The organism is Nocardia jinanensis (assembly GCF_014645735.1).
Taxonomy (GTDB): domain Bacteria; phylum Actinomycetota; class Actinomycetes; order Mycobacteriales; family Mycobacteriaceae; genus Nocardia; species Nocardia jinanensis.
Genome location: NZ_BMMH01000017.1, coordinates 1 through 104,169 on the forward strand (window position 1 = coordinate 1; position 104,169 = coordinate 104,169).

The window sequence follows — 104,169 nt, forward strand, 5'->3', positions numbered from 1 at the left end:
CCGCCGTTCAGGCCTCGAAAGCGCATGCGCCGAAGGCGCGAGTCTCGAGGCCTGAACGGCGGGACTCCAGGGGGCCTCAACCCCGCGACGCCGCAGGCGGCGCCAAAAACACAGCACCTTCACGAACAAGCCCGCATCCCCCACCTTCACGAACAGCTCGCACCCACCTCCACGAGCCGGCCCACGCCACTCACCTCCGCGAGCACCCGCCCCCACCTCCACGAGCACGCAGCCGCCGAACTCTCCGTGATGAGCACGACCGCTCACCTTCCCGGACAACGGCGCCGAAAACACCCGTGCACCCGCCGACCGAGGTCGACGGGTGCACGGGTACGAGCCTTGCGGGGACCGCTAGGACTTGACCAGCGTCTCCTCGGGATGGTGCCTGGCACCACCGGTGAATCCGACGTGCGCTTCCTTGCGCATCCGCTCGACCATATGCGGATAGTGCAGTTCGAAGGCGGGACGTTCGGAGCGGATCCGCGGCAGTTCGTAGAAGTTGTGCCGTGGCGGCGGGCACGAGGTGGCCCATTCCAGCGAGTTGCCGTAACCCCACGGGTCGTCCACCGTGACCACCTCGCCGTAGCGGTAGCTCTTGAAGACGTTCCACAGGAACGGCAGCATCGAGGCGCCGAGGATGAAGGCACCGATGGTGGAGACCGTGTTCAGCATGGTGAACCCGTCACCGGCCTGGTAGTCGGCGTAGCGGCGAGGCATGCCCTCGGCGCCCAGCCAGTGCTGCACCAGGAAGGTCAGGTGGAAGCCGAGGAAGGTGGTCCAGAAGTGCCACTTCGCGAGGCGTTCGTCGAGCATCCGGCCGGTCATCTTCGGGAACCAGAAGTAGATACCGGCGTAGGTGGCGAACACGATGGTGCCGAAGAGCACGTAGTGGAAGTGCGCGACCACGAAATAGGAGTCGGTGACGTGGAAGTCCAGCGGCGGGCTGGCCAGGATGACACCGGACAGACCACCGAACAGGAAGGTGACGAGGAAGCCCACCGAGAACAACATCGGTGATTCGAACGTCAATTGCCCCTTCCACATGGTGCCGATCCAGTTGAAGAACTTCACACCGGTCGGGACCGCGATCAGGAAGGTCATGAACGAGAAGTACGGCAGCAGCACGGCGCCGGTGGCGTACATATGGTGTGCCCACACCGCGATGGACAGGGCGGCGATACCCAGGGTCGCGTACACCAGCGTCGTGTAACCGAAGATCGGTTTACGGCTGAAGACCGGGAAGATCTCGGAGACGATGCCGAAGAACGGCAACGCGATGATGTAGACCTCGGGATGCCCGAAGAACCAGAACAGGTGCTGGTAGAGCAGGATCCCGCCGGTACCCGGATCGTAGATGTGACCGCCCAGGTGCCGGTCGTAGGCCAGGCCCAGCAGGGCGGCGGTCAGCAGCGGGAAGGCCAGCAGGACGAGGACGCTGGTGACGGCGATGTTCCAGGTGAAGATCGGCATCCGGAACATGGTCATACCCGGAGCGCGCAGGCAGACCACGGTCGTCAGCATGTTCACACCACCGAGGATGGTGCCCAGACCGGAGACGGCCAGACCCATGATCCACAGGTCGGTGCCCACGCCCGGCGAGTGCAGAATATCGGTGAGCGGCACGTAGGCCGTCCAGCCGAAGTCCGCGGCACCGCCCGGGGTGATGAAACCGGCGGTCGCCATGGTGGCGCCGAACGCGTACAGCCAGTAGCTGAAGGCGTTCAGGCGCGGGAAGGCGACGTCGGGGGCGCCGATCTGCAGCGGCAGGATGATGTTGGCGAAGCCGAACACGATCGCGGTCGCGTAGAACAGCAGCATGATCGTGCCGTGCATGGTGAACAGCTGGTTGAACTGCTCGGGCGAGAGGAACTGCAGACCCGGGCGAGCGAGTTCACCACGCATCATCAGGGCCATCAGGCCACCGATGAGGAAGAACGCCATCGAGGTGGTCAAGTACATGACACCCAGGACCTTCGGGTCCGTGGTGGTCACCATCTTGTATATGAACGACCCCTTCGGCCCCGTCCGCGCCGGGAATGGCCGAGTCGCTTCCACCCCCTGTGGGACTGGTTTGGGCTCTACGGCAGTCACTGATCCTCCTGAAGGTGCCTTTAGGGTCGCTCCGCAGGCTCCACTGTTTTTGCCCGCCGCCCGGTGCACCCGGGGCGGCCAACGGTTAGCTTGCGCTTCTCGAATCGTAAACCTTCCGCCCAGCCCGGGTCGCCCGGGTCCTACTCTGTGTCGTACTCGGGCTCGGCGGGCACTCTTTCCCGAACAAACGTCCGCCGGGCACCGGGTGGTGGTGGCCTCGAGGCGCATGTGCCGAAGGCTCGAGTCCCGAGGCCTGAACGGCGGGGCACCCGGGAGGCTCGACCCCGCGCCGCCGAAGGCAGCGCCGAACAACACGAATCACAGTGGGCATGTACCCTTCCCGGCATGCCGGTGAGCCCCGCTGTCCACACCCCAGCCGCGCGTGACCCCCGGATCTCCGTGCGGACCGGCCGGATCGGCCGACTGCTGGGCGCCGTGCTCGCCTGCACCGCGCTGGCGGTGTCGGCGTGCGCGAGTCATCCCGACGATTCGGCCTCGATCATCCGCACCACGACGAAGATCGCCGGCGCGGGCGTGGTCGGTACCGAACGCGATACGACGCAGGCCTGCTCGCTGCCCACCGCACCCGATCCGTCCGAGGGACCCACTCGCACGATCCGGCACGCCTCCGGCGAGTCGCGGGTGCCGGCCGATCCACAGCGAATCGTGGTGCTGGGCACCTCCGCGCTGGATGCCGCCTGCGCGGTCGGAATGTGGGAGCGGGTGGTCGGCGCGACCACGGTCGCGGGTCCCGCAGCACAGCCGGGTTACCTGGGGTACGGGGTGCTGGAGGTCCCGGGTGTCGGTCCCGCCGGCGACCCCGATCCGGCACTCATCGCACAGCTGGGCCCGGATCTGATCATCGGCGAGGTCCCCACCGGCCGGGCCGGCTACGACGCGCTCAGCGATATCGCCCCGACGGTGCTGGTCGGCGACCAGCCGGACTGGGAGAAGCAGTTCACGGCTATCGCGGGCGCGCTGGGCCGCCACGGCGCGGGCGAGGCGGCGCTGGCCGCCTATCACGCCGAGGCCGCCGCTACCGGCGCCACCCTCAACGCCCGCTTCGTCCAGGCCTCGATCGTGCGTTTCACCCCCGACGGCAGCGAGTACCTGGGCACCGAGACCTTCGCGGCGCAGATCCTCGCCGATACCGGCGCCGAGCGGCCGACCGCGCAGCGCGAGACCTCCGGCCCGATCGACGAATCCGATCCGGTGGCCGCCGAGGGCGATCTGATCTATGTGATGTTCGCGGGCCCGGACGGGCAGGAACACGGCGAATCCGTGATGCGCTCGGACCCGTGGGAGAAACTCGGCGCGGTGGGCGACAACCGCACCTTCCTCGTCGACGACGCGCTCTGGCACACCACCGGCCTGACCTCGGCGCGCGCCGTCCTCACCGATATCCGGGACACCCTCAACGCCTACGTCATGGATTGAGCCGTCCCGGTTCCGGCCGGATTCCGCGCCTGTCCCCGCACCCCGCACGCGATTGTGCCCGCAGCCGTTCCGTGTACCCGCCTCGTGGCCGTGCGCGTGTCCACAGAGGACTCACAGTTCGGCTCCAGGGATACGCCAGACAGTGTTCCTAACGTCGTAGTCACCCCATCGAGAAGAGGTGCGCAACGTGCGGAAACCACCATCACAACCGCGAACAGAACTCGGGCACGAACACGATCTCGGGCTCGCCCACGATATGTCGGTGATGCTGTCCCGGCGGCGGGCGCTGTGGATACTCGGCGCAGTAGGTTCCGCTTCGGTGGCCGCGGCCTGCTCGTCCGGTGACGGGAGCACTGCCACGAGCTCGGCCGCGGACTCCACCACGAGCGCCGCCACCGTCGCCGCGGCTCCGCAGGAAACTGCCGGACCGTATCCCGGTGACGGATCGAACGGACCGAACGTCCTGGTCGAATCCGGTGTCGTCCGTTCCGATATCACCGGTAGTTTCGGGCCGTACTCCGGTACCGCCGAGGGTGTCCCGGTGACCATCCGGCTCACCCTGCAGGATCTCGCGCGCGACGGCGCCGCCGGCAAGGGTATGGCGCTGTACCTGTGGCATTGCGACCGCGACGGCGAGTACTCCCTCTACGGGAAAGGCATCACCGAACAGAACTATCTGCGCGGTGTGCAGGTCGCCGACGATTCCGGACAGGTGAGCTTCACCTCGATCTTCCCGGCCTGCTATGCCGGTCGGTGGCCGCATATCCATTTCGAGGTCTACGACGACCTCGCGACCGCTGTCGCCGGGGAGAACGCCCGGCTGACCTCGCAGATCGCGCTTCCCCAGGATGTCTGCGAGCAGGTCTTCACCGCTGATTCCGGTTATGCCCGCAGCCGGACCAATCTGTCGGAGGTCACCCTGGCCGGCGACAACGTCTTCGGGGACGGCTGGGACGCCGAGCTCGCCACCGTAACCGGCAACCCGGAATCAGGAATGGACATCTCGCTCACCATCGGAGTGGCCGAGAAATCCGCCCACGCGTCCGGCGGTGGAGCCGGCCCCGGCGGTGATCCGCCCGGGCCGCCCGCCGACGGTGCCCGGCCCGGTGGCGAGCCGCCCAGCGGCGGCCGGCCTGCCGGCGGACAGCCGCCGACCGGTATCCCCTCGGCCAACTGACCGCCGGCCGGGTCCCGTGAAGCGGGATCCCGGGCCACCGGCGCCGGCCCGGCGAACACCGGTCCGCAACCGGAAATCCACCGTTCCGAGATACTGTTCTCGCAGGTGAGAGGCAATATCGCGAGTACCTTCGAAGTATGGGCGACAAGGCTGAGGGTGATCGCTCACTCGCGAACCGGTTGGGTATCGGGATCGCCATCGGACTGGCGATCGGGATACCGCTCGGCTTGGTCGTACTGAACAATCTGACGCTCGGGATCGGGCTGGGGATCGGCTTCGGTCTCGCGTTCGGTCTCGCCATGGCGCCGTCGGGCGACGACAGATCCGACGGCCACCGCAAACCCCCTTCCGACGACTGAAGTACGCTCGGCCCCTGCGGTCGAAGCGCGCCGAAAACTCCCGGCCCTCTAGCGCATTCGACGCGCGAAACACAAGTTGTGGTGGCGCTCGGCGATTCGACCCCCAAGGGGTAGTGTTACCGCACGCGCAGCGTTGTCGTCGGATTCGTTGGGAAGGGTGTGGAAGCAGCATGAAGCTCATCGATCGGGTTTCGGCCATCAACTGGAATCGGGTACCCGACGAGAAGGACGCCGAGGTCTGGGATCGGCTCACCGGCAACTTCTGGTTGCCGGAGAAGGTCCCGGTGTCCAATGACATCCCCTCCTGGAACACCCTCACCCCCGACGAGAAACAACTCACCATGCGGGTGTTCACCGGCCTCACCCTGCTGGACACCATCCAGGGCACCGTCGGCGCGGTCAGCCTGATCCCCGACGCGCTCACCCCGCACGAAGAAGCGGTACTCACCAATATCGCGTTCATGGAATCGGTGCACGCCAAGAGCTACAGCTCCATCTTCTCCACCCTGTGCTCCACTCGCGAGATCGACGACGCCTTCCGCTGGTCGGAGGAGAACCGCAATCTGCAGCGCAAGGCCGAGATCGTGCTGGAGTACTACCGCGGCGAGGATCCCCTCAAGCGCAAGGTCGCCTCCACCCTGCTGGAGAGCTTCCTGTTCTACTCCGGTTTCTACCTGCCGATGCACTGGTCCTCGCGCGCCAAGCTCACCAATACCGCCGATATGATCCGCCTGATCATCCGTGACGAGGCGGTGCACGGCTACTACATCGGCTACAAGTACCAGCGCGGCCTCGAACTCCTCACCCAGGCCGAACGCGACGATCTGAAGAACTACACCTTCGAGCTGCTCTTCGAGCTCTACGACAACGAGGTCGAATACACCCAGGACCTCTACGACGAGGTCGGCCTCACCGAGGACGTCAAGAAGTTCCTCCGCTACAACGCCAACAAGGCCCTGATGAACCTGGGCTACGAGGGCCTGTTCCCGAAGGACGAGACCGAGGTCAACCCGGCCATCCTGTCGGCGCTGTCCCCCAATGCCGACGAGAACCACGACTTCTTCTCCGGTTCGGGTTCCAGCTATGTCATCGGCAAAGCGGTCAATACCGAGGACGACGACTGGGACTTCTGAACACCCGGGCCGGTGTCCTCTCGACGCCGGCCCGAATTTCGCATATCGAACTGAAGTAGCCGGCGGCGATCGGCGCGCGCGGAACCGAGTCGAAGATTTGATGGATTCGAAACCGGAAGATCCGACCGACGCTCGTTAAGGTAGATGGCGACCTACCCAATTCAGGGAGATGGCGCACATGGCAAATTCGGTCATGGACGACTACGTCAGTCAGCTGCGCGTGGCGTTACATCAGCTCCGCGATTGGCCCTACCCCGATCAGATCGATCACGAGCTTTTCCGGGCATTCATGAAAACCCCGCACGATGTCGGCGGGGAGCCCGATGCGCCGGCTGTTTTCGAAGAAAAGCAGGAGGAGGTCTGGGAGCTCAACACGTTCATCACCTGCGAGGTGCTGGGCTGGCGGGGCATCTGGACATCCGAGGAACGCCGCAGGCTGGGGAATGTCGATGTCGGGCGTACCCAGTATCTCGGATTTCCCTATTACGGCCGCTGGGTGCTGGCCATTGCTCGCTGTCTCATCGACAAACGGCATATCACCCTGCGTGAACTGCTCGAACGAACCCAGGAGGTCCGTGAGCGCAGCGCGGGCCGGTCCGGCCCATTGGAAGCCGCGCCCCGGAGCATCGGAGAAGGTACCGAGGTAGTCCGCAACATTCATCACCGTGACGCGGTCGGCCATGGGGATCCCCAATGCTTCGCCGGGCAAGCGGACACTCCCCGTTTCGAGATCGGCGACCGGGTACTGGTGCGCGACCTTCCGACCATCTTCTACACCCGCACCCAGGAGTATTTGCGCGGTAAACCGGGGACGGTTGTCAAAGTATCGTACGAAAGCCCGATACCGGAGGACGAGGCGTTCGACCGTGAGGACCGGCGCCCCGAATGGTTCTACATCGTGCGCTTCGATATGAAAGATCTGTGGGATCCGTACCGGGGATGCCCCGGCGACACCTTGCAAGCGGAAATATCGGAGCCCTGGCTCCAGGCGATCTCGTAAACCGGGTTACACCTCAGTGAGAGGAGCACGATGAGCGGGATGCCGAACGAAGGCGAGGACGACGAAGCGCCCCGGCACGCAGCGCCGATGGTGGAAGAGGTCACCGATTTCGAGGTGCTCGAAATCGCGCTACGCGAGCTGGCGATCGAAAAGGGTTTGTTCACCGCCGAGGACCACCGCCGGTACACAGAGTATTTCGAGCAACTGGGTCCGGTGCCGGGCGCCCGGTTCGTCGCCAAGGCGTGGTCCGACCCCGAGTTCAAGCGGCTGGCCCTGGAAGACGCCATCACCGCGTGCCACGAGGTCGGCATCGATTGGCTGCGGCCGACCGGATTCGGTACGCCCAGCGATTTCACCGCGCTGCACGTACTCGAGGACACACCGACTCTGCATCACGTGATCTGCTGCAGCCTGTGCTCCTGCTATCCCCGCCCGCTGCTCGGGAATTCGCCCGAGTGGTATCGGACGCCGAACTATCGCCGCCGGCTCGTCCGCTGGCCGCGTCAGGTTCTCGCCGAATTCGGCCTCTACCTCACCGAAGACGTCCAGATTCGCGTCGAGGACTCCAATTCCAAGCATCGGTTCATGGTGCTGCCCGTACGCCCGGACGGAACGGAGGGATGGAACGAGGAGCAGCTCGCGCAGCTCGCGACACGCGACTGCTTGATCGGTGTCGCGCTTCCCAAGCCCGGACGCACCGCCGATGTGGAACGCCCCGTACACGCCGCGGTGCACCCGGCGCAGAACTATTGACGGACCGGAGGACAACAGATGCCAGTGGGCCAGGACGTCACGCGGATCAGAGTGCAGGTGCTGGAACAGATGATCGCCCGGGGGCAGGTGTGGTCACGAATGGCCGATGAATACGGCGTCGAGAATCCTTCTCCACCGTGGAAATCGAGTCTGGACGGGATATGTGACGCTCTCGACCGAGAAGGGTCGACGCTACCGCTGCTCGCTCGGCGTGACGAAGAGGATCGTCTCGCCGAGGAGGTGTATCCGGCGCTGCCGTTCCCGGAGAATCAGCTCGTTGCGCTGGCGCATTCGCTGATCGCCCGGAAGATCATCGACGAGTCCGAGTTGGCCGACCATATCGCGGAGGTCCGGGCCAGGCTCGAAGCGGGAGGATGAGCCCGTAGGGACCGACAGGGCTCCCGACCCGGCCCCACCGACCGTGGTCCGAGCGCCCTCAGGCACCCGCCCCGAGAAGATCACGAGATTCGGCGAGCGAGCGCAATCGATCGCGGTCATCCGTCGGGCGCGCCAGCGCTCGCGCCACCGCGCGCCGGGCTTCGCCACCGTTGAGCCACCGGACCACCTCTCGGTGGCCGACCCCGTCGACGTCCCAGAAAGTATTGTTCGGCACCAGCGCGCCGCGCCGCAGCACCACATGATCGGTCAGGAAATCCCGGAGGCTGTGCACGGCCGCCGAAGTCTCCAGCCGCGACCAACTGGCCAGATACGGAGCGACACTGCCTGCCGCGGCGCCGAACGCGCACAACAGCACGCTCGGTTCGCATGCATCCGGGTAATCGCTGAGAACTTCGGCCCACAGCGCGTCCATCAACTCGACGAGTACACCGGACTCGGGCCAGGAGGTCCAGTCCGCGAGACGCAGACGGTCGTACACCATCTCGATATCGGGAAAGTCCATTTCCCCGGTATGACACAGCTCCAGGATGCGTGGCGCGAAATACCGCAGGTCCACGGCCGACCCTGCACCCAGCATCACCACGGTCGCATACTGACGGATATCGCCGACGCTCAACATCTTTCGTGGCCTGTCCAGCAGCACCTCGATCTTGTCGGAACGGAGGCAGCAGGGGCACGCCTCGATTCGCGCCGGTCGCCGCGCTTGCGCGAATTCTGTGTCCAGCGCCGCGAGTACCTCCTCGACCGTGCGGATCCCCGCGCTACCCACCATGACAGAACGCTAGCAGAGGAAACCGCCCGCACTCGGTGTTCGCCGCTCAGCTCAGCACAGCGCATTCCGATGGTGTTCACCCGCTGCCTCCGCGATAGCGATGATCCCGACGCGCAACTCCGCAGGGGCCAGCACATCGATCTCGGTGCCGAATCCCACCAGCATCGCCGCGGCCGCTTCCACACTTCGTACCCGGATCCGATGCACTCCCGGTTCGCCGGCGACGGGTTCGGGGTCACCGAGCGCGGTCACCGCCAGTGACCGCGACACCAGCGGTAGCCGCGACCGGTGGACGCGAAGCACGATCTCGGTCGCGGGGGCCCCGCGGAAATCGTCGCGCATCTGCCGCCACACCTGTTGCAGATCCAGGTCCGGCGGTCGCCGGGTGGGCTCACCCAGGCGGCGTACCGCGCTGATCCGGGAGACCCGGTAGCTGCGCGGTCGGCCACGATGGGCGGCGACGAGATACCAGGTCGTGCCGACCTGGAGCAGCCCCCAGGGATCGACGGTCCGGTCCCCCGGCGCAGTGGCCTGCTTCGACTGGTAGCGGATCCGGATCCTTTCGTCGTCCAGGACCGCGGCCTGCACCTCGGCCAGTGCGTCCAGCGCCGCCGGTTCGCGATGCCATCCGCCGCCGTCGAGGACGATTCGGTCCCGGACGTGGGTGACCAGCCGATGCTGATCATCGGGCAGAGCAGTCGACAGTTTGTGCAGAGCACTGCAGAACGAACTGCCCAGCCCGAGCGCCTCGGCCGTCCCCCGCCCGCCCGCGACGAAGAGCGCGCGGGCTTCCGCGGCGGTGAGTTGCTCGGCATCCGGTTCGAACCCGGGCACGAGAGCGAATACACCGCCCCGTCCTCGTTCGGCGTACACCGGAATACCGGCGGCGGACAGCGCCTCCATATCGCGCAGCACCGTCCGTTTGGTGACTTCGAGGCGCCGGGCCAGCTCGGCGGCACTCATCCGCCCGGAGCGCCGCAGCAGTTGAACGATCTGGAGTAAACGGTCCGCACGCACTTCTCCAGATTCGCACGGAAAGGTGACACCAGATGTCACCTTGGCTGCACGAGACTGCTCCCATGACTCAGATTCCGGACTTCCGCTCAGATCTCACCGCCGCCCAGGAGTGGGTGGCCGGGCTCATGGCCGCGGTCCGCGCCGACCAGTGGAACGCACCCACCCCCTGTACGGACTTCGATGTCCGCGCACTCCTCGAACACCTTTCCTGCCATCCGGCCAAACTGGTGGCCACCGCCACCGGCGCGGACCCTCGCACACTGCCCTCCCGAGCGGATATCGATACGAACTCGCCCGGCGAGGACTATTTGAAGCGGTCCGCCACCGCTCTCGAACAATGGGCCGACGACGCTCTGCTGACCCGCCCGCTCATCGCACCCTGGGGCGAGGCACCCGGCGGGCTCGCGGTCGGTGGCTACCTGATGGAAACCGTCGCGCACGGCTGGGATCTGGCCGTGGCCACCGGGCAGAACGCCGAAGCCGACCCGGCCCTGGTGGCCAAGGCTCAGGCCATCGCCGATCGGGCGCTCTCCGACGCGTTCCGCGGCCCCGGGTCACCGTTCGGAGTTCGCGTCGAACCGCGTCCGCAAGCCGGACCGACCGAGCGGCTGGCCGCGTTCCTCGGGCGCGACTGGGACGAGAGCCGCTGAACCGACCCCATCGGCGCGACCCGCCGCACCGTGGTCACCGTGACGGTGCGGCGGGTCGGTCCCACCTACAGATCGAGGACCGCGGGCCATTCCGCGACCTCCAGTTGCCGGACGTGCACCTCGGCGAGATTCATCCCGTCATTGTGGCGCAACCGATACACCCGAGCCGGTCGCTTCACGGACACCGCGGCCGCTTCAGGACCCGGCGAACAACAGCGGTAGGGGGCAACCCGCTTCCGCACGCGATCGAATTCTTCGGCGCCCGAGTGGCCGAAACCTACAGCCACTCGGGCGGTTCCGGCCCGCTGAACAACCGGGTGTGGCCCGACCTCGATACCGATGATCTCGATCTGTTCGTCGAGAAATCCGCTTTCAGTGCCTTCTTCCCGGGTCGCTGCCCGCTACCGCGACTCCTCGAGCAGCGGGATATCGACACGGTCGTGATCACGGGCACTGTCACCAATGTCTGCTGTGAGTCCTCGGCACGCGATGCGAGCACCCTCGGTTTCCGGGTGATCATGGTCGCCGATGCGAATGCCGCGCGCCGCGACCGCGACCACAATGCCACCCTGCACACCATCTATCGATCATTCGGCGACGTGCGTCCGACCTCGGAGGTGCTCGACATGATCGAGGCTGCCGAGTAGGACGATCCGAGACCACGGGCCACGCGTGACACGAAAGCAGCACGGTTCCTTCCTGCGATCGCCGCGCCCGAGACCGGCACGTAGGAGCCGGGAAGATCCACAGCAACCGCCCGCCGACACAGCGCAGGCAATGGCTCGAACGCGCCCGCACCGGATCTCGACAGTGTGAGGATGGGTACGTCGAGACGAGGGAGGAACTATGGGGAAGTTGGACGGAAACGTGGCTGTCGTCACCGGCGGCGCGCGCGGGCAGGGCAGGGCGCATGCATTATCGCTGGCCACAGCGGGCGCCGATATCGTGCTGTGCGATATCGGCGCGTCGATCGCGAGCGTGCCCTACCCGCTGGGTTCGCGGGCCGATCTCGCCGAGACGGCGGAACTGGTCGGCGAGACCGGCCGCCGATGCGTCACGATCACCGCGGACGTTCGCGATCAGCAGCAGATGAACACGGTGGCCGAACGAGCCATCGCCGAACTCGGACATATCGATATCCTGCTGGCCAACGCGGGTATAGCGTCCAACGCTCTGATCGCCGAGATGCCCGAGCAGACCTGGCGTGACATGATCGATGTCAACCTGACCGGCGTCTACCACAGTTTCCGCGCCGTTGTCCCACATATGCTCGAGCGCGGCCGGGGACGGATCGTCGCCACCTCCTCCATCGTGGCCCGGATGGGCGCCCGCAAGGCCGGTCACTACGCAGCCGCGAAATGGGGTGTGATCGGGCTGGTGAAATCGCTGGCGGAGGAGGTCGGCGGACAGGGCATCACCGTGAACGCCGTCCTGCCCTCGGGTGTGCAGACCGATATGATCATGAACCCCGCCACCTACCGCGAGCTCATGCCCGATGTCGAGAACCCCACGCGTGAGGCCGCGATGGCGATGTTCGAGGCCGGGGGCGGGCTGATCCAGCCCGCGGAGGTCTCGGAGCTGATCCTGCTCCTGGTCTCCGATGCCGGCGGCCGGTACAACGGCGAAGCGATCACCATCTCCAACGGCCTCAGCACCCACACGATCTGACCGGATCTCAGCCGGAGCAGTCGCGGCGACCTCAGGCGACAGGCACTGCGCGGCAGATGCGGCCGGTCCCACACGAAGTGCGGGCAGCTCGAGACGCTTACACCTCAGAACTTGTTGTCGCGCAGAGCGGCGGTGAAGAACTTCCAGTCGTCCGAGGTGAACAGTAGAGCGGGCCCGACCGGGTTCTTGGAATCTCGAACGCCGACCCGTCCTCCATCGAGCCAGGCGACTTCGACACACTCGTTACTCGCTCCGCTATGCGAAGATTTGAACCAATACGCGCCAGATAATTCGACAGTCATTGTTGGAATCTCCCTGCTATTTTCCTGATCCGATCTCGCGAATGCTGCTCCTCCAGCGCGGCATTTCGAAGCTTGTCGAACAGGACGCGAAAGTTGTTCACGTCCTCGGTGTCATCGAAGGTCATCGAACCAATCGCCGCCTCGGCGTACACCACAGACGGCTCATTGTCCGGAAAGTCGATGATGATGAACGGCGTGACGACGCTGCCCGCAGGCACGCCCACGGCGAATGGCAATACGCGTACGACTACATTGTCGCGAGTGCTCATATCGACGATATGATGGCACTGAGCAGCCATGATGCGGTTCGATCCGACCACCGAATGCAGGGCGCTCTCATGTATAAGGAATTCGACGCGAGCCCTGGAATGACGCTGGGTGACACGCCGACGGCGCTGCTCGCGAAGCTCGACATGCTTTTCGATTTCCTCTGAAGGAGCATCCGGCGCGAAGAGTCGCTGAAGCGTGCGAACATAGTCGGCTGTTTGCAGCAACCCAGGCACGACCAAGGGCTGAAAGAAGTGGAATTCGGTAGCGGACGACTCAAGAGCCAGATACGTGGAGTAACCCGGCACCAGGAGGTGTTGGTAGCCCTGCCACCAGACTTTCGTATTCGCTTGCGAGGCAAGACCCGCCAGATACGTGGTTCGGTCGGCCGACAATCCATAGTGCCGGCACAGGTACTCGACTTCGCGGACCTTGATCCGCTCGTACTGGCCCAACTCGATACGACTGAGCGTCGCCCGGCTGAACTCCGTGTCCCGCGCGACCTGCTCCAGCGTGGCCCCCTGCGCGTGGCGCGCGTCGCGCAGTGCCCGACCCAGTTGCCGCCGCGGCAGTGTGGTGCCGCTGAGATTCGCCTTGCTAGGCATCGTGCCTCCCCTGTTTCTCAACGAAATCGCTCGGCGTTTCTCAGCTCGAGAATCATGGTAGGCAAGCCCTGAGAGACGTGCTGGGCCGTTACGCAGATCCCGTGAAACCTTCTCGTCGAAACACTCCGAGCCTCTGACCTGCAGCAACATACTCATATGCCCGAGGTACACGGAAGTTGGTGGCGCAAAGGCGAATCATTGCCGACGCGCGATGTCGCGTCGGCGAACCGCACTCGCTACGAAACGATCTCGTCCCCGCTCTCCGGAGGTCCGGAGAGCGCGCAGCGAGGAACCCGACCCAGCTCGACCAGCGGAACTCCCCGAAATCCGATAGCGAAGGTGAAACGGATAGTCCGGCACACCGAAGCCGCCGGCTGGCTCGCCGTATGGCGACTCGATCGCGGATCTATCCGGATCCTGTCGGTACGCAGCTCATCCGGCACACTTGTGGAATCGGCGGCAGATCCCCGCGCCGATATCCCGGATCTGGCGGATATGCGCGAACGGTTCCCGGAACATACCCGGTTGTGGGATGCAATCCGCCACGAATTCTGGGCCGATGCCGTATCCGAGGGTCGCGCGGGATGAGCACGATCCGATACCCCGACGACGAATCGGTCGCGGAGATCACCACCCGTTACCTGCTCTCCATGCCCGCCCGGCTGCTGCCCATTCTGTACGGGTTCCGGTTCGACGGCACAGCCGTGCACACCGATTGCGCCCGAGTCGATCTCGACCGCGAGCGGGCATCCGGCGAACCGAACCCGATCCACGCCCAGGCTGCACATCTACGTACCGTCCTCGGTCCCGGCTTGTTCGGATTCGGTTTCGTCTTCCCCGTTTTCGCCGACCAGCTGGATATCCACGCCCGCAACCGACATATCCCGGCGCCGGTCCGCGCGGCGGCCGAACGACTGCCCGCGGTGGATGATCTCATCGCCGCAGCCACCATCGACGCCACCGGCCGCCAATGGTGGGCGGTAGTCCCCCAACACTTGCCCGAGCTGGAGCCGGTGCTTCTGCGATTCCCGGCGGTCGCCCCGGCGGACTGGCGGCTACCCGAATCCTTCGATGCCTCGCTCTGGACCGCCGCGCTCGCCCTAGACGAATCGAACCACGCCCATCTACTGCGGTTGCGTGTCACGCAGCCGGATCGAGGCCCGATCCGATGAAGCCGATACCTTACGATCACGGCCGCCGTGGTCGGAGTACGGGTGCTGCGCTACCCCACTCACCAAGCAGCGTCCGCGCGCTCCTCCTCCAACCGGCGCCAGGCGTTGTCCAACCAGGTCCCGAAGTGGCGGGTGAACTCGGCGGATGTGGCCGGGCGAACCGTCACATGGTTGCCGCGCTGTTCGGTGTAGCGGCCGTCGCCGGTGATGTCGTACCACTGCAGGACTCGGAGCGGTTCTATCGCCGCGTCGAATCGCCCCATGAGCAGTACCGCGCAACCGCCGCCGTCATTTTCCCGGCCGACCAGCTTCCGATACTGCTCACGGGCCCGGGCGCGCCGCGGGTCCTCGAAGTGAGTGTCGCTGCGCGATTCGAGATCCCCGGGATGGAAGGTCGCGGCTTCGGCGGTACCGGGCGCGCAGGGGGCGAGACCGGAAACCAATCGAGCCGCCAAATTCTCCGGGCGGAAAAGGCGCACCTGGATCGGGCCGTGTTCATTTGCGCCACCCACCTGACTCAAAGTCACCGCATACGCTTCGGTGCGTGCCCCGACGATCCGGTATTCACGCATATCGTCGCGGCCCGTGCTGCGCTGGTGCGCACAGGTGGCGCCGAGGATCTCGATCCGCATCCCGGAGGTGCCCAAAGTATCGAGGGCGACCTGGATTCCGGCCCGCTCCTCACGCGTGTACCGGTCCCGAACCGCAAGACGATGGGCCCGTGCTTCGTCGTTGAAGGCGAACCTGCTCGTATAGCGCAGCGGAGTGGGGAACCGATCGTAGGCGTCGCTGTACCACAGCGCCGCGAAATCGTCCGGCTCCCAGGTCCACTCGGGCATCGATCATTCCCCTTGTTGTGTGCGATTCAGCGGTACCGGCAGGTCGGAAGTAACCGGGTGGGTCCGCGCCGGAGCGGACCCACCCGGTCGTCGACTGTCGATCAGCCGAAGCGAAAACCGAAGTTGTTATTCGGGATTGGCACCGATCACCCCACCGGGAATGGTCCGCGGGGTCTCACCCAGCAACTCCTCGGTGTTCTCCTGGTTGATCAGGTAGTCGGGCGTCGAGCGGTTGGATTCCTCGTCCTTGCCACCACCGCGACCACCGGCCCCGGCGCCCATCGGCATTCCGCCCATGCCGCGGTTTCCGGCGGCAGTGGACGCGGCGGTCGTACCGGCACCGGCCGGTGTGCCCGGGGTGGTGTTCGGGGCACCGGAGACCGTCCGACCCGGCGCCTGCGGATCCGGGGAACCTGCGGGAGATCCCGGAGAACCGGGGCTCGTGGTCACCCCGGACGGAGTGGTACCCGCCGGAACCGTGGGTGTCGTGGCGCTCGGCACCTCGGTGCCTGCGGGTTCGGTGCTGGTCTCACCGGGATCGGTGGTGGTCGGCTGACCCGTCTCGTCGTCACCGGGAGTTTCTGGCTGGGCTTCGCTCTCCGGATCCTCCGCTGTCTCACCCGTGGGAGTTCCACTCGGCGTGGTGCTGGCGGGACTACCCGTATCCGAAGTTGTGGGATTCGACGCTCCGAGATAGCCGCCGGGCGGGGGTGCGGGGATATCGGTGGTACTGGTAGGACCGGTGGGGACTGGGATCACTGGGACCTGGGAATCCAAGTGCCCGAACGGCGTGACGTAATGGGTGGTCATGGCCACCCGCGCCTCCTGGGTACGCCGCGAAGCCTCGTCCTCGCTGAACAGCCAATTGACGAATCCGTCTACCCCGGTGATATCCAAGGGATCGCCGACACTGTTCTTGGTGTTCACAATGGCATTGGCCGCATCGCGGATACCGTTGGACAGCGACTCCAGCGCGGGGGTGACCGGGCGGGCGTACTTGTCGATGTAGTCCTGGATCGCCTGCTTGGACTGCTCGGCGGCGGGGCCGGACCAGGCTTGTGACAGAGATGCCTGAGTGGACCGCAGGAAGGTCTCGAAACCTTGCTCCCAATACTGCCGTATCAACCAGTATTTTCCAGCCTGGCTCGTCGCATCGTCGACAACGAGCGGGCTGAACGCATCACTGATCTTGGGATGATCCCAGCTATCCGAATTCTCTCCACCGTTCGGGATGATCGGACGTTCGTATTCCGTTGTGTCGCTCATGTTGTCCCACTCATGAAAGCATTCAGATCGATGACCGGGCCGGCAGGAGGACGATCCGGGAGGGATTCGTTCAGCGAATTGAACGCGGCGGCCCACTCACTGTCGGCCTGCATCATCTTATCCCGCATGACGCGGAATACGTTCTGGATATCGTCGACGATCAGGTAATGCTGCTCCATGATCTCGAAGACACCGTTACCGTCCGGTGCGCCTTTGGCTTTCACCTTGTACCGACCGACCATCGCTCTTGCTGAGGTCAGATCATTGTTGGCTTCGCCCAGCCCCCAATGATCCTGCGTCGAAATCTCGTCGGCCAGGCCTTGTATCTGCCGGATCTGATCCTTGAAATAGGTACAATCGCGATCAAGGTATATGAAATCCTCCGGCGTCATCTGCACGGAAATCTGGCTTTCGTTTGCCGCATTGAGCATATTTGCCATCGGCCGCGGCGGCGGCTCGTCACCCATAGCACCCCTCCCGAAGGGTCATCAACAGCGTTAGTCGGCTCATATGCCGGCAGGAATGGACGGTGCGACCTTTCCAGCCAGGTTCCGAGCCAGTTCGCAGGTATCGAGGTGGCCCGTCTTACGATTGGATGCGGGGTTGGTCAGGCCGAACTCCAAACTGCCGCCGTCCATCTCCACATTGACGATGCATGATGCTTCCACGTGCGACGTCGACTGCCTTGTGGAAATAGCTCGGCGGTCACCGGCAGTGAACTCGGTTGCTTCGGGAAAATTTTTCCCCTTTACCATCTCCAAGGTGATATTCGTGGTTTGAATGCGGGCTGTATATCCATCGGTGATCACCCACATGCACCCATTCCACTTGATCCCACCGCCCGCACTCGAATCATCCGGCCGCGAACTCCTCAGCCCCTCCGAGTCGAGAACCGCCTGCGGAATATCCGTGCACGGTTCGAACCCGCTGGGTACTTCCGGCGCAACACTCGGAGTCGCCGGAGTCGCCGATCCCTCGGATGACGATTCACAGCCCGTCAGCGCCAGCACCGCCCCGCACATCAGCGCAACAACCAACCGTCCCCGACCCGCAGTACCCACCGTCAACGTCCTCCACCGCCGATGACACCACTGGTCCGGTATGGGGAGGACCGGCGTCTCCGCCCCCTGCTGCCGGCTCGCTCAGACGTTACCGGCGCTAAAAAGCCGACGCAACCGCCCGGCCACCTCACCTGCACGCCCCGGCCACTGGCCCGGACTTCGGCGGCGGGAGCGGCAGCGGCTACTTCCGGTGCGATTTCCGCAAGGTGTCGCTGGGTCGTTCGCCGTAGGCCATCCGGTAGGACCTGGCGAAATCGCCGAAATGCGTGAAGCCCCAACGGAGTGCGATCGCCGATACCGTCGTCTCCGGCGCAGCGGCCTTCTCCAGTTCGGCCCGGACGTGTTCGAGCCGTATCCGCCGGAGGTAGGCCGTGGGTGTCGTGTCCAGGTGCCTGCGGAATCCTTCCTGCAAGGTCCGCACCCCGACACCCGCGGCAGCCGCCAACCGGGTCACGGTCATGGGTTCCGCCGCGTGTGTCCGCATGAAGTCCACCGCCCGCTCGACCGTCGAGGCCACCGGTGTGGACCTGTCGCCGTGCAACTGCTCGGAATACGAGTGGCGGGCACCGAGCAGGAGGCCGGTGATCATCAGGTCGTGCAGATGGCGCAGCGCGAGGGGGTGGGTGGCGATCCGCTGCCCCTGGTCGATTTCGCGGACCACCAGCCGCACCTGCTCCAGCCAGGCCCGCATCGCGGGGGCCGTGAGGTCTTGACCCAGTTCGAACCGCAGCCGGCCCTTCAACTCGTCGCCGATCATCTGTTGCAGTATCGACTTCACGGACGACGCGTCGAACCACACCAGCAGCATCGGACTATCGGCCGGCCAGTCCAGCATGAACGGTTCCTGGGGCTGAGCTATCGTCGCCGATCCCCGCGTCGCGGTCGCCCGCTCCTCGCCGCTGACCGCGCCGACGGCGCCGGCCAACTGGATGTGCACCAGATACAGGTTGTCGGTGTGGCGCGGGGTGACCACCACCTCGGCACCGGCACCGTAGTCGAGCGCGGCCAGCGCTACCCGCCCCAGCGATACCGCGTTCTGGCGGGCCTCGAACTTGTGCGCCCCACCGGTGATCCTGACGTCGTGAGGCGCGCGTAGCACCTTGCCGATCACGTCACGGGCTTCGTCGATATCGGGGGTCCGCAGCACACCGTGACCGGCCAACGGCAGCGGCCTCCTGTTCATATCCCGTCCCCCTCGCACGAGCCCGATACGTCACCGCGCGGAGCCTGCACGCTCGCACCTTCTCTCCACACCGTCCGAGTACCCCGCGAGCACTACGCGGACACAGCGGATCCGCTGCTGAGGATCGCGAGTTTCGACATCACCGATATGGTTGTGATGGCATGATGATCGTGCTCCCGCGCTGAATTCTGCCGCTCCGAGCGGTCTTCTGGCGGCCGGCGAAGACCTGATCCGCCGTATCTACAGCTTGCGCCCCAGCACCCCAACGGTGCTCGATCGCAGCCCCCGAAGGTGGCCGATCCCGACTGGTCGACGAGACGACATACGCCGCGCCATCCTTGCCCGGCAGGCCGGAAGCCGGTCGCCGCACGCGATCGCCCGCGGAGTCGGCATCAGCCTCGCGGCCTTCCCCGGCGGGTGAAGGCCGCCACTGGGCAACGCCCACCCCGGAGAGAAGGAACAGAGTGCAGAACGGTTATCGCTCCACGCTGGTGGAGCAGCTGCGGAAGTACGCGCCCGCGCTCCCTCCGGAGAAGGCGGATTCGCTGCGCACGAAGGTGATAGTAGGTGAGCTCTCGCTCGCCTCCGTCGATCTCGTCAGCGCGCTGGTCGACGACGCGGTGCCCGTCGACCAGCGGGATGTGCCTACGCTGCGTTGGCTGCTCGAAAGCGTCACGGTGCCCCCGGACACCCCGGCCGACCTCGCCGACCGGCTGGTGGTCGAGTGAGAGTCGCCGACTCGACAGCAGCGCCCATCCCTGGCTCGCTGCTGTTTCTCGGGTGGTGGTGCCGAAATTTGCGAACCGGGTGTCACCAGAATCCGCGAGCAAAGCCACGGCTCGGCTCTGCAACTCACATATCCACTCGAAGCGCGTCGCAGAGCCGAGGGTTACCACCTGACGGAGTCCGCACGTGGACTACCTCCGAATTCGCGCCGGATACGGTGACCACGACCCCTCGCCATTCGACAACGTGATCCGCCGCTGCGGCCGGCCCTGCCGGCCAAGCCATCGCCGCGCCCGTGAATATCATCGCTGCGCAGATTTTCACCGATTTCCCGGTCACTTCTGCAGATCTTTCCAGCTCGAGCACTCGGCGTTCGCCGCCTCGCTCTTGCAGATCATGAAACCGGTGATCCAGGTGTCCACTTTCACGCTGTGCTGCAATGCCGGGTCGTTCTTCACATGCGCGAACAAATAGTGGTACCCGGTGAACGATTGGTTGTGGGTCGTGTATTTGAGTACAGCATCCCGGTCGGCGGGCGCCCACACCGATGCGTCGGTCCAGCGGTTGGGTCCGTCACTGGAGGCGCTGAAAACTCGGGCGACGGCGCCGTTCCACGGAAGGGCGTACTCCGCGGCGGCGGCCGGCCCGGCCGCGCAGACGAGGGCGACTCCTGTCACGGTGAGCGTGCCGGCGATCCCGGCGAACAATCTATCGGTCATTTCGGACTCCCCTGACCTCGGCCCGCGCTCGCGTCGGGCGGAAGACGTTGTCTGTATCTGTTACGTGCTGCCTCTTCGGATTCCGCTATCGCCCGCGGTGCCTTGCCTCGCACGTCCATCCGAGGAGAAGAATGCAACCGGTGATCGCCCCCGCGCTATACGTCTGCGCCTTTCCGGTGGCCCGGTCCGCGTTTTTCCGATATCCGCATACGTGTCCCGTTCGGGGCATCCGCTGCGCTCTCGCTGCGGGGATCGGACTGTGGGCACGGCGGATCCGGCCTACTGTCGATCACGGCGGTGAGCTCTCGGAACGGCCGTCGACAACCGCGGACCTCGAAGCACCTCGAGGTCATAGGAGGTGCTGCGACCTCCCGAGTCCGACCGTCGCAGCACTCCGCGGTGTCCTGAGAGCATTCGGTGATGATCGCCCACTCGCGACTGGTGAGTTCGCCGTCGAATCCGTCCAGGATCCGGAGAGCCCTCGGGTGCGCTCCAAGATCCGGGCATCCGGACGCCGTGCGATGAAACCACGCCTATTCACCGCGGATCCTGCGGCGAATAGGGCGTCCATGCGCTTGCTCAGAAGTCGCGTCGATTCCCTGGAACGAGCAGATCTGCCCACTGCCCGCGACGACCACAAGTCATCAGCCTGCAAGTGCAGGAGTCGACACGACTCAGGCGCCGCTCAGATCCCCAGAACGAGTTTCGCGGTAGTGAAGTAGATGATCAGACCTGTCGCGTCGACCAGTGTTGTGACCATCGGCGCCGACACCACGGCGGGGTCGATGCGCAAGCGCTTGGCGAGCAGCGGCATGGTGCCGCCGATGGTGGCCGCCCAGGCACAGATCAGCACCAGTGTCACTCCGACGACGACCGCGACCCGGGGACCGACGAACAACCCGCCGATAACCGCCCCGACCACCGCGAGCATGGTCCCGAGTACCAGCCCTACCCGGCACTCGCGCCAGATGACCTTGAACAGGTCACCTCCGCGCACCTCGCCCACCGCGACCGCGCGTACACACGCCGTCGCGGCCTGCGCACCGGCGTTACCGCCCGCCCCGATCAGCAACGGAATGAACAGCGCCAGCTGCGCCGCCTGTTCGAGGGTGGCCTCGAAGAAACCGGTGACGCTCACCGTCAGCGTCGCCGCGACCAGCAACAGCATCAGCCAGAGTGCGCGGTAGCGGGCCAGCTGGAACACCCCGGCCGCCATGTAGTGGCCTTCCCAGGGAGCCGAACCGGCCTGTTTGGCGACGTCCTCGCTGTCGGCGGCTTCGATGACCTCGACCGCGTCGTCGATGGTGAGCAGGCCCACCAGCCGATCCTCGCTGTCCACGACGGGCAGGTTGATGTCGTTGGTCTCGCGCATCAGGCGCGCGGCCTTCTCCGCCGAATCGGTGGCCCGGACGAACGCGGGTTCGGTGACGACCAGATCGGCGACCATGGTGTCCGGGCCGGTGAGTACCAACTCCCGCAGTTCCACGATGCCCTGCAGGCGGCGGCTCGCGTCGACGACGGGCAGGGTGTAGACCGTTTCGGCGTTACCGCCCTTGAGGCGGACCGTGCGCAGGGCGTCGGCGACGGTGAGGGTCCCCGGGATCGCGACGACCTCGGGTGACATGTACCGGCCGACCGACCCTTCCGGGTAGCCGAGCAGGGCGGCGGTCATCCGGCGCTCGCGGGGGCTCAGCCCGGCGAGTGCCTTCTTCGCCACCTTCGCGGGGGCTTCCCGCAGCATGCGGGCCCGGTCGTCGGGTGCCATACCCTCGACGAGTTCGCGGAAGCTCTGGTCCCGCAGACCCTGCAGGATCTGCTGTTGATCGACCGGTTCGAGCTCCTCGAACACCGCCAGCGCCAGATCCTTGTCCAGCAATCGGAACGCCACCCCGGCCTCGACCGCGTCCATACGGGCGAGTTCGTCGGCGATGACGTGCGGCGGATGATTGTCCAACCAGTGCAGCGCGGCGTCCACGCGGTGGCTTTCGGCCACGTTCTGGAGGGATTCCGACAGCGTCGTCGGCACTTCGACAAGATCGATCTGCGACATGAGAAGTCCTCGGCACAGCAGTGAGTAGCGAGTGATTTCGAAGGAAAGTCACACCGCGAGGCGCCGAGCCGGGCCGCTCCGCCTGCAGTCGCTGCTAGCGGAAGCGCGGGCGGACGACGCCGCGCGGCCTTCGACTGGGAGGTTCGCTGCGCATTGCAACACCACCTCCTCTTGGGCCGCCGCCGCGCGCGTGAGTACACGCCCGATCAGGAAACTGTCTACGAATGCGAACGCATTCTTGATCAGAATACATCCTGATCACGGTAAGTCCGCATCGATACATTCGTCACACGGCGTTTCACATTCCCGGGCGTGTCCGCGCGCCGCGTAACTCCGCTGGATTGCCGAGGAACACCGGGGATCGGACGCACCCTGCGCGCAAACATTGCCTGCCCGGCCGTGCGTGGCCAGAGTGGAGGTCGAGATATCTCGCGACGGCCCCCGGGCCCGACATCTGAGGAGAGTGCTGTGCGCTTCGGAATCTTCATCCCGCAGGGGTGGCGTCTCGACCTGGTAGGTCTCGATCCCGCCACTCACTGGGAGGTGATGCGGGGTCTGGCGGCCCGCGCCGATGCGAACCCGGTGTGGGAATCGCTGTGGGTGTACGACCATTTCCACACCGTCCCGGAGCCCAGCGACGAAGCCACCCACGAGGCATGGACCCTGATGTCGGCCTTCGCCGCCACCACCTCGCGGGTGCGATTGGGCCAGATGTGTACGGCGATCAGTTACCGCAACCCCGCCTATCTGGCGAAGGTCGCGGCGACTGTGGACCTGATCTCCGGCGGCCGCACCGAGATGGGTATCGGCGGCGGCTGGTACGAACACGAATGGCGCGCCTACGGATACGGTTTTCCCACCGCCGGGGAGCGGCTCGGTCGCCTCGACGAAGGGGTGCAGATCTTCCGCCAGGCCTGGCAGACCGGCACCGCCACCCTCGACGGCCGCTACTACCAGGTGGACGGCGCGATCGTGCGCCCGCTACCCGCCCAGGAGGGCGGGCTGCCGCTGTGGATCGCGGGCGGCGGCGAGAAGAAGACCCTGCGTATCGCCGCGAAATACGCGAACTACACGAACTTCGCCGGTAACAGCCCCGACGAGTTCACGCATAAATCGGAGATCCTGCGCGCGCACTGCGCCGATGTGGGCACCGATTTCGACGCCATCGTGCGCAGCGCCAACTTCAATGTCGCCATCGGCGCGACCGAAGCCGAGGTCGAACAGCGCACGTCCGAGCATGTGGCCCGTATCGCCCCGGTGCTGGGCGAGGAGAAGGCGCGCGCCTACGTCGAGAACCTGAACAACGGCGGCGCGGCGGTCGGCACCCCGGAGCAGATCGTGCAGAATCTGTCCGCGGTCCGCGATAGCGGCCTGGGCTACGCCATCTTCAACTTCCCCGAGGCGGCCTACGACACCAGTGGTATCGAACTTTTCGAACGCGAGGTCCTCCCCGCACTCACCGACTGAGGCGCGCCTCCGCCTTCACTCCGGCGTGCGCGTCGGTATCCCGGCACACCCGGAGACCGCCGTTCTGTCCGACCCGCGGTACGGCTGCCGAGGCAGCGAGCTCGGCCCGGGCAGGACCGTCGTCCCCGTCGGATGATGGTCCTGCGGGTGGGACGAACACCCGGTATCGGTGGCGAATCGAACTCCGTGGGCGAACACCTTCAGAGCGCGACCACGGTCAGCAACGGCTCCAAACCTTTGAAGTCGTCCACATTACGTGTGAACAACGGCAGATCATTCGACGAGGCGATGGCAGCGATCATCAGGTCCATCTTGCGCGGCTTGGGATTCCGGCCGGCCGCGTGGAGCAATTTCGCCATCGAGGTGAACCGTCGCGCCGCGGTGGAGGAGAACGGCAGTGCATCGAAAGCGTGCTCGATCTCCAGGAGTCGTTCGGTACGAAGCGCGAGAGCTTCCGCATCCGACGCCAGGGCTACGCCCAAGCCCAGCTCCGCGAGCGTCACCGTGCTGATTTTCGGCTGAACCGGGAGGTCTGCCTCGTCGATGGTGGTCAAATCGATGAGCACACAAGTATCCAGCAGACCGATTGGGTAGCGGAACTTCCCCCCCGGTTCAGTCATCCAATCGGTCCTCTCCGAACGCAGCATCGATTTCCGCGCGTTCATCCGCAGCGTTCGCGGTGCCCGCGAACCTGGCGAGTCGCTTCTTCAGTTCGGCGCTCGTCACATTGTGCCGCGTGGCGATGGGGCGTAGTTCGCCGACAGGTCGTCCGTTGCGGGTGATGACGAAATCCTCACCCGCTTCCAGCGCATCCATCACGCCCGCGCTGCCGTTGCGTAGTTCGGCTTGGCTGATCGTCCTCGTCATTCACCCAATCTAGCGCTCGATGCTATCGGATGCTATCGGACTTTCGAGCCGGGACGCTGATCAGCCCCACGCTTCCGCTACGAAGGCGGTACCGGCATCGGCGACCGCATGCGTGACCCAGAACGTCAGAGCATGCAGCTCACGCAGCCCTCGACCTCGGTGCCCTCCAGCGCCATCTGCCGCAGGCGGATGTAGTAGAGGGTTTTGATGCCCTTGCGCCAGGCGTAGATCTGGGCCTTGTTCAGGTCGCGGGTGCTGGCCGTGTCCTTGAAGAACAGCGTCAGCGACAGGCCCTGGTCCACGTGCTGGGTGGCCGCCGCGTAGGTGTCGATGATCTTCTCGTAGCCGATCTCGTACGCGTCCTGGTAGTAGTCCAGGTTCTCGTTGGTCATGTACGGGGCCGGGTAGTAGACGCGGCCGATCTTGCCTTCCTTGCGGATCTCGATCTTCGACGCCACCGGGTGGATCGAGCTGGTGGAGTGGTTGATGTAGGAGATCGAACCGGTCGGCGGCACGGCCTGCAGGTTCTGGTTGTACAGGCCGTGTTCCATGACCGCGGCCTTCAGTTCCCGCCAGTCGTCCTGGGTGGGGATGCGGATATCGGCGTCGGCGAACAACCGCGCGACCCGTTCGGTCTGCGGCTCCCAGACCCGATCGGTGTACTTGTCGAAGTACTCGCCGCTGGCGTACTTCGACTCGGGGAACCCGCCGAAGTAGGTAGCGCGTTCCCGCGCCAGCGCGTTCGAGGCGCGCAGGGCGTGGTAGACCACGGTGTAGAAGTAGATATTGGTGAAGTCCAGGCCCTCTTCGGACCCGTAGTGGATATGCTCGCGCGCCAGGTAACCGTGCAGGTTCATCTGGCCCAGGCCGATGGCGTGCGAGGAGTTGTTGCCCTGTTCGATCGAGGGCACCGAGTTGATATGGGTCTGATCGGAGACGGCGGTGAGCGCCCGGATCGCGACCTCGATGGTGCGGGCGAAATCCGGGGAGTCCATCGCCTTGGCGATATTGAGCGACCCCAGGTTGCAGGAGATGTCCTTGCCCACATGGGAGTAGGTGAGGTCGTCGTTGTAGATCGACGGGGTGGAGACCTGCAGGATCTCCGAGCACAGGTTCGAATGGGTGATCTTGCCGGCGATCGGATTGGCCCGGTTCACCGTGTCCTCGAACATGATGTAGGGGTAGCCGGATTCGAACTGCAGCTCGGCGATGGTCTGGAAGAACTCGCGCGCCTTGATCTTGGACTTGCGGATCCGCTTGTCGTCGACCATCTCGTAGTACTTCTCGGTGACATCGACATCGGCGAACGGCTTGCCGTAGATACGTTCCACGTCGTACGGCGAGAACAGGTACATGTCCTCGTTCTTCTTGGCCAGTTCGAAGGTGATATCGGGGATCACCACACCCAGCGAGAGGGTTTTGATGCGGATCTTCTCGTCCGCGTTCTCCCGTTTGGTGTCGAGGAAGCGGTAGATATCGGGGTGGTGGGCGTGCAGGTACACCGCACCCGCGCCCTGCCGCGCACCGAGCTGGTTGGCGTAGGAGAAGGAGTCCTCGAGCAGCTTCATGATGGGAATGACACCGGAGGACTGGTTCTCGATCTTCTTGATCGGGGCGCCGTGCTCGCGGATATTGCTGAGCAGCAGCGCCACCCCGCCGCCGCGCTTGGACAGCTGCAGCGCGGAGTTGATGGAGCGCCCGATGGACTCCATATTGTCCTCGATACGCAGCAGGAAGCATGAAACGGGCTCACCCCGCTGCTTCTTACCGGAATTGAGGAAGGTCGGGGTGGCCGGCTGGAAACGGCCGTCGATGATCTCCTCGACGAGCTTGCCCGCGAGCACCTCGTCGCCGGCGGCCAGGGTCAGCGCGACCATGCACACCCGATCCTCGAACCGCTCCAGGTAGCGCTTCCCGTCGAAGGTCTTGAGGGTGTAGGAGGTGTAGTACTTGAACGCGCCGAGGAAGGTGGGGAACCGGAACTTCGCGGCGTATGCCTTCTGGAACAGCTTCTTCACGAAGGCCCGGCTGTACTGGTCGAGTACCTCGGGTTCGTAGTAGTTCTCCTCGACGAGGTAGTCGAGCTTCTCGTCGAGGTTGTGGAAGAAGACGGTGTTCTGGTTGACGTGCTGCAGGAAGTACTGGTTGGCGGCTTCGCGATCCTTGTCGAACTGGATCTCGCCGTTCGGACCGTACAGGTTCAGCATCGCGTTGAGGGCGTGGTAGTCCAGGACCTCGCCGGATTCGCCGGTGCGCTGCGGGGGCTGCTCCAGCCGGGCGGTCATACCTGCTGGTGCTGTCGTTGTTGCTGCCAAAACAATCCCAATCCCTCACGGACGCGGGCAACGTCCTCGGCGGTACCCATGAGTTCGAAGCGGTACAGGTAGGGCACTCCGCATTTGCGGGAGATGACATCACCTGCGAAGCAGAAGGTGTCGCCGAAGTTCGTGTTCCCGGCCGCGATCACTCCGCGCAACAGTGCGCGATTGTGCGGATCGTTGAGGAACTTGGCGACTTGGCGCGGTACGAATTCCTTGTCCGGGCGCGTCGTTCCCATGACGTGCCGACCGCCCCCGTAGGTGGGGACGATCAGCACATAGGGTTCGTCGACGCGCAACGTTTCGGTGGTGTGCAGGGGTATCCGGAGCGCCGGGATATCCAGCTTCTCGACGAATCGGTGCGTGTTCTGCGAAGCGCTGGAGAAGTAGACCAGCGAATTCGACTCCGACATCTCACCTCCCCTGCTCCCCGACCGGTTCGGGCGCGTATTCGCTCAGGCCGCGACGGTGGCCAGAGCCTTGATGCGATCCGGCCGGAAGCCGGACCAGTGCTCGTCGCCGGAGACGACCACGGGGGCCTGCAGGTAGCCGAGGGCCATCACGTAATCGCGGGCATCGGCGTCCTCGGAGATATCGACGATCCGATATTCCACCCCGGCCTTGTCGAGGGCCTTGTAGGTGGCGTTGCACTGGACGCAAGCGGGCTTGGTGTACACGGTGATCATTCGAGTCCCTCTCTCCTGTGCCTATGTGCGGTGTTCGCGGTCCTTCGTGGTGACGGTCCGCCGCCCTCCGGGCCGAGCTCACCGCATGACTGATCCCAGCCGGTGACCCGTCTGTGCTGTGCGGTGTATCGGCACGATCGGATGATCTGCGCAAACTCCGAGGACCGACCCTGAAACGCCATGTCCGGGCCGGTTCCACCCGGTGCCGGCGGGCCGATTGCACCACCGCCTCCAGGCATCGATGACACTACACCTAGTGGCCGACAGAAAGAAACAACACGAGATGTTGCGAGTCACAACCATGTGATTTCACCGCTGTAAGCCGCAGGACAGCAACTCGACACGCCGTATTCATCGTGGTCCAGATCACAAATCCAGCGAGCCAGCTCTCTTTCAGCAAACGCAGGAGACTACGCCTGTCACACCAGTCGCTCCGAACCCCAGCAGGCTCTCCGGCCCCGTAGAAAACCGACCGATCGGAAACGCGAGGGCCGCCCCGTCCATCGGACGGGGCGGCCCTCGCGTACCGCTGTGGGATCAGGCGGAGACGAGCTCCCCGGTGGCCGCGGCGACCAGAACCTTCACGACATCGGTCAGCTCGCGCTGCACATCGGCGTCCTCACGCGGATGGCCGGCGGAGAAACGCTCGCCCCACCCGGCGTAGTGCAGATGCGCCTCCTCGACGATCTTCCCGCCGGCGATACCCACGGACTTGACCGCGTCGGCGTGCGCCCACTTGGCGGCATTGGGGCTGATCGAACCACTCAGCACGGCCACCGGCTTACCACCGATCGCACCCGAGCCGTAAGGGCGCGACAGCCAATCGATCGCGTTCTTCAGTACCGCGGGCAAGGTCCCGTTATATTCCGGGGTGACCAACAGCAGCCCGTCGCTCGCCGCGACCGCGTCGCGCAGCGCCTGGGCGGTGGCCGGTACCGAACCCGCGATGTCGATATCCTCGTTGTAGAACGGGATATCACCGATACCTTCGAAAACGGAGACCTCGGCGCCCGCGGGCGCGGTGGAGGCCGCCGCCTCGGCGATCTGCCGGCTGATCGAGGCGCTCCGAAGGCTGCCGACGAGGGCGACGATACGGGTCTGACTCATGTTCACTCCTGCGGTACTAGTTTTGTGACGATCCCACTGCCCAGACTAACCGGACCATGGTCCGCTACATTCCTCCGGAGGGACGCACAGCGCCGTGAACTACGACACACTCAGTCCGGGTTCCACCGAATCCGGGCCCCCGGGGGAACGGCCGGGGACCGCCGCGGCCGAACCGTCCCTCGCCGAGCCACTCGCGCTGCGGGTCCGACCGCCACAACGGGTGGGGCCCGCACTACCCGGTACCGCCGAACCGGCCGAACGCGCCGATGCCGCGCGCAACCGGCGCCGGTTGCTCGACGCCGCACAGGAACTCGTGCGCGAACACGGCGTGGACGCCCTCACCATGGACGCGCTCGCCAAACGGGCCGGGGTCGGTAAGGGCACAGTGTTCCGCCGCTTCGGCAACCGGACCGGCCTCATGTACGCCCTGCTGGATCATTCCGAGACGCTGGCCCAGGAGGCGTTCATCTTCGGCCCGCCGCCGCTGGGGCCCGGCGCGCCACCCGTGGAGCGACTCGTCGCGTTCGGGCGGGCGAGACTACTGGATATCGAAGTCGAGGGCGAACTGCATCGGGCCGCCGAACTCGGTTCGTCCGAACACCATTACAGCAGCCGGCCCTACCTGGTTCTGAAAACCCATGTGACGATGCTGTTGCGCGACGCGGGAGCCGCGGGCGACCCGGGACTGCTGGCCGATACCCTGCTCGCCGCACTCGGCGCGGCCCTCGTCCTGCACCAGATCCGGACTCTCGGCTACACACGTGAGCAGATCGGCGACAACTGGGAAGCCCTGGTTCGTCGCGTAGCCGATCTCACCGCGCAGTAGAGTGATCAGGCATGGGAAACCTGCGGGAACAGATCATCTCCGAACTGGGTGTGCTGCCGAACATCGAACCGAAGGATGAGGTTCGGCGCCGCGTCGATTTCCTGAAGGACTATCTGCGCGCCACACCGGCAAAGGGTTTCGTACTCGGCATCAGCGGCGGCCAGGACAGTGCCCTCGCCGGGCGGCTGTGCCAGCTGGCCGCCGAGGAGCTGCGCGCCGACGGCCACGAGGCCCGATTCGTCGCGGTGCGGCTACCCTACGGCGTCCAAGCCGACGAAGCCGACGCCCGTGTCTCCATGACTTTCGTCGCGCCCGACGAATCGGTGGTGGTCAACGTCCGGCCCGGCGCCAACGCTGTGGCGGCCGAGGTCGCCTCGGCCCTCAAGGCCGGCAAACTCCGAGATTTCGTGCGCGGCAACATCAAAGCCCGCGAGCGGATGGTGATCCAGTACGCCCTCGCCGGCCAGGAGAACCTGCTGGTGGTCGGTACCGATCACGCCGCCGAAGCCGTCACCGGGTTCTTCACCAAATTCGGTGACGGCGGCGTGGACGTGACCCCGCTGACCGGTCTGTCGAAACGCCAGGGCGCCGCACTGCTCGAGGAGCTGGGCGCACCCGCGCGGCTGTCGTCCAAGGTGCCGACCGCCGATCTGGAGGACGACCGTCCGGCACTGCCCGACGAGGAGGCACTCGGTCTGCGCTACAGCGAGATCGACGATTATCTCGAGGGCAAGGACGTCACCGACGAGGTCGCGAAGCGGATCGAGACGACCTTCCGCAACACCCGGCACAAGCGGACCGTCCCGGTCACGCCGCTGGACGATTGGTGGCGCTGAGCACCGCGTTCAGCACATCTCGCCGCCGGGCCGGGCGGTCGCGGCACACAACAACTCGGGGCTGCGATCGGCATACCGGTGATTCGGTATGCCGTAGGCCATCCGACCCAGGCGCGCCTCCCACGCGGTAGCCGTCGGACGCCGGTCCCGCGGCAGTTCGGCGGGTACGCATCGACATCGGGCACCGCGCTTCTCGCCACGCTCGCACCTCGCTGTCGCCGGAAATTCCGGGCGAGAACCCGAATCGTCCGCGGCCGCCCTGGTCTCATCCGGTGCTGAACTTCGCGGTATCCGGTAGATCCGGACGGTCACTGGGGAAGGCGGCCGGCTGGGTCAGCCGCCCGCGAAGGGGGGCATGACATCGACTCGCGGGGTGAGCATCGCCGCCGTGTCCCGGGTCAGTTCGTCGCCCATCAGATAGGCGCAGACACCGAGCATCTTGTCCAGGTCGGGGCCGTAGGTCTCGGCCAACCGGGAACGGAGGTCGGCGATCGTAGCGCCGGCGGGCAGATCCAGGGTTTCGGTGGCCTTGCCGACCGCATCGGCCACGGCGGCGAAGTAGCGGACCTCAACCACCTATAGCTCCCATCGTGCGTTCCGGGGGGACGAAATCCTCGGCATCGATACCGTGGCCCGCCCATTTCTGCCACATGGCGCCACGCCACAGCTGGGCGAGTTCCTCGTCGCTCGCACCCGCGCGCAGGCTCGCTCGCAGATCGAACTCCTGATCACTGAACAGGCAGGACCGCAGCATACCGTCGGCGGTGAGCCGGGTGCGGTCGCAGGTATCGCAGAATTTGCGCGTCACCGAGGCGATGATGCCGACGGTCGCGGGGCCACCGTCGACCAGCCAGGTCTCCGCGGGCGCGGACGGATCGTCACGGCCGACGGCGGTGAGCCGGAAGCGGGCGCCGAGCACCTCGAGCAGCTCGGCGGCGGTCACCATGTTCGCGCGCGCCCATTCGTGGTCGGCGTCCAGCGGCATTTCCTCGATGAACCGCAGTTCACAGCCTTGGTCCAGACACCAGCGCAGCAGATCCGCGGAACCGTCCAGGGTCTGCCGCATGAGTACCGCGTTCACCTTCACCGGCGCCAACCCGGCCGCGGCGGCGGCGCGGATACCCGACATCGCGGAATCCAGCCGGTCACGCCGGGTCAACCGGGCGAAATCCGCCCGATCCACGGTGTCCAGGGAGATATTGACCCGGCTCAGACCGGCCGCCGCCAGACCGGCGGCGCGATGGCGCAGACCGACTCCGTTGGAGGTCATGGCCAGCGGTACCCCCGGTACTGCCGCATGACAGCCGGCCACGATCTCCTCCAGATCGCGGCGCATCAGCGGTTCCCCACCGGTGAATCGCACCTCACGGATGCCCAGTTCACGGACCGCGAGAACGACCAGGCGGACGATCTCGGCGGCCGTGAGCAGTTCCGCGGGCGGGATGGCGGGCAGCCCTTCCTCGGGCATGCAGTAGGTACAGCGCAGCGAGCACTTCTCCGTAATGGACACCCGCAGGTCCCGCGCGATCCGGCCGAATCGATCCACCAGCAGCGGCGTTTCCGGACGTCCATCGAAAGAAGGGCGCCCGGACCGCACGGTGGGGATCCCCATTTCGACCAGCGTCACGCCTCCATTATGTACGCCGGGGTCCTCCGCTGTATCGAGGCTGGGCGGTATCGCCGGTACCGGCACCGCCCACCCGCGCGTCACCGCTGGTACCGACGGGCGACGAGCGCACGGCGGGCACTACTAGTCTGGGCCTATGATCTCTCGGCCCGCCAGTCGCCCGGTCCGGTCGGCGGACGACTATCGCGACACCATCGAACAGCTGTTGCGACCGCTGGCCGCCCGGCCGGTGGAGTACGTCACGGTGGCCGAGGCGCTCGGCCGCCAACTGGCCGAGGATCAGCACGCGCCGATCGATCTGCCGGTCTTCCGCAACTCCGCCATGGACGGCTACGCCGTGCGCGCGCAGGATGTCGCGGTCACGCCGGTGACCCTGCCGTCGACCGGGGTGGTCGCCGCGGGTGATACCGGCCGCGAAGCGCTGGTGCCCGGTACCGCTCGCAAGGTGATGACGGGTGCGCCACTCCCCGCCGGAGCGGACTGTGTGATCCCGGTGGAGGACACGACCGCCGATACGAGCTCGGTACAGATCACTCGGGGCCGCTCGGCCGGTGAATTCGTCCGGGAGCCGGGCAGCGATATCCGGGCAGGCGCCGGACTCGTCTCCGCCGCGACCATGCTCGCGCCGCGTCATATCGCGGCGCTGGCCGCGGCCGGGCTGGCTCGGATCCCGGTGTTCGCACCGGTGCGCGCGGTCGTGATCAGCACCGGAAACGAATTGGTGGCCGCGGGCACCGCGCTGCGGCCGGGGCAGATCTACAACTCCAACGGGATCGCGCTGGCCGCGGCACTCACCGCGAACGGTGTGGAAGTCGCCGGTGTCGAGCACAGCGGTGACGAACCCGCGGAGTTCCGGCGGCTGCTGCACTCGGCGACCGCCGCCGCCGATCTCGTGATCACCACCGGCGGGGTGTCCAAGGGCGATTTCGAGGTCGTGCGGGAGGTCCTGATCCCACTCGGCGGCGACTTCGGTTCGGTGGCCATGCAACCGGGCGGCCCGCAGGGGCTCACCGTCGTGGACGGCGTGCCGGTGCTCAGTTTTCCGGGCAACCCGGTGAGCGCGGTGGTGTCGTTCGAGGTGCTGGCCCGGCCCATTCTGCGCCACCTCTCCGGCCTGGGTCCGGTACCCGAGTACGAACTGCCGCTACTGGGCGCGGTGCGCCGGTCACCGGAGGGTCGCCGTCAGTTCCTGCGCGGCCGGTTGGTGTGCAACGGCGCGCGGCCGCACGCCGTGGAGGTGGTGTCGGGTCCCGGTTCCCATCTCGTCGCGAGTATGGCGGCGGCCGATGTACTGATCGATATTCCGGCGGCGGTCACCGAACTCCCGCCCGGCGCGACTGTGCGAGTGTGGACGCTATGAGCGAGTTGTCACATGTGGATGCCGAAGGCCGCGCCCGCATGGTGGATGTGAGCGCCAAGGCCGATACCGCGCGGATCGCTGTCGCGGGCGGAGAACTGCGGACCACCGCCGAAGTGGTGGCGCTGGTGCGCGCCGACGATATGCCCAAGGCCGATGTTCTCGCCACCGCCCGGCTCGCCGGAATCGCGGGCGCCAAGAAGACCTCCGAGCTGATTCCGCTGTGCCATCAACTCGCCCTGTCCTCGGTGAAGGTCGAGTTCGGGTTCACCCAGTCCACCGTCACCATCGAGGCCACGGCGAAGACGACCGGCCCGACCGGAGTGGAAATGGAAGCGCTGACGGCGGTGGCCGTAGCCGGACTTACGTTGCACGACATGGTGAAAGCGGTCGATCCGGCGGCGGAATTGAACGGGGTGCGACTGCTCAGCAAAGAGGGCGGCAAACGCGGCCACTGGACCCGCGCGGAACAGGCCGGCGATACCGGAACCGTCCCGGGTCCGGCGCCGCGCTCCGAATCCGGAGCGCACACACTCACTCCTCGCAGCGATGCCGGTGGCACCGCGGTGGTGGTCGTGGCCTCGACCGGTGCGGCGGCCGGGACCCGGACCGATACCACCGGACCACGCCTGGTGTCGTGGCTGCGCGATCTCGGATACATCGTGCGCGGGCCTCTCGTCTACGCCGACGCCGATATCGCCGACGGCCTGGCCGACGCGTTGCGCACCAGCCCTGATCTGGTGGTGACCACCGGCGGCACCGGTGCCTCCCCCACCGACCACACTCCGGAAGCGACCGCCGCCGTACTGGACCGGGAACTTCCCGGGGTGGCCGAGGCGATCCGGCAGCGCGGCACCGCGAAGTTCCCGCTGGCGGCGCTCAGCCGCGGAATCGCCGGACTGGCCGGCCGTTCGGTGGTGGTGAACCTGCCCGGATCCCCGGGCGGGGTGAAAGACGGTATCGCGGTGCTGGAACCGCTGCTGGCGCATCTGCTCGCACAGGTGGCGGGCGGCGGCGCGCACGAGAACGGCCGCGCGGGACACCCGCCGGATGAGAATTTCGGAAACGAGAGCGCACATGCCTGACCTGTCCACCGGAACCCCCGGCGAGTCCGCCACCGCAGCACCTGGTGTCCGGCTCGCCGAGATCAGCGAACTGCCCTTGGACCCCGCAGTGGTCGACGCCGCCGTCCGCGGCCCCCGTTACGGAGCGGTGGTGCTGTTCACCGGTGTGGTCCGCGATCACGACGGCGGACAGGCGGTTTCGGCGCTCGAGTACTCCGCGCATCCGGAGGCGGCGCGTTTCCTGCGCGAATGCTGCGCAGCGGTCGCCGAATCCAGTGGTCTGCCCGTGGCGGCCGTGCACCGGATCGGGGATCTGGTGGTGGGTGATCTGGCGATCGTGACGGCGGTGGCCGCACCGCATCGCGGCGAGGCCTTCACGGTGTGTTCGGCACTGGTCGACCGGATCAAGCACGAGGTGCCGATCTGGAAACGTCAGCTGTTCGCCGACGGACTCTCCGAATGGGTCAACGCCTGCGGCTGAACATCATCGGCCACCGCCCGGCCCATATCGGGTACGTAGCGCCACACGGCGAGCATCTCCTGATCGCCGAGGGGCTCGAGGCCGGTGTGCAGAGTCTCGCGGAGGCGATCGAGTATTGCTCCGGTATCCAGACCGGTGCCGATGAGCACCAGTTGTGTCCCCGCGCCCCGGGCTCGGGGCGCCGGTTCCAGTGTGATCGCACGGCCCACCAGATGCAGGAGGAACCGGCCGTGCCCGGGCGCGGCGAAGGTGACGAAACCCTTCGCGCGGAACAGTCCGGCGGGCGGGTCCTCCAGGAAGTCGATCAGGCGGCGCGGATGCAGGGCCGCGGCCTCGGTGAATGCCACGCTCGTGTAGTCGTCGTGCAGGTGCCGGTGATCTGCGCTGTCGTGCTCGTCGTGACAGTGGTCCCGCAGCAGTTCGTCGAAACTCAACTGCTCGCCGATTCGCGGTGTGCCACGGCGCCGCGGATCGAACAGCAGCCCGGGATCGATACGCCCGCGGGTGGTGGCGTACACCGGGGCGCCCCCGGTCAGTTCCGTGATCTCCGCCCGCAACTCCCGCAGCTGCCCGGCGCTCACCCGGTCGGCCTTGTTCACCACCACCAGATCCGCCAGCCGCAGATGACTCGCCAGCTCCGGATGCCGCGCACGACTGCTCGCGAACTCCCCCGCGTCGACCACCTCGAGCAGCCCGCCGTAGCGGATCCGGGAATTCTCGCTGCCCACGACCATCCGCACCAGGTTGCGCGGTTCGGCCAGCCCGCTGGCCTCCACCACGATCACATCGATACCTGCGCGGGGTTCGGTCAGCCGGGTGAACAATTCGTCGAGTTCGGAGACATCCACCGCACAGCACACACATCCGTTGCCCAGTGACACCATCGCGTCGACCTGTCCGGCCACCAGCATGGCGTCGATATTCACGGCCCCGAAATCGTTGACCACCACGCCGATCCTGGTGCCCCGATTGTTGCGCAACAGGTCGTTGAGCAGGGTGGTCTTCCCGGAGCCGAGGAATCCGGCCACGATCACCACGGGTATGCGCTCAGCCACCGCACGATAGTATCGGCGCCGCCTGCGGCTTCGCGGGCTGCGGCCCCGAGGTCCGCTGTTTCAGCGCCGGGACTCGCGCCCGCGGCGCATGCGATGTGCGTCGGCCGTCCGCCGAATGCGACGTTGAGCACCTCCGGCCAGTGACGCCCACATGGGCGGACAGCCCGTGTGGCCCGACCACCTGCCGACCGAATTCACGAGGCCCCGCGGCCGACCCGTATTCAACAGAATGGAGTCCGTTTCAGAATTGATAATGCTTCAAAATGTGTCACCGGAACGGCCTCGATCGATAGCCCGGAATTCTCTGTGGAGCGTCCGGAAATATCGCGATTCTACGAAATCGATAGCGCGACTCTGGTAAACGTGCCGGGGAGAAGTGGGGGACCTCACTGTATCGAGAACAAAGAAATACCGAGGAGAATCGAATGCGTGCAGGCACGTTTCTGATCGCCGGTGCGATGTTGTCGGCGGCGACCGTGCTGGGCAGCGGTATCGCGGCGGCAGAGCCCGCGGATTTCATACCGCACGACGGCGTCTACCGGGTCGGGGTGGATATCCGGCCCGGAACGTGGGAATCGCCCGGGCCCGTGGATCCCGCCGGGAGCTGTGACTGGCGGCGGCTCCGGCTGATCGAGGGCGACAACACGAATATGAGCTACATCATCGAGAACAACTACACGAAGCTGGGCCCGATCCGGGTCACCGTCAAACCGACCGACGCGGGCTTCAAGACCGTGAACTGCGGCCCCTGGCGGATGGTGCCACCGACACCGACCGGTTCGGCCGGGCTCTGATTCCGGACATACCGCGGCCCGGCACCCCCGATGCGGGGAGGCCGGGCCGCACAGCCGGTAGTGCCGCGGACCGGGATCCGCGGCCGGTCACTGGTGGGCGCGCAACTGGTACAGCCCTTCGGTTTCGGCGACCACCACGCCGCCGGTATCGCTGAGCACCGCGCGCAGTACGAAATCCGCTTTACCGTTGGCCGCGGCCTCCGTCGCGATCCGCTCGATCTCGGCCTCGTCCAGGGTGGCCTGGGCGCGTACCGCCGTAGTCGCCGGTTTCCGGAACACGATCCGCAGATCCTTCACCAGCGGATAGAAGCGCGCGGTATCGAAACTCGCGACGGCGATGGCACCGCCGAGGATCTCCCCGACGGTGAACAGCACCCCGGCGTACATGACCCCGAAATGATTGCCGTTGCCCTCGACGGGCACCGTGGCCGCGGCATATCCGCGCCGCACCTCCTCGGCGTACACACCCATCCGGTGTGCCACCGGAATGGTCTGTTCCAGCGCCGAGTTCACGACCTCGGCGATGGGCGGGTTACGGACATCACTCATAACAGGGTCGGCCCTTCCGATGGGTCAAACGACGGATTGTTTCTCGGTGGTCGGCGGTTCGGGTCCGGTCGCGGCGTCGGGTACCTCGGTACCGCGCAACGACGTACCCGCGGTCTCCCGCAGGAAATACCACGCCACCAGACCGATCAGCGCGGCGCCGGTCATATAGATGGCCGGGAACAGAGTCCAGCCGGTGCCCTCGATCACCGCCTCGTTCACCAGGGGCGCGGTACCACCGAACGCGGCCGTGGACACGTTGTAGGACAGTGCGAACCCGGCGTAGCGGACATGGGTCGGGAATATCGCGGGGAAGGTCGCGCTGATGGTCGACAACTGCGGTACATAGAGCAGGCCCAGCACGACGAATCCCACCACCGCCCAGCCGGTGCCGACACCCATCAGCCAATACATCGGCACGGACAACACCGCCAGCCCGACCAGCGAGAACAGCCATAGCGGGCGCCGCCCGGTCCGGTCGGACAACCGGCCGAAGAACGGAACGCAAGCCATCATGATCACCTGCCCGATCAGCATCATGGCAGTCGTGGTCGACTCCCCGAGCCCGATCGTTTTCTGCAGGTAGGTCGGCTGATAGGTGAGCAGCGTGTAGTTCGCCACGTTGAGCGCGATGACCAGGCCCGCCAGCACCAGCAGCTCGCGCCGGTATTCGGTGAGCAGCACCCGGAGCCCGCCCTGAGGGTGCTCCTGTTCGTTCACCTCGGTGAACACCGGCGATTCGTCGAGCTTGGTCCGCAGATACCAGCCGATGGCACCCAGCGGGACGGCGATCAGGAACGGGATCCGCCAGCCCCAGTCGTGCATGGCGTCCGAGCCGAGAATCAGCTGGCACAGCAGCACCACTGCCGAACCACCGACGAAACCACCGAGCGTGCCGAACTCCAGGAAGCTGCCGAAGAAGCCGCGTTTCTTATCGGTGGCGCATTCGGCGAGATAGGTGGCCGCGCCGCCGTATTCACCGCCGGTGGAGAAACCCTGCACCACGCGGAGCAGGATCAGCAGGATGGGGGCGAGCACTCCGACCTGGCCGTGCGTCGGCAGCACACCGATCAGGCCGGTGGCGGCCGCCATGAGCAGGATGGTGGTGGCCAGCACCACTTTGCGGCCCACCCGATCGCCCAGCGGTCCCCAGACCATGCCACCGATCGGCCGCAGAACGAAGGAGATGGCGAAGCCGAGCATTGTGCCCAGGGTGCCGAGTTCCCCGGGGAAGAAGGCATCGGTCAGGTAGGTAGCGGTCGCGGCGTAGACGCCGTAGTCGAACCATTCGGTGGCGTTGCCCATCGCCGAGGCCGCCACCGACTTCTTGAGATGTGGTGCTTCGACCTCTGATGCTTCGACCTGTGGTGGTTCCGGTTGCTGGTCCGTCACGGTCAGTCCTCTCCGGCGCATGCGTCCGTGTCGGCCCGGCCGACCCATGACGTCGCGCTCGCCGCCGACCGGGTTCCGGCGAGTAGCGACCTCAATCCGTTACCCGGGAATTTCCCCGGATAAACGCGGACGCCGACGGGCCGGGGTGGCCGGGCACCCCTCATCAGCTACCGACCAGCGTATGTGAAGGCAGTCACACCTGCGGAAAACGGCCCCGCCGGGTGCCGGCGGCACCCGGCCGGGACCGGTGATTGCGGCCGCTCAGCGCGGCTCCTCGCCGCCGACGGCGGCGGGATCCGGCCGATGGTTCACCTCGATCAGCGGGAGCCGCAGCGCGGCGGGCGCGGACTCCGGGACCACCGGCGCCACCGGGGTCACCGGCGCGACGCGCTGGTAGGTGGACCCGAGCGGTGGCCGCCGATCGACCTCCCCCTTGTTCGGCCACATCGCGACCGCGCGTTCGGACTGCGCGGTGATGGTGAGCGAGGGGTTGACGCCCAGGTTGGCCGAGATGGTCGAACCGTCGATCACATGCAGTCCCGGATAGCCGTAGAGCCGCTGATAGGCATCCACAACACCGGTCTCCGGGCTTTCACCGATCACACAGCCGCCGATGAAGTGGCCGGTCATCGGGATATTGAACACGCTGCTGGTGGCACCGCCGGCAATACCGTCGATCTTGTCGGCGACCCGGCGGCCCACCTCGTGGCCGGCCGAGATCCAGGTCGGGTTGGGCGCGCCCTCACCTTGCCGGGTCGTCATCTTGCGGCCGAAGACCCCGCGTCTGGTGTAGGTGGTGATCGAATTGTCCAGCGACTGCATCACCAGCAGACCGATCATCTGTTCCGACCAGCCCCGTGGGTTGTGCAGATGCGGCAGGTCGCGGCGGTTGCGCCAGATCTCGCGCAGCCACAGTCGGCGCTTGGACACACCGGGTTCCTCGTCGACCATGACGCTGCCCATCAGCGAGATGACATTGCTGCCCCTGCCGTAGCGCACCGGCTCGATATGAGTGTCGTGGTCGGGGTGGATCGAGGAGGTGATGGCCACCCCTTTGGTGAAATCGCTGTTCTTGTCCCGGCTGCGGATCGCGAGCAGTTCCTCGGAGTTGGTCCGGGACAGGAAACCCAGGCGGCCGGAGATATCGGGCAGCGAGCCGGAATCACGCAACTTGTGCAGTAGGCGCTGGGTGCCCAGGGAGGCGGCGGAGAAGATCACCTGCTCGGCGGTGAACACGGTGCGCTTCTTGCGCAGCCAGCGGCCGGTCGTCACCGTCTGCACGGCGTAGCCGCCGCCGGGCAGCGGTTTCACATCGGTCACAGTACGCAGCGCGTGCACCGTCGCCCCGGCCTGCTCGGCCAGGTAGAGGTAGTTCTTGACCAGGGTGTTCTTGGCGTTGTGGCGACAACCGGTCATACATTCGCCGCAGTGGGTGCAGGTGCGGCGCGCGGGTCCGGCGCCGCCGAAGTACGGGTCGGGCACATCCTCGCCGGGCCGGCTCCCGGGACCGCCGAAGAAGACGCCGACCGGTGTCCGCTGGTAGGAATCGGCGACCCCCAGTTCCTCGGCGACCTCCAGCAACACCCGGTCGGTCGGGGTGGTCGCCGGATTGGTGGTCACGCCGAGCATGCGTTTGGCTTGGTCGTAATAGGGCGTGAGCTCGTCTTTCCAGTCCGTGATACCGGCCCACTGGCCGTCGCGGAAGAATTTCTCCGGCGGCTCGTAGAGGGTGTTCGCATAGACCAGGGAACCACCGCCGACTCCCGACCCGGCCATGATGAGGGTGTTCTTCAGCAGCGCGAGCCGCTGGATCCCGAAGCAGCCGAGATACGGCGCCCACAGGTACTGCCTGGCACGCCAGGACGTTTTCGCGAATTCGTCGTCGGCGAAGCGGCGACCGGCCTCGAGGACACCGACCCGGTACCCCTTCTCGGTCAACCGCAGGGCGCTCACGCTGCCCCCGAATCCGGAGCCGATGACGAGTACGTCGTAGTCGAAGGTCTGGCCGGGCCCGGCGCCGGTGCCGGTGCTCGTTGCGGAACTGGACATCTTTCCGAGGCTATGGCCTGGATCACCCTCGCGGGGACATACCCGCGGACACGAAATCGGCAGTTTCGGCCAATCCGGTCAGGAGCCGGGTCTCGCCGGTCGGCCGCCCGCGCCCGTCACCGGATCCGGCACGGAAACCGGAGCCTCCGATTCGGCGCCCGCGCCAGGGTCCCACGCGGCGTGCGCACCGGGCCTACCCTGCTCCACGACGTAGGAGGCCCGGGTGGCGATCGGCGCACCGGGCCGCCCGACGTAGGGCACCACCCGGTAATCGCTACGCCACAACTGCTCGTCGACCTCGACCCGGACGTAGCCTCGCTGCCCGTTGAAGAACTTCATATCGGGGTTGGCGGCCAGCAGTGTCCGGCCCCGCGCGGGCAGATCCGCGCCGTCACGCCCGGTCGTGATCGAAGTCCCGGTGAACTCGGTGGCCACCACCGCCGACTCCGGATCACGGTAGTTCCCGCGCAGATCGACCACATAGTTCTCGTGCCGGTCGCCGGTGAGCACCACCAGATTTCCACGCCCGCGCGCCGCGGCCGCGGCGAGCAGCGCGTCACGATCGGCGACATAACCGTCCCAGGCGTCGGTGCCCACGGCGACCGCGGGCCCGGGGTCGTAATCGGACTGCGCCATGGCGACCTGATTGCCCAGGATCTGCCAGCGGGCCCGGGAACGCATGAGCCCATCGATCAACCAGTCACGCTGCGGCGCACCCAGAATCGTGCGGTCCGCGGCGAAGCGATCCGGGCAGTCGATCACCAGGTTTCCGCCGTCACCGCATACCAGCGAAGTCCGGTACTGCCGGGTGTCGAGCATGGTGAGGTCGGCGAGACCACCGAAGGAGTACCGGCGGTGCATCCGGACATGGGGCCCCGCGGGAAGTTGATCGATCCGCAGCGGCAGATGTTCGTACATGGCCCGGAAAGCGGCCGTCCGGCGCTGCCGGAACAGCGCGGGCAGCAGATGGATATCGATACCGGCGCCGGGATCGAAACCGGCCCAGTTGTTGTCGATCTCGTGATCGTCGAAGGTGCAGATCCAAGGGAACGCGGCGTGGGCCGCCCGCAGTTCGGGTTCGGCCTTGTACTGCGCGTACCGCAGCCGATAACCGCTGAGATCGGTCGCCTCGTCGCGCAGCGTCGCCGGGATCGATACCCCGGCACGACCGCGTGCCCATTCCTTCTCGTAGATGTAATCGCCCAGATGGACGACGAAATCGAGATCCTCGTCGCACAGGTGCCGGTAGGCGGTGTAGTAGCCGGAGCTCCAGTGCTGGCAGGAGGCGAAGGCGAAACGCAACCGGTTCACCACGGCAGCCGCGGCGGGCGCGGTGCGGGTACGGCCGACCGGGGAGATCGCGCTCCCGGCGCGGAAGCGGTAGTAGTACCAGCGATCCGGTGCCAGACCCCGGACCTCGGGATGCACACTGTGCGCGAGTTCCCGGGTGGCCACCGCGCTACCGCGCGCGGCGACCCGGTGGAAATACTCGTCCTCGGCGACCTCGTACTCGACCGTGACGGGAGCCAGGGCGGTGCCGCCGAGCGAATCCGGGGCGAAGGGGTCCGGAGCCAGGCGGGTCCACAGCACCACACCGTCGGGTAGCGGATCTCCGGATGCCACACCCAGTGTGAACGGGTCCCCCAGCCATCGCGGTGCTCGATACGGAGAACTACTCGCGAGACCGGCCCCGGCCAGCAGCGCGGCCGCACCGGCGGTGCCCGCCTGCAGCAGCCGACGTCGGGACAGAGCCATGAATCAGCTTAACCCGGGCGATTCGCCCGGGCCGCCGCGGCGGGTCCGGTCGTCCGGCTCGGTCACCGAGCGACCGGACTCCGGTCTAGCGATCGCCGATACAGACCACGAAGCGGCGTTCGTCGTAGACGAAACCGCGGTCGGCCGACGGGCACGCGTTCACGTTCACGGTCTCCGGCAGAATACTGATCACCTGCACCCCGCCGGGGCCGCACTCCGTGCGTTGCGGCTGGTCGCCCGAAACATCCACACAACTGCCCACCACCCAGTCGATATCGAGACACATGGTGGTCTCACCGATGGTGTGACTGGAATCGGCGTCCGCCGGGCAGGCGGTGCCCGCCGGGCCGGTACTGGCCACCTTGTAGCGGGATTCCGCGCTGCCGCAGGACGCCTTGGTGACATCCTTCTCCCCCACCGCGCTCAGGCATTCCCCAGCTGTCACTTCGACCTTCGGCGGTGCCTGTTTGGCCTCTTTGTTGGCCGAGCCCGCGGTGCCGACCGCGGACGGGGTGGTGGTGGTAGTGGGCGGGGCACCCGTCGGCACCAGTACCGACGGCGGCGCCACGGGCGCGAGCGAGGTCGCGGTCGCGCCGGTGGACGCCGTCGTCTCGGCGGCGGTCGATGCGGCGAGTTCCTCGGTCGTTTCGTCGCTTCCCGCGGTGGCCAGCAGTGCGGCCACCCCGATCCCCAGCACGATCGAGGTCACCACGGCCGCGATGGCGATCGCGGCCGCGGTGGCGCCGACCCGGGCGCGTTTGTCCTGCTGCGAGAGCGGCGCCCGACCGCCGTCCTCGTCGGGGGACGGCTGGGTCACGGTTCGCCGCGCAGAACGGCCATCACGGAGTCGAGGAACGGTTGCCCCCCGGTGATGTAACCGCCGGCCACCGCGCCCACGACCAAGCCGATCGGACCGGTGATGATGCTGAGGAAGCCGAGCCCGACGAGCGCGCCGAGCAGACCGCCCAGCACCGCGCCCACCGCGACACCGGCGACGTTCTCCTGCAGTTCGGTGGTGAGCCGGGCCATCGAGCTGACCGGCCGCATCTCACCGATGTTCTCGGCGGTGACCGTCGGGGTCAGTTCGAGAGTCGTCCCGTCGGCGCTGATCTCGTGAGCGACGGCCATCTCGCTGCCGGAGATCTCGTACTGCAGTGGCACTTCGGCCACCACGGCGCCGCTGACGGCCTTGAGCACAGCCCTGGCACCGTCCGGAGTGAGTTCGAACCGCCCGTCCTGGACCTCGGTAGTGATCTTCTGGGTCTTCTGGTCGACGCTGGTCTCATAGGCGACGCCCTGGTCGACGCCCTCGCTCTTGATCTCCGGAGCCGGAGCCGCGGGTTCCGCGTGCACAACACCCGCGGAAATCCCTACAGCGGCAACGGACAGAAGAGCGGTAGCGGCGAAAGTGCCGAACTTCATTGCGTTCAATTCCTTCTCACGTGAACCGACCTGGGCCGGGCGAGCTGCGATTTCACTTCGCGCACAGGACCATACCGATAATTCGAGTTCGGATGCATATCAGGAATTAAATGGATAAATCATCATTTAAATTGCTGTTCAATAACTCGGGTGGTCGGCAAGAATTACCCGATTCTCGCCCCCTTCAACGGTTATAGTCTCCTGCGATATCACCGCGGCGCCACCGGTGACACCGGCAGCATTCTCCTGGCAATCGAATAATGCCCAGAACTTTTACGCACCGTTATTCACCGGATGGCACCCAGGTGTTACACACCCACCGAAATGTGCCAGTCCCGGCGGCAGCGGGCCGGTACCAACCGGGACTACTTCGTGACCCGCGGTGCCTGTGCCGCGCGACCTCGGAGTGCTGGACTACCTACAGAGCTTTCCACCGTGTACCACCGTCGATACGACCGGAGCACGAGCCATGACAACCGCCGCACACCTGCGTATCGCGATCATCGCCGGGGCCCTCGCCGCCGCTACCGCCTTCGGGCCCGCGCCCGGTGCCTCGGCCGCGGTCTCGAGTGTGAGCGTCTCGGGTGGTTTCGGCCTCGGCTTCGTCCAGTACGGGACGAGCTGCACCTACACCGTCACAGTGCTCGGTGACGGCGTGAGCGTGCTGGAGGACCGGGTGAACGGGCAACCCGGCGGCGGTGCTTTCGGCCCGATCGAGCAGGTGGGGCCGGGAAAGTTCACCGCCGACTGGGCGCCGACGGTATCCGGCCGGCATCTGGTGTCCGCCGACGGGGTCGCCGCCGAGGTGAACGTGCAGAAGGGTTACGACTTCGGCATCGTCTGTTTCACCCTGCCCGAGTATCTGCGCCTGCCCGACTGACTCGCTGCCGGGCGGGACCGCCTCCGGCGCCGGGGATTTCTGCCAGAGCGCTTGACAGACTCCGTACTTTTGACAGACTCCGACGAAATGGCCGGGGCCGGCAGTCCCGAGCCGGACGAAGGGATTTCGGATGGGTGTCTACGCGGTCACCGGAGCGGCGTCGGGGATGGGCAGGGCAGTCGCCGACAAGCTGACCGCCGAGGGCCACCGGGTGATCGGGGTGGATATCCAGGAGACCGATATCGTCGCCGACCTCGCCACCGCGGAAGGACGGCGATCGGCGATCGACGCGGTACTGACCGCCGCGGACGGCCGGCTCGACGGCGCCGTGCTCGCGGCCGGTCTGGGGCCGGCACCGGATCCCGCGCGCCTGCCGGTGATCGCGGCCGTGAACTATCTCGGAACCGTCGACCTGCTCGAGGGCTGGCGGCCCGCGCTCGCGGCGAGTGGTTCCGCGCGGGTGGTCGCCTTCGGCAGCAATTCCGCCACCACGGTGCCCGCGGTTCCCCGCCGGGCGATCGCCGCCTTCCTGGCCGGCGATACCGAACGTGCCGTGCGGGCGGTGAAGATCTTCGGCAAACAGGCCGGTCCGTTCGTGTACGCGGCGTCCAAGATCGCGGTCAGCCGGTGGGTGCGGCGGCATGCCGTGCGGCCGGAATGGGCAGGGGAAGGTATCCGGCTCAACGTCATCGCCCCCGGCGCGATCCTCACCCCGCTACTCGAACGCCAGCTCGAATCACCGGTCGAGGCCAAGGCGATCAAAGCCTTCCCGGTTCCGACCGGTGGCTTCGGCAAACCGGAGCATATCGCCGACTGGGTGTGCATGATGCTTTCACCTTCGGCCGAATTTCTTTGCGGCAGTGTGCTTTTCGTCGACGGTGGCACCGACGCCTATTTCCGTCCCGACGATTGGCCGCGCGCGGTCCCGCTGCACCGTATCGCCGGTTATCTGCGCAAGTTCCGCGGTTTCTCCGCGACCCGGCGAGCGGAGTAACCACAGCACTCCGGCTATCGCTTGCGCGCGACCGCGCTCCAGCAGTTCACCTGCGTGTCCAGCCACTGCGGCGACTCCCCGGCGGGGCGCCACTGATTGGCGACCACGACACCCGGCTCCAGCAGATCCAGACCGTCGAAGAACCGGGCGAATTCCTCGCGGGAGCGGGACCGGGCGAATACTCCGCTCTGCCGGTACACCTCGAGCGCCCTGGCCATGTTCACCGGATCGAGGTCGGTGGTGATATGGGACGCCACCAGGAACGAACCGGGCGCGAGCGCGTCCACCAGCGTGGCAACCACCCCGTAGGGATCCTGTTCCGCGGTCAGGAAGTGCAGTACGGCGACCAGGCTCAGCGCCACCGGTTCATCCAGATCGAGCGTTTCGACCAGCCGCGGTGCCGACAGGATCGCGGCGGGGTCGGTGAGATCGGCGTCGATATAGGTGGTGCGCCCCTCCGATGTACCGACCAGGAGCGCGCGGGCGTGGGCCAGCACGATCGGATCGTTGTCCACATAGGCCACCCGCGCCTTCGGCGCCGCGGCCTGGGCCACCTGGTGCAGGTTCGGCTCGGTGGGGATACCGGTGCCGATATCGAGGAATTGCGTAACCCCCAGCGCGGTGATCTCGTTGACCGCGCGATGCATGAAATTCCGGTTCTGCCGGGCGGCGACCCGAACGGTCGGGAACGCCTGGATCACCTTCTCGGCAGCGTCCCGATCGGCCGGGTAGTGATCTTTACCGCCCAGTACGTAATCGTAGATTCGGGCGCTGCTCGGCACTGTCTGGTTCACTTTCGGCGCCGTCTTGCGGCCGGATTCGGTCATTCTCTGTCCCTATCGGTTCCGGGTCGTCCGCGCTGGCATATGGCAGACCATGCCAATAATGCTTGCTCTCAACGACATCGGCCAGTCCCGTTCCGGTGCGGGACGACGACCCCGGCAGGGCGATCAGGCGCCGACGGACCGGCACCCGCGAACCGGCGCCTACCCGCGCAGCCGGTCTCGACGGCTACGGGGCCTCGTCCGCGCTTCCGGGCAATTGCAGGGCATTGCACCAGATCCAGTCGAGGGTTTCGAGCAGGGTGTCGAATTCGATCTTCTCCCCCTCCACGAACACCAGGTAGGCCACCTTGCTCACCATGCTCGACAGCGCCAGCGCCGTCACCCGCGCGTCCAGTTTCGCCGTGACCAGCCCGCGGTTCTGCAGATCCCGGATCAGCGCGGCATTGCGATCGATGAATGCCGAGGCCCGCTCGGCGCGGAGCGCCGCGAACTGCTGGTCGATCCGCGAGACCTGCTCGAGTACCGCCATCAACCGGGCATTGCGCCGGTAGGACTTCAGATACTCCCGGTTCGCCGCGGCGATCCAATCGCGTGGGTCGTCGCTACCGCCGCGGGCCCGGACGTGTGGGTGCAGCATCTCCTCCCGGACCTGCTCGACGACCTCGGCGAAGATCCCTTCCTTGCTGTCGAAGTGGGTGTAGAACGATCCCGACGCCACCCCCGCGGTCCGGGTGATATCGCTGATCCGGGCATCCACGAATCCGTCCGCTTCGAAAACCTCGCGGGCCGCCGCGACCAATGCGGCCCGGGTGCGGATACCGCGCCGGCTCTTCGGGGCGGGGCGGGGCGAACGGCCCGGAACCGCGGGCTCCGGTTGCGCTCCCGCGGCCGTCGCCGCGCCCGGAGAAGTGCTGTCTTCCTGGGCGTTCACCGGTTCTCTCGCTGTCATCGAAGGTGGTCAGGGACGCGGTGGATGGTAACAGCGGGCCCGAACCCGCCGCCCCCGGCCGAACCGGCGGCCATCCTCACGGGGGGAACAGGCGGCCCGTTGCCAGTGTGGTGATCCGATCCTGGTTCCCGGAATCACGCAACGTCGCCCGGCCGATATCGGCGCGCAGCGTCGCGTCGGCGACCACGGGACCCACCCGGGCCGGTTGCAGATAGCGCAGGCCGAGAGTGCTCAGGGTGGACCCCGGAGCCAGCGACAACATGGCCTCTTCGGCAGCGAGGGCGATCAGACCCCCGTTGACGGTGCGGGAGGCGTTCAGGCCGTCGTCGGTACGCGGGAGCACCGCGGTACCCGGCGCGCGGCGCATACACCCCGCGCGTTCGGCGAGCGGAACCTCGAGCAACCGGTCCGAAAGCGGCATATCGATACTCAGTTCCGCGGGCAGTCGCAGCTCCTCGTTCGGCGACACCATGAACGATCCGCCGCCGAACGCGAACGGTTCACCGTCGACGGTCCACTCGACCTCCGCGACGAATACCGACCGCCCCGCCTTGATCTTGCGGCCCACCGCCCTGATCTCACCGGCCCCGGGCGCCGGCCCGTACAGGTGCACATCGAGCTCGAGGGTGACGGGCACCCGTGGCCCCAGGGCGAGGGCGGCCAGCAGCCCGGTCACCGTATCGGTCCAGATGGCCAGCACAGAGGTGCGCAGCCGTTCGGTGCCCGGTACGTGCATCTGCGGGGTGATCGTCGCCGACCCGTACAGTTCGTCACCGGCCAGCGTGGTCGCGAACCCCAGCTCCAGCAGGATGTGCCGCCGGCCCGGCGCCGTTCCGGTATCGACCGTCATCGGTTACCTCCTCGTGCCCGTCCGGGCCGCACCCGATGAACTCCCGGGCGCCGGCCGGACATATCCAACGTATCCGGCGGCGGGCCGATACGCCCGGGCTACGTCCGGCAGCCCGAGCGGGGCCCTCAGTTGCCCGCGGCTTCGGCGGCCGCGCGGGCCTTCCCGAGTTCGGCCCGGGCGATCGTCAGTTTGTGCACCTCGTCGGGACCATCGGCGATCCGCAGGGTGCGCAGATGGGCGTACATACTCGCGAGCGGGAAATCCTCGGTCACCCCCGCCGCGCCGTACACCTGGATGGCACGGTCCACGATCCGCAACGCCATCACCGGCGCGGCGATCTTGATGGCGGCGATCTCGGTACGCGCCTCCTTGTTCCCGACCGTATCCATCATCCAGGCGGTTTTCAGCGTGAGCAGCCGCGCCTGTTCGATATCGATCCGGGCCTCGGCGATCCAGTCCCGGATATTCGCCCGCTCACTGACCTTGCGTCCGAACGTGGTCCGGGAATCCGCCCGGGCACACATGAGTTCCAGTGCGCGCTCGGCCATACCGATCGCACGCATGGCGTGATGGATGCGGCCGGGGCCCAACCGTGCCTGGCTGATCGCGAACCCCTCGCCCTCCCCTTTGAGCACATCGGTAACCGGCACCCGCACATCGGTGAAATCGATCTCGGCGTGACCCTCCCTGTCGACATAGCCGAACACCGGCAGATTGCGCACCACGGTGACACCCGGCGCGTCGATCGGCACCACCATCATCGACTGCTGCCGGTGCTTGGGAGCATCCGGATCGGTCTTGCCCATCACGATGAGCACCTTGCAATGGGCGTGCATAGCGTTGGAAGCGAACCATTTACGGCCGTTGAGCACATAGTCGTCGCCGTCACGCTCCATCCGCATCTCCACATTGGTGGCATCGGAACTGGCGACCCCGGGCTCGGTCATCGCGAACGCGGACCGGATGGTGCCGTCGAGCAGCGGCTCGAGCCAGCGCTGTTTGTGCTCCTCGGTACCGAAAAGGGTGAAGACCTCCATATTCCCGGTATCGGGGGCCGAACAGTTACAGGCCTCGGGAGCCAGCGCCGGGCTGCGGCCCATGATCTCGGCCAGCGGCGCGTACTCCAGATTGGTCAGACCCGGACCCCACTCCGGGTGCGGATGGAACAGATTCCACAGGCCGCGCCGCTTGGCCTCGGCCTTGAGGTCTTCGAGGATCTGAGGGTGATGATGCGGATCACCGGCCGCGGCCATCTGCTCGGCGTATACGGACTCGGCCGGATACACGCATTCGTCCATGAACGCGAGCAGGGTGCGCCGATACTCCCGGGCACGCTCGGTCGAGGTGAACAGCTCCACGAGAACTCCGATCTTCGGGGCGCGGCTCGACGCGCCGACGGCCGTTCGATGCACTCCGACCGTAAACGAACTTGAATCCGGATTCAAGTTTATTGGCGGCGCCCTTACGCCGTGGGCAACCGCTGCGCAGCCGCGCGGCGACTTCACTCGAGGATATGAGTGCGGGCGGTACAGGGGCCGGGTCCGGACCCTGTACCGCCCGCCCGGCCCGGTCAGGCGCGGACGGCGGGGCGTTCGGACGCGTCCATGTATCCGGGTAGCGGTGCGCCCGGAGGGAAGGTCACCGGTAGTCCGGCCAGCGACCGATGGAACGGGCCGGGCCGCCAGACCGGTTCGCCGCCCGGGAAATCCGCGCGCATCTCCGGTAGCGCGTCCAGCAGCTGGTCGATGGCGCCTTCGGCGACCATATAAGCCAGCGACTGGGCGGGGCAGGCGTGCGGACCCAGCCCCCATGCGAGGTGGGCGCGGTTTCCGGTCAGCTCTGTGGTGCGGATGGCGGGATCGTTGTTGCAGGCGGCCATGCTGATCACCACGGGCTGATGCGCGGGTAGCCACACATCGTCGAGCAGGATGGGCATCCGCGGATAGGTGATGAGCAAGTTGGCCAGGGGTGGATCGTTGAACAGCACCTCGTCCAGGGCGTCACGCGAGGTGAGGTTGCCACCGAGGACGCTGCCGCCGAAACGTTCGTCGGTGAGGATCAGCAGCAGCGTGTTGACGATCAGGTTCAGTTCGAACTCGATCCCGGTGCCGTACACCTGCGAGACGTGATGAGACACCTCATCCTCGGTCAACTCGACCGGATGCTGTAGCAGCACCGAGGTGATATCGCTGCTCGGGGACTCGCGTTTGAGCAGCACCAGGTTCATCAGCGCCTCGCCCAGCATCCGGCTGCCCGCTTCGGCGTCCACACCCTCGAGCAGCGCGGCTGTCCCGGCCGCGACCTGCTGGCCGATCTCGGGCGGGCAGCCGAGCAGATAGTTGATCACCTGGAACGCCAGTGGGAACACGTACTGCTGGATCAGCTCCGCGTGGCCGTCCTGACAGAACGAGTTGATCAGCGGGCCCGCGATATTCTCGACGACGGTGTGGATCGCGTACAGATCCACCTCGTCCATACTCGCGGTGATGGCCTGGCGGTAGCGCACGAACTCCTGACCGGCGCAACGACTGGCCATCGGACGCCACTCCAGCAGCGGCAGGATCGGGCATTCGGCCGGAATATCCTTCTGCCAGACCCGTGGATCGGCGGGGAAACGGTCCGGATCGTTGAGTACTCGCAGCGCGGTGTTGTACCCGATCACCAGGGTCGCGGGCACGCCGGGCGCCAGTTCGACCGGAGCCAGCGATCCGTACCGGGCACGCAGATCGCTGTACACCCGGTGCGGATCGGCGGCGAATTCCGGCAGGTACAGCGGTACTCGCGGATCATCGGAATCGACCGGTGAGCCGTGCACATGGGCCTGTGCGTGTCTTCGGAAATCCGAGGTAGTCAAGAACGAAACTCCATGCCGTCTGGGTGCGGGGCCGATGGTTTTCCACCGGCCGGTTCCCGGTTCGAGGCCCCTCCTGCAGAAATATCCGACTCGAGCCGGGACCAGGCGATGGTACGACATGGTCATTACATCTGATCGATTTCGAAATTCGTTGTACGGCCGTCCATTTCACGATTTCGTAGGACTAGTCCGCACATTTTCGTATTGTCGCACACCCGCGCGGCGGCCGGGCTCCGCACACCGAAAGCCCGGGCCCGCACCACTTCTCAGACTGCAAGCGCTTCCAGCGACCGGTTGTCATCGATTGCCGAAGTGATCCGCCGCATCAGCGTCAGACAGGTTTCACGCGATTGCATCTCGGGCTGGTATGCCGCCCGGCCGATGGTGAACGCCCATGCCGCATACGCGAACATCGACTGCTGTCGATAGATGAGCCAGGCGTCCTCGAAAGCGGGCGCCGCACCGCCCGCTTCGGACAATTCCTCCAGATATGCCCTCAGCAGTTCTTCGGCCCAGGCCCGGCGATCCGCCGGTTCGCATCCGGAGTTGACGGTGTAGGCGAAATCGTGCCCCCAGCCGCCGCGCATCACAACCTGCCAGTCCACATAACCCATCCGCCCCTCGGCGGTCCGATAGGTCTGGCCGATATGGGGGTCACCGTGCAGGAGGGTGTGCGGCAGGCTGGTCGTGGCCAGGTCCACGGCACGCTCGACCCCGGCCCACAGCCGGGCCGCCTGCCCCTGCAGACCCTCCGGCACCACCTCGGCGGCTCGTTCCAGCCCGACCGCGCACCGGGTTTTCATATCGATCGCAGCCAGATAGGCCTGCAACGCCTCGTTGGTGGTCTTGAGCACCTGAATCGACGGATCCTCCCAGAACGTGCCGTGCAGCCGGGCGAGGTTGCGGACCAGGTCCTCCATCTCGGCGCGGCCGATCGGGGCGGTGGGTTCGCTGAACACCGCGCCGCGCGTCGCGGCGATATCCTCCATGAGCGCGATCGACCGCCAGGACGCCGCGTCCGACGCACCCCAATAGCCCAGTGGTGCCTGGATTTCCAATTTCGGCCGGAAATCCCGGAAGAACCTCGTCTCGCCGTCGATCATCTTGCCGCCGCCCAGCAGAATGCGCTGACTCAACGATGTCGTGGTCTTGGCGAACAATGCCTCCGGTAGCCCGGCCGCCCGGCCCGCCTCGTTGTATTCCACCCGGATGCCCACCCGGGTGGAGGTGCCGCTGCTGCCGCCGGTGGTTTCGAAGGAGAGCACTTCGGCACCGGGTGTCTCCCGGCAGAGCACCGCGGTCAACCATTCGGCGGTGAGCGCGGCGCCGGACGCGGGCACATCGTCGATCGTGCGGGCCCGGTGACCGGTGAGTTTCTCGCCGACGATATGTCCGCCCACGGCGGCGAGCCGGCCGAGCAACCAGAGTTTGTGATTCATTTCCGCCTCACTTTCCGGATGCGCGCGAGACCGCGCACACCGTGCCGAACCATCCGGTCCGGACTTTTCCATCGCACCGACGGCTCCCGATCTTGCGCCATATTCTCAGTGCTGGAATGACTTTCGGCCGATTACTCTACGGAGCGCGACCGCACCCGAACGTTCGGCCGGTCCGGCCGGGTACCGGTACGGGCGATATCAGAACGAGACTCCACGGGCGCCGGAAGTTTGCCGGGGCGGGAAATATAATCGGGAGACCGACCACTGTCGACGAAAGACGCCCATCATGGTGACGCTATCTGTTCGACATGTACCGGACGCGGTCTACCGCGCCCTGCGGATCCGCGCGGACAATCACGGGCACAGCACCGAAGCGGAGATCCTCGCGATCCTGGAGGAGGCGGTGACCAGTTCTCCACAACGGGCACGGTTGGGATCGGTATTGGCCGGGGACTGCTCCGACGAGGAACGAGAACCCCCCGCGGCGGGGGGCGACGGTGCGAGATCGGGCTGATCGACCGTGTGGGATTCCCGGCGGCACTGTTTCGATCCTGCCGGCCTGATCCGGCACGGCCGTGCGCCCGGCAGCGTTCGGTGCTACTCCGGATGCTGCCCGGCCAGCGCCCGCCCGATGATGCGCGCACCGTCCCCGAAGGCGCCGGGGTTCGGGCCGGAATAGTTCAACCGCAGATAGGCTCCCGGGGGTTCGCCGGGGAACCATTCGTCACCCGGGGCGGCGATCACACCCGCGGCCTCGCAGTCCCGGATCAAGCGGGCCACATCGGTTCGCTCGGGCAGCCGGGCCCAGAGATTCAGCCCGCCCCGGGGCACCAGCTCCGGTACTACGCCCGGCGCGTGCTCCCGCAGCGCGGTCAGCAGCAGATCGCGGCGATTCGCCAGCCGCGGCCCCAGCCCGCGCAGATGGGTACGCCATCCCGGGTGGGTGACGATATCCAGGGCGACCGCCTGCAACAGCCCGCTCACGTACATCGACTCGGCCTGCGCATCGGACAGGATCCGGTCGCGCGCCGGGCCGCGGGCGACAACGGCCGCGATCCGGACCGAGGGCGAAACGCTCTTGGTCAGTGACCGCAGATAGATCACATGCCCGCTGTCGTCGCGCGCGGCCAGCGGGACCGGCACGGATTCGATGCCGAAATCGTGCGCCCAGTCGTCCTCGACGAGGAACGCGCCGTGTTCTCGTACCACTTCGAGAACCCGGTCCGCCGCCGGCGGAGTCCACTGGGCACCGGTCGGATTGGCGAAATGGGGCTGGGCGTAGAAGGCGCGGGCACCGGTCTGTTCGAAGGCACGGGCCAGTTCCTCGGGCCGGGGTCCGTGCGGTCCACTGGGCACCGGTATCACCCGCACTCCGGCCCGTTCGGCGGCCATCAGCGCACCCCAATAGGTCGGCGACTCCACCAAGAGCGGCCGGCCGGGACCCACCAGCGACTGGAAGGTCGTGTTCAGCCCGCTCTGACTGCCCGCGAACACGATCACATCGCTCGGCATCGGTGGCATCACCGCGGCCGGGGCCACGGTCGCCAGTTCGGTCGCGAACCAGGCCTGTAGTTCCGGCAGGCCGGCCGTCGGCGGGCGATCGAGTACGGCGTCGCTGCGCGCGGCCCGGGTGAAGGCGGCCCGGACCAATCGGACGGGGAGCAGCTCCCGGTCCGGGTAGCCGGAGTGCAGGGCGATCGTGTCGTTGGGCACCGTGCGCAACGAGGTGAACAGCTGGGCCCGGCGACTGCGCGGGGTACCGAGAGCGGCGGTCTGCCAGCTGTAATCGGCGGAGCGGGCGGGGCGCACCACCCGGACGAAGGTTCCCACTCCCGGCCGGCTTTCCACCAACCCCTGGGCCACCAGGGTTCGCAGCGCCTTCTGCACCGTGACCGGACTCGCCGTGTACCGCGCCACCAAGGTGCGGGTGGAGGGCAGTTTCGCACCGGAGGGGGCGCTGGCGATCCAGTCACGGAGATCCGCCACGATTCGCGAACTGCTATCGTCGGACATGAAGGAACATAGTAGCGCTACTCATCGAGGTAGCCGACCGCTATCCCCCGCTCTCATCGGACCGGCTTGGGGACTGCTCGGGGTCGCCGCGTTCTCGCTCACCGTCCCGCTGACCCGGATCGCCGTGGCCGACGGTGGGATGTCACCGCTGTTCGTCGCCTGTGCGCGGGCCGTGGTCGCCACCGCCCTGGCCGCCACCGCCCTGGTGATCACCCGCCAGCGGTTGCCCCGCGGCGGGCAATGGATCCGGCTGGGCATCGTAGCGGCCGGAGTGGTCGCGGGTTTCCCGCTGCTCACCACCTTTGCGCTCACCACCACCTCGGCGGGCCACAGCGCGGTGGTGATCGCGCTGCTTCCGGCCGCCACGGCGGTCCTGGCGGTGCTGCGCGGAGACGAGCGGCCGCCGCGGGCGTTCTGGTTCACCGCGGCCGCGGGGGCAACGGCGGCGGTGGGCTTCGCTGTTTTCCGCGGCGATGGGTTCGCGGGTCCGAGCTGGGCGGACCTGCTGCTGTTCGGCGCGGTCGTCGCGGCCGCCTGCGGTTACGCCGAAGGCGGACTGCTGTCCCGCGAACTCGGGCCGTGGCAGACCATCTCCTGGGCACTGGTCCTGTCCGCGCCCGCGATGATCACGCTCAGCGGTGTGGCGATCGCCGTGCAGCCGCCGGCGGGGTCTCCGGCACAGTGGGCGTCATTCGCCTATCTCGGCGTGGTGAGTATGTTCCTCGGTTTCCTGGCCTGGTATCGCGGGCTCGCGCGCGGACCGATGGCACAGGTCAGCCAAATCCAGCTCGTCCAACCGGTGTTGACGCTCAGCTGGGCCGCGCTGCTCCTGCACGAATCCCTGACCTGGTCCACAGCGCTGGGAGCCCTCGCGGTCATCGCGTGCGCGGCACTCGCCGTCCGTACCCGCCTCGCGCAGACCACACCCGGCCTCGAGGCAGGAAGCGGACCGGACTCCGGCCCCGCCCGATACGACCCGGCGGAATCAGCGGGCCGGATGGAGAGCGCACCGGCGCGAGCCTGCCGGTGACCGTGGTGGTTCCGCTCACCACCGGGAATCTCACGTGCACCCCGTTCGTTACCACACCGGAGCCCGCAGACCGGGCTCGCGGACGAGGGAGCAGTACCCGCATCGCGACAAGACTGACTCGGAAGGAGTCGTCATGTCCTGGGTCGTCCTGCTGCTGTCAGGGGTACTGGAGGCCGTCTGGGCCGCCGCACTCTCCGCATCGCACGGTTTCCGCCGCTGGAAGCCCACCGCCCTGTTCGTCGGCGCTCTGGTCCTGAGTATGGCGGGCCTGGCCTGGGCGATGATCGATCTGCCGACAGGTACCGCGTATGCCGTATGGGTCGGCATCGGCGCCACACTGACCGCCGTATGGGCCGTCGTCACCGGCCGGGAGCGCGCGGGTACCGCCCGGATCCTGTTGCTCTCCCTGCTCATCGTCTCGGTCGTGGGACTGAAGGCGGTGAGCTGACCATGGCATGGATCATTCTGCTGGCCAGCGCCGTGTTCGAAGCGGTCTGGGCGACCGCGCTCGGACAATCGGCGGGGTTGACCGAACCGGTGGCGAGCGCCGTCTTCTTCGTGGCCCTGGCGGCGAGCATGCTCGGGCTGGGCCGGGCGGTCCGCGATATCCCGATCGGCAGCGCCTATGCCGTCTGGACCGGTGTCGGTACCGCGCTGACCGTGGCCTATGCCATGGTCACGGGTGGTGAGGCAGTCACCGCCGCGAAGATCATCTGCCTCACCGGGATCGTGGTCGCGGTCATCGGACTCGAACTGGTCCCGCACGGGGACACCGAAGAGTAGCCGGACTCTCCGCGCGGTGGCATTGTCACCGCGCGGACCGTCCGGCCCGTCGATTCTCGATCAGAATTCAACATTGCAAGCGAATTTGTTGCTTTGTATGCTGACCGCCATGGCCAGTCGGAGCACACCGTGACAGCCCCGGATTTCGTCCCGCCCCGGCCGCTGCGGGCCCTCGGTGCGGTCGTCGACGCCTACCGGAGCATCTTCGTCTCCGGACCCGCGGCCCCGCTGCTGTCCCGCCCGAATCCGGTGCGCCGCGACGGTTTCGGGCTGCGACTCGTGGTGGACAGCATCCGGGACGAAGCCGACGAGGTACTCGGATTCGACCTGCGCGCAGCCGGCGGCGGTCCGCTACCGATCTGGCGGCCGGGCGCCCACCTCGACCTCTTCCTGCCCTCCGGGCGGCACCGGCAGTACTCGCTGTGCGGTAACCCGCGGGAACGATTCCGCTATCGGATCGCGGTACGGCGTATCGCCGACGGTGCGGGCGGTTCGCTCGAACTACACCGCGATATCCGTCCCGGCGACGCGTTGCGCGCCCGGGGCCCGCGCAACGCGTTCACCTTCGTGGAGGCGCCGGCGTACCTGTTCGTCGCGGGCGGTATCGGTATCACGCCGATCCTTCCGATGGTCCGAGCCGCGGGCGGGCGCGGGCGGCTGGTCTACACCGGACGCTCCCGCGCGACCATGCCGTTCGTCGCGGACCTGCCCGGAGCCGATATCCGCCCCGACGACGAATACGGCCCACCGGATATTCCGGAACTGATCGCGACCGCCCCACCCGGGGCGGCAGTTTACGTCTGCGGTCCGCCGCCCATGCTCGCCGCGGCCCGGCGCAGCATATTCGAGCACAACCCCACCGGATCACTGCACACCGAGCAGTTCTCCGCACCCGCGGTGCTCGACGGGAAAGAGTTCGACCTGACCCTCGCGCGGACGGGCCGCACGCTCCGAGTAGGTGCGCGGGAGACCGCGCTCGCCGCTATCGGCCGAGCCGTACCCGATGCCGCCTACTCGTGCCGCCAGGGCTTCTGTGGCACCTGCCGGACAGCGGTGCTGGCCGGCGAAGTGGATCACCGGGACCGGGCGCTGGCCGATACCGAACGTGCCACCCATATGCTCCCTTGCGTTTCGCGCGCGGCGGGCGACACACTGGTCCTCGACCTCTGATCCGGAAGGATCCGCCATGTCCGCATCGGCCGAACACCGGCATATCGTCGTCGTGGGCGCGGATTTCGGCGGGATCGGTCGCGCGGTCCGGCTGCGCGAGACCGGTTTCGAGGATCTGGGCCACCGGCGGCCGCTGACTCAGCGATCGCGGCCGAACGGTCGGCTCGAGCAGCGGCCCCGATCGCGATCAGGGGTAGACCAGCTCCCGGTAGTTTTCGAGTATCCCCTGGATGGAGGAGGTCACGTGCAGGTCACCGTTGAGCGGTGCCCATTCGTAGGCGGCGTGCGCGCTGAGCGTGACCGGCCCGGTGGCCGCCACCTCGACGGCGAAGTGCAACCGCCGCACCGGTTTACCGGCCGGAGACAAATAATCGAAATCGCCGATGTGATGGCGGATATCGGTCACCGTCAGTCCGGTCTCCTCACGGACACCGCGGATGAGTGCGCCGGATACCGATTCTCCGGGCTCGACCGTCGCGCCGGGCAGTTTCAGGGTGGGACGAATCGGGCCGCTGCTGGGCAGTTCGAGTAAGAGGACTTCCCCACCCCGGTCGATTATCGCGCCCACTCGCAGTCCGACCCCGTCCCGCTCGCCGCGTGGCAGGGTCTCGTCGAACATGGATACCGTCATGTGCCGGTCTCACCAACCTTCGATCGGGCGGACCCGCCGCGATCACGCCGCAGGCGAGCGAATCGATATTACCGCGCCGTGACCATCCGATGACAGCGGTCGACCGAAGTTACACCCCCGGACGGGGTTATCCGGTAGCGCCACGCAGGGCCTGTGCCACCCCCACCACAAGGGCCATCACCCCATCCGGCCGAGATCGAACAGAGTTCGTCTCCAAAGGATTACAGCGCTTTCCACCACAGTGACCGCTGTGGTGACCGACGGCGCCCGACCGCGAACGCGAGTCCGCGTCGAACCCACCGCCGCGCGATACCCACTGTGACGGATACCTCGTTACGACGGATACCTCCGTGTAACAAACGCGGCGACCGCCGGGTGATCCCAGGAGGGAGTCGGGCATACGCGGTGGGCCCGAACCCGGCCGCCGGAACCCCCGCGACGGCGAACGGACTTCGCAGCGCGCTCGCGGAAGAACAGGCGGCGCGGCATGAGAACGTAATTCTCTAAAATTAGAGGATTCATTCCGAAAAATTGCGCGGCGCTCTACCCTGAGTGGGTGCTCGAACGTGATCGGTATCGGGTCGTCCAGTGGACGACCGGCAATGTCGGGAAGAGTTCGGTACGCGCCATCGTCGCGAACCCCGCTCTCGAACTCGTCGGCTGCTATGCGTGGGCGCCGGGCAAGGTGGGGCGCGATATCGGCGACCTGTGCGGGATCGAACCGCTGGGTATCGCGGCCACCGACGATATCGACGCGCTACTCGCGCTGAAACCGGACTGCGTCGTCTACAACCCCATGTGGATCGATGTGGACGAGCTCGTACGCATCCTGTCGGCCGGTGTCGATGTGGTCGCGTCGGCCTCGTTCATCACCGGCCACCGGCAAGGGCCCGGGCGCGACCGGATCGCCGAGGCCTGCCGCCGTGGCGGTTCGACGATCTTCGGCTCCGGTATCAGCCCCGGATTCATCGATCTGCTGGCCATCGTGTCGGCCGGTATCTGCGACCGCGTCGACAAGGTGACCGTCAGCGAGGCGGCCGACACCACCTTCTACGACTCCCCCGCGACCGAGCGCCCGGTGGGTTTCGGGCGGCCGATCGACGACCCCGCCCTGCCGGAAATGGCGGCCGAGGGCACCGCGGTGTTCGGCGAGGCCGTACGAATGATCGGTGACGCGCTGGGCGTCGAACTCGACGAGGTGCGCTGCGACGCCGAGTTCGCACAGACCACCGCAGATCTCGACCTGGGATCGTGGACCATTCCCGCCGGCTGTGTGGCAGGAGTGTTCGCCGGCTGGAAAGGCCTCGTCGCGGGCCGCACCCTGGTGGAACTGACCGTGCGCTGGCGTAAAGGGCAGACGCTGGAACCGGACTGGAAGATCGACCAGGACGGCTGGGTCCTACAGGTGGACGGGCGGCCCACCGTGAAGAACGTGGTGAGCTTTCTGCCGCCGCCGGACTTCCAGGCCGAGACCATCGCCGATTTCATGACCCTCGGGCACATCATGACCGCCATGCCGGTCATCAACGCGATTCCCGCCGTGGTCGCCGCGGCGCCCGGCATCGTCACCTACAACGATCTCCCGCTCATCCGGCCGCACGGGGTCGCCCTCGGCCCCGGCTAGCCGACCACACGGTGTGAATGGTCTCCCGAGCGCCGAACGATTTCGCGGTCGGGGACAGCGGGCGAGATCTGATTCTTCTGTGTAACAGCTCCTTTCAGCAGATCTCCACTGAGCGCCCGCCTCGCCGAACATTCGCGCCGGACCGCTTCCGCTGCGGGGCGATGGTCGATCATCCGCGCCGGACCGAGCCCGACCACACCGCGCTACGCGACCGCGCGATCCGGGCTGCCGCCGAGTTCGCCACGGGTGACACCGCCGCCCTGCGCCCGGTCGCACCCCCGAGGACCGCACGCACTCCGGCTTGACATTTTTATGATGACCGGTCTACTTTCTACCCATGGGCGCCAAGGGAGCCGAAACCAGGCAGCGGATGATCGAGGCGACACGATCGTCGATCGAACGTCGCGGCTACTTCGGTACCGGACTCAACCAGATCCTCACCGACAGCGAGACCCCGCGCGGTTCGCTCTATTTCCATTTCCCCGGCGGCAAGGACGAACTCGTCGCCGCGGCCGTCACCCAGTCCAGCGGACTGATCGACGCGGCGCTCGACGCGGCCGATTTCACCGATCCGGCCGGCGCCGCCGCCGGGCTGATCACCCTGCTCGCCGATCGGCTCGAGGCCTCCGGCTGGGAAAACGGTTGCCCCGTCGCCACCGTGGCACTCGAGGTCTCGGGTACCAACGATACGGTCCAGCGGGCCTGCGCACAGGTGTACACCCGATGGACCGAGGCACTGCGCATCATGCTGCGCGCCGCCGGGCATCACGACGCCGAAGATCTCGCGGTCGCACTGCTCGCCCTGGTCGAGGGCGCGCTCCTGCTCGCCCGTACCCACCGCAGCCGCGACCCACTCGATCGCGCGGCGCGCGTCGCTCGCACCCTGCTCTGACCCCGCACGCACCGCGCGGGGGTTTTCGCTCGCCCGAGAATATGTAGACCAGTCAAGTTAGGAAGCGGATATGAACACTCCCGACACCGTCGTCTTCGGCGCGGCCGGTTTCATCGGACGCGCACTCGTCGCCCGGCTGCTGGAGCAGGGCCACGCCGTCGCCGCCGCGGTCCGCCCCGGCTCCGCCGGCCGGCTCCTCTCCTGGCTGGACGACCGCGATCTCGACCGGAGCCGGCTGACCGTACTCGATTGCGATATCACCGATCCCGGCCTCGGCGCCCTGGGCGAAGCACAGCTGGACGAAGTGCGCGATATCTACAACTGCGCCGCGCGGTTCTCCTTCGGTCTCGACCTCGCGACCGCCCGGGCGGTGAACATCGACGGCGCTGTCCGGGTCCTGCGCTGGTCCGCGGACCGCCCCCGCCTGCGCAGGCTGGTCCACATCACCGGATACCGGGTCACCGTCCCCGAATCCGCCGAACACGATTACGCGGTCGGCGCCTACGGTGCCTCGAAATTCGAAGCGGACGCCGTCCTGCGGGAACAGGCGGCCGCCACCGCCGTCCCGCTGACCATCGCCAACCCGAGCAGCGTTCTCGGACCGGGTCAGTACATCGGCCTGGCCGAACTGGTCCGGGATCTCTGGAACGGCGCGCTGCCCGCCCTGCCCGGCGACGCCGAAACCCTGCTCCCGATCCTGGATCTCGACTACTTCATCGACTTCCTCACGCTGCTGCCGGAGCACCCGGATACCGCCGGGGAGTCCTACACCGTGCTCGACCCGGCGAGCCCGCCGCTGCCGGAAATGATCCGGCTACTGGCCGACCATATGCACGTCCGCGCCCCGCGTTTCACGATCCCGATATCCCTGGTGGCACGGCTGCCCCGCGCACTGACCGGGGTGGACCGGGAGCGGCTGGCCTTCATCGCCGGAGATCGCTACGACACCTCCGCCGCCGACGCGCTGGCCGAACGCGCGAAGCTCACCGCACCCCCGGCCGGGACCGTGCTGCGTGCCTGGGCGGATCACCTGGTGAGCAGTCGATTCGGTGCGGTGCAGGCCGATGAGACCGCGGGCTTCGATCGCGGCCTCTGGGTCTCCGGCGAACGGCAGACCCCCGAATTCGTGCTGCTGCACGGTCTTCCCACCGACAGCGAGGCCTGGCGGGAGGTCCGTGATCTCCTCGGCGCGCCGACCCTCGCCGCCGACCTGCCTGGCCTGGGCCGCTCCGCACCCGATTCCGGCGACCCGGACCGGTGGCTCGACGCCCTCATGGCTCCCGTCACCGACCGCCCGGTCCTGGTCGGCCATTCCCTCGGCTGTGTACCGGTTCTCCGCTACGCGACGGCCCATCCCGATCGGGTCGCGGGCGTCGTCCTGGTGGCGCCGGCCTTCCTGCAACCCGGCGGGTCCCGGCTCCTGCGCACGCCGGTCGCCGCCGCGCTCCTGCGCCGGTTGACCGCCGCACGGCTGGCCGCCGCGCTACGGATCCCGACCGGTCCCGCGATCGAGAGCGCGAGCGCGAACCTGCGCCGCCCGGGAGTGGCGCGGCGTACGGTAGCGGCCCTGCGCGCCGCGAGCGGGCCGCGCGCCCACGCGGCGGCGCGCCGCCTCCTCGCCGAACTCACCGTGCCGGTCCATATCATCGCCGGGTCCGGAGATCCGCTCACCACTGCGGTCGCCGCACCGGTCACCGAGATCGAGGACGCCGGTCACTACCCGCATCTCACCCATCCCGGTCAGGTCGCCCGGATACTCGACTCGGTCCGGAAAGACCTCGCGGACAGCACCTCCGGAGCGCGGGCCGCCGTTCCCGGCCGGTGATCCCGCCCGTCCGGCCGGGCTGCGCCTCCAGAGCCCGGACGGGTGCCACGCCCGCACGACGGGACCGCCGTCCACAGCTGCCGGGCCCGCGTCCGCCGAGAGGATCACGGTCCGCACGGCCCTTCGGCCCGGTGCGGGCCGCCGCTCACGGCCGGACCGGCGGCAAGGCGGGCGCCACCGTCCGGGGGTCGACACCGGCGAACGCCAGCGCGATGAACAGACCGGCAGCCTCCTCCAATTGCCGCGCCCGCGCCAGTGTCCCCACGACCACCGGTACCGCACCGGCGTCACGTACCAGCGTTTCGGCCACCTGCAACGCGGCCGGTTCGTCACCGCACAGCAGGACGGTCGTCGCCGCATCGGCACTGCCCCACTGTGTGGAAGGCACGAGATGAAATCCCTTCACCACCCGGCCGCCCGGCGCGGCTCCGGCGATCCGGTCGGCGTTGGAGAGCCCCGGCGGGTTCAGCACCACGCCCACCCCGTGTCCGACCGGGTTGGTCGGGTCGATGATCGGTATGCCGGCCAGACTCCCGCCCGCACCACCGGCCGCCTCGACGACCGCACCGACCGCGTCCCAGGGCACCGCGAGCAGGACCGCGTTTGCGTCGCGGACCGCTTCGCGCGCGGTTTCCGAGCGCGTCGGCCCGCCGAGCCGGCGCGCCAGAGCCGCTGCCTTTTCCGGCGTCCGTCCGGCGAGGGTGACCTGATGCCCCGCCCGCACCCAGCAGGCGCCGAGCGCTTCGGCCAGATGGCCCGTTCCCAGAATTGCGATCCGCATCGCCGGCCCCTCCACATTCGCGCTGTCCGTGCGAGGGCTACCGTAGGAAGCGCGATACGCACCGATCGGTGCGTATCGGCCGAAGACGCTGGTGGACGATGACCGTAGACGACTACCGCAGCAGCGAATCGATCGCCGATTGCCGGCTGCGCGGGGCACTGGACCTGTTCGCTCACACCTGGGACCCGGTGATCCTCGCCGCGCTGGCCGAGGGTCCCCGGCGACGTGTGGCACTTCGTACCGAGATCGGCGGGATCCGCGACAAAACACTCACCGAGGCACTGCGGCGGCTCCTCGGCCGCGGCCTGGTGGCCCGGCGTCCGGACCCGGCCGCACCACCCGGGGTGGAGTATCGCCTGACCGAGCTCGGGCTCGGCCTGGTGGATGGGCCGCTGCGCGCACTGGCCGCCTGGGTGCGCGAGCACGGTGACGAAATACACATACCCGAGGGCGCTGATCCGCCACTGCGCCCCCGGGGGCGCTGATCCACTGTCGCGCCGTTCCGGCCGGACCGGACGGGGCCGGAACAGATACCGTCGGCGGGTGCGCGATCCGGTCAGTTGTGGCCGGTTCCGTAGGCGGCGAGAAACGTCCGCACGGCGGCGGTGGCGATGGCGCGGAGTTCGGCGGGCGGAACCTTCCGGGTGCCGTGCCCGGATCGGTTCTCCAGCGGGCCGGTGAGCAGCGCGAGGAACTGTTCGGCCGCCGTCGCCGGATCGGTCGTGTGCAACTGCCCGGACAGTGCGAGCATCCCCAGTCGATCGGTGAGCGCGTCCAGGGTGCCGGAAGCCGTACGCTCCCGGACCTGGGTGACGAGCTCGGGCAGCCGGTTGGCCTGCGCGGCGGCGAGCCGGCGCAGCGCGTGCGAGGTGTCGCCGGCGCAGATACGCAGTAGTCGCCGGGCCGTATCCTCCAGCGCCGCCGCCAGATCGGGACCGGGATTGCGCAGGCGTTCCACCGCGGCGAGACATTCGGCGCCGACGCGGTCGGCCGCGAGCAGCAACGCTTCCCGCAGCAGACTCTCTTTATCGGTCATATGGTTGTACACGGTGGGTTTGGCGACCCCGGCCTCGGCGGCTATCTCCCGGACGCAGGCCTGTTCGTAGCCGAGCCGGGCGAATACCGTGAACGCCGCGTCCAGGATCGCCCGCCGCTTATCGATCCGACCGGTGACCGGACCGTCCTCCACTCGCGCACGCATCGTTCCATGCTAACTCCGGCCTTCCGAAATTGAACCTGGTGGTTCAAAAATTCTTACCATTGACAATACCCATCGGACCGATAATCTGAACCCACTGGTTCAATACTGGAGGTCTCCGAATGATAGTCAACATCTTGCGGTTCAGCTTCAAAGACGGTGTCACACAAGAGGTACAGGCCGATGTCCTGGAGCGCATGCGCCGGACCGCGAGCGTGGATTCGGTCGAGTTCGGCGTCGTCGGGCGCGATATCGGTGATCCGCGCGACGGGTTCACCCACGCCTTCACCGCCGCCGTCGCCGACCTGGCCGCGCTCGAACGCTATCTGCACGACCCGGTGCACCTGGCCGGGGATCCGCATATCCTGCCGTACTTCGCGCGACTGTCCGCGGTCCGCCTCTCCGACGATCCCGACCCCGAACTGACCGCGAAGATCGAAGATCTGCACCTCCAGAAGGTGCGCACCTACCCGGATTGGGGCCGGATGCTCGCCGAGGTCGTCGACGGGACCATCGCCACCGAGCTCCCCGCGTAACCGATGATCTGATCGATCGCGGTTCTACCGACAGAAGCCGGGATTCGCGCAGTCCGGCCCGGCCGCACCGGCCCGAGCCGGTCAGCGCACCGTCGCGGAATCCTCCTCGCTCTGCCCCACATAGGCCGCCCACAGCGCCCGGTAGGCCCCGTCGTCGCGCGTGAGCAGTTCCGTGTGCGTACCGGCCTCCAGCAGGCGTCCGTCACCCAGCACCACGATCAGATCGGAGTCCGCGGCGGTGGCCAGCCGATGCGCCACCACGATGGTCGTCCGGCCCGCGGTCAGCACGTCGATGGCGGCCTTGACCTTCGCCTCGGTACCCAGATCCAGCGAGGCCGTGGCCTCGTCCAGGATCAGGATGTCCGGTTCCACGAGCTGAGCCCGGGCCAGGGCCAGCAGCTGGCGCTGCCCCGCCGACAGTCCGCGCCCGTGCTCCCCGATGGGTTGCAGATACCCGTGATCCAGTGCGGCGATCATCTCGTGCGCACCGACTGCCCGGGCCGCCCATTCGACCTCCGCCGGGGTCGCGTCGGGCCGGCCGTAAGCGATGGCGTCGCGCACCGTATCGCCGAAAAGGAACGGTTCCTGCGGTACCACACCGAGGCGTTTGCGGTAGTCGCGCAACGCGTACCGGCGGATATCGACACCGTCGACCAGTACCTGGCCGGCCGTCGGATCGTAGAACCGGGCCAGCAACTTCACCAGCGTCGATTTACCGGCGCCCGTTTCCCCGACCAGAGCCACCCGCTGCCCCGGCGCGATACGCAACCGCACCTCCCGCAACGCCGGTACGGCCCCGGCGGATCGCGCGCCGGGGGTGCGCGGGGCGTAGGCGAAATCCACCGCGTTCATCTCGATCTCACCGCGCAACGACCGCACCGGCCGCGCGTCCGGATCCTCCGGAGTGTCGACCGGGGTACGCAGGAGTTCGCTCAACCGGTCCACACCGACCACAGCCTGCTGGTAACCGTCGAACACCTGCGACAACTGCTGGATGGGGGAGAACAGCAGATCGATGTAGAGCAGGAAGGCGATCAGCGTGCCCGCGGTCACCGCCTCCTCCCGCACCTGGTGCACACCGACCGCCAGTACCGCCGCCGTCGCGACTACCGACATGAGCTCGATGAACGGGAAGAAGACCGCCATCAGCGTCTGGCTGCGCAACCGCGCGTCGCGGTAGCTCCAGGACCGGCGCTCGAATTCGGCCTGGTTCACCGCTTCCCGCCGATAGCTCTGGGTGACCTTGATGTTGTCGACGTTCTCCTGCAGATAGGCGTTCACCACACTGACCCGGTCGCGAGCCAGGTTGTAGGCGGGTACCGACGCGCGCCGGAACAGCACGGTCGTCACCCCCAGCACCGGCAGCGTCGCCAGCACCACCACCGCCAGTCCCGCGTCCACCACCAGCAGCGCGACGACCACACCCACGATGGTGATCGTGCTGGTCAGGGCGGTGGCCAGCCCGGTCTGCAGAAAACTGGACAACCCGTCGACATCGCTGGTCATCCTGGTCATGATGCGACCGCCGAGTTCGCGTTCGTAGTACTGCAATCCGAGCCGCTGCAACTGGGCGAAGGTTTTGACCCGCAGGCCGAACAGCAAGCGTTCCCCGGCACGTCCGGTGACCCGCACCTGGGCCACCGCGATCACCCAGTCGACCGCGACCACCAGCAGGGTCAGTCCGGCGGCGACGAGCAGCACATCACGCGCACCCACGAGCACCCCGTGGTCGATACCGTGCCGCACCAGAAACGGGATCAGGACCTGCGCGAGCGCGTCGACCCCCACCAGCGCCAGCCCGGCCAGCAGCGGCCAGGCGAAGGGCCGCAGCAGTCGCGGCAGGGTGAAATGCGGATCGGCGGAGTGCGAGAAGGATTCGGGGACATCCGGTTCGTCGGTCACCACCGGCAGCCGGTCGATGAGTTTCGCGACATCCCCGCTGGGCGGTGCGGCGGCCATCATTCCGCCCATGGCCGCGCCCCGGCCGACCCCGGTCGGGGCCCCGGCCGCCCGCTGGGCGAATGCCTTCGCGACCTGTTCGAGCGTGCGCGCGTCGTCGGTATCGATATCGGGTTCCACCCACAGCACCGGGGTCGGCACCGGCGGCGCGTCCTGTTTCCCGGTGGTATCGATCTCACCCGGATCGGGCGGCGTGAACAGCGCCCGGAACAACTGCCCACGATCCCGCAGTTCGGCCAGCGCGCCCGATTCGGCGACCCGACCCCCGTCGAGCACCGCGACCCGGTCGGCCAATGCCAGCGTGGACAACCGATGCGCCACAACGAGGGTGGTGCGCCGGCGCACCTCGGCCGCGATCCGGGTGAAGATCAATTCCTCGACCCGGGCATCGATCGCGGAGGTGGCGTCGTCGAGCACCAGAATCGGTGCCTCGGTGAGCAGCGCACGGGCCAGCGCGATACGTTGCCGCTGGCCACCGGACAGACGTTGACCGCGTTCACCGATCCGGGTGTCCAGCCCGTCGGGGGTCGCGGCGACGAATTCATCGGCGGCAGCGAGGTGCAGGGCGTACCAGATCTGCTCGTCCTCGGCATCGGGCCGGCCGTAGGCGACATTCGCGCGGATGGTGTCGGCCATGAGGTGGGTGTCCTCGAACACCATCGCCACCCGCGCCCGCGCGTCGGGCAGTTCACGGATATCGACGCCGTCGAACCGCACACTCCCGGCGTCCGGATCGAAGAGATGCGGCACCAGTTGCGCGAGCACGGATTTACCACTGCCCGCACCGCCGGCCACAGCGACCGTCTCCCCTGGTTCGACCATCAGATCGAGCCCGGCGAGAACCTGGTTGGCGCCGAAGGAGAAACGCACCCCCCTGAACTCGATCCGCGGCGGCGCGGCGGACGCGCCCACGGCGGGAACCGCGGCGGCGGGCTCGGCCGGTGCCGGCGTATCGATCACTTCGCGGACCCGGTCCAGCGAGGCCCGGCCCTGCTGGCTGACGGTGAGCAGCATGGAGAACTGCCGGATGGGGCTCACGAACGAACCGAGATAGGTCATGAACGCCAAGAAGGTACCGAGCGTGATCGAATGCCGCAGCGCCAGCAGACCGCCGACGATCAGCACTGCCGCCTGCCCCACCGCCGGCACCGCCTGCATGGCCGGGGTGAACCGGCTGGTGATCCGCGCGACCCGCAACCGGGAGCGGTAGAGCGCGGTGGCCCGATCACGCAGCCCGTCGAGTTCGTGCCGTTCCTGCCCGAACCCCTTCACCACCCGCACACCCGCGACGGCGGCCTCCACCTGCATGGCCACTTCCGCGGCCCGGGCCTGCGCATCCCAATTGGCCGGGAACAGTTCCCGCTGACTACGCCGCGCGATCAGCCACAGTGCGGGCAGTACCAGCAGCGCGATCACCGTCAGCGGGGGCGACATCACCGCCATCAGCAGCAGTGCGCCCACCAGCAGCACCAGATTGCCCGACACCATCGGGATCAGCTGCAGGAACATCTGGATGAGCGTGACATCGGTGATCGCGCGGCTCACGACCTGACCGGTCTGCAGACCCTCCCGGTCCCGCCCGTCCAGCCGCAACAGCGAGCCGAACAGATCACGCCGCAGATCGTGCTGCACACCCAGCGATAATTTCGACGAACTCACCCGGCGGGTGAACGACGCGCCGAACCGCACCACGCCCAGCACCAGCAGCAACAACGCCCACGGTGCGACCGAATCGGCGGTCACGGTGAGCGTATCCACGACATGGCGCACCACCAGCGGCAGTACCGCGGTGAGCGCGGCCGCGGCCGCCGCCCCGGCGTAGGCACCGATCACCAGGCGACGGTGCACCAGACATCGGCGTGCCAGATACCGCAGCCAGCCGATACCGTCCGCATCACCGCCCCCGGCCGCGGGGGTGGGATCCCCCGCGGCCGGACCGATGCTCTCCCGTCGGGTATCGGTGCCGCTCACTGAGCCACCGCGAGCGGGGTTTCGGCGGCGAACCGGTTCTCCGGTCGCGCCAGACCGTAGTGGCCGCGCAGCGTGGTCTCGGTGTACTCGGTGCGGAACAGTCCGCGCTCCTGCAGGATCGGCACCACGCGGTCCACGAACCGGTCCAGTCCCGAAGGCAGTACCGCGGGCATCACATTGAACCCGTCGGCCGCCCCGGCCCGGAACCATTCCTCGATGGTGTCGGCCACCTGTTCTGCGGTCCCGGCGAAAGTGCGGTGACCGCGACCGCCGCCGAGCCGCGCGATCAGCTGCCGCACGGTGAGCCGTTCGGTACGGGCCAGGTTCACGATGAGCGTGTAGCGGCTCTTCGCACCCTGGATATCGTCCTCGCTCGGCAGTTCCTCGGGGAGTTCGCGATCCAGTTCCAGCGCCTCGACCGGCAGGCCGAACCGGTCCGCCAGCTGCTTGCGCGCGTACTCCGGGGAGATCAACCGTTCCAGCTCGGCGTCCAGTTCCCGGGCCTCGACCTCGGTATCACCGATCACGGGCACGATCCCGGGCAGGATCTTGAGAGTATCCGGGTCGCGGCCGAGCAGCCGGGCGCGTTCCTTCAGATCCCGGTAGAAACTCGTTCCATCGGCGAGCGTCTGCTGTGCCGTGAACACCGCTTCGGCGTAGCGGGCGGCGAAATTCTTCCCGTTCTCCGAGGATCCCGCCTGCACCAGAACAGGATACGCCTGCGGCGATCTGGGCAGATTCAACGGACCGTCCACCGAGAAGAACTCGCCGCGATGGCCGATCTTGCGGACCTTGTTCGCGTCCGCGTGCACACCGAGCGCCTTGTCGGCGACGATCGCGTCGTCCTCCCAGCTGTCCCACAGTTTGGTGGCCACCTCGACGAACTCGGCAGCCTTCTCGTACCGGAGCCGGTGATCCGGGGTGTCGTCGAGGCCGAAGTTCCGGGCCGCGTCGGCACCGGCGGTCGTCACGATGTTCCAGCCCACGCGCCCCTTGCTCACGAAATCCACCGAGGCGAACCGCCGCGCCAGGTTGTACGGGTCGTTGTAGCTGGTCGACGCGGTCGCGATGAGCCCGATCCGGTCGGTCTGCACGGCCACCGCCGTCAGGATCACCGTAGGTTCGAGCTTTCCGCCCGGCCGGCGTCCCGGATCCCCCATCAGAACCGGGCTGTCGGCGAAGAAGATCGAATCGAATTTCCCGCGTTCGGCGGTCTGCGCCAGCCGGACGTAGTGGTCGATATCGATATGCGCGTGCGGATCGCTCTCGGGCAGCCGCCAGGCGGCTTCGTGATGGCCCACCGACATGAGGAAGGCGTTGAGGTGCAGTGTCTTCCCGTCTCCGGGGCGCGGAGTCTGGGCTGAGGTCATGATCGGTTTCCTTTCACGCGGCGACCGGGTCGATACCCAGCGCGGAGAGCAGGGTGCGCCGGATGCGCTGGAATTCGGGCAGGCTCGGATCGCGCTGTTCGGGCAGTTCCACGGTCACATCCACCGCGATCACACCCTCCTCCAGCACCAGCACGCGGTCGGCGAGGGCGATGGCCTCGTCCACATCGTGGGTCACCAGCAACACCGTCGGGTCGCGGCGGCGGATCAGCGCCCGCAGCAGTTCGTGCATCTTGATCCGGGTGAGCGCGTCCAGCGCGCCGAACGGTTCGTCGGCCAGCAGTAGATCGGGTTCGTCGACCAGCGCGCGGGCCAGCGAGACCCGCTGCTGCTCACCACCGGACAGTTCCGCGGGCCAGGCCCGCTCCCGCCCGCTCAACCCCACTTCGGCCAGTACCCGCACCCCGTCGCCGCGCCGGCCGCGCGGCTGCCCGAACAGCACATTGGTCAGCACTCGCTGCCAAGGCAGCAGCCGCGAATCCTGGAATACGACCGAAGTCTTGTCCGGTACCCGCAGCGATCCCGACCCAGCCACGTCGTAGTCCAGGCCGGCCAGCGCCCGCAGCAGCGTGCTCTTACCCGATCCGCTGCGGCCGAGCAGTGCCACGAACTGCCCCTGCGGGATCCGCAGGTTCAGCCCGTCCAGGACGGTGCGGTCGCCGAAACTCCGGGTCAGCTCCCTTACCTGTACATCTAGCTCGCGATCGTCCGTCGCCACGACAGCACCTTTCGTTCCACCAGCCGGATGACCGCGTCCGAGAACAGACCGAAAGCGCCGTAGACGACGAGACCGACGAGGATCACATCGGCCTGACCGTAGTTCTGCGCATTGGTCATCATCTTGCCGAGACCGTCGATCGCGTTCACCGATTCGACGACGATCAGGATCAGCCAGGCACCGGTGACCGAGAGACGCAGTCCGAGGAAGAAACCCGGCAGCGATCCCGGGATGACGACCTGCCGGATGAAGGTCGCGCGGGAGACGCCCTGCACCTCCGCCAATTCCACCAGCCGTTTGTCGATGGTGGTCAGCGAGGCGTGGACCTGGATGTACATGTGCACGATCACCCCGAGAGTGATAAGCACGATCTTGAAGGTCTCCCCGATGCCCAGCCACAGGATCAACAGTGGAATGAGTCCCAGAGTGGGCACCGCGCGTTTGATCTGCACGGGGCCGTCCACGATGGATTCACCGAGCCGGGACAGACCGGAGACGAGTGCCAGCACGGTCCCGATCACCACGCCGATTCCGAGACCGAGCGCGGCCCGTTCCAGGGAGGCGGCGATATTGCTCAGCAGTACGCCGTCGGCGACGAGTTCCCAGCCGGTCCGCAGCACCGTCCACGGCGCGGCGAGTTTCCGTTCGTCGATGACTCCGGCGTAGACACCGGCCGTCCAGAGACCGAGCACCAGAACCACCCCGAACAGGCGGGCGAACGGTACCGATTTACGCAGGCCCAGCCTGCGTAGTGGCCGCCGGGCGACGAACCCGTCCGTGCGCACCGGTACAGCGACCGTGGTGCGGTCGAGCGCGATGGTCATTGCGACTCCTCGGTCCGGTACGGCGGCGCCACCGCGGCAGCGGCTATCCCCTCGAATCGCCGGTCGAACAATTCACCGGCATCGAAAGAATCACCGAAGAAACCCGATCCGGTTACCAGGTCGATTGTTTCCTGTTCCCATTCGATCGCGGCATCCCAATTGGTGGGAAAATAAGGCTTCTGAGTCGTCTTCAAAATACGACGACCATCCGCATCGGAAACTTCTTGGTCCTCGACGTAGTAGGACTTTATCCATTCTTCGGGATGTTCCCACGCCCATACTTCGCCACGCGCCCAGAATTCTACGAATTTCTTCGCGGCGGCGAGTTTCGCCGAATCCCGCAGGACCGCGGTGGGCGCCCACAGGACCGATAACGCATCCACGGCGTCGGTGGCGACCGCGGTGGCCCCCTGCGCGCGGTACTGGTCGAGGTATTTGGTGAGCGAGGGTTCGCCCAGCGGCGCGACATCGATCTGGCGGCCCTGCAGCGCGGTCAGGAACTGGGGGCTGTTCAGTTCCACGAGCTGCACTTCGTCCAGGGCGATCCCGGCGGCCTGCAGCGTCCGCAGCACCACCACGCCCTGGGCCTGGCCTGGGGAGAAGGCGATCTTCTTACCTCGCAGACCAGCGATATCGGTGATACCGGAACCGGGCGCCGTGGCGAGATGATAGTTCGGCAGCGAACGCTGCTTGACCCCGATGATCTTCGCGTCCAGACCGGTCGCATGCGCGTGGATCGGCGGAATTCCGGCATTGGACGCGATATCGACCGCGCCGCCACGGAAGGCCTGGATCACATCCGGACCGGCTTGGACCGCCGGCCAGTCGCTCACCGTGAACGGCAGGTCCGCCAGTTCGCCGGAGGTCTGCAGCGCCACCCGGGCGGTGCGAACCGAAATCGAGAGCGTGGTGCCCGGCGGCACCGAATCCGGTAATGCGGCGGTGAGCGCCACATCGCCGCCGCTGTCGGTGGCGCAGCCGGCCAGCAGACCGGCGGCGGCCAGCAGGACAGCTATTCTTCGCAGATTTTTGTGCACGTTGTTTTCCTGGGTCTGATTCCGGATCGGTTTACGCGGTTTTCCGTCACCGGGCGACAACGTGCGCATGATTTCACGGTCACAGCGAGATACATTTCCCTCATGAAATAACTGTGCCGAACCTCCGCGAAAGCGTCAATATTCGTCCGTATTAAAATTAGTACGAGTCAAACAGCGATCGCCGCCAGCGGCCGGTCGAAGAGCCGATGCAGCGCCACCGCGGCCGCCGCTGTCTCCAGCACCCGGCCCTGGAACGTGGAGCCGGCGATCAGCCGATCGGGCTCGATACCGGCGGCCGCCTGGTCTCCGACGGTGTCCAGGTAAGCCTGGCGGACCCCGGGCACCCGGGTGTAGGCGCGGTCGCTGATCACGACCGCGGCGGGGTCGAGCAGGTCGATGAGCGCGGCGAGCACCCCACCGAGCGTGACGGCACGCGCGCGGAACAACTCCTGGACCGCGGGATCCGCCGCCCGGTCCAGTAAGTCGGGGAAATCGCCGAAATCACCGAGCGACCGGTCACGGGCGGCGCGCAACAGGGCATGGTCGGCCAATCCCTCGAGTTCCGCGGGCGCGATCGGTCCGGTGCGGGTCCCGCCCAGCCAGCGCGCCAGCGATCCGGCCGCCGAGCGCGGTCCGTAGTGCACCCGCCCGTGGATCGCGAACGCCACATCGATCACATTGCCGACGAACAGCATGATCGAACTCGGCACCGCCCGGATGGTGCCGTAGAGCTGTTCGGCGTACATCAGCGCCCGGGTGTGGTTGTCCAGCGCGGTCGGCAGCCCCGTCGCCGCGGCCAGCCGGTCGCGTACCGGTACATCCCGCCAGCCGAGGAACGAGTGGTGCACGACGGTACCGGTTTCGGTATCGACCCAGCCGCCGGTCGCCACTCCGAGGCCGACGATCCGTTCGGTGCATTCGTCGCGTACCCGGCACACCTGCGCCGCCGCGAGATCGAGAATGCCCTCGGGCCCGGTACCCGGATGCGGGAAACGGCTGCTGCGCAGGACCGTTCCCGCGATATCCACCACCGCCACGGTGACATGCTCGGCCGCGATATGCACACCCATTACGACATTTCCGGCCGCGTTCAGTGCCAGCGGACTGTACGGTCGCCCGAGACCGGCGGAGGCGGTGGTCTCCGGGAGTTCCACCAGGAGGCCGGCCGCCAGCAACGCGCGGGACTGCCAGGTGAGCGTCGCGGGGGAGATCGAGGCATGCCGGGCGATCGCGCTGCGTGGCGCCGGCCCCAGTTCCAGTACCGCTCGGAGCACCGAACCCGCGCTGCCGTCCGCCATCGCCGCCACCTCTTCATCAACGCGTCGGCACGAACGCTAGCCACCGGTCACAGCGGCACGCAGGGTTGAGCGCACCATGATCCGAAGCGCGCCACTTACGCCTCACCCGGATCGGGTGACGACAGACCTCCGTGCTCGGGCCTACCGTTCGCGCATGGTCAGACCGCACGCCGACCCGCCTCACCCCGGCGCCGATTCCGCGACCCGATCCGTGCTCATGGACCACGGTGCCCGGCAGCGGAGTCTGACGCCGTTCGCGGCGCTCGCCGCCTTCGATCCGGCTCCTGACCGTGACCCCCTCGCTCTCCTAGAATCCCAGGTCCCCACCCGCGTCCCCGAGCTGGTGCCGGTGCGATACGGGCGCATGGCGGTCTCGCAGTTCTCGTTCTTCCGGGGTGCGGCGCTGGTGATGGCCGACGATCTGGCGCGGTCGCCGAATACCGGCCTGCACACTCAGCTGTGCGGGGACGCCCATCTGAGCAACTTCGGGCTGTACGCGACCCCGGAACGCAAACTCGCCTTCGATGTCAACGATTTCGACGAAACGTATCCGGGACCCTTCGAATGGGATGTGAAGAGACTCGTCGCCAGTCTCGCGATCGCCGCGCGCGACAACGGCTTCAAGAAGAAACTACGGCGGCGTATCACCCGCGCCTGCGTGGCCGAGTACCGCGAGACCATGACCTATCAGGCCGGGCGCGGCGAGCTCGCGGTCTGGTACTCCCATATCGATGCCGCCACGGATATGGCCGAACTGCGCGAGGTGCTGGATTCCTCGATGCGCAAACGCGTGCAGAAGACGATCGACAAAGCCTGGGGGCGCGATAGTTTCCAAGCGCTGTCCAAACTGACCACCCCCGCCGACGGGACACCGCGCATCGTCAGCATGCCGCCACTGATCGTCCCGGTCGAGGAGCTCTACGCCGACGCGGACGCCGAGAGGGTGCACCGGGGCCTGATGCGACGGCTGGACGACTATCGCGGCACCCTGCAACCCGACCGCCGGTTCCTGCTCGACCGGTTCGACTATGTGCACGCGGCCCGCAAAGTGGTCGGCGTGGGCAGTGTGGGCACCCGCACCTGGATCATCCTGCTGCACGGGCCGGGCAACGAACCGCTCTTCCTGCAGGCCAAGGAGGCGCAGCCCTCGGTACTCGCGCGCTATCTCGACGGACCCGAGTACACCGACCAGGGCGAACGCGTGGTGACCGGGCAGCGGCTGATGCAGGCGGCCAGCGATATCTTCCTGGGCTGGCAGCAGCGCCCCGGTCCCGACCCCGACGGCGTGACCCGCGATTTCTATATCCGTCAGCTCCGTGACGGTAAGGGGTCGGCCGTGATCGAGACCATGTCGCCGGATCTGATGGCGCTCTACGGCAGGTTGTGCGCGCGGGTGCTCGGCCAGGCCCACGCGCGCGGCGGTGACCGTTTCGCCATCGCCGGATACCTGGGCTCCGACGACGAATTCGACGACGCGATCGCACAGTTCGCCGAGGATTACGCGGATCGGAACGCCCTCGACCACGCGGAACTGCGCCGGGCGATCGACGACGGAAAGATCACCGCCTCGCTCGGCACCGAGTAACCACGCTGGATTCGGCTCAGTTCACGACGGCGAAAGCGAAACCGTCCCATCCCTTCGCGCCGACCGTCTGGACAACGGTGGCGTCCAGGCGCGGTTCGCCGGCCAGCAACTGTAGGAGTTCCCGGCTCGCCCGCACCGCGGGGTCGTTGTTGTCCGCGTCGGCCAGCCCGCCCCCGCGCACCACGTTGTCGACCACGACTACGGCACCCGGCCGGGTCAACCGCAACGCCCACTGCACGTAGTTGGAGTTGTTCACCTTGTCCGCGTCGATGAACACCAGGTCGTAGGGGTCCGGCTGTTCGCCGGCGAGCACCGGCAGACTGTCCAGCGCCGCACCGACCCGGATATCCACCCGGTCACCGACTTCGGCGCGATCCAGATTCGTCCGGGCCACCTCGGCGTGCCGCGGCTCGAATTCGAGGGTCGTCACCCGGCCTCCGGCACCGACACCGCGTGCCAGCCACAGGGTGCTGAAACCGCCCAGGGTGCCGATTTCCAGCACCCGCCGCGCCCGGATGGATCTGGCCAGCAGGTAGAGGAATTTGCCCTGTGCCTCGGAAACATCGATGGCGGGCAACCCCGCGTCGGCATTGGCCCGCAGGGTCGCGGTCGTCTCGTCGTCGCGGGCCAGCTGATCCACCACGTACCGGTCCACAGCAGCCCAATCCGGTGTGCTCATATCCGCAGTCTGCCACCATCCGGTCCGGACCGGTGGACCCAGAGACCGCACCCGCGCTACCGCACCCCGATCGGTTTGCCGAAGAACGAGGCAACCGCCGGGATCGCCTCGTCCCGGCTGTTGTTCGACCGGTAGGAGACCTGCCAGGCGTCGACCGACAGCGGGATCAGCCCGAATTCGCGACGTTCACCCACCGGACCGCGATGATCTCGCCGGGTCGCCGCGCGGCGACCGCTTCGGCCGGCGGCAGATAGAAGCCGGGATCCAGTTCCGGGGGCAGCGGCAGCACCCGGGCGGGTTCGATCGGCGGAGTCGCCGGGTCGGCGATCGCGGGACCGGAACAGCATCCGCCGCTCGGCCCGGCGTTCGGCGACGGACCGGCGGGCGTAGCGATGTCTGGTACGCGCGCTACTCGACCGTGCCACCCCCGGCGATACCGAACAGCAAGGCTTCGATACCCGCCCGGAATATCGCGTCGGCATCCACGGCGGCCCCGGCGGCGGCGTCGGCGCGAGCGAAGAGTTCGGACAGATGGGGATAGTCACCGTGACGCAGCAGCACCGCGATCTGGTCGGCACCGCCGGCCGCCGGAACCACCTGCCCCGCGGCCTCCTGCCCGGAGAAGACCGTCACCCAGCCCGAGAGCATCGCGATACCGGTCATCGTGGCGGCCGGTTCGAGCCGCGCCGGGGCCAGCACCGCGGCCATATGGTCGAGATAGCGCAGGCCGTTCGGGCCCAGGCCAGCGGGGCTCACCCCGATCATCCAGGGGTGGCGGCGGTACATGGCGCGCGCCTGACCGGCGACCGACAGGACATCGGCGCGCAGATCCCCGGTGGTGGGCTCGAATTCGTACTCCCCCGCCACCCGGTCGTACATCAGTGAGACCAGATCGTCTTTTCCCGAGACGTAGCGGTACAGCGACGCCGCTCCGGTGCCGAGCTCCTCGGCGACCCGGCGCATCGACAGCGCCCGCAGACCCTCGCCGTCGGCGAGCCGGACGCATACCGCGGCGATGTCGTCGAGGCTCAGGCCGGGCCGCGGGCCGGGTCTGGGATCACCGGCGCGCGACCACAGCGTGTTCGTCGGATCAGCGGATGGCACTGGGTAAGCATGCCTCGAGCCAGTTGCGAACATCGTTCGCATTCGGCTAACTTCTATTGCGAACAGTGTTCCCAATGAAGGAGTAGTCATGACCGCGATCGAGGTCGAAGGGCTGACCAAGAGGTACGGCGAACGCACCGTGGTCGACACTGTCGACCTGCGCGTGGACCCCGGTCGCGTCCACGCGCTGCTCGGGCCGAACGGTTCGGGCAAGACCACGACCGTGCGGATGCTCGCCACCCTGCTACGGCCCGACAGCGGCCACGCCCGGATCGCCGGCTACGACACGGTGCGCGAGACCGGAGAGGTCGCGCGCCGGATCGGGCTGGTCGGCCAGTTCCACGCGGTCGACCCACGGCTGACCGGACTGGAGAACCTCACCCTGTTCGGCCGGATGAACGGACTGCCCGGCAGGCAGGCACGAATTCACGCCGGCGAGCTCCTGGACCGGTTCGACCTGGCCCACGCCGCCGACCGGCTCGCCCGCGACTACTCCGGCGGAATGCGCCGCCGCCTCGATATCGTCGCCGCCATGGTGGTGCGTCCCGCCGTCCTGTTCCTGGACGAGCCCACCACCGCGCTCGATCCGCGTAGCCGTAATCAGATCTACAGCTACGTCGCCGATTTCGTGGCCGAGGGCACCACCGTGCTGCTCACCACCCAATATCTGGACGAGGCCGAACGGCTGGCCGATACGGTCACCATCCTGGACGCGGGCCGTGTCGTCGCCACCGGCACACCACGGACCCTCACCGCGGAAATCGGTGGGGGCGTGGAACTGGTCGCCGATCCGCGACGCCACGACGAGATCACCCGCGTACTGGAGGATTTCGGCGGCCGGCCGGTGGGCGACACACCGGCGTCCGCGGATCCGGCGGCGCCACTGTCCTACACGTTCCACACCGCCGATGTTCCGCTGCTGCCGATCCTGCGGGCACTCGACGAGATCGGTATCGATATCCACGATATCGGCCGCCGCCGCGCCACTCTCGACGACGCCTTCCTGGCCCTGACCGGCCCCGAACCGAGGACAACCCCGTGACCGCGACACTCCCCGCCCGCGTACCTTCCCTTCTCTCCGCGACCGCCATAACCTTCGGCCGGATCATGTCGGCCTATCGCCACTCGCCCGCGCTGCTCGCGGTGACCCTCGCCGCGCCCGCGGGAATGATGCTGCTGTTCGGGTTCGTCTTCGGCGGCGCGCTGTCCGGCGACGGCGATACCGCGGCCTACCGGTCCTACCTCACACCGGGCGTGCTGGTCCTGGTGGCGGCCATGGGCCTGGCCGCCACGGCGTCGACCGCGAACGCCGATATGGCCAGCGGTCTCACCGACCGCTTCCGCGCCCTGCCGCTACCCACCGTCTCGATACCGGCGGGTCTGGCCCTCGCGGAGACCCTGACCGGCGGACTCGCCCTGCTGATCATGGCGGGTATCGGGCTGGCGGCGGGCTGGCGGATCGACACCGGAATCGGCGCGACGACCGCCGCGTTCGCCTTGCTGCTACTGTTCCGGTTCGCGATCGGCTGGGTCGGGATCTGCCTGGGCGTACTCATCAGGGACGAACAGATGCTCCAGCAGGTGGCGCCCCTCATCTTCGGCACCATCATGTTCTCGAATGTGTTCGTACCCACCGAATCCATGCCCGGCGCCGTACGGGCGGTCGCGGAATGGAACCCGGTGAGCGCGATCGTGGCCGCGGCACGCGACCTGTTCGGCGCGCCGGGCACCGTCGCCGCGGACGCGGCCTGGCCGTTGCGCGAGCCGATCGCGGCGTCGCTGCTCTGGGTCGCCGTGATCCTGGCGGTGACGGTACCGGTGGTCCTGCGGCAGTACGGCGCGGTGCGGCGCGGGTGAGCGGCCCTCACTCCGCGGTGCCACCCAGCGCCGGGTTGCACCCGCCCCCGGCACCTCGGCAAGCTGGCTCCGTGACGATCTCCCTACCACCCGATGTGGTGGACAACATCCGGACGATCTTCACCGAACGTGGCGAGCGCTGGCTGGCGCAACTGCCCGCGACGGTGGCCCGGTTGTGCCGCGACTGGGAACTGGAAGTGATCGGAGCGTCCTTCACGGGCGGCACCCATTCCTTCGTGGCTCCGGTACGCCGGGCCGACGGCGGTGTCGCGGTACTCAAGGTCCCGGTGATCGACGAGGAGGACGCCGGTGAGGCCGCGGGTATGTACTGCTATCGCGGCGAAGGTGCCGCGTATCTCTACGAATTCGATCCGGACAGCCGCGCGCTGCTGCTGGAATGGGCGCGCCCCGGCACCCCGCTGGTCGGCCAGCCACCCATCCCACTGGAGGGCAGGCCGGAACACGCGGACGCGGTACAGGCCGCCTGCGCCCTGTACCGGCGGCTACGCCGTCCACCCACCGGGCTGCCCTCCGGATATCCCCCGCTACCACTGGTCTCCGATATCGTGGCGGACTGGTCGGAGCGGCTGACCGGCCCCGCGCTCCTCGGTTACCTCACCGATGAGCTGGCCGGCCCGGCCCGCGACCGGTGCGCCGCGATGGCGGTACCGGACGGGCCGGAGCTGATAGTCAATCGGGATACACATCTGGGAAATATCGTCGCCTCCGAACGCGAACCGTGGTTGCTGATCGATCCGAAGGCCTATCTGGGCGAGGCGGCCTTCGACGCCGGTTTCCTGATCCTGAAAATGGTGGAGTCACACCCGGACCCGGATCCACGGATCGCCCACCGCATGGTCGCCGCCGCCGCAGACGGTCTCGAGGTGGACCGGGAGCGCGCCCGCGGCTGGGCCTTCCTGCGCGCCGTGGAGGAGATCGCCTGGTCCCTCGAGGACGACAGACCCGGCGACGCGGCCCGCTACCGCCGGGTGGCGGCCGCCCTGTCGTGAATGTGCCGGGCCGCGCCGGGATTCGCGGCCGTGACGCGCCCGCCCCGCCGAGCCAGTATCGTGATGACGCTGATCGCGTCGGCCGGCAGCAGGGGCCGGCCGATCCCGATCGAGGGGATGGTCACAATGCGCTGGTACGACGTGGCCGCGTGCGGACCCGAATCGTTCTCGGAACTCGCCGACGGATTCGTGCCCATGGCACACGAATTCGATGATCGCGAGGACTGGCACGCCGGACTCACCGCCCAGGAGTCGAGCACCTATCACCTGCTGCGCTGGGACCAGCACGGAAATCGCCTGTGTCATCGGACGCGCCGGCATATCCGCGACATCCCCGGCGACGATTTCTTCTGGGTCGTCGTACCCGACCGTGGTGACTTCGCGATACGTTTCGACGATCAGGTGACATCCGTCCCGACCGGGCACGCGGTCGTGGTGGGGCTGGAGATACCGTGCCGGCTGCGCATACCCGATTCGGCGGCCTACGCGTTCCAGGTGCCGCGCACCGAGATCGAGCACCGGGTGCGACCGCGCACGCATATGAACCTGGTCTTCGAGATGAACCGGGGTCTGGGCCGGATCGCCGCGGATATGATCCGCGCCGCCCATGCCGAACAGTCCCGGTTGTCCGAACGCGAATTCAACGCGGTCTGCGATCGGGTCGTCGAATTGCTGTGCATGCTCGCGGTCGGCGAGACGAAACCACAAGCGGCGCACCGTGCTCAGGTCGCCGAGAGCATCCGGCGCCATCTGCGCGCGCATATCGGCAGATCCGATGTGCGCCTGCCCGCGGTCGCGCACGCGCTCGGCTGGTCGCCCCGGCAGTTGCGGGTGGTACTGCACGAGGACGGAACGACCTTCCGGGACCTGCGCCGCGAGGAAGCCCTGCGGGTGGCGCGCGAGCTCCTGACGGACCCACGCGCCACCATGACCATCGCGGAACTGGCGACCCGCTGCGGTTTCACAGCCGCCTGGTTCTCCGCGGCGTTCAAGGAGCGATACGGCGTCACGCCCCGGGAGTTCCGGCGCAGCAGGCGCGCCGAACCTCCGGGCTTCGCGGACGCGACGCCGCCGGACGGAACCCGTTCCTAGGAAGCGGAATTCAGCCGTACCGGGAGTTTCTCCGGACCCACCGTGCTGATCTGCACCGTGTACTCGATCTCGGTGGTGGGCACGGCCAGGACCAGCTTCGGGTAGCGGGTGAACAGCGTCTGCAACGCGATCCGGCTCTCCAGCCGGGCCAGCGGTGCGCCCAGGCAGAAATGCGGTCCGCGGCCGAACGCGAGCTGGTCGCGGTGCTCGTGGTCGATATCGAACACCTCGGCGTCGGGATAGCGCAGCGGGTCCCGGCCGACGCCACCGTGCCACAGCGTCGGTGTGCCCGCGGGGATGTCGACCCCGGCGACGGTCACATCTTCCAAGGGGTAGCGCATGAGCGCACCCACCACCGAGGAGCGGTAGCGCAGCGCCTCCTCCACCACATCGGCCCAGCGATCCTCGGCCCGGGCCCGCGCGAGCTGGCCGGGATGCTCCCGCAGCGCGATCACGGCATTGCCCAGCAAATGGACCGTCGTCTCGTGACCGGCGACGATCACCAGCCACAGCATGCCGACCAGTTCCTCGTCGGTCAGTTCGTTCTCCGCGTTGGCCGCCAGCAGCGCCGAGGTCAGATCGTCGCCGGGTTCGGCCCGTTTGCGAGCGAGCAGTTCGAAGAAATAGCCGCCCATCGCCGCCATGGCCGCCTGCGTTTCCGCACCGGTACTGGTGACCGAGACAATCGTCAGCGTCCAGGCTTTCAGCTGCGGCTGCTCGTGCACCGGTACCCCGAACAGATCGCAGATCACCCGGACAGGCAACGGTGTGGTGTAGTTCGAGATCAGGTCGATCTCTTCGGTCTCGGGAAAATTGTCGATGAGTTCGTCGGCGATCTGCTGGATCCGCGGTTCCAGCGCCGCGATCCGGGCGGGAGTGAAGGCCTTGTTGATCGTCTGACGCAACCGGCGATGCGCGGCACCGTCCTGGTTGAGCATGTGTTCGGCGTCGGTCAACGCGCGCAGCGGCCAGTCGGCGGGAATCCGGCCGTCGCGCAGCGCCGGGCAATTCGACGGGTGCTTGGCGAAAAGCTTGTCGTCGAGCACCGCGCCGGCGGCACGATGGCTGACCGCGAGGTAGGCACCGACTCCGCCGGGCAGTTCGATGGGCACGATCTCACCCGCGCGCAGGATCCGCTCGTGCGTCTCGAGAATCGACTCGCCGGGGGTCGGAAGCTGGATGACTTGTTCGGACATGCTGTCTCCCTGAGTTCTCGGTGCGATCAGGGAGAGTGTCGAATGCCGGACCGACGGGCACAATCGGGGCGCCACATCCTGCCCCGCACCGGTATTCCGCAGCACCGGAACGTAATTGCGACGTACCGGACCCGGGCGCGGGCCGCACTACTCGGCGTGTTTGCGGACCCGCACACCGTGCACGGTGCCGGCCGATGCCGGGCGGGCATTGTCGATGGTGAAGGTCACCCGGTCCGGCCGATAACGGTCCTCCCCGAATTCGAGCGGCACCCCGGCCGCCGACAAGGTGTGCCGCCGCTCCCGCAGCAGCGGAGTGCCCGCAGGGTCGCCAGGGCAACTTCGGTCATATCTGTACGACCCCGCAGACCGGCGTCGCCCTCGACTACGCCCTGGCCGCACGGGAGAGGTGGCTGCGTCTCGCCGACCTGGCCGGGTTCGAGGTCGCGCGAAGCGGAACACTGGCGGTAGCCCGCACCGCCGCCGAACTCGGAGTGCTCGAGGAGTTCGCGGCCGACCGTGGATCCGAACAGGTGCGCCTGCACAGCCGGGCCGAGGTGGCCCGGCAGTTCGCACCGGCCGCAGAGCCGGGTCACCCGGGCCGGGGAGATCAGCCCGCCGCGGTCTCGATCACCGCGGTGACATCGCCCGGCCGCGAGACCAGCGACGCGTGCGAGGCATCGAGTTCAGTGGTCTGCGCCCCCATCCGCTCGGCCATGAACCGCTGCGAGGCCGGCGGGATGACCCGGTCGTGCTGGGAGACCAGGAACCAACTCGGTTTACCCGCCCACGACGGCGCGCCGGAGGGCTCCAGGTTGGCGGCCAGGGCGATCGACTGCTGATGGGCGAGCATATCGGCGGCGGTAGCGTCGTCGACGTCCTGCGCGAACACATCGTGGAAGTACTCGGGCGCCACATACCCGTCGAGATTGCGTCCCGCGATGCCCTGCGGATCGTCGACGACCTTCACTTGTAACGCCGGAGGCAGCAGCTGACTACCGGGGTACTGGATCGGGTTCAGTGCCAGCTGCGCGATTTCCCCCTGAGCTGGGGCGAAGGCCGCGACGTAGACCATGGATACGACATCGGAGTCGTGCACATTGCTGATCACGAACCCCCCATAGGAGTGGCCCACCAGCACGATGGGCCCGGCGACGGTGTCGAGGGTTCGCTGGATGGCAGCGGCGTCATGCGCCGGGCCGCGCAGCGGGTTCTCCGGGGCCAGTACCCGGTAGCCCTGCCCGCGCAGTTGCGCGGCCACACGATCCCAGCTCGTGGGATCGGCGAAGGCGCCGTGCACCAGGACCACCGTCGGCCGGGGTGCGGCGGAGGCGGGCATCGCGACGGCCGCCAGCGCGACGATCGCGATGATCACGGTCAACAGAGCGGTACGCAACATGCGGATGATGGTCATGGATTTCCCTGTCCGGTCTCGTTTCGGTTTTTCACGAATGCGAGCAGTCCGGCGCGAACGACGCGCAGCGCCGTACAGGTGATACGGATGATCAGTGTAGCGGGGCGAGCCCCGGGCGAAAACGTGATCCGCCCTCCGGACCCCCAGGCGCAGGAGCCACCTCGCTGTCGCCGACCGAATGAAGGCCGTGCTCCCGGGCAGGCGATCACCACTCTTGCCACTGCGCCGAGAGGGGAGCAGGGTGAAGGCACCGGTGGCGCCACCGGGGCGTTGCCTCGAGCAGAGAGGGGGTGGATCGTGTTCGCGCGATCTACCACTATTCAGGCGCAACCCTCAGCTATCGATGCCGGGATTGCGCATATGCGAGATATCGTTCTGCCCGCACTACGGGAACTCCCCGGGTGTTTCGGGCTGTCGTTGCTGGTCGACCGGGACAACGGGCACTGTATCGCCACCAGCGCCTGGGAATCCGAGGACGCTATGCACGACAGCGCGGAGCGGATCGGCCCGATCCGCGACCGCGCGCTGGAGATCTTCGGCGGTAGCGCACAGATCGAGGAATGGGAGATCGCGGGCCTGCATCGGGCTCATCACGCGAACGAGGGCGCATGCGTGCGCGCGACCTGGGTCAAGACCGATCCGAGCCGTCTCGATTCGGCCGTCGAGATCTACAAGGCCGGCACCCTGCCCGCCATCGAGGACCTGGAGGGGTTCTGCAGCGCGAGCCTGATGATCAACCGGAGGTCCGGCCGCGCCGTATCGTGCACCAGTTTCGACAGCGCCGCGGCGATGGCGGCCAACCGTGAGCAGTCGGCTTCGCTACGGGTCGATGCTGCCCGGCGGACGGGCGTCGCGGCTCTCGACGTGCGGGAGTTCGAACTGGCACTCGCCCACCTGCGGGTTCCGGAAATGGCCTGATCGCAATCATTCGTATCGCCCGGAACGGCCGGAGAGCGCCGGCCCGGTCGTTCCGGGCGTGGCCGATGCGCTGTCATCGTTCGCCGGTGACCGCGGCCGATCGACCTACTGCACCTCTCCTGTGGTGAGGCCGATCCCGGCGGCGAGGTCGGTGAGTACCGCGTCGAACAGCACCTCCGGATCGCTCACCGGCATCGGGTAGTTACCGAACACTTCCAAGGTGACGTGCCCGTAGAGCCGCGCCCACATCGTCATCATCAGATACGCCACACCCAGGTCGAGTTTCTCGGCCGGAAACTTCTGCCCTGATCGCGCCAGCACGGCGAGCAATTCTTCCTGGAATACGATCAGATCCGCACGCAGCGCGGCGGGAATCAGGTCGGTCGGCGGGGTCGCCAGATCATAGGTCGCCAGCAGCCGGCCCGCGGCTTCCAGGAAGACCAGCCCGAACGATTCGTCGAACCGGCGCAACCCACCCGCACCGCCGTCCGCCGGGGAGGCGAACACCAGGGTGAACTCGTTGCGGTGCGCCAGCGCCCAATGCCGGAATCCCCGGCAGATGGCGAACAACCGGATCACCCCGTCGTCGGGCAATTCGGCCACTTGGACGGCGAGATCCTCGGCCAGATGGATACAGATATCGCGGCGCACCGCTGCCACCAGGTCTTCCCTGGACGAGTAGTAGCGGTACAGCGCGGGCGCGGTGACGCCCAGGTCGCGCGCGATGGCGCGCAGGGTCAGCGCCTCGGTACCCCGGTCGACCAAGAGCTCCCTGGCCACCCGCCGGATGTCCACGTCACTGACCGCGGGCATCCGGCCCCGCCGCGCGGGTTGTGTCATTCGTATGCGACCTGCCAGTTCTTGATTCCGTTCAGCCAACCCGACCGTAGCCGAACGGGTTCGGCGACCTGCCGCAGGTTCGGCATCACATCGGCGATGGCGTTGAAGATCAGATCCAGTTGCAGGCGAGCCAGATTCGCACCGACGCAGTAGTGGGTGCCGGTGCCGCCGAAGCCCACGTGCGGATTCGGGTTACGGGTGACGTCCAGCCGGAAGGGATCGGTGATATGTTCCTCGTCGAAATTGGCCGAAGCGTAGAACAGGCCGACCCGCTGCCCCTTCGGGATGGCTCGACCGCCGATCTCGGTGTCCTGCAGCGTGGTGCGCTGGAAGGCGATGACCGGGGTGGACCAGCGCACGATCTCGTCCGGCGCGGTACGCGGCCGCTCCGCCTTGTACAACTCCCACTGGTCGGGGAAGTCGATGAACGCCTTCATCCCGTGCGTGGTGGCGTTACGGGTGGTCTCGTTACCGGCCACCGCGAGCAGGATCACGAACCACGCGAATTCTTCCGAGCCCAGGGATTCGCCGTCGATATCGGCGTTGACCAGCTGACTGACGATATCGTCGGCCGGACATTTGCGGCGTTCCTCGGCGAGGTTCCACGAGTAACCCATGATCTCCGCGGTGGCCATCCTGTGGTTACCGTCGAATTCGGGGTCGTCGTAGCCCATCATCTGATTGGACCAGTCGAACAGTTTGCCGCGGTCCTCCTGCGGAACACCCAGCAGTTCCGCGATGGCCTGCAGCGGCAGTTCGCAGGCGATCTGCTGCACGAAATCGCCGCCACCGGTCTTCTTCGCCTCGTGCACGATCCGCTCGGCCCGCTCGTGCAGGGCGTCGCGCAGGCTCTGCACGGCCCGCGGGGTGAAGCCGCGGGAGATGATGCGACGCAGTTTGTCGTGCTCGGGCGGGTCGGTGTTGACCAGCATGGCGCGCTGGATATCGATCTCCTCGCGCGCGATATCGCCGTTGAAGCGGATCACCGCGGTATTGGCGTTGGTGGAGAAGACCTCGGAGTTCTTCGAGATCTCCCTGATGTGTTGGAGCTTGCTGACCACCCAGTAGCCGCCGTCGTCGAACCCGCTCACCCCGTTCGGCTGATCGACCCACCATACGGGGGCGGTCCGGCGGAGTTCGGCCCATTCCTCGATGGGCAGCCGGGCCGCCAACAGGTCGGGGTCGGTGAAATCGAAGTCATGCGAGAGGGACGTCGTTGTCATATTGCCTCCTTGCAGGAACCCTGTAATCGAGAGTGAACCACACCACATCTCATTTGTGAACACGGTTTAGTAAATAGCGTTCACATAACTGGCCCGCAGCCGGATCGCGACCTTTTGGCAAATATTTCGCTACTTTCTCCGAGCTGCCCTCGATACGCTGGGTGAACACGGCCCGGGACCGCACAATGAGAAGTTCAGTCCGATCACTCCCTGGCTATTCTGGTAGCCGCATGAGCACAACTCCCGACACTTCCGGAGGACGAAGCACATGACCACCATGGAGATGCCGCACGTCAGCGAATGCACAGTGAACAGCTGTTCGTACAACCACGACGGTTGCCACGCCTATGCGATCAATGTCTCCGGCCACGACGGCAGCGCCGACTGCGCCACCTTCATCCCGCTCGCGGTCCGGGGCGGCCTGGACACCGTCACCAGCATGGTCGGCGCCTGCCAGCGCGCCGACTGCGTGCACAACGCCGACCTCGAATGCACCGCCGGCGAGATCCGGGTCGGCCCGGGCAGCGCCGATCACTCGGCCCGCTGCCTGACCTACACCCCCCGCTGACGGAATCACCCGGTCACCGGCAAACCTCTATGCCACCAGCGCGCTCGCCAGCGCCGCACCGGCCCGATCATGCACCCGGCCGGTGACCGATCGTTCCCGGCAGACGAGCCGATACCCGGAAACAGACCTCCCCGGCAACCGGACGCGGATCGCGCGCCCTCACCACGGACCCCGGCCGAACAAGATCGGGAGCGTGGGAGAATCGGGGCCGGAAACGAACGGCGTCAACGTGCCGACTGTCGTGATCTGAACCGCGTCGGTCACAGTTCCGGGGATATCCGGCGCCTTCGGCGGCGGCCAGAACGAATAGACCTCCGGATCCAGATCCGGACCGATGAGGCGTCCGGTCGCCATGGCGGTGTGCGCGTTCCCCTCTCCCCACCCCTCCCACATGATCAGATCACCACGTTTCGGGCGCGGCGCACCGCGATCGCCCATGACGAGGTGCTGCGTATCGTGCGGTAGGGTCGCCCGTTGCATCTGCTGCGGAAAGTCGTACGGCAGGAAACCGTCCTGCCTGGCACGCAGGGCTCTACGTCCGGAGATCGACCGGTATTGCGCACGGACCTGTGCGTGCGTGAGCACCTTCGCCTCGACCGCCACCCGCATGATCATTTCCCGGCAGTTCATACCGGACTTCGGACCCAACGGCGGCAGCGGACCTTCCTTCTTCGCCAGGGCCCATCGCTCGAAGTCGCGATAGGGCAGGAACCTCGGCAGGAAGTTCGTCCACATCGCCTGCTCCCCGGACAAATGTATCCGGTGCAGCGCATCGGCTACGACCAGCGGGGCGTCGCGATCCGCGGACGAACCCGGAGGCACGACCGCATCCCCCACACCGCCGGACTCGTCGCTCCATCGGAGATCGCGAGCGAGCCGTTTGTCGAGATCCTCCCTGTCGTCGGCCAACCGCTCCAGCCCCGCGCCGGTTTTCCGCAGTGGTTGTTCGGAGACGTGTCCGGCACCTGCTATGGCATCGCGGACCCGTCGGTGCATCTCGGAAACGAGCCGACCGAACAATTCGGTCCTCCACTCGCGACTGGGCATAGAGCATTCCGCGCCTGGGTAAGACCTCTATCCTATGAGACTTCCGTGCGCCGAACCATCCGTTCGAGCGCCCGACAGATCCAGAGCGGATCCCGTAGACGATGCCCCGCTCGTCCACCGCGTCGGACTTCATCTGGATCTCGGTGTACCGCCGGATCTCCGCCGGCCCGATACATCCGTTGATGACAAGAGGGACGTCGTGGCACCCCACCCGGCCGGGCACCCCGAGCTCGGATCCGCGCCGGGTGGGCACGGAGGACGCCTACTGCCGAATGCCGATGCCCGGCTGGACACGCGCATGCGATGAGTGACAGCCGAACACCGGGATCGCCTTACTTCGTGAGACCCGCTTCGCCCCACACACCGTTACCCGCCTGGCTGCAGCTCTCCAAATTCCCGCCGACGAACAGGAAACTGATCGTCAGGTTCTGCACACCCGCGACGGATACATCCACCGTCGGCGATTGGCCCACCGCAACGTTGCCGGAGGAATAGATCGATTTCCCGTCGGCGATCACCCCGAACTGGAGTACCGATTGGGAATTGCCGCCCTCGGCGATGCCGATTGTCGAGGAGAATCGCGACCATTCGCGATTCAGGTTGTAGGTGTGGCTCACCTCGGTATCGCAACCGCTGAACTGCTGATAGATCGAATGCGGGTAGGAGGCGCCGTTGACCGGCATGGTCCCGGTATATGCCGTTCCACTGGTGGGTGACATATCCGCCAGATACTGCTTGGGCAGCGAGGCGGCCGGCGGCGGTGCCGGCGCGGCCGGGACGGCGGCACTCTCGCTCGTCGTAATCGACTGTGCGGTATCGGATTCCGCGTCCGTGGAACCGGCACCGACAAGCAGCGAGACCACCAGCCCGACGACAGCCAGCGCGATACCCGCTCCCGTTACGAGCAATATCCCACGCTCCGCGCCCCGGGCGCTCTTACCGGGCTCGGCGCTGGTCGCCAGCGAATTGGGGCGCGGGATCGGCCCGCGAGTGGGTTCGGTTGGGTTGGACACGCGCACACTCTTCTTCGACGGAACTCGACGGAGCCCGGCCGGGCGCCGCAGCAGAGATATACCACGCCGGGCGGGGCGATGGAATTGGAGCGCTTCGCTCGATTGTCCGGCTCGCCCGCGCACGATTCGAATTTCCCGTGCTCGGCGGCCGGATATCGAAAAGATCGGCGGCCTTTGACTTTTCATGGGACCGGACCGAGGGCAGGCATCAGGGAGGTAGCACCGGTACAGCCGCGCCACCCATGTGCCGATTCCCGTCCCGGAACCCACCTGAAACGATTCGATACGTACTGTACCGTTTATACCATGACCGCCGACACCGACCGACCCCGAAACCTAGGGGTGACCCAAGTCCGATTCGCCCGTCCCACCGACCGGCTCGACGAGGTGGTCAGGTTCTATATCGAAGGCCTGGGCCTGCGCGAGCTGTACCGATTCGAGAACCACGTCGGCTACGGCGGCCGGCAGGTCGTACTCGTCCCCCGGCCGGTGTTCTGATGGCGGGCCGCACGCGCGACGCACGGATCGATATCGCGGTGCTGGCCGCCGCGCGAGCCCTGCTCGACACCGCGGGGTACGCGGGACTGACCATCGGACAGGTCGCCGCGACCGCCGGTATCCATCGCCCGGCCATCTATCGGCGCTGGCCCTCCAAACGGCATCTGGTGGTCGCGGTGGTCGCCGATCTGCTCGGACTCGAACCGACACCCGATACCGGCGATCTGCGCGCGGATCTGGTGCGCTCCATGCGGGAGCTGGTCGCCGCGTTACGCGATACCTCGCTGGGCCGGGTGCTACCCGCGCTGGTCGCCGATCTCGCCGCCGATCCGGAGTTGCGTGAACAGCTGTGGTCCAGGGTATTCGGCCCGCGCCGCGACAGCACGGCACGGGCCCTGCGTTCGGCGATCGATCGCGGGGAGATCGACGCGGCCGCCGATATCGATTTCGTCCTCGACGCGGTAGCCGCGCCGATCTACTTCCGGGCGCTGTTCGGGCACCTTCCGATGTCCGACGACCTCGCCGACCGGTCGGTCGACACGATCCTCGCCGCACTACGACCCCGGCCCTGAACACTTCCCGACGTCGGCGCAATGCTCGCGCCGGCGGGCCGGACGGATGCGTCACAACGTGCCGCAGGTCACCGCGCCGGGAAGGAACGGGCGGTACGGTAGTCTCTCGGTAGTACCTGCGCCAGATGCGCACACACGTACTCCTCCGTCGCGGATTTCAGCCTTTCGCGTCGGGACCCGCGGCGCCGCCACCTCGAGTAGGCGCGGACAGACGGTCCGAACGGACGCCGCGGTATCACCTCCGATGCCGAAAGGCGCCCATATCTTCATGCCTGCCAACACTGCTGCCGTGCAGTCCTTCGCCGACCTCGGCGTGCCCGCCGATATCGTCCGCGCACTCGCCGACGGCGGTATCACTCAGCCCTTCCCCATCCAGAGCGCGTCGCTGCCCGACACCCTCGCCGGCCGGGACGTCCTCGGCCGCGGGAAGACCGGTAGCGGGAAAACTCTCGCATTCGGTATTCCGGTTGTCGCGCTGCTCGCCGACGCGCGGCGTGCACCCGGGCGGCCCACCGGGCTGATCCTCGCGCCCACTCGTGAACTCGCGACCCAGATCGCCGCCGCCCTTGCCCCGCTGGCCGAGATCCGTGGTCTCCGGGTCACCACCGTGTTCGGTGGCGTGCCGGTGAACCGGCAGATCAAGACGCTCAAGCAGGGTGTCGATATCGTCGTCGCCTGCCCCGGCCGGCTCGAAGATCTGATGAAACAGCGGGCGCTGTCGCTGGACGCGGTGCGCATCACCGTGCTCGACGAAGCCGACCATATGGCCGATCTCGGGTTCCTTCCCGGTGTGACCCGGATCCTCAACGCGACACCGCGCGACGCCCAGCGACTGCTGTTCTCGGCCACGCTGGACAACGGCGTCGGGAAGCTCGTCGACCGGTTCATGCACGACCCTGTGTCGCATTCGGTCGACGAAGCCGCCGCACCGCCGCCGAAGATGGAGCATCATGTCTTCGAGGTCGACGGCGCCGCGGCCAAGAAAGAACTCGTCCGGGCCCTGGCGGCCGGTAGCGGCCGACGCATTCTGTTCATGCGTACGAAGCACCACGCCCGCCGACTCGCCGGCGAACTGACACGCGCCGGTATCGCGGCCGTCGACCTGCACGGGAACCTCTCCCAGCCGGCCCGCGACCGTAATCTCGCCGCCTTCGCCGCGGGCACCGCCCAGGTGATGGTCGCGACCGATATCGCGGCCCGCGGTATCCACGTCGACGATCTCGAACTGGTCGTCCACGTCGATCCGCCCGCCGAACACAAGGCATACCTGCACCGTTCCGGCCGCACCGCCCGTGCGGGCACCGCCGGCACCGTGGTCACACTGGTGTTGCCCGAGCAGCGCAAGGATGTCGCGGTGCTGCTGCGGAAAGCCGGTATCACGGTGAGCCCGCGCGCGGTGACCCCCGATTCGCCGGTTCTCGTCGGTCTCGCGGACTACTCCGTGGCCGCCGAACCCGCGCGGCCACGACAGACCGCTGCCGAACTGGACGCCGACCGCGCGACCACCGGCGGCAGGCGTGGACAGCGCGGCCGCCGCGGCGGACCGGGCGCACGCGCCGGCGACCACTCCGATTCGACGAGGTCGGGAGCGCGCGAGACTGCCGGTGAACGGAACCGGCCGGAAGGCGCCGGTAAGCGATCGAGGCAGGGCGAACGGTCGGGCGCGGCCGAACATGCCGGTGCGCGCGGATCGAGCGGCCGGCGCGGGAATGCCGCGGGACGGGCCGGGAATCGGGCCGCCGCATCGGGCCACGAAGCCCGGCAGCCCGCCGCGGGCGCGCGCAAACAACAGGCGTCCGGTGCGAAGCGTGCCACGGATTCGGCCCGTACCGGCGGCGGGAAGTCCGCCTCCGGTCACTTCGACTCGGCGCAGGGCCAGCGGCGGCCACGCCGGGCCACCCGGCCGGCCGGGTGAGTGCGAACGACGCGTAGCGAAACCGTCGGCCGCACGGCGTAGGACCGGACCGCAGTTCGGATCGACGAATCCGGCGGTGCACCGAACGAAGCCCCCCGACCGGCCGCATCGTTGTTCCAGAGGTGTCTGCCTCGGGCAGTGGCGGCCGGTCGATCGTCGTGAAACACCGCGCGGCCCCGGGCCGACCGCCGCGTCACCAGCGGTCGGCCCGGAGCGCCCGGGGTTCATCGTGACGACCGACCGGGTTCCGGCGTCATGCGTCGTGCGATCGGCCGCCCGGTCCGCTACCGGGCGGGCGGCGACCGAGCCGGGCGCTGTTCCGACAGCGGCGACCTGACCCACCGCCACCCGTCACGACTTACTTCCTCATATGCCCTGCGAGGTGCGCCTCGGGGATCATGGCCGCGTCTCCCAGGCAGCCGTCGCCCATGATCTCCGGGCCCGGCCCGAGGACCGACCGCAGTCGATTCGTACGATCGAAACTGCCTATCGCAGGGCCGCGCACGGCCGCTTCGCGGCGACACTGGCCCCATGAGAGCTGTGACGCAGTGGGCGGACGACACCACCGAGTTCCGCCCCGACCGGGCGTTTTCCGTGCGAGGCGAGCACATCTACCGCCGACCGGACGCGGTGCCCATGCCCGCCACCGGTGAGCTGCCGAGCTGAGGGATCGGCGATGGCGAGACTGCGGATCGAAGCCGTGTCCAAGCGATTCGGCCGGACCGAGGCGGTGCGCGGGGTGAGCCTCGATATCGCCGACGGCGAGTTCATGGTGTTGCTGGGGCCCAGCGGATGCGGGAAATCGACGCTGCTGCGCATGGTCGCCGGGCTGGAGGAGCCCAGCGAGGGGCGGATAGCCCTGGACGACACCGATATCACCCACACCGGACCACAGCAGCGCAACCTGGCCATGGTTTTCCAGAGCTACGCGCTCTACCCGCACCTGACCGTGAGCCGCAATATCGGTTTCCCGTTGCGGGCCCGGCGTTCACCGCGCGAGAGAACCGCGGCACGCGTGGCGGAAGTAGCCGCGATCCTGGGGCTCACCGAACTTCTCGACCGCAAACCCGCCGCCTTGTCGGGTGGTCAGCGCCAACGGGTCGCCTTGGCTCGAGCCATGGTCCGCGATCCCGGAGCCTTCCTGATGGACGAACCACTGTCCAACCTGGATGCCAAATTGCGCAGCACGACTCGCGCCGAGCTGGTCGCGTTGCACCAGCGGTTGGGCGCGACGTTCCTCTATGTGACCCACGATCAGGTCGAGGCCATGACCATGGCCGACCGGATCGCGCTGCTGGACCGGGGCCGCGTCGAGCAGGTCGGTACACCGGCCGAACTCTACGACCGCCCGCGGTCGACCTTCGTCGCCGGTTTCCTCGGCTCCCCACCGATGAATCTGATTCCCGCGACCGTCATCGCCCGCGACGGCGGCCTCCGCGCGGTCGCCGCGGGTATCGATGTCGAACTACCCTTTCCCGTCTCGGAGTTCGACCAGGATGTGCAGATCGTGGCGGGGATGCGCCCCGAACGGTTGCGGCCGGAACCGGATGCGCCGGATATCCGGGGCCGGGTCACCCGGGTGGAGAACCTGGGCGGCGACGAGCTGATCCATTTCACGGCGGGCGCCCACACCCTGTGCGCACGGATCCGCCGACCCGCGGGAGTCGCCGCCGGGGACCACATCGGCCTGCGTATCGCACCCGCTGATATCCACCTGTTCCACCCGGATTCCGGGCTGCGCCTGGCTTGGCGGTCCACCCGGCCGGACGGCGCGGCGGCTGCCGTGGTCGCCGGATCCGGCACCACCCGATGAGGAGACCCACTGTGAAACGCGTCATGCCCGCACTCGGCCTGGTGTTCGCCACCGTCCTGGCACTCAGCGCCTGCGGCGGTTTCGGGAGCACCACGACCGAACCGGACGCCGGCGGCGAGCCGATTCCGGAGCTCGCGCCGGATCAACAGGTGTCGATCGTGTTCGAGTCCTACAATTACGGACTCGCCGGTGCCTGGACAGATACCTTCGACTCCCTGCTCGCCGAGTTCCGGGCCGAGTTCCCGAATATCACGGTGACCGCGCGGAAACCACAGGGCAACAGCCCCAATCCAGCGACCGACACTATTTCCAGTATCCAGAGCCAGATGGTCGCCGGCTCGCCTCCCGATATCGCGCAGCTCGGCTTCAGCGACCTCGATTTCACCGTTCACCAGCTCGGCGCGAAACCGCTCGATGCGCTGGTGGGTCGACGGGCTGTACAGGCCAACTTCGACGGCGCCGAACATCCCTACGCTCCGAAAGCCCGGACCCTGGCCGACTGGGACGGCCACACCTACGGTGTGCCTTTCGTGTTCTCCACCCCGGTCCTCTACTACAACGCCTCGCTGTTCGCCGCGGCCGGCCTGGACCCGCAACACCCACCGTCCACCTGGCAGGAGGTGAACGCGGCCGCGGCCGCGATCGCCGGCCGGACCGGCAAGGGCGGCGTCTACCTCGATTGCCTCACCAGGTCGGCCAAAGACTGGTGCTACCAGTCGCTGGTCCGCTCCAACGGCGGGCAGGTGATCTCCCCGGACCGACGGACACTCACCTTCGCCGACGCACCCGCGGTGGAGGTGGCGGCGATGGGCAAGCGACTCGTCGACTCGGGCGCCATGCCGCGGCTGAACCAGAAACAGGGTTATGAGGCCTTCGCGCGCGGTGAACTCGGCATGATCCTGGAAACCAGCGCCATGCAGGGCACATTCGTGCAGGGCGCCGCGGGCGACTGGGATCTGCGGTCCGCGCCGATGCCCGGCTTCGGGGACAAGCCGACGGTGCCGACGAACTCCGGCGCGTCATTGTTCATCCTGTCGGACGATCCGGCGAAGCAGCGCGCGGCCTGGGAACTCGTCCGGTTCCTCACCAGCGAGCGGGCCTACACCGAGATCTCGCAGCGGATCGGCTACCTGCCGCTGCGCACCGGCCTGATGGAGGATCCGGACGGTTTGCAGGCGTGGTCGGCGAAGAATCCGCTGCTGGCGCCGAATGTCGCACAACTGGCGACCATGGAGCCGTGGGTCTCGATGCCCGGCGACAACTACCTGCAGATCCGCGACGGCATGATGGAGGCGGTGGAGGCGGTGGTCTTCCAGGGCCGGGATCCGGTATCCACGCTCACCGAGGCCCGTGACCGGCTCACCGAACTGATGCCCGCGTCATGAGCAGGGTCACGATCGTCCAGCTCACCGATACCCATATCCGGCCCGCAGGCGAGCGGATGCACGGCTCGGTGGATACCTACGCCAACCTTCGCCACGTTCTCGACCAGCTACGAGCCTTCCGGCGACCGATCGACGCGCTGGTGCTGTCCGGCGACCTCACCGACACCGGATCTCCCCTGGACTATCGACGGCTGCGCGACGCGGTCGAACCGGTCGCCGCGGAACTCGGCGCGGAAACGCTCTATGTGATGGGCAACCACGACGAGCGGGAAGCCTTCGCCGCCGAACTGCTGGACTCACCCATCGGTACCGCCGGACCGCACGATCAGATACGCGATATCGCCGGTCTCCGCGTCATCGCACTGGACAGCACCACACCGCACCGGCACGACGGCACGCTCGAACCGGAGCAGCTCGACTGGCTCGCCGGCCAATTGCGCCATCCTGCCCGGCACGGCACGCTGCTGGTGCTGCACCACCCGCCGGTCCCGTCGCCGATCGCGACCACCGAGGCCCTTCGCCTGCGCCGGCCGGAGCGGCTCGCCGAGGTACTCACCGGGTCGGATGTGGGGTTGATCATCTGCGGGCACAACCACTACACCGGGGCGGCCGCGCTGAACGGCATCCCGGTGTGGATCGGGCCCGCGGTGTCGTACCGGATGGATCCGATCGCACCCGCCGGGCGGCACCGGGGCCGGGCCGGATCCGGTTACAGCCGTATCGATCTGGTCGGTTCGACGCTGATCGCCACCGCGATCGAGGCGACGCCCGCCGAGCTGGTCTACGACCGTGCCGAACAGGATGTACTGGCGCAACTGGCCGCACTGGCGGCGGAGGCCGGATAGATGCTCGTCGTCGAATCTCCGCCTGCCGAGCCGGCGCCGGGAATCTCGGTGGAACCGAGCCGGGTGCCCCGGCTGCGCCGGTTACTGCGAGGCGCGGTCCCGTATCTGTACCTCGCGCCGGCGTCGATATTGCTGGTGGTGTGGGTATACCGGCCACTGCTCCGCGCGGCCGAACTGTCCACCTATTCCTGGAATCTGCTACCCACTTCGCCTGCCGAGTCCGTGGGGGCGGCCAACTACGAGCGGCTCGTGCGGCTTCCGGATTTTTGGGACTCGATCGGCCGCACCGTCGAGCTCATCGCCGGACTGTTGCCGTTCACCGTCGTATTTCCGCTGATCATCGCCCTGGCGAGCCGCCGGGTCGGCGGCCGCGCTCGTACCGTGTATCACGCCTGTGTCTTCGCGCCCTTCCTGGTCGCGCCGGTCGCCGCCGCGGCGGTATGGCGCTGGCTGCTGCATCCCGGTGGCGGTTTCGTCGGCCGGGTGCTCGGGTCGCCACGCAACTGGGTCTACGACGTGAGCACTGCGCACGCGGTGATCATCGTGGTCACCGGCTGGCAGCTACTCGGATTCGCGGTGCTGGTGGTGTGGGCCGGTCTGGCCGCGATCGACGGCGACTATGCGGCAGCGGCGCGGGTCGACGGTGCGAGTCCCGGCCAGATCCGCCGTTGGATAACTCTGCCGCTGCTCTCGCCCACACTGCTCTTCCTGGTGTTGATCACAGTGCTGCTCGGTCCCACCCTGACCTTTCCACTGATCGATTCGATGACCCAGGGCGGTCCGGCGCAGGCCACCACCAATATCTACTACCTGCTGTGGGATTACGCCTTCCACAGTTTCGACGCCGGACTCAGCGCCGCGGCCGGGGTCCTGTTGTTCGTGGGGTTCGGTGCGATCGCCGCGCTCCTGCTGTGGTTCTCGGAGAAGGTGAGCGTCCATGACGAGTGAACGATTGCGCGGGGTGGGGGGCCATCTACTGCTCGCGATCACCGCGGTGCTGTGCGTCTTCCCGATCTACTGGCTTTTCGCGACATCGCTACGCCGGCCCGAGGATGTCACGGACCTGACCCCGATCCCGTGGCCGATCTCGGTCGCCAACTACGGAGACGCCGCCGGTGAAGTCGATATCCTGCGGCTGATCGGCAATACCTTTTTCGTCGCCGCGCTCTCGGCGACCGGCCAGCTGTTGATCGCTCTGCTCGCCTCGTATGCGTTCGCCATGTACACCTTCCGGTTCCGCAACGCGCTGTACCTGGCCTTCGCGGGTACCTGGCTGGTGCCGTTCCAGGTGACCATGCTGCCGAACTATGTCCTGCTGGCCCGGCTCGGTTTGATCGATACGCTGATCGGCGTCGTGCTCCCGACTCTGTGCTCGGCCCTCGCGGTGCTGTTGCTGCGCCAGCACCTGGCCGGGTTCCCCAAGGAACTGGTGGCGGCCGCGAAGATCGACGGCCGGTCCTCGTGGTCGATCCTGTGGACGGTGGTCGTGCCGAATCTGCGACCGGCACTCGCGGCGCTAGGCATTCTGCTGTTCATCAACGCGTGGAACGAATACTTCTGGCCGGCAGTCGTACTGCGACAGTCCAACGATGTGCTGCAACTGGGTCTGCGCAGTTTCATGGGTACCGAGGGGGACCAGTGGGGCCCGATGATGGCTGTTGCCGGGCTCGCCTGCCTGCCCGTGCTGATCATGTATCTGCTGCTGCAACGCCATATCGTCGACGCGTTCGTACGGTCGGGGCTGAAGTAGTGCCGCGGGTGCGCACCGTCGTGTCCGGCTCCGGGTCACGCCGGGATGGCGCGAACCGCCTCGGCTGGATCCGGATCGAGCGCATCCGTACATTCCAGGAACAACCCGACGGCGGGGTTCTCCTCGTCCGCCCGCCACACCGCGTACAGATCCAGCATCGGCACGGGATCGCGGAGTTTCACCGCCACCGTCCCGGTGCCGGCGGCACCCATCCCCATCGAAACCGCCCGCGGCAGCGACGCGAACCCGACGAGCGGGCGCACCGAAACCATATGCGCGGTGGCGCCGGGGTCATCGGCGGTCTGCGCGACCGCCAGCGTGATGTGCGCGCTCGCGGCCGCGCGGACGAGGGAGTCGTACATGGCGGGGCATTGTTCGCGCGCGAACAGCACGCATTCCTGATCCGCGAGTTCGGCGAAGGGCACACTCGACCGGTGCGCCCAGGGGTGTCTGCGCCCGACCACCGCGAGCAGCGGTACCCGGCGCATCAGCCGCACATACCGGAAATCGGTGGTGCTCGGATGGCCGTAGACCAGCGCGATATCCAGCGACCCATCCGCGAGTGCGGCCAACTGTGGTCCGGTACGTTTCTCCCACAGCGACACCTCGATGCCGGGATGACGGTCGGTCATCCGCGCCAGCGACTCCGGCAGCACATGTCTGCTGGCCGGCAGGTTGTAGCCGATATTGAGCGTCCCCACCCGCCCCTCGGCAGTCGCCTTCGCGGCCTGTGCCGCACGGTCCATCTGCGCCACCACGATCCGGGCCCGGGCAACGAACTCCCGACCGGCCGGGGTCAGCTCGACCTCGTGCGAAGTCCGTGCGACAAGTTGCACCCCGAGCGATTTCTCCAACTTCTGCAACTGTGCGCTGAGACTGGGCTGGCTCAGATGCAAACGACGGGCGGCCCGGCCGAAATGCAGCTCTTCGGCGATGGTGATGAACGAAATCAAATGTCGGAAATCCATACCACCGGCTCCTTTGTTCCGCCTGTACCGAACGTTAGCGCGACCGGGTAACCGAGGATGAACCACGACCGCACGTCCGGCACCGAGGTCGTGGCGTGCCGGTGAACCCTGTCCGACCAGTGTGTTGACTCGTAGTGCACAGTCCCCGGCCACACTGACTATCCGGCATGGGTCCGAGAGCCTGGCGGTATGCGATGGGTGTACGCGTTCGTATTCCTCCTTGCCGGACGCACCCGGACGCCGACCGCCCGCCTCCGCGTATCGCGGGGGCGGGCGGTCCGATCCGTGGGACTCAGCGCATTCGTGAGGCTCAGTGCGCGAGTACCGGCTCACCTTCGGCCGGAGCCGGCAGGGTGCTCGGCAGCAGCAGTGCCAGCACTACCGCGCCGAGGACGAAAACACCGGCGCCCCAGGTGAAGCTGGTGGTGTAGCTCTCGATGGCCGACTGCGCGACGGTGATCTGGTTCGGCGTCCGGCCGGCCAGATAATCGCTCGAGGCCGACGCCGCGATGGTGCTGAGCAGCGCGGTCCCGATCGAACCGCCCACCTGCTGGCTGGTGTTGATCATCGCGGACGCGACCCCGGCGTCGTCGTGCTTCACCCCGGCGGTGGCGCTCTGGAACGCCGTCGACATCGCCCCGCCCAGGCCGAGACCGAGCAGGATCAGCCCGGGCAGAATATGCGAGGCGTACCCGGTGTCGAGACCGATCCGGGTCAGCCAGGCCATGCCGAGCGCGGCGATCGCGAACCCGGCGCTGACGACCACCTTCGGCCCGAATTTCGGCAGCAGCAGCGAGGGTGTCGTGGTCGAGGACGCCACCATGGCGGCGACCATCGGCAGGAACGCCACACCGGTCATGATCGGCGAGTAGCCCAGCGTCAGCTGCATGTAGTAGGTCAGGAACAGGAAGATCGCGAACATCCCGATTCCCATGACGAACACCGCGAGGTAGGCCCCGCCACGGGTGCGGTCGAGCACGATGCGCAGCGGCAACAGCGGGTGCGCCACCCGCGTCTCCAGCCAGATGAACAGCCCGAGCAGCGCCGCGCCACCGATGAGGAAGGTCAGCGTGACCGAATCCGTCCAGCCTTCGCTCTCGGCGTGGGAGAACCCGTAGACGATGCCGAACAGCGCGGCGGTGACCACGACCGTTCCCGGGATATCGAGCTTCGGCCGCGTCGTGGCGACATGCTTGGCCAGCAGCAGCACCGCACCCACCAGCGCCACGGCCGCGAAGGCCAGATTCACGAACATCACCCAGCGCCACGAGGCCCATTCGGTGAGCGCGCCGCCGAGCAGCAGCCCGATCGCTCCACCGGTACCGGCGACCGCGCCGAAGATACCGAATGCCTTCGCCCGTTCGGACGGTTCGGTGAACGTGACGGTGAGCAGCGACAATGCTGCCGGTGCGAGCACCGCACCGAAGACACCCTGGCCGATACGCGCCGCGACCAGCATTTCGAAGTTGACGGCCGCACCACCGATGGCGGAGGCCACCGAGAAGCCGATCAGACCGATGATGAAGGTATTACGCCTGCCGAACAGGTCACTGAGCCGGCCGCCGAGCAGTAGCAGGCTGCCGAAGGCCAGCGCATAACCGGTGATGACCCACTGCCTGCTCGCGTCGTCGAAACCCAGGTCGCGCTGGGCCTCCGGTAGCGCGATGTTCACCACGGTCGCATCCAGTACGACCATGAGCTGGGCGACGCCGAGGACGGCGAGAACCCACCATCGCAGCGCGTGCGAACCGCGTCTGCCCGATGCTGTTTCCTGCGCGGACGGACCGCGATCGATCGTGGTAGTCATCTCGCCCCTTGAAGGAAAGTTGGATGTGGAGGAAGATCCGAGAAGTGGAGAAGGCACCTCCGCTTATATGAAGGCTAACACAATAACGGAGGATCAACCTCCACTTAATCCCGCCGTTGATAGAATGCCGATGTGAAACACGCCACGACCCTGCGCACACCCCGGCGTCTGCGCGCCGACGCCGCACGCAATCAGCAACGCATCGTCGAGGCGGCCCGTGAACTGTTCGCCGACCGTGGGCTGGAGATCACCCTCGACGACGTCGCCGAACGAGCGGGCGTGGGCGTGGGCACCGTCTACCGCCGTTTCGCCAACAAAAAGGAACTCATCGCCGAGGTCTTCGAACACAGCCTCGGCGCGTTCGCCGATACCGCCGAGGACAGCCTGCGCGACCCGGACCCCTGGCACGGCCTCGTACAGTTCGTCGAATACGCCTGCCGCCATTTGGCCGTCAACCGCGGCTTCAGCGAGGTCATCCTCGAACTCGACCTCGACACCGACCGCTTCCACGGCCTGCGCGACCGGATCAAACCCGCCGTAGCGGAGATCGTCGCCCGCGCCCGCGAGGCAGGGGTCCTACAGCCCGAGATCGAACCGTCGGACCTGTTCGCGATGATCCATATGGTCGACGGCCTGGCCGAATTCGCCAAACCGATCAATCCCGAGATCTGGCGCCGTTATATGGCGATCACCCTCAACGGCATCCGCGCGGACAATGTCGCGCGCCAGGAACTTCCGGTGCGCGCGTTGACCGACGACGAGGTCGACCAGGCGAAGACCGCCAAAGCCGCGCCCTGCGCCGGTCGGCGACGCTGACCGGACGAAAGTCCGGACCGCTCCTCTCGTCCCGATAGGCAGGCGGGCGAGCCGGCTCAGGTCGCACTTGCCCGAACTCGGCGAGTTCCTCGTTCCGGCAACTCGGTTCCGGATGTGCCGCACCCGCTGTCGGCACGTCCGGCGAAACAGCCCCCGCGGTCGGCTACGGCGGCCATCCCACCTCCGGGTCGGCCGCCGAGGCGGATCGGCACAACCGACCCTCGCGGATCAGCACCCGGCTGCCGCCGACGGTGCCGGTCGACCTGCTCTCCACACACGAGTCGGAGGTGGCAGCCGTCGTCCCGGCAATCTCCACGCTCGTGGCCAGCAGCGAGTCGATACGCGCCGGCCGATTGCGCCGAGCGTGGATCCGGTACAGAGCTCCTCCTACAGTCCCTGCCCCGAACTGGTGCCGGGAGCGTCCACAGGAGGCTCACCTTCCGCAGGAGGCTCACCTTCCGCCGGAGGCTCACCTTCCGCCGGAGGCTGACCTTCCGCAGAAGGTTCACCTTCGCCAGGAGGTCGGCCCTCGCCCGGAGGCTGACCTTCCCCAGGTGGCTGGCCTTCCGCCGGAGGCTCACCTTCCCCTGGAGGCTGACCCTCGCCCGGAGGCTGGCCTTCCGCCGGAGGCTCACCTTCGCCAGGAGGCTCACCTTCGCCAGGAGGCTGGCCTTCCGCCGGAGGCTCACCTTCGCCAGGAGGCTGACCCTCCCCAGGAGGCTCACCTTCGCCAGGAGGCACAGCCGGTCCGGGGTTGGGGGCAGGGGTGGAAGGCGGTGGGGTATCGGACTTGTCCTCATCGGATTCGTCGTCTTCGTCACCGCTGTCTTCTTCGTCTCCGCCGAGACCTTGAGACATCATGGCAGCCATCATGAGAGGGGTGATCATGTCCCCGATGCCACCGCCGCTGCCGCCACCGGTACCGCCACCAGTGCCGCCGCCGGCGCCGGGGGTTTGACCCGGGTCGGGGCTGGAACCCGACCCGGTCCCGGAGGAGCCGCCGGACCCGCCCGATTCGCTATCACCCGAACCGAGTTCGTCTGATGAGAGTTCACCCGATCCGAGGCCATCCGCTCCGAACGGACCCGATTCGGAGTCGTCCGCTCCGGGAGTGGTCGTTCCTGGCGTTGTCGGAGTCGTCGGAGTTGTCGGCGTAGTCGGAGTCGTCGGCGTAGTCGGGTAAGTCGGCGTAGTCGGGTAAGTCGGCGTAGTCGGATAAGTCGGTGTCGTCGGCGCAGTCGGCGTGGTCGGCGTAGGCACTTCCGGCGCCTCCGGAGTCGTGGTCTCTGGAGAGTCCGTCGCGCCAGGGACGTCGGCCGGCCCCTCTTCGGGATTCTCCTCAGCGCTCGGAGTCTCCTCGCCACCGAGCTGAGTGCCCGCGAAAATACCGGCGGCGAGAACAGCACCGCCACCAATGACCGCGGTCTTCGTGCTGATTCTCCGATTTCCGGGGGCGTTCGCCGGAGCATTGGCCGGAGCATTGGCCGGAGCGTTCGCCGGAGCATTGGCCGGAGCGTTCGCCGGAGCATTGGC

General features: G+C 67.2%; 105 protein-coding genes and 1 riboswitch. Of the genes, 49 read left to right on the forward strand and 56 right to left on the reverse strand.

Annotation, left to right across the window (positions count from 1 at the left end; translation table 11 throughout):
- Positions 1–351 precede the first annotated feature (351 nt).
- Positions 352–2,091 carry an aa3-type cytochrome oxidase subunit I gene (ctaD, locus tag IEY68_RS28115; protein WP_082681063.1) on the reverse strand — a complete coding sequence of 580 codons (1,740 nt, stop codon included), beginning with the start codon at positions 2,089–2,091 and terminating at the stop codon, positions 352–354.
- A gap of 345 nt (positions 2,092–2,436) precedes the next feature.
- Here ctaD and IEY68_RS28120 point away from each other — a divergent pair, with 345 nt between their 5' ends.
- From IEY68_RS28120 to IEY68_RS28150, 7 genes are all read left to right on the forward strand, one after another.
- The gene (locus IEY68_RS28120; protein ID WP_082681064.1) at positions 2,437–3,528 is read left to right on the forward strand and encodes an ABC transporter substrate-binding protein; all 1,092 of its coding nucleotides are present in this window, start codon (positions 2,437–2,439) and stop codon (positions 3,526–3,528) included.
- Between the two features lie 256 nt (positions 3,529–3,784).
- Positions 3,785–4,705 (forward strand): dioxygenase family protein, encoded by a 921-nt coding sequence (locus tag IEY68_RS28125; RefSeq protein ID WP_229719091.1) that lies wholly within the window; start codon positions 3,785–3,787, stop codon positions 4,703–4,705.
- Positions 4,706–4,842: 137 nt separating this feature from the next.
- On the forward strand, positions 4,843–5,064 hold the full coding sequence (locus IEY68_RS28130) for a glycine zipper domain-containing protein (RefSeq protein ID WP_058856811.1): 222 nt from the start codon (positions 4,843–4,845) through the stop codon (positions 5,062–5,064).
- A 170-nt stretch (positions 5,065–5,234) separates the two neighbouring features.
- Entirely contained in the window at positions 5,235–6,197 is a 963-nt protein-coding gene (gene nrdF / locus IEY68_RS28135) for a class 1b ribonucleoside-diphosphate reductase subunit beta (RefSeq protein WP_058856812.1), read from the forward strand.
- A 178-nt stretch (positions 6,198–6,375) separates the two neighbouring features.
- Entirely contained in the window at positions 6,376–7,197 is an 822-nt protein-coding gene (locus IEY68_RS28140; protein WP_156426398.1) for an SH3-like domain-containing protein, read from the forward strand.
- 30 nt (positions 7,198–7,227) lie between these two features.
- Positions 7,228–7,950, forward strand: a complete 723-nt coding sequence (gene scnC / locus IEY68_RS28145; protein ID WP_058856814.1) for a thiocyanate hydrolase subunit gamma — start codon at positions 7,228–7,230, stop codon at positions 7,948–7,950.
- Positions 7,951–7,968: 18 nt separating this feature from the next.
- Complete coding sequence (locus IEY68_RS28150; RefSeq protein ID WP_058856815.1) at positions 7,969–8,328, forward strand: hypothetical protein; 360 nt, start codon at positions 7,969–7,971, stop codon at positions 8,326–8,328.
- A 58-nt stretch (positions 8,329–8,386) separates the two neighbouring features.
- Here IEY68_RS28150 and IEY68_RS28155 read toward each other — a convergent pair whose 3' ends face one another.
- Both IEY68_RS28155 and IEY68_RS28160 read right to left on the reverse strand, forming a co-directional pair.
- Positions 8,387–9,121: a hypothetical protein gene (locus tag IEY68_RS28155; RefSeq protein ID WP_058856816.1), complete on the reverse strand. Its 735-nt coding sequence runs from the start codon at positions 9,119–9,121 to the stop codon at positions 8,387–8,389.
- Between the two features lie 51 nt (positions 9,122–9,172).
- Positions 9,173–10,138, reverse strand: coding sequence for a helix-turn-helix transcriptional regulator (locus IEY68_RS28160; protein ID WP_063000179.1), 966 nt, complete (start codon positions 10,136–10,138; stop codon positions 9,173–9,175).
- A 62-nt stretch (positions 10,139–10,200) separates the two neighbouring features.
- Between IEY68_RS28160 and IEY68_RS28165 the strand changes: the two genes are divergently transcribed.
- The 3 genes from IEY68_RS28165 (at position 10,201) to IEY68_RS28175 (ending at position 12,456) form a co-directional block, all read left to right on the forward strand.
- Positions 10,201–10,788: a TIGR03086 family metal-binding protein gene (locus IEY68_RS28165; RefSeq protein WP_063916417.1), complete on the forward strand. Its 588-nt coding sequence runs from the start codon at positions 10,201–10,203 to the stop codon at positions 10,786–10,788.
- 266 nt (positions 10,789–11,054) lie between these two features.
- A complete protein-coding gene (locus IEY68_RS36480) occupies positions 11,055–11,435 on the forward strand; it encodes a cysteine hydrolase family protein (RefSeq protein ID WP_199805004.1) in 381 nt (126 codons plus the stop codon).
- A gap of 199 nt (positions 11,436–11,634) precedes the next feature.
- Positions 11,635–12,456 (forward strand): mycofactocin-coupled SDR family oxidoreductase, encoded by an 822-nt coding sequence (locus tag IEY68_RS28175; RefSeq protein ID WP_058856818.1) that lies wholly within the window; start codon positions 11,635–11,637, stop codon positions 12,454–12,456.
- 104 nt (positions 12,457–12,560) lie between these two features.
- Here IEY68_RS28175 and IEY68_RS28180 read toward each other — a convergent pair whose 3' ends face one another.
- A complete protein-coding gene (locus IEY68_RS28180; protein ID WP_058856819.1) occupies positions 12,561–12,758 on the reverse strand; it encodes a DUF397 domain-containing protein in 198 nt (65 codons plus the stop codon).
- Positions 12,755–13,630 carry a helix-turn-helix domain-containing protein gene (locus tag IEY68_RS28185; RefSeq protein ID WP_058856820.1) on the reverse strand — a complete coding sequence of 292 codons (876 nt, stop codon included), beginning with the start codon at positions 13,628–13,630 and terminating at the stop codon, positions 12,755–12,757. The genes IEY68_RS28180 and IEY68_RS28185 overlap by 4 nt, the downstream gene beginning before the upstream one ends.
- A gap of 339 nt (positions 13,631–13,969) precedes the next feature.
- Here IEY68_RS28185 and IEY68_RS28190 point away from each other — a divergent pair, with 339 nt between their 5' ends.
- A complete protein-coding gene (locus tag IEY68_RS28190) occupies positions 13,970–14,218 on the forward strand; it encodes a hypothetical protein (RefSeq protein WP_058856821.1) in 249 nt (82 codons plus the stop codon).
- Positions 14,215–14,802, forward strand: coding sequence for a hypothetical protein (locus IEY68_RS28195; protein WP_058856822.1), 588 nt, complete (start codon positions 14,215–14,217; stop codon positions 14,800–14,802). The genes IEY68_RS28190 and IEY68_RS28195 overlap by 4 nt, the downstream gene beginning before the upstream one ends.
- Before the next feature lie 59 nt (positions 14,803–14,861).
- Here IEY68_RS28195 and IEY68_RS28200 read toward each other — a convergent pair whose 3' ends face one another.
- The 5 genes from IEY68_RS28200 to IEY68_RS28220 form a co-directional block, all read right to left on the reverse strand.
- Positions 14,862–15,641, reverse strand: a complete 780-nt coding sequence (locus tag IEY68_RS28200) for an ESX secretion-associated protein EspG (protein ID WP_058856823.1) — start codon at positions 15,639–15,641, stop codon at positions 14,862–14,864.
- Between the two features lie 126 nt (positions 15,642–15,767).
- On the reverse strand, positions 15,768–16,907 hold the full coding sequence (locus IEY68_RS28205; protein ID WP_058856824.1) for a WXG100 family type VII secretion target: 1,140 nt from the start codon (positions 16,905–16,907) through the stop codon (positions 15,768–15,770).
- Entirely contained in the window at positions 16,904–17,374 is a 471-nt protein-coding gene (locus IEY68_RS28210) for a hypothetical protein (RefSeq protein ID WP_063916416.1), read from the reverse strand. Before IEY68_RS28210 ends, IEY68_RS28205 begins: the two co-directional genes overlap by 4 nt.
- Before the next feature lie 39 nt (positions 17,375–17,413).
- Positions 17,414–17,968, reverse strand: coding sequence for a DUF3558 domain-containing protein (locus tag IEY68_RS28215; protein WP_229719087.1), 555 nt, complete (start codon positions 17,966–17,968; stop codon positions 17,414–17,416).
- 181 nt (positions 17,969–18,149) lie between these two features.
- Positions 18,150–19,151: an AraC family transcriptional regulator gene (locus IEY68_RS28220; protein WP_058856825.1), complete on the reverse strand. Its 1,002-nt coding sequence runs from the start codon at positions 19,149–19,151 to the stop codon at positions 18,150–18,152.
- 464 nt (positions 19,152–19,615) lie between these two features.
- Between IEY68_RS28220 and IEY68_RS28225 the strand changes: the two genes are divergently transcribed.
- Positions 19,616–19,879: a hypothetical protein gene (locus IEY68_RS28225; RefSeq protein ID WP_058856826.1), complete on the forward strand. Its 264-nt coding sequence runs from the start codon at positions 19,616–19,618 to the stop codon at positions 19,877–19,879.
- A 333-nt stretch (positions 19,880–20,212) separates the two neighbouring features.
- Here IEY68_RS28225 and IEY68_RS28230 read toward each other — a convergent pair whose 3' ends face one another.
- Complete coding sequence (locus IEY68_RS28230; RefSeq protein WP_058856827.1) at positions 20,213–20,596, reverse strand: hypothetical protein; 384 nt, start codon at positions 20,594–20,596, stop codon at positions 20,213–20,215.
- A 685-nt stretch (positions 20,597–21,281) separates the two neighbouring features.
- Positions 21,282–22,646 (reverse strand): magnesium transporter, encoded by a 1,365-nt coding sequence (gene mgtE / locus IEY68_RS28235; protein WP_058856828.1) that lies wholly within the window; start codon positions 22,644–22,646, stop codon positions 21,282–21,284.
- A 468-nt stretch (positions 22,647–23,114) separates the two neighbouring features.
- Between mgtE and IEY68_RS28240 the strand changes: the two genes are divergently transcribed.
- Positions 23,115–24,113 (forward strand): TIGR03560 family F420-dependent LLM class oxidoreductase, encoded by a 999-nt coding sequence (locus tag IEY68_RS28240; RefSeq protein ID WP_058856829.1) that lies wholly within the window; start codon positions 23,115–23,117, stop codon positions 24,111–24,113.
- Positions 24,114–24,313: 200 nt separating this feature from the next.
- Here the strand turns inward: IEY68_RS28240 and IEY68_RS28245 are convergent, their stop codons facing one another.
- From IEY68_RS28245 to IEY68_RS28270, 6 genes are all read right to left on the reverse strand, one after another.
- Positions 24,314–24,733: a type II toxin-antitoxin system VapC family toxin gene (locus tag IEY68_RS28245; RefSeq protein ID WP_058856830.1), complete on the reverse strand. Its 420-nt coding sequence runs from the start codon at positions 24,731–24,733 to the stop codon at positions 24,314–24,316.
- On the reverse strand, positions 24,726–24,980 hold the full coding sequence (locus IEY68_RS28250) for a type II toxin-antitoxin system Phd/YefM family antitoxin (RefSeq protein WP_058856831.1): 255 nt from the start codon (positions 24,978–24,980) through the stop codon (positions 24,726–24,728). The genes IEY68_RS28245 and IEY68_RS28250 overlap by 8 nt, the downstream gene beginning before the upstream one ends.
- 125 nt (positions 24,981–25,105) lie before the next feature.
- Positions 25,106–27,265, reverse strand: a complete 2,160-nt coding sequence (gene nrdE / locus IEY68_RS28255; RefSeq protein WP_058856832.1) for a class 1b ribonucleoside-diphosphate reductase subunit alpha — start codon at positions 27,263–27,265, stop codon at positions 25,106–25,108.
- Positions 27,262–27,711, reverse strand: coding sequence for a class Ib ribonucleoside-diphosphate reductase assembly flavoprotein NrdI (nrdI, locus tag IEY68_RS28260; protein WP_058856833.1), 450 nt, complete (start codon positions 27,709–27,711; stop codon positions 27,262–27,264). Before nrdI ends, nrdE begins: the two co-directional genes overlap by 4 nt.
- 42 nt (positions 27,712–27,753) lie before the next feature.
- Positions 27,754–27,984 carry a glutaredoxin-like protein NrdH gene (gene nrdH / locus IEY68_RS28265; protein WP_058856834.1) on the reverse strand — a complete coding sequence of 77 codons (231 nt, stop codon included), beginning with the start codon at positions 27,982–27,984 and terminating at the stop codon, positions 27,754–27,756.
- Positions 27,985–28,521: 537 nt separating this feature from the next.
- Positions 28,522–29,091: an NAD(P)H-dependent oxidoreductase gene (locus IEY68_RS28270; protein WP_058856835.1), complete on the reverse strand. Its 570-nt coding sequence runs from the start codon at positions 29,089–29,091 to the stop codon at positions 28,522–28,524.
- Between the two features lie 220 nt (positions 29,092–29,311).
- On the opposite strand from IEY68_RS28270, the gene IEY68_RS28275 reads away from it, so the two are divergent.
- Together IEY68_RS28275 and nadE are read left to right on the forward strand one after the other, a co-directional pair.
- Positions 29,312–29,917, forward strand: a complete 606-nt coding sequence (locus tag IEY68_RS28275) for a TetR/AcrR family transcriptional regulator (RefSeq protein WP_058856864.1) — start codon at positions 29,312–29,314, stop codon at positions 29,915–29,917.
- 11 nt (positions 29,918–29,928) lie between these two features.
- The gene (gene nadE / locus IEY68_RS28280; RefSeq protein WP_058856836.1) at positions 29,929–30,753 is read left to right on the forward strand and encodes an NAD(+) synthase; all 825 of its coding nucleotides are present in this window, start codon (positions 29,929–29,931) and stop codon (positions 30,751–30,753) included.
- 333 nt (positions 30,754–31,086) lie between these two features.
- Here nadE and IEY68_RS28285 read toward each other — a convergent pair whose 3' ends face one another.
- Complete coding sequence (locus IEY68_RS28285; RefSeq protein WP_058856837.1) at positions 31,087–31,329, reverse strand: MoaD/ThiS family protein; 243 nt, start codon at positions 31,327–31,329, stop codon at positions 31,087–31,089.
- Positions 31,322–32,380, reverse strand: coding sequence for a GTP 3',8-cyclase MoaA (moaA, locus tag IEY68_RS28290; protein ID WP_058856838.1), 1,059 nt, complete (start codon positions 32,378–32,380; stop codon positions 31,322–31,324). The genes IEY68_RS28285 and moaA overlap by 8 nt, the downstream gene beginning before the upstream one ends.
- A 136-nt stretch (positions 32,381–32,516) precedes the next feature.
- Here moaA and IEY68_RS28295 point away from each other — a divergent pair, with 136 nt between their 5' ends.
- Genes IEY68_RS28295 through IEY68_RS28305 form a run of 3 tightly spaced genes read left to right on the forward strand, consistent with a single transcriptional unit; the run spans position 32,517 to position 35,282 of the window.
- Positions 32,517–33,740 (forward strand): molybdopterin molybdotransferase MoeA, encoded by a 1,224-nt coding sequence (locus IEY68_RS28295; protein WP_063000173.1) that lies wholly within the window; start codon positions 32,517–32,519, stop codon positions 33,738–33,740.
- Complete coding sequence (gene moaCB / locus IEY68_RS28300) at positions 33,737–34,822, forward strand: bifunctional molybdenum cofactor biosynthesis protein MoaC/MoaB (RefSeq protein WP_058856865.1); 1,086 nt, start codon at positions 33,737–33,739, stop codon at positions 34,820–34,822. Before IEY68_RS28295 ends, moaCB begins: the two co-directional genes overlap by 4 nt.
- The gene (locus tag IEY68_RS28305) at positions 34,815–35,282 is read left to right on the forward strand and encodes a molybdenum cofactor biosynthesis protein MoaE (RefSeq protein WP_058856840.1); all 468 of its coding nucleotides are present in this window, start codon (positions 34,815–34,817) and stop codon (positions 35,280–35,282) included. The genes moaCB and IEY68_RS28305 overlap by 8 nt, the downstream gene beginning before the upstream one ends.
- Here the strand turns inward: IEY68_RS28305 and IEY68_RS28310 are convergent.
- A complete protein-coding gene (locus IEY68_RS28310) occupies positions 35,234–36,337 on the reverse strand; it encodes a CobW family GTP-binding protein (RefSeq protein ID WP_229719088.1) in 1,104 nt (367 codons plus the stop codon). The genes IEY68_RS28305 and IEY68_RS28310 overlap by 49 nt on opposite strands.
- Positions 36,338–36,762: 425 nt before the next feature.
- On the opposite strand from IEY68_RS28310, the gene IEY68_RS28315 reads away from it, so the two are divergent.
- Entirely contained in the window at positions 36,763–37,131 is a 369-nt protein-coding gene (locus IEY68_RS28315) for an Rv1352/Rv1906c domain-containing protein (RefSeq protein ID WP_058856841.1), read from the forward strand.
- An 87-nt stretch (positions 37,132–37,218) separates the two neighbouring features.
- Here IEY68_RS28315 and IEY68_RS28320 read toward each other — a convergent pair whose 3' ends face one another.
- From IEY68_RS28320 to IEY68_RS28345, 6 genes are all read right to left on the reverse strand, one after another.
- A complete protein-coding gene (locus IEY68_RS28320) occupies positions 37,219–37,680 on the reverse strand; it encodes a PaaI family thioesterase (RefSeq protein ID WP_058856842.1) in 462 nt (153 codons plus the stop codon).
- A 24-nt stretch (positions 37,681–37,704) separates the two neighbouring features.
- Positions 37,705–38,982, reverse strand: coding sequence for an MFS transporter (locus tag IEY68_RS28325; protein WP_189094538.1), 1,278 nt, complete (start codon positions 38,980–38,982; stop codon positions 37,705–37,707).
- Between the two features lie 348 nt (positions 38,983–39,330).
- Complete coding sequence (locus IEY68_RS28330) at positions 39,331–41,118, reverse strand: GMC family oxidoreductase N-terminal domain-containing protein (RefSeq protein WP_058856844.1); 1,788 nt, start codon at positions 41,116–41,118, stop codon at positions 39,331–39,333.
- A 78-nt stretch (positions 41,119–41,196) separates the two neighbouring features.
- On the reverse strand, positions 41,197–42,873 hold the full coding sequence (locus IEY68_RS28335; protein WP_058856845.1) for an alkaline phosphatase D family protein: 1,677 nt from the start codon (positions 42,871–42,873) through the stop codon (positions 41,197–41,199).
- Between the two features lie 85 nt (positions 42,874–42,958).
- Entirely contained in the window at positions 42,959–43,690 is a 732-nt protein-coding gene (locus IEY68_RS28340) for an LppU/SCO3897 family protein (protein WP_058856846.1), read from the reverse strand.
- Positions 43,687–44,295, reverse strand: a complete 609-nt coding sequence (locus IEY68_RS28345; RefSeq protein ID WP_058856847.1) for a DUF8020 domain-containing protein — start codon at positions 44,293–44,295, stop codon at positions 43,687–43,689. Before IEY68_RS28345 ends, IEY68_RS28340 begins: the two co-directional genes overlap by 4 nt.
- A gap of 469 nt (positions 44,296–44,764) precedes the next feature.
- On the opposite strand from IEY68_RS28345, the gene IEY68_RS28350 reads away from it, so the two are divergent.
- Both IEY68_RS28350 and IEY68_RS28355 read left to right on the forward strand, forming a co-directional pair.
- Complete coding sequence (locus tag IEY68_RS28350; RefSeq protein WP_058856848.1) at positions 44,765–45,175, forward strand: hypothetical protein; 411 nt, start codon at positions 44,765–44,767, stop codon at positions 45,173–45,175.
- A gap of 130 nt (positions 45,176–45,305) precedes the next feature.
- Positions 45,306–46,169: an SDR family oxidoreductase gene (locus tag IEY68_RS28355; RefSeq protein ID WP_058856849.1), complete on the forward strand. Its 864-nt coding sequence runs from the start codon at positions 45,306–45,308 to the stop codon at positions 46,167–46,169.
- A 14-nt stretch (positions 46,170–46,183) separates the two neighbouring features.
- Here IEY68_RS28355 and IEY68_RS28360 read toward each other — a convergent pair whose 3' ends face one another.
- The 6 genes from IEY68_RS28360 to IEY68_RS28385 form a co-directional block, all read right to left on the reverse strand.
- Positions 46,184–46,996 carry an SAM-dependent methyltransferase gene (locus IEY68_RS28360; RefSeq protein WP_058856850.1) on the reverse strand — a complete coding sequence of 271 codons (813 nt, stop codon included), beginning with the start codon at positions 46,994–46,996 and terminating at the stop codon, positions 46,184–46,186.
- A 184-nt stretch (positions 46,997–47,180) separates the two neighbouring features.
- Positions 47,181–47,903, reverse strand: coding sequence for a TetR/AcrR family transcriptional regulator (locus IEY68_RS28365; protein WP_082681645.1), 723 nt, complete (start codon positions 47,901–47,903; stop codon positions 47,181–47,183).
- A gap of 76 nt (positions 47,904–47,979) precedes the next feature.
- On the reverse strand, positions 47,980–48,753 hold the full coding sequence (locus IEY68_RS28370; protein WP_058856851.1) for a hotdog domain-containing protein: 774 nt from the start codon (positions 48,751–48,753) through the stop codon (positions 47,980–47,982).
- 125 nt (positions 48,754–48,878) lie between these two features.
- Positions 48,879–50,111: an acyl-CoA dehydrogenase family protein gene (locus tag IEY68_RS28375; RefSeq protein ID WP_058856868.1), complete on the reverse strand. Its 1,233-nt coding sequence runs from the start codon at positions 50,109–50,111 to the stop codon at positions 48,879–48,881.
- Between the two features lie 212 nt (positions 50,112–50,323).
- Entirely contained in the window at positions 50,324–51,607 is a 1,284-nt protein-coding gene (locus IEY68_RS28380) for a cytochrome P450 family protein (RefSeq protein ID WP_058856852.1), read from the reverse strand.
- 266 nt (positions 51,608–51,873) lie between these two features.
- Entirely contained in the window at positions 51,874–53,046 is a 1,173-nt protein-coding gene (locus tag IEY68_RS28385) for an aminoglycoside phosphotransferase family protein (RefSeq protein ID WP_058856853.1), read from the reverse strand.
- 286 nt (positions 53,047–53,332) lie between these two features.
- Between IEY68_RS28385 and IEY68_RS28390 the strand changes: the two genes are divergently transcribed.
- Positions 53,333–53,560 carry a FitA-like ribbon-helix-helix domain-containing protein gene (locus IEY68_RS28390; protein WP_058856854.1) on the forward strand — a complete coding sequence of 76 codons (228 nt, stop codon included), beginning with the start codon at positions 53,333–53,335 and terminating at the stop codon, positions 53,558–53,560.
- Between the two features lie 83 nt (positions 53,561–53,643).
- Here IEY68_RS28390 and IEY68_RS28395 read toward each other — a convergent pair whose 3' ends face one another.
- Positions 53,644–55,059, reverse strand: coding sequence for an aminotransferase-like domain-containing protein (locus IEY68_RS28395; protein ID WP_058856855.1), 1,416 nt, complete (start codon positions 55,057–55,059; stop codon positions 53,644–53,646).
- On the opposite strand from IEY68_RS28395, the gene IEY68_RS28400 reads away from it, so the two are divergent.
- The 4 genes from IEY68_RS28400 to IEY68_RS28415 all read left to right on the forward strand — a co-directional run bounded on the left by IEY68_RS28400 (position 55,058) and on the right by IEY68_RS28415 (position 58,042).
- Positions 55,058–56,089 (forward strand): DMT family transporter, encoded by a 1,032-nt coding sequence (locus tag IEY68_RS28400; protein WP_082681646.1) that lies wholly within the window; start codon positions 55,058–55,060, stop codon positions 56,087–56,089. The two genes, IEY68_RS28395 and IEY68_RS28400, sit on opposite strands and share 2 nt — an antisense overlap.
- A 56-nt stretch (positions 56,090–56,145) precedes the next feature.
- Positions 56,146–56,212: riboswitch (guanidine-III (ykkC-III) riboswitch) on the forward strand.
- Between the two features lie 10 nt (positions 56,213–56,222).
- Entirely contained in the window at positions 56,223–56,537 is a 315-nt protein-coding gene (locus IEY68_RS28405; RefSeq protein WP_058856856.1) for a DMT family transporter, read from the forward strand.
- A 2-nt stretch (positions 56,538–56,539) separates the two neighbouring features.
- A complete protein-coding gene (locus tag IEY68_RS28410) occupies positions 56,540–56,872 on the forward strand; it encodes a DMT family transporter (protein ID WP_058856857.1) in 333 nt (110 codons plus the stop codon).
- Positions 56,873–57,001: 129 nt separating this feature from the next.
- A complete protein-coding gene (locus IEY68_RS28415) occupies positions 57,002–58,042 on the forward strand; it encodes a PDR/VanB family oxidoreductase (protein ID WP_082681647.1) in 1,041 nt (346 codons plus the stop codon).
- Positions 58,043–58,229: 187 nt separating this feature from the next.
- On the opposite strand, the gene IEY68_RS28420 is transcribed toward IEY68_RS28415, so the two are convergent.
- Positions 58,230–58,673, reverse strand: a complete 444-nt coding sequence (locus IEY68_RS28420; protein ID WP_058856859.1) for an NUDIX domain-containing protein — start codon at positions 58,671–58,673, stop codon at positions 58,230–58,232.
- Between the two features lie 556 nt (positions 58,674–59,229).
- Between IEY68_RS28420 and IEY68_RS28425 the strand changes: the two genes are divergently transcribed.
- The 3 genes from IEY68_RS28425 to IEY68_RS28440 all read left to right on the forward strand — a co-directional run bounded on the left by IEY68_RS28425 (position 59,230) and on the right by IEY68_RS28440 (position 63,014).
- Complete coding sequence (locus IEY68_RS28425) at positions 59,230–60,297, forward strand: NAD(P)H-dependent amine dehydrogenase family protein (protein WP_058856860.1); 1,068 nt, start codon at positions 59,230–59,232, stop codon at positions 60,295–60,297.
- A 337-nt stretch (positions 60,298–60,634) separates the two neighbouring features.
- Positions 60,635–61,189 (forward strand): TetR/AcrR family transcriptional regulator, encoded by a 555-nt coding sequence (locus tag IEY68_RS28435; RefSeq protein ID WP_058856861.1) that lies wholly within the window; start codon positions 60,635–60,637, stop codon positions 61,187–61,189.
- A gap of 70 nt (positions 61,190–61,259) precedes the next feature.
- Positions 61,260–63,014 (forward strand): alpha/beta fold hydrolase, encoded by a 1,755-nt coding sequence (locus IEY68_RS28440; protein WP_063916415.1) that lies wholly within the window; start codon positions 61,260–61,262, stop codon positions 63,012–63,014.
- Between the two features lie 145 nt (positions 63,015–63,159).
- Here IEY68_RS28440 and IEY68_RS28445 read toward each other — a convergent pair whose 3' ends face one another.
- Positions 63,160–63,795, reverse strand: coding sequence for an NADPH-dependent F420 reductase (locus IEY68_RS28445; protein WP_063000191.1), 636 nt, complete (start codon positions 63,793–63,795; stop codon positions 63,160–63,162).
- 98 nt (positions 63,796–63,893) lie between these two features.
- Between IEY68_RS28445 and IEY68_RS28450 the strand changes: the two genes are divergently transcribed.
- Positions 63,894–64,280: a winged helix-turn-helix transcriptional regulator gene (locus IEY68_RS28450; RefSeq protein WP_063000171.1), complete on the forward strand. Its 387-nt coding sequence runs from the start codon at positions 63,894–63,896 to the stop codon at positions 64,278–64,280.
- A 71-nt stretch (positions 64,281–64,351) separates the two neighbouring features.
- On the opposite strand, the gene IEY68_RS28455 is transcribed toward IEY68_RS28450, so the two are convergent.
- Positions 64,352–64,996 (reverse strand): TetR/AcrR family transcriptional regulator, encoded by a 645-nt coding sequence (locus IEY68_RS28455; RefSeq protein WP_063000169.1) that lies wholly within the window; start codon positions 64,994–64,996, stop codon positions 64,352–64,354.
- Positions 64,997–65,115: 119 nt separating this feature from the next.
- Between IEY68_RS28455 and IEY68_RS28460 the strand changes: the two genes are divergently transcribed.
- Positions 65,116–65,529 carry a Dabb family protein gene (locus IEY68_RS28460; RefSeq protein WP_063000167.1) on the forward strand — a complete coding sequence of 138 codons (414 nt, stop codon included), beginning with the start codon at positions 65,116–65,118 and terminating at the stop codon, positions 65,527–65,529.
- Positions 65,530–65,610: 81 nt separating this feature from the next.
- Here the strand turns inward: IEY68_RS28460 and IEY68_RS28465 are convergent, their stop codons facing one another.
- From IEY68_RS28465 to IEY68_RS28490, 6 genes are all read right to left on the reverse strand, one after another.
- Positions 65,611–69,459 (reverse strand): ABC transporter ATP-binding protein, encoded by a 3,849-nt coding sequence (locus IEY68_RS28465; protein WP_189094530.1) that lies wholly within the window; start codon positions 69,457–69,459, stop codon positions 65,611–65,613.
- Positions 69,456–70,829 (reverse strand): LLM class flavin-dependent oxidoreductase, encoded by a 1,374-nt coding sequence (locus IEY68_RS28470; protein ID WP_063000165.1) that lies wholly within the window; start codon positions 70,827–70,829, stop codon positions 69,456–69,458. The genes IEY68_RS28465 and IEY68_RS28470 overlap by 4 nt, the downstream gene beginning before the upstream one ends.
- Positions 70,830–70,842: 13 nt before the next feature.
- Entirely contained in the window at positions 70,843–71,565 is a 723-nt protein-coding gene (locus IEY68_RS28475; RefSeq protein ID WP_063000163.1) for an ABC transporter ATP-binding protein, read from the reverse strand.
- Positions 71,541–72,389: an ABC transporter permease gene (locus IEY68_RS28480; protein WP_063000161.1), complete on the reverse strand. Its 849-nt coding sequence runs from the start codon at positions 72,387–72,389 to the stop codon at positions 71,541–71,543. Before IEY68_RS28480 ends, IEY68_RS28475 begins: the two co-directional genes overlap by 25 nt.
- Complete coding sequence (locus IEY68_RS28485) at positions 72,386–73,495, reverse strand: ABC transporter substrate-binding protein (protein ID WP_189094531.1); 1,110 nt, start codon at positions 73,493–73,495, stop codon at positions 72,386–72,388. Before IEY68_RS28485 ends, IEY68_RS28480 begins: the two co-directional genes overlap by 4 nt.
- A 98-nt stretch (positions 73,496–73,593) precedes the next feature.
- A complete protein-coding gene (locus IEY68_RS28490) occupies positions 73,594–74,724 on the reverse strand; it encodes an ROK family transcriptional regulator (RefSeq protein ID WP_063916419.1) in 1,131 nt (376 codons plus the stop codon).
- Positions 74,725–74,878: 154 nt separating this feature from the next.
- Between IEY68_RS28490 and IEY68_RS28495 the strand changes: the two genes are divergently transcribed.
- Entirely contained in the window at positions 74,879–76,309 is a 1,431-nt protein-coding gene (locus IEY68_RS28495; RefSeq protein ID WP_063000157.1) for a DUF2252 domain-containing protein, read from the forward strand.
- 16 nt (positions 76,310–76,325) lie between these two features.
- On the opposite strand, the gene IEY68_RS28500 is transcribed toward IEY68_RS28495, so the two are convergent.
- The 4 genes from IEY68_RS28500 to IEY68_RS28510 form a co-directional block, all read right to left on the reverse strand.
- Positions 76,326–76,988, reverse strand: coding sequence for an O-methyltransferase (locus IEY68_RS28500; RefSeq protein WP_063000185.1), 663 nt, complete (start codon positions 76,986–76,988; stop codon positions 76,326–76,328).
- Between the two features lie 56 nt (positions 76,989–77,044).
- Complete coding sequence (locus tag IEY68_RS37195) at positions 77,045–77,182, reverse strand: hypothetical protein (protein ID WP_373293028.1); 138 nt, start codon at positions 77,180–77,182, stop codon at positions 77,045–77,047.
- Positions 77,155–77,277, reverse strand: a complete 123-nt coding sequence (locus tag IEY68_RS37200; RefSeq protein ID WP_373293029.1) for a hypothetical protein — start codon at positions 77,275–77,277, stop codon at positions 77,155–77,157. Before IEY68_RS37200 ends, IEY68_RS37195 begins: the two co-directional genes overlap by 28 nt.
- 119 nt (positions 77,278–77,396) lie before the next feature.
- Entirely contained in the window at positions 77,397–78,092 is a 696-nt protein-coding gene (locus IEY68_RS28510) for a TetR/AcrR family transcriptional regulator (protein WP_229719089.1), read from the reverse strand.
- Positions 78,093–78,180: 88 nt separating this feature from the next.
- Here IEY68_RS28510 and IEY68_RS28515 point away from each other — a divergent pair, with 88 nt between their 5' ends.
- The 4 genes from IEY68_RS28515 to IEY68_RS28530 all read left to right on the forward strand — a co-directional run bounded on the left by IEY68_RS28515 (position 78,181) and on the right by IEY68_RS28530 (position 82,051).
- The gene (locus tag IEY68_RS28515) at positions 78,181–79,134 is read left to right on the forward strand and encodes an ATP-binding cassette domain-containing protein (protein ID WP_063000155.1); all 954 of its coding nucleotides are present in this window, start codon (positions 78,181–78,183) and stop codon (positions 79,132–79,134) included.
- Positions 79,131–79,949 carry an ABC transporter permease gene (locus IEY68_RS28520; RefSeq protein WP_063000153.1) on the forward strand — a complete coding sequence of 273 codons (819 nt, stop codon included), beginning with the start codon at positions 79,131–79,133 and terminating at the stop codon, positions 79,947–79,949. Before IEY68_RS28515 ends, IEY68_RS28520 begins: the two co-directional genes overlap by 4 nt.
- Before the next feature lie 71 nt (positions 79,950–80,020).
- Positions 80,021–80,959: an aminoglycoside phosphotransferase family protein gene (locus IEY68_RS28525; protein ID WP_063000151.1), complete on the forward strand. Its 939-nt coding sequence runs from the start codon at positions 80,021–80,023 to the stop codon at positions 80,957–80,959.
- Between the two features lie 63 nt (positions 80,960–81,022).
- Positions 81,023–82,051, forward strand: coding sequence for a helix-turn-helix transcriptional regulator (locus tag IEY68_RS28530; protein ID WP_189094532.1), 1,029 nt, complete (start codon positions 81,023–81,025; stop codon positions 82,049–82,051).
- Here the strand turns inward: IEY68_RS28530 and IEY68_RS28535 are convergent.
- From IEY68_RS28535 to IEY68_RS28540, 3 genes are all read right to left on the reverse strand, one after another.
- Positions 82,048–83,247 carry a cytochrome P450 family protein gene (locus IEY68_RS28535; protein WP_189094533.1) on the reverse strand — a complete coding sequence of 400 codons (1,200 nt, stop codon included), beginning with the start codon at positions 83,245–83,247 and terminating at the stop codon, positions 82,048–82,050. The two genes, IEY68_RS28530 and IEY68_RS28535, sit on opposite strands and share 4 nt — an antisense overlap.
- Positions 83,248–83,394: 147 nt before the next feature.
- Positions 83,395–83,517: a hypothetical protein gene (locus IEY68_RS36860; RefSeq protein ID WP_268241633.1), complete on the reverse strand. Its 123-nt coding sequence runs from the start codon at positions 83,515–83,517 to the stop codon at positions 83,395–83,397.
- A 337-nt stretch (positions 83,518–83,854) separates the two neighbouring features.
- Complete coding sequence (locus tag IEY68_RS28540; RefSeq protein WP_063000143.1) at positions 83,855–84,658, reverse strand: alpha/beta fold hydrolase; 804 nt, start codon at positions 84,656–84,658, stop codon at positions 83,855–83,857.
- Positions 84,659–84,955: 297 nt separating this feature from the next.
- On the opposite strand from IEY68_RS28540, the gene IEY68_RS28545 reads away from it, so the two are divergent.
- Complete coding sequence (locus IEY68_RS28545) at positions 84,956–85,576, forward strand: antibiotic biosynthesis monooxygenase (RefSeq protein ID WP_189094534.1); 621 nt, start codon at positions 84,956–84,958, stop codon at positions 85,574–85,576.
- 105 nt (positions 85,577–85,681) lie between these two features.
- Here IEY68_RS28545 and IEY68_RS28550 read toward each other — a convergent pair whose 3' ends face one another.
- Positions 85,682–86,416, reverse strand: a complete 735-nt coding sequence (locus IEY68_RS28550) for a TetR/AcrR family transcriptional regulator (protein ID WP_063000139.1) — start codon at positions 86,414–86,416, stop codon at positions 85,682–85,684.
- Positions 86,413–87,639, reverse strand: coding sequence for a cytochrome P450 (locus tag IEY68_RS28555; RefSeq protein WP_063000137.1), 1,227 nt, complete (start codon positions 87,637–87,639; stop codon positions 86,413–86,415). Before IEY68_RS28555 ends, IEY68_RS28550 begins: the two co-directional genes overlap by 4 nt.
- Positions 87,640–87,907: 268 nt before the next feature.
- Here IEY68_RS28555 and IEY68_RS28560 point away from each other — a divergent pair, with 268 nt between their 5' ends.
- Positions 87,908–88,207: a DUF1540 domain-containing protein gene (locus IEY68_RS28560; RefSeq protein WP_063000135.1), complete on the forward strand. Its 300-nt coding sequence runs from the start codon at positions 87,908–87,910 to the stop codon at positions 88,205–88,207.
- A gap of 159 nt (positions 88,208–88,366) precedes the next feature.
- Here the strand turns inward: IEY68_RS28560 and IEY68_RS28565 are convergent, their stop codons facing one another.
- Both IEY68_RS28565 and IEY68_RS28570 read right to left on the reverse strand, forming a co-directional pair.
- Positions 88,367–89,203: a hypothetical protein gene (locus tag IEY68_RS28565; RefSeq protein ID WP_189094535.1), complete on the reverse strand. Its 837-nt coding sequence runs from the start codon at positions 89,201–89,203 to the stop codon at positions 88,367–88,369.
- A gap of 383 nt (positions 89,204–89,586) precedes the next feature.
- Positions 89,587–90,267 carry an NPCBM/NEW2 domain-containing protein gene (locus tag IEY68_RS28570; protein WP_063000131.1) on the reverse strand — a complete coding sequence of 227 codons (681 nt, stop codon included), beginning with the start codon at positions 90,265–90,267 and terminating at the stop codon, positions 89,587–89,589.
- A 306-nt stretch (positions 90,268–90,573) separates the two neighbouring features.
- Here IEY68_RS28570 and IEY68_RS28575 point away from each other — a divergent pair, with 306 nt between their 5' ends.
- The 9 genes from IEY68_RS28575 (at position 90,574) to IEY68_RS28610 (ending at position 99,045) form a co-directional block, all read left to right on the forward strand.
- Complete coding sequence (locus IEY68_RS28575) at positions 90,574–90,765, forward strand: hypothetical protein (RefSeq protein ID WP_063000129.1); 192 nt, start codon at positions 90,574–90,576, stop codon at positions 90,763–90,765.
- The gene (locus tag IEY68_RS28580; protein ID WP_063000127.1) at positions 90,765–91,337 is read left to right on the forward strand and encodes a TetR/AcrR family transcriptional regulator; all 573 of its coding nucleotides are present in this window, start codon (positions 90,765–90,767) and stop codon (positions 91,335–91,337) included. Before IEY68_RS28575 ends, IEY68_RS28580 begins: the two co-directional genes overlap by 1 nt.
- A 268-nt stretch (positions 91,338–91,605) precedes the next feature.
- Positions 91,606–93,252 (forward strand): DEAD/DEAH box helicase, encoded by a 1,647-nt coding sequence (locus tag IEY68_RS28585; protein WP_189094536.1) that lies wholly within the window; start codon positions 91,606–91,608, stop codon positions 93,250–93,252.
- Between the two features lie 531 nt (positions 93,253–93,783).
- Positions 93,784–93,918: a hypothetical protein gene (locus IEY68_RS36865; RefSeq protein WP_268241634.1), complete on the forward strand. Its 135-nt coding sequence runs from the start codon at positions 93,784–93,786 to the stop codon at positions 93,916–93,918.
- Between the two features lie 10 nt (positions 93,919–93,928).
- Entirely contained in the window at positions 93,929–95,065 is a 1,137-nt protein-coding gene (locus IEY68_RS28590) for an ABC transporter ATP-binding protein (RefSeq protein ID WP_063000125.1), read from the forward strand.
- Between the two features lie 11 nt (positions 95,066–95,076).
- Positions 95,077–96,450 carry an ABC transporter substrate-binding protein gene (locus IEY68_RS28595; protein WP_229719090.1) on the forward strand — a complete coding sequence of 458 codons (1,374 nt, stop codon included), beginning with the start codon at positions 95,077–95,079 and terminating at the stop codon, positions 96,448–96,450.
- Positions 96,447–97,295 carry a metallophosphoesterase gene (locus IEY68_RS28600; RefSeq protein WP_063000117.1) on the forward strand — a complete coding sequence of 283 codons (849 nt, stop codon included), beginning with the start codon at positions 96,447–96,449 and terminating at the stop codon, positions 97,293–97,295. The genes IEY68_RS28595 and IEY68_RS28600 overlap by 4 nt, the downstream gene beginning before the upstream one ends.
- Positions 97,296–98,243, forward strand: a complete 948-nt coding sequence (locus IEY68_RS28605; RefSeq protein WP_063000115.1) for a carbohydrate ABC transporter permease — start codon at positions 97,296–97,298, stop codon at positions 98,241–98,243.
- On the forward strand, positions 98,233–99,045 hold the full coding sequence (locus tag IEY68_RS28610; protein WP_063000113.1) for a carbohydrate ABC transporter permease: 813 nt from the start codon (positions 98,233–98,235) through the stop codon (positions 99,043–99,045). Before IEY68_RS28605 ends, IEY68_RS28610 begins: the two co-directional genes overlap by 11 nt.
- A gap of 35 nt (positions 99,046–99,080) precedes the next feature.
- Here IEY68_RS28610 and IEY68_RS28615 read toward each other — a convergent pair whose 3' ends face one another.
- Both IEY68_RS28615 and IEY68_RS28620 read right to left on the reverse strand, forming a co-directional pair.
- Entirely contained in the window at positions 99,081–100,013 is a 933-nt protein-coding gene (locus tag IEY68_RS28615; protein WP_063000111.1) for a LysR family transcriptional regulator, read from the reverse strand.
- A gap of 310 nt (positions 100,014–100,323) precedes the next feature.
- On the reverse strand, positions 100,324–101,820 hold the full coding sequence (locus IEY68_RS28620; protein WP_063000108.1) for an MFS transporter: 1,497 nt from the start codon (positions 101,818–101,820) through the stop codon (positions 100,324–100,326).
- 132 nt (positions 101,821–101,952) lie between these two features.
- On the opposite strand from IEY68_RS28620, the gene IEY68_RS28625 reads away from it, so the two are divergent.
- Positions 101,953–102,636, forward strand: coding sequence for a TetR/AcrR family transcriptional regulator (locus tag IEY68_RS28625; protein ID WP_063000106.1), 684 nt, complete (start codon positions 101,953–101,955; stop codon positions 102,634–102,636).
- The last annotated feature ends 1,533 nt before the right edge of the window (positions 102,637–104,169 follow it).

Excerpts from the sequence above, each read along its gene's own strand:
- IEY68_RS28120 (WP_082681064.1), top strand. The coding sequence starts at position 2,437 with ATGCCGGTGAGCCCCGCTGTCCACACCCCAGCCGCGCGTGACCCCCGG.
- IEY68_RS28125 (WP_229719091.1), top strand. The coding sequence starts at position 3,785 with ATGTCGGTGATGCTGTCCCGGCGGCGGGCGCTGTGGATACTCGGCGCA.
- IEY68_RS28130 (WP_058856811.1), top strand. The coding sequence starts at position 4,843 with ATGGGCGACAAGGCTGAGGGTGATCGCTCACTCGCGAACCGGTTGGGT.
- nrdF (WP_058856812.1), top strand. The coding sequence starts at position 5,235 with ATGAAGCTCATCGATCGGGTTTCGGCCATCAACTGGAATCGGGTACCC.
- IEY68_RS28140 (WP_156426398.1), top strand. The coding sequence starts at position 6,376 with ATGGCAAATTCGGTCATGGACGACTACGTCAGTCAGCTGCGCGTGGCG.
- scnC (WP_058856814.1), top strand. The coding sequence starts at position 7,228 with ATGAGCGGGATGCCGAACGAAGGCGAGGACGACGAAGCGCCCCGGCAC.
- IEY68_RS28150 (WP_058856815.1), top strand. The coding sequence starts at position 7,969 with ATGCCAGTGGGCCAGGACGTCACGCGGATCAGAGTGCAGGTGCTGGAA.
- IEY68_RS28155 (WP_058856816.1), bottom strand. The coding sequence starts at position 9,121 with ATGGTGGGTAGCGCGGGGATCCGCACGGTCGAGGAGGTACTCGCGGCG.
- IEY68_RS28165 (WP_063916417.1), top strand. The coding sequence starts at position 10,201 with ATGACTCAGATTCCGGACTTCCGCTCAGATCTCACCGCCGCCCAGGAG.
- IEY68_RS28175 (WP_058856818.1), top strand. The coding sequence starts at position 11,635 with ATGGGGAAGTTGGACGGAAACGTGGCTGTCGTCACCGGCGGCGCGCGC.
- IEY68_RS28180 (WP_058856819.1), bottom strand. The coding sequence starts at position 12,758 with ATGACTGTCGAATTATCTGGCGCGTATTGGTTCAAATCTTCGCATAGC.
- IEY68_RS28185 (WP_058856820.1), bottom strand. The coding sequence starts at position 13,630 with ATGCCTAGCAAGGCGAATCTCAGCGGCACCACACTGCCGCGGCGGCAA.
- IEY68_RS28195 (WP_058856822.1), top strand. The coding sequence starts at position 14,215 with ATGAGCACGATCCGATACCCCGACGACGAATCGGTCGCGGAGATCACC.
- IEY68_RS28200 (WP_058856823.1), bottom strand. The coding sequence starts at position 15,641 with ATGCCCGAGTGGACCTGGGAGCCGGACGATTTCGCGGCGCTGTGGTAC.
- IEY68_RS28205 (WP_058856824.1), bottom strand. The coding sequence starts at position 16,907 with ATGAGCGACACAACGGAATACGAACGTCCGATCATCCCGAACGGTGGA.
- IEY68_RS28210 (WP_063916416.1), bottom strand. The coding sequence starts at position 17,374 with ATGGGTGACGAGCCGCCGCCGCGGCCGATGGCAAATATGCTCAATGCG.
- IEY68_RS28220 (WP_058856825.1), bottom strand. The coding sequence starts at position 19,151 with ATGAACAGGAGGCCGCTGCCGTTGGCCGGTCACGGTGTGCTGCGGACC.
- IEY68_RS28230 (WP_058856827.1), bottom strand. The coding sequence starts at position 20,596 with ATGACCGATAGATTGTTCGCCGGGATCGCCGGCACGCTCACCGTGACA.
- mgtE (WP_058856828.1), bottom strand. The coding sequence starts at position 22,646 with ATGTCGCAGATCGATCTTGTCGAAGTGCCGACGACGCTGTCGGAATCC.
- IEY68_RS28245 (WP_058856830.1), bottom strand. The coding sequence starts at position 24,733 with ATGACTGAACCGGGGGGGAAGTTCCGCTACCCAATCGGTCTGCTGGAT.
- IEY68_RS28250 (WP_058856831.1), bottom strand. The coding sequence starts at position 24,980 with ATGACGAGGACGATCAGCCAAGCCGAACTACGCAACGGCAGCGCGGGC.
- nrdE (WP_058856832.1), bottom strand. The coding sequence starts at position 27,265 with ATGACCGCCCGGCTGGAGCAGCCCCCGCAGCGCACCGGCGAATCCGGC.
- nrdI (WP_058856833.1), bottom strand. The coding sequence starts at position 27,711 with ATGTCGGAGTCGAATTCGCTGGTCTACTTCTCCAGCGCTTCGCAGAAC.
- nrdH (WP_058856834.1), bottom strand. The coding sequence starts at position 27,984 with ATGATCACCGTGTACACCAAGCCCGCTTGCGTCCAGTGCAACGCCACC.
- IEY68_RS28270 (WP_058856835.1), bottom strand. The coding sequence starts at position 29,091 with ATGAGTCAGACCCGTATCGTCGCCCTCGTCGGCAGCCTTCGGAGCGCC.
- nadE (WP_058856836.1), top strand. The coding sequence starts at position 29,929 with ATGGGAAACCTGCGGGAACAGATCATCTCCGAACTGGGTGTGCTGCCG.
- IEY68_RS28295 (WP_063000173.1), top strand. The coding sequence starts at position 32,517 with ATGATCTCTCGGCCCGCCAGTCGCCCGGTCCGGTCGGCGGACGACTAT.
- moaCB (WP_058856865.1), top strand. The coding sequence starts at position 33,737 with ATGAGCGAGTTGTCACATGTGGATGCCGAAGGCCGCGCCCGCATGGTG.
- IEY68_RS28305 (WP_058856840.1), top strand. The coding sequence starts at position 34,815 with ATGCCTGACCTGTCCACCGGAACCCCCGGCGAGTCCGCCACCGCAGCA.
- IEY68_RS28315 (WP_058856841.1), top strand. The coding sequence starts at position 36,763 with ATGCGTGCAGGCACGTTTCTGATCGCCGGTGCGATGTTGTCGGCGGCG.
- IEY68_RS28320 (WP_058856842.1), bottom strand. The coding sequence starts at position 37,680 with ATGAGTGATGTCCGTAACCCGCCCATCGCCGAGGTCGTGAACTCGGCG.
- IEY68_RS28325 (WP_189094538.1), bottom strand. The coding sequence starts at position 38,982 with ATGGGCAACGCCACCGAATGGTTCGACTACGGCGTCTACGCCGCGACC.
- IEY68_RS28330 (WP_058856844.1), bottom strand. The coding sequence starts at position 41,118 with ATGTCCAGTTCCGCAACGAGCACCGGCACCGGCGCCGGGCCCGGCCAG.
- IEY68_RS28335 (WP_058856845.1), bottom strand. The coding sequence starts at position 42,873 with ATGGCTCTGTCCCGACGTCGGCTGCTGCAGGCGGGCACCGCCGGTGCG.
- IEY68_RS28345 (WP_058856847.1), bottom strand. The coding sequence starts at position 44,295 with ATGAAGTTCGGCACTTTCGCCGCTACCGCTCTTCTGTCCGTTGCCGCT.
- IEY68_RS28350 (WP_058856848.1), top strand. The coding sequence starts at position 44,765 with ATGACAACCGCCGCACACCTGCGTATCGCGATCATCGCCGGGGCCCTC.
- IEY68_RS28355 (WP_058856849.1), top strand. The coding sequence starts at position 45,306 with ATGGGTGTCTACGCGGTCACCGGAGCGGCGTCGGGGATGGGCAGGGCA.
- IEY68_RS28360 (WP_058856850.1), bottom strand. The coding sequence starts at position 46,996 with ATGACCGAATCCGGCCGCAAGACGGCGCCGAAAGTGAACCAGACAGTG.
- IEY68_RS28365 (WP_082681645.1), bottom strand. The coding sequence starts at position 47,903 with ATGACAGCGAGAGAACCGGTGAACGCCCAGGAAGACAGCACTTCTCCG.
- IEY68_RS28370 (WP_058856851.1), bottom strand. The coding sequence starts at position 48,753 with ATGACGGTCGATACCGGAACGGCGCCGGGCCGGCGGCACATCCTGCTG.
- IEY68_RS28385 (WP_058856853.1), bottom strand. The coding sequence starts at position 53,046 with ATGAATCACAAACTCTGGTTGCTCGGCCGGCTCGCCGCCGTGGGCGGA.
- IEY68_RS28390 (WP_058856854.1), top strand. The coding sequence starts at position 53,333 with ATGGTGACGCTATCTGTTCGACATGTACCGGACGCGGTCTACCGCGCC.
- IEY68_RS28400 (WP_082681646.1), top strand. The coding sequence starts at position 55,058 with ATGAAGGAACATAGTAGCGCTACTCATCGAGGTAGCCGACCGCTATCC.
- IEY68_RS28395 (WP_058856855.1), bottom strand. The coding sequence starts at position 55,059 with ATGTCCGACGATAGCAGTTCGCGAATCGTGGCGGATCTCCGTGACTGG.
- IEY68_RS28405 (WP_058856856.1), top strand. The coding sequence starts at position 56,223 with ATGTCCTGGGTCGTCCTGCTGCTGTCAGGGGTACTGGAGGCCGTCTGG.
- IEY68_RS28410 (WP_058856857.1), top strand. The coding sequence starts at position 56,540 with ATGGCATGGATCATTCTGCTGGCCAGCGCCGTGTTCGAAGCGGTCTGG.
- IEY68_RS28420 (WP_058856859.1), bottom strand. The coding sequence starts at position 58,673 with ATGACGGTATCCATGTTCGACGAGACCCTGCCACGCGGCGAGCGGGAC.
- IEY68_RS28435 (WP_058856861.1), top strand. The coding sequence starts at position 60,635 with ATGGGCGCCAAGGGAGCCGAAACCAGGCAGCGGATGATCGAGGCGACA.
- IEY68_RS28440 (WP_063916415.1), top strand. The coding sequence starts at position 61,260 with ATGAACACTCCCGACACCGTCGTCTTCGGCGCGGCCGGTTTCATCGGA.
- IEY68_RS28445 (WP_063000191.1), bottom strand. The coding sequence starts at position 63,795 with ATGCGGATCGCAATTCTGGGAACGGGCCATCTGGCCGAAGCGCTCGGC.
- IEY68_RS28450 (WP_063000171.1), top strand. The coding sequence starts at position 63,894 with ATGACCGTAGACGACTACCGCAGCAGCGAATCGATCGCCGATTGCCGG.
- IEY68_RS28455 (WP_063000169.1), bottom strand. The coding sequence starts at position 64,996 with ATGCGTGCGCGAGTGGAGGACGGTCCGGTCACCGGTCGGATCGATAAG.
- IEY68_RS28460 (WP_063000167.1), top strand. The coding sequence starts at position 65,116 with ATGATAGTCAACATCTTGCGGTTCAGCTTCAAAGACGGTGTCACACAA.
- IEY68_RS28470 (WP_063000165.1), bottom strand. The coding sequence starts at position 70,829 with ATGACCTCAGCCCAGACTCCGCGCCCCGGAGACGGGAAGACACTGCAC.
- IEY68_RS28480 (WP_063000161.1), bottom strand. The coding sequence starts at position 72,389 with ATGACCATCGCGCTCGACCGCACCACGGTCGCTGTACCGGTGCGCACG.
- IEY68_RS28485 (WP_189094531.1), bottom strand. The coding sequence starts at position 73,495 with ATGCGCACGTTGTCGCCCGGTGACGGAAAACCGCGTAAACCGATCCGG.
- IEY68_RS28490 (WP_063916419.1), bottom strand. The coding sequence starts at position 74,724 with ATGGCGGACGGCAGCGCGGGTTCGGTGCTCCGAGCGGTACTGGAACTG.
- IEY68_RS28495 (WP_063000157.1), top strand. The coding sequence starts at position 74,879 with ATGGTCAGACCGCACGCCGACCCGCCTCACCCCGGCGCCGATTCCGCG.
- IEY68_RS28500 (WP_063000185.1), bottom strand. The coding sequence starts at position 76,988 with ATGAGCACACCGGATTGGGCTGCTGTGGACCGGTACGTGGTGGATCAG.
- IEY68_RS28515 (WP_063000155.1), top strand. The coding sequence starts at position 78,181 with ATGACCGCGATCGAGGTCGAAGGGCTGACCAAGAGGTACGGCGAACGC.
- IEY68_RS28530 (WP_189094532.1), top strand. The coding sequence starts at position 81,023 with ATGACGCTGATCGCGTCGGCCGGCAGCAGGGGCCGGCCGATCCCGATC.
- IEY68_RS28535 (WP_189094533.1), bottom strand. The coding sequence starts at position 83,247 with ATGTCCGAACAAGTCATCCAGCTTCCGACCCCCGGCGAGTCGATTCTC.
- IEY68_RS28540 (WP_063000143.1), bottom strand. The coding sequence starts at position 84,658 with ATGACCATCATCCGCATGTTGCGTACCGCTCTGTTGACCGTGATCATC.
- IEY68_RS28550 (WP_063000139.1), bottom strand. The coding sequence starts at position 86,416 with ATGACACAACCCGCGCGGCGGGGCCGGATGCCCGCGGTCAGTGACGTG.
- IEY68_RS28555 (WP_063000137.1), bottom strand. The coding sequence starts at position 87,639 with ATGACAACGACGTCCCTCTCGCATGACTTCGATTTCACCGACCCCGAC.
- IEY68_RS28560 (WP_063000135.1), top strand. The coding sequence starts at position 87,908 with ATGACCACCATGGAGATGCCGCACGTCAGCGAATGCACAGTGAACAGC.
- IEY68_RS28565 (WP_189094535.1), bottom strand. The coding sequence starts at position 89,203 with ATGCACCGACGGGTCCGCGATGCCATAGCAGGTGCCGGACACGTCTCC.
- IEY68_RS28575 (WP_063000129.1), top strand. The coding sequence starts at position 90,574 with ATGACCGCCGACACCGACCGACCCCGAAACCTAGGGGTGACCCAAGTC.
- IEY68_RS28580 (WP_063000127.1), top strand. The coding sequence starts at position 90,765 with ATGGCGGGCCGCACGCGCGACGCACGGATCGATATCGCGGTGCTGGCC.
- IEY68_RS28585 (WP_189094536.1), top strand. The coding sequence starts at position 91,606 with ATGCCTGCCAACACTGCTGCCGTGCAGTCCTTCGCCGACCTCGGCGTG.
- IEY68_RS36865 (WP_268241634.1), top strand. The coding sequence starts at position 93,784 with ATGAGAGCTGTGACGCAGTGGGCGGACGACACCACCGAGTTCCGCCCC.
- IEY68_RS28590 (WP_063000125.1), top strand. The coding sequence starts at position 93,929 with ATGGCGAGACTGCGGATCGAAGCCGTGTCCAAGCGATTCGGCCGGACC.
- IEY68_RS28600 (WP_063000117.1), top strand. The coding sequence starts at position 96,447 with ATGAGCAGGGTCACGATCGTCCAGCTCACCGATACCCATATCCGGCCC.
- IEY68_RS28605 (WP_063000115.1), top strand. The coding sequence starts at position 97,296 with ATGCTCGTCGTCGAATCTCCGCCTGCCGAGCCGGCGCCGGGAATCTCG.
- IEY68_RS28610 (WP_063000113.1), top strand. The coding sequence starts at position 98,233 with ATGACGAGTGAACGATTGCGCGGGGTGGGGGGCCATCTACTGCTCGCG.
- IEY68_RS28615 (WP_063000111.1), bottom strand. The coding sequence starts at position 100,013 with ATGGATTTCCGACATTTGATTTCGTTCATCACCATCGCCGAAGAGCTG.
- IEY68_RS28620 (WP_063000108.1), bottom strand. The coding sequence starts at position 101,820 with ATGACTACCACGATCGATCGCGGTCCGTCCGCGCAGGAAACAGCATCG.